Here is a 111914-nt window from a genome sequence, read left to right on the forward strand (position 1 = left end):
GCCGCTGGACGCCGCCCAGGTCCTGCTGGAGAAGGCCAAGGACGTGGGTGTGCCCTTCCGCTTCGAAGGCGTGGAATTCGGGGTTGAATCGCGGACAGTGGCAGTGGGCGGCCAAATGGTCACCGTCCAGGGTATCGCGGGCCGCTACCCGGACCTGCTGGTGCCGCTGCACGGCGCCCACCAGGCCCAGAACGCCGCCGTGGCAGTCGCTGCCCTTGAAGCCTTCTTCGGCGGCGAAAAGGAACTCGACTTCGAGGTCCTGCAGGAAGGCTTCGCCAACGTGTCATCCCCGGGCCGGCTGGAGGTGGTGCGGACCGCGCCCACCATCATTGTGGATGCCGCCCACAATCCCGACGGCATCAAGGCCTCTGCCGCCGCCCTCCAGGAGGCCTTCACCTTCACCAGGCTGGTCCCGGTGGTGGGCGTGCTGCAGGAAAAAGACGCCGAGGAAATCCTCCGCCAGCTCAAGGAATCCCTGGGAGAAGTGGCAGAAGAGTTCTGCTTCACGCAGTCGAACTCCCCGCGCGCGGTCCCGGCGGCCGAACTCGCCGAACTGGCCGTCGACCTGGGTTTCGGCGAGGACAACGTGCACATCGCCGAAAAGCTCGACGACGCCCTGGAATGGGCGGTGGAACGGGCAGAAGCCAACGACGACCTCTCCGGCGGCGTGCTGGTCACCGGCTCCATCACCCTGGTGGCGGAAGCGCGGATCCTGCTCGGAAAGACGGAGGCGTAGGCAATGGCCAGGCTGACCAAGGCCCAGCGCGAATGGCGCCCGGGCATGCCAAAGAAACGCCGCTCCACCAAGGTCTTGTTCGCTTCCACGGTGCTCCTCCTGGAAGCCTTCGTCATGTTCTTCGCCACCTTGGTGGTTTTCGGACTGCGCCGCGGTGAGTTCCCGCCGTCGCTCATCCTGGGGGTTGGCATTGCGCTGAGTGCGGTGATGGTGGTGGCATGCGCCTTCCTCACCAAACCCTGGGGCATGGGGCTGGGCTGGATCCTGCAGCTCGTCCTGATCCTGACCGGCATCTTCGAACCCGCCATGTTCCTGGTGGGCGCCCTCTTCGCCGCCGCCTGGTGGTACGGGATCCGCACCGGAATCCGGCTGGACTTGGAAGCCGGGGAACGCGCGCGCGAGCAGGCCGAGTGGGAGGCAACGCATCCAGACCAGGCCGCCGGGCCGGGCGAACAGCCACAATCCCCGTAAGGCGAAGTCCCCGTAGACTTGTCCCGAAACCCAACCCAACGCATTGGAGCAGTTGTGACCACTGAGCGCACCCTCGTCCTGATCAAGCCCGACGGCGTCGCCCGTAACCTTACCGGCGCCATTCTGGCCCGCATCGAAGCCAAGGGGTACACCCTGGCCGAGCTGAAAAAGGTTGACGCCTCCCGCGAACTGCTGGAGCAGCACTACGAGGAGCACGTGGGCAAGCCCTTCTACGAGCCGCTGGTGGAGTTCATGCTGAGCGGTCCTGTCGTCGCGGCCATTTTCGAAGGCCACCGCGTCATTGAGGGGTTCCGGTCACTGGCCGGCACTACCGACCCCACCACCGCCGCCCCCGGCACCATCCGCGGCGACTTCGGCCGGGACTGGGGCCAGAAGGTGCAGCAGAACCTGGTCCACGGCTCCGACTCGAGCAATTCCGCTGAGCGCGAGATCAAGATCTGGTTCCAGGAGTCCTGAGCGGAGTCCTGTTGAGGTGACAGATAAGGCCGATGTTCTTCGTGAACATCGGCCTTATCTGTCACCTCGCAGGTTTCGAACTGCGGTCTAGAACCCTGACGTTCCCGCGAACACCTGGATGAACGCGAAGAAGATGGTGGCGATGACCGCGACGTACAGCAGCGCGGTGATGATCCAGCCGGAGTCGGCCAGGACGCGGGCGGCCCTGGCGGGAACCCGGATGACGCCGGCCGTGATGTTGCGGATGGTCACCCAGACGAAGAGCGGAATCATGGCTGCCCAAACGATCATGCAGAACGGGCACAGGATGCGGATGTCGTAGAGTGCCTGGGACCAGAGCCACACGACGAACACGAAGCCAAGCGTGACACCCGTTTGCAGGCCAACCCAGAACCAGCGGGCAAAGGTTGCACCTGACAGCAGCGCCATGCCCACGGTGATGATCACGGCGAAGGCAACGATGCCGATGAACATGTTGGGGAACCCGAACAGCGAACTCTGCCAGGTCTTCATCACGTCGCCGCAGGAGATCCACGGGTTCACGTCGCACACTGTGGTGTGGTTGGGATCCTGGAGTACGGCCAGTTTTTCCAGGACCAGGGTTCCGGAGGCGAGCCAGCCGATGGCGCCGGTAATGACGAGGAGCCAGCCGAAGGGCCGGTTCCGCGTCATCGCCGGGACAGATCCTGCCGCGTCGGCTGCAGGATCGCGGTCCTGGTTCAGGCTCCGTTCCGGGGCCGAAGTGCCGCTGGGTGGGGAAATGCTGGGCATGGGCTAGGCGTCCTTTTCATCGGGTGCTCCTTGCCTGATTGTAACGCCGGCGGCTGGGAAGACCTTCCAGGCAGGGGAACAGGTGCAGCCGCCTCCGCCGCTAGATAGCCCGTGTATGAGAGAATGAACGTGGCTGGAACCCGAACCACACTTCGGACTCCGGTCCGGTGGCTTGTTCGCAAGACCGCCAATGATGAGCAGGGCAGGCATCGGCTTCACCGACGCAGCCTCCCGCACTCCATTGGGCGGCACCTGGTTGTGGCACTTCGAACAACGGGTTTCAGAACATCCCGCCGGCCTCCACGGGCTGCCGCACCCCACTGCCGGTGCGAACCTGGAGGTATCCACTTGACTTCTGTCAAGGCCTGCGGGTTTTGACAATATGTGCCCCAATGGGTGCCGGATGTGGCGGTACGTCAGGGGCAGGAGTGTTGCCACATATGGATAATGAACAAGTTTCAGCCGTTAACGATGAAGCAGCTGCCGCCGAGGCTGCTACCGCGCCGAAGAAGGCCACGAGGACCCGGCGAAAGCCTGCAGGGAAGGCCGACGACGGCCTGACCGCCACAGCAGAAATTGGCACCGGAGCGGACACCCCGGAAGAAAACCTGCCGGCAGGGGAGGGGCCCGCCGACCAGGCCACGGCCGAGAACGCCGAGGCCGCCGCTGCAGAAACGAAAGCCCCTGCACGGCGCACCCGCGCCCGGAAGAAGGCAGAGACCGCCGAGCCGCTGCCCGCCTTTGCGGACGAGTCAGCAGCCGCTGGCGCGGACGTTGCAGCGGAGACAGCGGTCGCAGTTGATGCAGGTGCACCGAACAGCGCCGAGGGTGCGGACCCCGCAGTGGAGCCGGAGCCGGAAACGAAGCCTGTCCGCCGCCGTCGCGTTGCCACCCGGAAGGCCTCAGCCCCGGTTGCCGCTCCCGAGGCCGCAGCGCCGGCCGCAGAGCCGCTGCCGTTGGAACAGCCGGCCCCGGCCGCAGCCGGAGAAGTGGCCGAAACGCCGGCTGCCGGGGAAGAGGCAGCACCGGAAGCACAGGCAACAGGCGAAGCACCTGCACCGTCCGCGGATCAGACGGCCGCGGAGGTATCCGGAACGGTAAACCCAGGGCCCGGGGCAGCAGCAGAAGTTTCGGAGAGCGCCGGCGCGGCGACTGGAGCCGGGCAGGAGCCGTCGGCCCCTGCCACAGCAGCACCTGAAGCGCCCTCCGCTCCCGCCAGCCCCTTCGCATCACTGTTCATGGAGCCCGGTTCGCCCACATCCGTGCTGTTCCAGGCCCCGGACCTCAGCACGGTCGTGCGGCCCGCGCCGGCTGCCGCGGAAGAAGCTGACGAAGACGATACGGAAGATGATTCCGAGGACGCCGGCAGCCGCCGGAGGCGCCGGGGCCGCGGCCGCCGGAGCCGCAGCCGGCTGGGCGAGCGGGACGCTGAGGCCGATGCGGAAAGCAGTGACGCCGCCGATGCCGACGTTACCGAGGAGACTGACGGGGAATCCCTCGGCCAGGCGGACGACGTCGTGACCTCCCGCCGTCGCCGTCGCCGCCGCCGTGGCGACCAGGACCTCGAACTGACGGGCGGGGCTGAGGATGATCCGCCCAACACGGTGACGCGTGTTCGCGCACCGCGCGCAGTCAGTGAGGCGCCTTCCAGCAATCGCGTCACCAGCGTTAAGGGTTCCACCCGCCTGGAGGCAAAGAAGCAGCGCCGCCGCGAATCACGCGACACCGGCCGCCGCCGCACCGTTATCACCGAGGCGGAGTTCCTGGCCCGCAGGGAGTCCGTGGACCGGCAGATGATTGTCCGCCAGCGCGACGACAGAATTCAGATCGCCGTCCTCGAGGATGGCGTCCTGGCCGAGCACTTTGTCTCCAAGACGCAGCAGGACTCGCTGATCGGCAACGTCTACCTGGGCAAGGTGCAGAACGTCCTGCCGTCCATGGAAGCCGCCTTCGTGGACATTGGGCGCGGCCGCAACGCCGTCCTGTACGCCGGCGAAGTCAACTGGGAGGCCGTCAACCTCGAGGGCAAGCAGCGCAGGATCGAAAACGCGCTCAAGTCCGGGGACACCGTCCTGGTCCAGGTCACCAAAGACCCCGTGGGACACAAGGGCGCGCGCCTCACCAGCCAGATTTCGCTGCCCGGCCGCTACCTCGTCTACGTGCCCGGCGGTTCCATGACCGGCATCTCCCGCAAGCTGCCCGACGTCGAACGCAACCGCCTCAAGCGGATCCTCAAGGACCGCCTCCCGGAGCAGGCAGGCGTGATTGTGCGCACCGCCGCCGAAGGCGCATCCGAGGAAGAGTTGACCCACGATATCAACCGGCTGCGCGCGCAGTGGGAGGGCATCGAAAGCCAGTCCAAGTCCACCAAGGTCCTTGCCCCTGAACTGCTCTACGGCGAACCGGACCTCACCATCAAGGTGGTCCGCGACGTTTTCAACGAGGACTTCTCCAAGCTGATCGTTTCCGGCGAGGAAGCCTGGGACACCATCGAGGCCTATGTCACCTACGTGGCCCCGGACCTGGTGGGCCGGCTTGAGAAGTGGACCAAGGACCAGGACATCTTCGCAGCGTGGCGGATCGACGAGCAGATCCACAAGGCCCTGGAGCGGAAGGTCTTCCTCCCCTCCGGCGGCTCATTGGTGATCGACCGCACCGAAGCCATGACCGTGGTGGACGTCAACACGGGCAAGTTCACCGGCAGCGGCGGCAACCTCGAAGAGACGGTAACCAAGAACAACCTTGAGGCCGCCGAGGAAGTGGTGCGGCAGCTTCGCCTGCGCGACATCGGCGGCATCATCGTCATCGACTTCATCGACATGGTCCTCGAATCCAACCGCGACCTGGTGCTGCGCCGCCTGGTGGAATGCCTGGGCCGGGACCGTACCAAGCACCAGGTTGCCGAGGTCACGTCCCTTGGCCTGGTCCAGATGACCCGCAAGCGCATGGGTACCGGGCTCCTGGAAGTGTTCGGTGAGCAGTGTGAAGCCTGCGCCGGCCGCGGGGTGGTGACCCATGACGATCCCGTGGAACACCGCCGTGCCAACATTGTTGCAGCCGAGCACCACGTGCAGCGTTCGGACAGCAGGCCGGAGGTACGCGCCGAAGGTCACCGGAATGAGGGCCAGCGGACGGACAGCAGCCAGCCGGGCAGCCGTCCGGACCGGAAACGGCGCCGCGGCCGCGGCGGCCAGCAGCCCGATGTTGCCCCTGCCCCCGCAGTCCACGTGCACACGGTCCACCCGGACCCGGCAGACGCCGAGCGGCATGCGAAAGCAGAAGCCACCAGGCTGGCCCTTGCCAACATCGCTGCGGCTGCACATGCTGCCCATCTTCATGACGACGAGGTGGCCGCGGCCCGCCAGGCGGCGCCTGCCCAGCCGGCGGCGCCCGCCGAGTTGGCAGCACAGGCGCCTGAGAAGCACGACGGCGAAGCCCCCCGGCCTGCCGCGGTCCTGACCTTCGGCGGGGAGAAAGTGGTCCTGCCGTTTGTGGAACATGCCGAGGAGCAACAGCCGAAACCGGCCCTGACGCTCGACCGGCTCGCCGAAGCCTTCGCCCACCTGGGCGAGCCCCCTGCCGCCGAAGAGAAGGCCGAGCAGACCGCGGAACGGGAACCGGAGCAGGTCCGGGCCACCCCGGCGCAGCAGGACCAGCCGCAGCAGCGGACGGTTCCTGCCGCCGCGGAAAAAGACTATTCCGACCACACCCTGGAGCAGTCCCGCCCGCGCCGGGCACGCCGCAACCGCAGTGCCAGCCGTGCGCAAGGGGCAGCCAACGAGACGTCGGTGGAGCAGCACGAGAATGTTCCGGCAGCGGCAACCGGACATTCCCATTCAGCCAAGGCACCGGAGCCTGACCAGGCGCCCGCCGCCAAGGCAAGCAGCAGCAAGCCCGCCGAGGCGCCCATCATCCTGGGTGTCGGGGTTCCCGCCTCGGAGCTGTAAAGCCACAAATATCCGGAATGCCCGGCCCGCCACGAACAGTGGACGGCCGGGCATTTGGGTTTAAGGGAGCAGGCCAGGGGTGCGGTAGCAATCCGTCACCTTCGCCGTGACCCGGCAAAAAAGCTAGGCTGGGAAACGACACGGGGTGCCGCGCGCAGGGCCGGCTGAGATCCAGACCCGTTGAACCTGTCCGGTTAGCACCGGCGAAGGGATGTCTCTTGTCTTCGACTCTTGAAATGCCCACTGCCACGAATCAGGCAATTGCCACCGTCCAGGGCAAACCTGCACCGGCTCCTTCACCCCGGGATGCCCAGGGCCGGGATGTGCCCCGGGTCCTCTCCATTGCCGGCTCCGATCCTTCCGGCGGTGCCGGCGTGCAGGCAGACCTCAAAAGCATCGCGGCCCACGGCGGCTACGGCATGGCTGCCATCACCGCCCTCACCGCGCAGAACACCTGCGGCGTGCGGGCCGTCCACGTTCCGCCCGCCGCCTTCCTCACCCAGCAGCTTGAGGCCATTAGCGAGGACATCAGCATCGACGCCGTGAAAATCGGGATGCTGGGCGGCACCGAGGTGATCGAAGCTGTCCGGGCATGGCTCGACGAGGTGCGTCCCGGCGTCGTGGTCCTGGACCCCGTCATGGTGGCCACCAGCGGTGACCGGCTCCTCCAGGAGTCTGCGGAGGAGGCACTTCGCGGGCTGCTTCCCCTGGCCCACCTCATCACCCCCAACCTTGCTGAACTTGCCATGCTGGCTGGCGGGAAGATGCAGGAGAGCTGGGAAGGCGCACTGGAACAGGGCCGGCAGCTCGCCGCTGCCACTGGAACCACCGTCCTGGTCAAGGGCGGCCACTTGGCGGGGGAGGAGTGCCCCGATGCGCTGGTGAACACCTCCGGCCTGCTTGGCCAGGAAGTCGTGGTGGTCCCCGGCAAGCGGGTGGCCACGCGGAACAGCCATGGCACGGGCTGTTCCCTTTCCTCGGCCATGGCAACGGTCCAGGCGCGGGTGGGGGACTGGGAGGCAACCCTTCGGGAGGTCAAGCCCTGGCTTGCAGGCGCCCTGGACGCCTCCGGGCGGCTGGACGTGGGACAGGGCAGCGGGCCCGTCCACCACTTCCACCACCTGCACACGGATGCTGGGGAGGGCAGCTTCGCGGCACAGCTGTGGACTGAAGCGGAAAGGGAACTCGCAGCGATTTACGGCCTGGCCTTCATCAAGGACCTGGCCTCGGGCATCCTGCCCGAACGCCAGTTTGCCTACTACCTGGCCCAGGACGCCATCTATCTCAACGGCTATTCCCGCGTCCTGGCGCGGGCAAGCGCGCTCGCCCCGACGGAGGCGGAGCAGCTGTTCTGGGCGCGTTCCGCGCAGCAATGCTTGGAAGTCGAGTCCGAACTCCACCGCACCTGGCTGAGCACCCGCCCTGCCCCGACGGAACTGGGGCCCGTCACCAAGTCCTACGTCGACCATCTGGTGGCGGCTTCGGCGTCGGGCAGCTACGCAGTGCTGGCCGCGGCAGTCCTGCCCTGCTTCTGGCTATATGCCGAAGCGGGCACCACCCTGCATGCGCAGTTCCTCGCAGCCGGCGAGCCGGCGAGCCACCCCTACGCTGACTGGCTGCGCACCTATGCCGATGAAGGTTTCGCCGAGGCAACCCGGACGGCGATTGCCATCGTGGACAGGGCCGGGCGCGCAGCATCGGATGACGAGAGGGCCGCCATGACCACGGCGTTCAGGCAGTCCTGCCGCCTGGAAACGGAATTTTTCGACGCGCCGCGCCTTCATTCCTGACGCCTGGACCAGTGCGCTGCCGGTAATATGGTGGGGCACGCTCCGGGGATGGAAAAGTCCTGTGGTTCCTATCACAGACCACCCGCCGGAACCAGCCTCATTTGCGGCCGAAGACAAAACTAGCGTATTCTAGATCTTCGGTGCTTACGCCAACACTTGGGTTATGACCCCACGGCGTTGAGGCACAGCGAGAGCCCAGCCAATTATTGAGCAGGGTTCCGCACGCAAATTTGTAATAAACGTCGAGAGAAGTGAGTTCCCAAGTGGTGTACGCGATTGTCCGCGCAGGCGGCCGCCAAGAGAAGGTTTCTGTTGGAGACTTCGTTACCCTGAACCGCGTCGCCGGTGGAGCTGGCAGCACCATTCAGCTGCCCGCACTGCTCCTGGTGGATGGTGACAAAGTCACCTCCGCCGCTGCTGACCTGGCCAAGGTGACCGTTACGGCTGAAATCCTCCAGGACCTCCGCGGTCCTAAGATTGTCATCCAGAAGTTCAAGAACAAGACCGGTTACAAGAAGCGCCAGGGTCACCGCCAGGAACTGACCAAGGTCAAGATCACCGGCATTCAGTAACTACCGGTTACTGTTCAGGTTTTTCAGCAAATTCCCCAGAATTTAGAGGCAGGCATTTCAGATGGCACATAAAAAGGGCGCGAGCTCCACTCGCAACGGCCGTGACTCCAACGCTCAGTACCTCGGCGTCAAGCGCTTCGGCGGCCAGGTAGTTTCCGCCGGCGAGATCATCGTCCGCCAGCGCGGCACCCACTTCCACCCAGGTGCCGGCGTTGGCCGTGGCGGAGATGACACCCTGTTCGCACTGACCCCGGGAGCCGTTGAATTCGGCACCCGCCGCGGTCGTCGCGTCGTCAACATCGTTGCTGCTGCGGCTGCAGAGTAACAACCAGTTCTGAAGCGGTGGAGCGGACCTGATGGTCCGCTCCACTGTTCTTTAACCGCACTACAATCGATGTGGCGTCCCTGCACGCCGCGAATAACAGCACTGAGGAGATCCACGTGGCCAGCTTTGTAGACCGGGTAGTACTGCACGTATCCGGCGGTACCGGCGGCCACGGGTGCGTCTCGGTCCACCGGGAAAAGTTCAAGCCGCTGGGCGGTCCCGACGGCGGCAACGGCGGCAATGGCGGCGATGTCATCCTCCGCGTTGATCACCAGACCACCACCCTGCTTGACTACCACCACGCACCGCACCGGCACGCAACGAACGGCGGCCCCGGCATGGGTGACTGGCGCGGCGGCAAGAACGGCGAGACCCTGGTCCTGCCCGTCCCCGACGGTACCGTAGTCAAGTCCAAGGACGGCACGGTCCTGGCCGACCTCGTAGGCGAAGGCGCCGAATACGTTGCCGCCGCCGGCGGCATCGGCGGCCTGGGCAACGCCGCCCTCTCCTCGCAGAAGCGCCGCGCTCCGGGTTTCGCGCTGCTGGGCATCGAAGGTGAATCCAGGGATATCGTCCTGGAACTGAAGTCCATTGCCGATATCGCACTGGTGGGCTTCCCGTCCGCAGGCAAGTCAAGCCTCATTGCCGCCATGTCCGCCGCGCGGCCCAAAATTGCCGACTACCCGTTCACCACGCTGGTCCCCAACCTTGGCGTGGTCCAGGCCGGAGACATCCGGTTCACCATTGCCGATGTGCCCGGCCTCATTGAGGGCGCCAGCGAGGGCAAGGGCCTGGGGCACCACTTCCTGCGGCACGTGGAGCGGTGCGCCGCGCTGGTCCACGTCCTTGACTGCGGAACGCTTGAATCGGACCGTGACCCCCTCTCGGACCTCGCCGTCATCGAGGCCGAGTTGGAGAAGTACGCCGTGGACATGAGCTACGCCGGCCAGGACGGTGAAGTGGTTCCGCTGAACCACCGCCCCCGCCTGGTGGCGCTGAACAAGGTGGACCTGCCCGATGGCAGGGACATGGCCGATTTTGTCCGGCCGGAGCTGGAGTCCCGTGGCTACCGCGTGTTCGAGGTCTCGGCCACCAGCCATGAAGGCCTCCGCCAGCTGGGCTTTGCCATGGCAGAGATCGTCAAGGACGCCCGCGACGCCGTGGCCGCCGCTCCGCCCAAGGTGCAGCCCGCCGTGCTGCGGCCCCGTGCTGTCAACGAGACCGGGTTCAAGATCCGTCGCGAGGAGAAGAGCCTCGAGCCGCTCTTCCGCGTCCTTGGGGAAAAGCCCGAGCGCTGGGTCAAGCAGACAGACTTCACCAACGAGGAAGCCATCGGCTACCTGGCTGACCGCCTGGCCAAGCTGGGGGTTGAAACCGAACTGTTCAAGATGGGAGCCAAGCCCGGCGATACCGTCGTGATCGGCGAAGACGACGGCGTGGTCTTCGACTGGGAGCCCACCATGATGGCCGGTGCCGAACTCCTGGCTTCGCCGCGCGGCACCGACGTCCGCTTCGCCGACATCGGTGACCGGCCGACCCGGAGCCAAAAGCGCGAGGAACAGCAGGAGCGCCGCGATGCCAAGGCTGCCGCCCGTGCCGAGCTCGAGGCTGAGCGGAAAGCCGGCATTTGGACTGAGTCCGTCAGCGGCCGGCGTGCCGCCCAGCCCCTGAAAGAAAGCGGACTGGACGCCGACGATGACTTCTAGGACTCCAGCCGCGGCACCGCTTGCCCGGGGCGTGGACAGGAGCGTCCTTACAGGCGCGCGCCGGATCGTGGTGAAGGTTGGCTCGTCGTCGCTGACCAGCATCAAGGGCGGCATCTCGGAAGAATCGCTGACTGCCCTTGCGGACGCCCTGGCTGCCAAGCGTAACACCGGGACGGAAATCATCCTGGTTTCGTCCGGCGCCATTGCCGCCGGCCTGGCCCCGCTTGGCCTGGCGAAGCGCCCCCGGGACCTTGCCACCCAGCAGGCTGCAGCGAGTGTGGGCCAGGGCCTGCTGATGGCCCGGTACACCCAGGCTTTCGGCGCGCACGGCGTCACCGTGAGCCAGGTGTTACTGACGGCGGAAGACCTGATGCGGCGAAGCCAGCACACTAACGCCTTCCGCGCCCTGGACCGGCTGCTGAACCTCGGCGTGGTCCCTGTGGTCAACGAGAACGACACCGTGGCCACCCACGAGATCCGCTTCGGCGACAACGACCGGCTGGCCGCACTGGTGGCCCACCTGGTCCGCGCCGACGCGCTCGTGCTGCTTTCCGACGTCGACTCCCTTTACGACGGCCCGCCGGCCCAGGGCGCGCAGCGGATACCGCTGGTTGAGGGTCCGCAGGATCTTGAGGGCGTTTCCATCGGAAAAACCGGCAAGGCCGGCGTCGGCACCGGCGGCATGGTCACGAAGGTGGAGGCAGCCACCATGGCAGCCGGCAGCGGCATCCATGCCCTGGTCACCTCCACGCCCAACGCCGCTGCGGCGCTTAACGGGGAGGACGTGGGCACGTGGTTCACCGTCAACGGCGCCCGCAAGCCAGTACGGCTGCTGTGGCTGGCACACGTTGCCTCCGTCCAGGGGCGCCTGGTCCTCGACGACGGTGCCGTCCGGGCTGTGCGGCACCACCGCACTTCACTGCTCCCTGCCGGCATATCGGCCGTTGCCGGCGAGTTTGAAGCGGGCGACGCCGTCGAAATTGCCAGTGCGGACGGTACGGTGGTGGCGCGCGGCCTGGTGAATTACTCGTCCCAGGAACTGCCGCGGATGCTGGGCAGGTCCACCCGCGAGCTTGGCGAGGAACTCGGCACCGGCTATGACCGCGAAGTTGTTCATGTTGACGACCTGGTGCTGGTCTGAGTCCCGCCCTCGCCTAAACTTGAACCATGACTGAGGCCCTGATTCACACAACTGCTGAAAATTCCGGAGACACTGCTGCCGCGCCCGGGGCACAGAAGCCAGCCCCCGCAGCAGTGCCGGGATCAGCAGCCGGCGCCCTGTCCGATGCTGGAATCCAGGACGCGGTCCATGCAATTGCCGACCGTTCCCGGCAGGCAGCGCGGCGTATGGCCATGGCCAACAGGGCCTGGAAGGACCGGGCGCTGCGTGCCGTCGGTGCTGCCCTGCAGGAGAGCACCCAGGCCATCCTGGCTGCCAACGCCAAGGACGTCGCTGCGGGTAAGGCGAACGGTACGTCTGCAGCCTTGCTGGACCGGCTCACGCTGACCGAAGCCCGGATTGACGGGCTGGTGGCGGCCCTGGAAAACCTGGCCAACCTGCCCGACCCCGTCGGCAACGTGGTCCGAGGGCAGACCCTGCCCAACGGCCTGCGCCTCCGGCAGGTCAACGTGCCCATGGGCGTGGTGGCCGCCATCTACGAAGCGCGCCCCAACGTCACCGTGGACATCGCCGGCCTGGCCCTCAAAAGCGGCAACGCTGTGATCCTGCGCGGCGGCAGCGCTGCCGAGGCCACCAATGGTGTATTGGTCAGGGTGCTGCGCGAAGCCCTGGAGTCGGTGGGCCTGCCGGCCGACGCCGTACAGACGGTGGACCAGTACGGCCGCGCCGGCGCCAACGCGCTCATGCGCGCCCGTGGCCGCGTGGACGTGCTCATTCCCCGCGGCGGCCGTGACCTCATCCAGGCCGTGGTCAATAACTCCGCCGTCCCCGTCATCGAAACCGGCGAGGGGAACGTTCATATCTTCATTGACGAGTCCGCAAGCGAGGACATGGCCGTGGAGATCCTCCTCAACGCCAAGACGCAGCGACCAAGTGTCTGCAACACGGTGGAGACGCTCCTGGTCCACTCGGGATCCACGGCGCTCCCTGCCGTGGCAACTGCCCTTGCGAAGGCCGGTGTCAGGCTGCACGTGGACGAACGCATCCGGGTGGCGCTGCCCGCCTCCATCGAGTCCTCGCCTGCCACGGAGCAGGACTGGGGAACCGAGTACATGGACCTCGACCTCGCGGTGGCCATGGTGGACAGCCTGGACGAGGCCGTCAAGCACATCCGCACCTGGACCACAGGCCACACGGAGGCGATCCTCACCAACAATCTCTCGAACGCCGAGCGGTTTATCGCCGAAGTCGATTCCGCAGCTGTCATCGTCAACGCTTCCACACGGTTCACCGACGGCGGGGAGCTTGGCCTGGGCGCCGAAGTAGGTATTTCCACCCAGAAACTTCACGCGCGCGGGCCCATGGGGCTCACCGAACTCACCACCACCAAGTGGATCGTGCAGGGCGAGGGCCAGGTCCGCGGGTAGCGACGCGGTACCATAGACCAGATGCCATAAGCAGCGGGAACTTCCGCTGCCACAATCCTTTCAAACCCTAGGGGAGAACATGCTGTTCCAGCAGATCGCCATGACCGTCGCCGAAGGCGAAGAACACGAACTCGCACCGCTGTGGGCTGAGCCGTGGGTCTTCGGCGTTGTCATTTTCGCCATCCTGCTGGTACTGATGTTCATCACCTTGTCCTACTCCAACCTGGGCAACCGGCACGCGGCAACCGAGGAACACGCAGACCCGCACCGCCAGCACCCGAACAAGCACGATCACGGGCAGGGCCACTAACATTACCCGCGTTCTGCACCGTAACGGTGCCAAAGGTAGGCTGCGGCTTGGCGTGATGGGTGGGACCTTCGATCCCATCCATCACGGCCACCTTGTCGCGGCCAGTGAGGTGGCTGCCGAGTTTGAGCTGGATGAAGTCGTTTTCGTTCCTACTGGGCAGCCGTGGCAGAAGTCACACAAAAAGGTCAGCGAAGCCGAACACCGGTACCTCATGACGGTCATTGCTACGGCCTCCAACCCGCGCTTTACTGTGAGCCGGGTGGACGTTGATCGTCCGGGGCCCACCTACACCATCGACACCCTCCGGGATCTTCGCTCCCAGCGCCCGGACGCGGACCTGTTCTTCATCACCGGTGCGGACGCGCTGGCGCAGATCCTGTCATGGAAGGACATCGACGAATTGTGGTCGCTGGCCCATTTTGTCGGGGTCACCCGGCCCGGCCACGAGCTGGACGGGATGGGGCGTGACGACGTCAGCCTCCTGGAAGTGCCGGCCATGGCCATCTCCTCCAGCGACTGCCGCGCCCGCGTGGCAGCAAATGATCCTGTTTGGTACCTCGTGCCGGACGGCGTGGTCCAGTACATCGCCAAGTACGGCCTTTATACCGAGGCGCCGGCAGCCGGGAATGAAGTACCTTCCGAAGCACGTGAACCAGCCAGTACTGAATGAGTTCTCAATGAGTCAGGAACAGCCCCCCATCCGCAGCCGCCGGGAACTACGGAAGGCCAGGGACGCCCAGCAGGCCACAATGCCCACCGGCGCGGAACAAGTATCCCCTGCCGCAAAGCCGACGGCCACCAGGACTTCCGTCGCAACCACGCCTGCCACAACGCCGCCTGCCACAACGCCGCCTGCCGCAACGCCGCCGGGACCAACGCCGCCTGCCGCAACGCCGCCGGGGCCCCGGGCAGCGGGCGCCGCGGCCGGGCAGGCCGCTGCCCAGCGGTCCTCCCAAATCCGGGCACGCGACCGGGCAGCCCTCCGCACTATCAAGGAGCTGGAGGAAAAGGAGGGCCAGCTTGCTGCCGGAGGGCCGCCTACCCGCCGCCAGCTCCGCCTGCAGCAGCTCAAGGAACAGGCGCTGACTGCCGCCAACCCGATTGTCCCCCCTGCTTCCGGTGCTTCGGATCCCCCGCCGGCTTCAGCTCCCACCGCCCCTGCGGCCTCTGTCGCTCCGGCGGAAGCGGGGAACCGCAAGCCCCGGTCCGGAGGGAAAAAGGGCGACGGCGCGGGGGAGCCCGGGTCCCAGGGCGGCAAGGCTCCCTCCCAGCCTGGAGCGGGTTCCGCGGCGCCCGAGGGCATGACGGTGGAGCAGGCCTTGGCGGCGCGGGCTCTGATCGCGGAGCAGGCCAAGAACCAGCTTGCCAAGATGGAGCACATCGCTTCCCTGGACCCGGAAGCTGTTGACCCGGAGATCCTGGCCGAGCAGATCGCACTGGCCGAACGTGCCGCCGTCATGAACCGGCGTGCCATGGCCAAGCAGAAACTGGCAGAGCAGGCGGGGGCTCCGCTGCCTGCCAAGGATCCTGCCCCGGCCCCTGCGGGTAAGCAGGACCAGCACGGTAAGAAGGACCAGGGCGCCGGTCAGCGGCCGGGTCCCTCCACGGCCAACAACCTGGCCATGGTCACCCCGCTGGAGTTCGTGCAGGTTCCAGGCATTGACCGGCCTGTCATGAAACGTCCTGCCACCTCGCACGTTCCGGTGACTACCCGTCCCGGAACCAAGGTGACGCCGTCCCGCACCAAAAAGCCGCGGCCTGCAGCGCCCCAGCGCCCAGCTCCCACTGATGGCGGGTCGGGCCGTTCCAACGTCATTGCCAGAGCTGAAGCTGCTGCCCGCGCTGCTGCCCGCCCGCAGACAGTGCGGACGGAAGAAAGCCTCGGGGAGGACCTTTTCGAGGAGCTGCCGCGGGTTCCCGCCAGCTCCGCCCATGGGCTGGAACCCCTGGACGCGGCCACTGCAGGACTGGCGCGGGCCAAGCGTAACAGGGTGCTGCAGCTCTGCATCCTGGCCTTCGGAGTCGTGGCCTTGGTTTCGGGGGTCCTCCTGATCATCAGCGGCATGTCCAGCTGACTGCTGCGGCCGGCCATACATTTTGCACCCAACAAGGAGTCACGTGACTGCATCGGAATCATCCCTCGCCATAGCCCGCACCGCCGCCAAGGCAGCTGCGGACAAAATTGCCCAGGACATTGTTGCCCTGGACGTCAGCGAGCGGCTCGCCCTGGCTGACGTCTTCCTGATCGCATCGGCCCCCAGCGAACGCCAGGTGAACGCCATCGTTGACGGGATCGAGGAGGAACTGCTGAAGCAGGACCTGCGGCCCGTCCGCCGGGAAGGCCGTTCCGGCGGCCGCTGGGTACTGCTCGACTACTCGGACATTGTCATCCACGTCCAGCACGAGGAGGACCGTGTGTTCTACGCACTGGAACGCCTGTGGAAGGACTGCCCGGTAGTGGACCTGCAGCTCGGAGACGACGCTTCGGCCAAGGCCGCTGCTGCCTCCGAGAACGAGTAGATCCGCGTCGCCACGGGGAATATGCCGGATTTGGAATTTTCGGAATTGCTGTTCTAAGATGTTTGAGTTGCTTCGGGGAAGCCCGAAAAAAGTTCTTCAAGAGCAGCAATAATCCGGGGCTGTGGCGCAGCTGGTAGCGCACCTGCATGGCATGCAGGGGGTCAGGGGTTCGAGTCCCCTCAGCTCCACCGGGAAGTCCGCCGGAATCCACGATTCCGGCGGACTTTTTTGTTGTGCGGGTATGTGCAGCGGGCGCGACAGGAGGAGTCGGGTTCCGGGAGGACGGGCCGCTGATGCGACAGGGCTGGAGCGCCGATTGGCGCCGCGGGCGAAAGTGCATTAGGCTGGTCAGGTTGCTCCGGGGAGTCAGTCCGGAAGCGGCAAGGTACGGGGCTGTGGCGCAGCTGGTAGCGCACCTGCATGGCATGCAGGGGGTCAGGGGTTCGAGTCCCCTCAGCTCCACCGGAAAATGCTTTGCAAAGAGTACTAAAGGGACGGTCCCCAAAGGACCGTCCCTTTAGTCTTAACTCCGGGCGCCCGTCACAGCCAGGCAGTCCGGCGCAGCGGCGGCTGTTCGCCTCCGGGCCGTTGGACCAGGACCTGGTTGACGCCGGTGAGACCGTGTTCAAAGCCCAGGGCGCTGGAGGCCATGTACAGCCGCCATACCCTTGCCCGCCCCTGGCTGGTCAGCTGGGCGGCCTGGTCCCAGTTGTCCTCCAGCCTGCTGACCCAGGCACGCAGGGTCAGCGCGTAGTGTTGCCGCAGCGCCTCCACGTCAAGGATTTCAAACCCGGCAGCTTCCAGGGCCGACACGGTCTCGCCGAGACTGATCATCTCCCCGTCCGGAAAGACATAGCGGGGAATGAAGGAATCCGGATCAGGCCTGGTGGGGCCGGCATTCCAGGAGACCGCGTGGTTCAGCAGCCGTCCGCCCGGCTTTAGCAGGCTGAACAGTGCGCTGGCGTACCCGGGGGTTTGCTCCCGCCCCACGTGCTCTGACATGCCGATGGAGCTGATGGCATCGAAGGGCCCGTCGAGGACGTCCCGGTAATCCTGCACGCGGATATCCACCCGTTCTGTCAGCCCTGCATTTGCCGCCCGCTTTCGGGCCAGGATCGCCTGCTCCGTGGAAAGTGTCACTCCCACGACGGTTGCACCGTACTTCCCGGCCGCGTGCAGGGCGAAACTGCCCCAGCCGCAGCCTACGTCCAGGACCCGCATCCCCGGCCGAAGGCCCAGCTTGCGGCACACGAGGTCGAGCTTTGCCTCCTGGGCAGCGTCCAGGCCAGCGGCGAGGGGGCGGCTGCCGTCGGTGCGTTCACTGCCGTAGCCGGCTTCCGGCCATACCGCGCAGGAGTAGACCATCGATGGCCCCAGCACCAGGGCGTAGAAGTCATTGCCCACATCGTAATGATGGGAGATGGCCGCCGCGTCACGGCGGCGCGAGTGCAGCCGTCCCTTGCGGACGACCCTGGCCTCCTCCGGCGGAGGTGCGGGATTGGGGCCAAGGGCTCCCAGCCGGACGGCGGTGCGCAGCAGTGTCCAGATTTCGGCGGCCGTCAACGGTCGGAAGGGGCCCGGCTCGGCGAACTTGCCGGCGGAGCTCAAGGCACTGAACGCAGCGAAGATGTTCCCCGGAGAGTCGATGTCCCCGGCGACGTAGGCCCGGCTCAAGCCCAGTTGGCCCGGAGACCACAGGATCCGGCGCAGCGCGCGCCGGGACCGGAACTCCAGGACGGGAGCCCCCTCCGGCCCTGCCTCCGAACCATCCCACGCCCGCAGGCGCAGTGGTATCTCCGGGGTGTCCAGGACAACGGCCAACGCCTTGGCCAACCGCGCTGCGTTCCCTGTGCCTGTACCTGTGCTCTTGCCTCTGCCTATGGCCTTGCCTGCCGTCATGATGCTCCTCCCGTCGCCATGGGCCAAGACTAAGGCCGGAACCCCCGGCACGACTATCATGGTGGAGTGAATCCTGCCCGAACCGACGTCGTGGTCATCGGCGCCGGTCAGGCCGGGCTTTCCGCTGCCTACCACCTCCAGCGCCGGGGCCTGGACTACGTGGTGCTCGACGCCGAGGACGGTCCCGGAGGTGCGTGGCGCCACCGCTGGAAGAGCCTGCGCATGGAGACAGTCAATGGCATCAGCGACCTGCCGGGCATCGCCAAGCCTGCAGTGGATCCCCGGGAGCCCAGCTCGGAATTCCTGACCCGGTATTTTGGCGGCTATGAAGAGGAACTGGGCCTGGCCGTCCAGCGCCCGGTAAAGGTGACGTCCGTCAGCCGCGAGGACGGGGACCCTGGCGGCAGGCTGCTGGTCAGTACGTCGCGCGGGGATTGGACAGCCCGGGCTGTCATCAACGCCACTGGAACGTGGACCCGCCCCTTCTGGCCAATCTATCCCGGCCAGTCAACGTTCCGCGGGCGGCAGCTGCATGTGGCGGACTACGTTTCGGCAGATGAGTTCACAGGCCGGCACGTGATAGTGGTGGGCGGCGGCATCTCCGCCGTAGGCCTCCTCGATGAGATCTCGCGCGTCACGACCATAAGCTGGTTCACCCGCCGGGAACCGGTGTGGCGTGAGGAGGAGTTCGACGCGAAGGCAGGACACGACGCCGTGGCCCTGGTGGAGGAACGGGTCCGCCGGGGACTGCCGCCGCAGAGCGTGGTTTCGGTGACCGGGCTGATCTGGACGCCGACGCTCAGGTCCGCCGCTGCCAGGGGTGTACTCGACCGCAAGCCGATGTTCACGTCCATAGAGCCCCATGGCGTCCGGCTGGCCGATGGCGGCTTCCTGCCGGCGGATGTCATCCTCTGGGCCACCGGATTCCGCCCGGAGCTCGAACACCTCGCACCTTTGCACCTGCGGGGACCTGGTGGCGGCATAGTCATGGACGGAACACAGGTGGCCCAGGAACCTCGCGTCCATCTCGTGGGGTACGGCCCGTCGTCGTCCACCATCGGCGCCAACCGGGCAGGACGCGCGGCGGTGTCTGCCATCCTGAAACTGCCAGGGATCAGTGCGGCAGCGGTACCGGCAACCTGGGGCTGAGCAACGACCGGCGCGACAGCCGCGGGATGCGGCAGCGGCACAATCACAAGCAGAAAAGAAAGCGGCAGGAACAGTTGGCATCAGACACTCTTGAGCACGTCTTCGGCGCCCTCAGGCGGCGGCCCGACGTCGAGGCCCCCAACCTGCAGGCATGGGACGCTACGGACCGCCTCCTGCTGGAAACAGCTGCGCGACTCGTGGGCAGCGGGAGCACAGTGGCCGTCGTCGGGGACCGCTACGGCGCCCTGACCCTCGGCACCCTTTTCACGCTCAACCCCGGCGCGGTGCGTGTGCACCAGGACCTCATAACCGGTGAACGCGCGCTCCGGCTCAACGCGGCCGCGCTGCGGCAGCCCGGCGTCATGCCTGGCACCACAGCAGGCACGGCGGGCAGCGGGACGGGTGCGGAACCGGGCTTCACGCAGCTGCCGTTCGGGCCGGAGCTCCTGGCCGGCGCGCAGACGGTGCTCTTGCAGCTGCCCAAGACCCTGGCGGAACTGGACGAGATCGCCGCCGCGGTGGCCAGGCACGCGGCACCTGACGTAAAACTCCTGGCCGGGGGCCGGGTAAAGCATATGTCCCTTGGCATGAACGCCGTCCTGGGGCGGCACTTCAACTCCGTCCAGCCGCAGCTCGCCAGGCAGAAATCCCGCGTGATCCTGGCCAGCGAAGCGCAGGGGGACAGCAGTCCGGAACAGTACCCGGTGATGGAGTACGTTGCTGAGCTGGACCTGAACGTGGCCGCGCACGGAGCCGTCTTTGCAGGAACCAGGCTGGACATCGGCACCCGGTTCCTGCTGACGTTCCTTCCGGAGATGAAGGAAGCCCGGCACGCCGTGGACCTAGGCTGCGGCACCGGGATCCTCGCCGCCATGTATGCACGCCGGCACCCCGCCTCGGCGGTGACCGCCACCGACCAGTCGGCAGCGGCAGTGGCCTCGGCGCAGGCGACGGCACGTGCCAACGGACTGGAGGAACAGATCGGGGTTCTCCAGGACGACGCCCTGGGTACCATGGCGGACGGCAGCGTGGACCTGGTCCTGCTCAACCCGCCATTCCACGTGGGAGCCGGCGTGCACGCGGGGGCAGGCCTGAAAATGATCGAAGCGGCAGGCCGGGTGCTGGCGCCGCAGGGCGAGCTGTGGACGGTATTCAACAGGCACCTGCCCTACATGCCGGCGCTGGAACGGCACGTGGGACCCACCTCTGTGAAGGGACGGAACCCCAAGTTCACGGTGACCCTTAGCACCCGCCTCAGCCCCGGGTGAATCGGCGTAAGACCGCTGTGGGCAGGCTCCTGCCCCTGCTGCATGGAGCGGAAGGAGTGGCGCCAGTCCTGCGCCGCGCCGTCTTTCCGGCGTATGGGTATGGGCCCCCGCGTAACGTACGATTCAAGCATCACCATAAGTAGCTGGGGGACGACGTTTAGGGGACGCTGTGACTGAGATCCGCCAATCCTCACCGAGGCGCGGAACCAACCTGCCCCGGATGGGCGACTTCAACCTCACGGTGATCCTGGACGCCATCCGCAGGTCCTCCGGGGGATTAAGCCGGGTGGAACTCGCCCAGATCGTGGGCCTGTCGCCGCAGACGATCTCCAACATCTCCCGCCGCCTCCTGGACCAGAACCTCATTGTGGAAGCCGGCAAGGAAGGCAGCGGCCCCGGTAAACCCCGCACCATCCTGCGGCTCAATCCCGGCGGCGTCTTCGCCCTCGGCGTCCACCTCGACCCCGCCGTCACCACCTTTGTAGTCCTTGACCTGGTGGGGGCAGTGGTACGGCACTCCCGGATCAAGACCCCCGGCGGCAATGACCCCTCGGCCGTCATCGCCACCATTGCCGACGAAATTGCCCAGCTCGTGGCGGACTCGGGCGTGGACCACACCAGGATTTCGGGCCTGGGCCTCGCCGCGCCCGGCCCCATCGACCTGGACAACGGCACTGTGGTGGACCCGCCGCTGCTTCCTGGCTGGGACCGGGTGGAACTGCGCACCGCCCTTTCCGAGGCCACCGGATATTCGGTGCTGATGGACAAGGACGTCACCAGTGCAGCCGTTGCCGAGACATGGGCAGGTGGTGCCAGCGGCTCCGGCAGTTTCATCTTCATGTACATGGGCACCGGCATCGGCTGCGGGATAGTGCTCAATGACGAGGTGGTCCGGGGCACCTCCGGGAACGCCGGCGAGATCGGTCACATTGTGGTGGACCCGGACGGGCCCCCATGCGACTGCGGCCTCCGCGGCTGCGTGAAAGCCACCTGCATCCCGCAGGTGCTGGTGGCGCAGGCGAAAGCTGCAGGCATCCTGGACGGCTCGCGTGGGGGCAACAGCGGCGCCGAAATACAGCAGAGTTTTTCGCGGCTGTGTGACCTCGCGGACGAGGGAAACGAGCAGGCGCTCGCCATCATCGACAAATCGGCGGTGCTCGTGGCGCGGGCAGCGTCCGTGGTGACCAACACTTTGGACGTGGAGCGGGTGGTGTTCGGCGGGCCGTTCTGGAGCCGCCTTGCCGGGCGCTACCTGGAGAAAATCCCGGCGCTGCTGGATGCCCACAGCGACACCCGCCTCATCCATCCCATCGACGTGGTGGGCACGGGGGTGGGGGATGACGTTGGCGCCATCGGGGCTGCCTCCCTGGTGCTGGAGCACACGCTGGCCCCACGCGCCCAGCGGCTGCTTTTGGAGAGCTGACCTGCTGATATGGTGTTTCCGGCTTGCCTGCCGCAGGCCGTCCATCTAGGCTTTGCGTATTGCCGCGGCTGGGGACCCGCTGACATAGGGGCGCCGCAGCCATTGACCGAATGGAGCACCATGCGCTGCAGGGCCCTGAAGACCATGTCCCTGATAGCTGCGGCAGCGGTTGTCCTGACGGCGTGCAGCCCGGGCGACCCCGGGGACGCTGCAAAAACCCTGAAAGTGGCCTACCAGAAGACGGACTCCTTCACTGCCGTGGACACCATGCTCCAGGCGGCCAAGCAGGAATTCGAGGCGGCAAACCAGGGCGTCAGCGTAGAGCTGCAGCCCATCCAGGCCAACGATGATGACTACGGCACCAAACTGGCCCTCGCCCTGCGCTCACCATCCACGGCGCCCGACGTTTTTTATGAGGACACCTTCAAGGTCCGCTCGGACGTGGACGCCGGTTACCTCCTGAAGCTGGACAGCCACCTTGAGGGCTGGGAGGACTGGGACAAATTCGACGACGGCGCCAAGGCGGCAGGGCGGGCGGACGACGGCGGCACCTACGCAGTGCCGCTGGGTACCGATACCCGGGCCATCTGGTACAACAAGAAAGTCTTCACGAACGCCGGGATCAGCGTCCCTTGGGAGCCGCGGAGCTGGCAGGACATCCTGGACACGGCGCGGAAAATCAAGGCCAATGACCCCGGGGTTGTGCCGTTCAACATGTATGCCGGCAAGGGCACCGGCGAGGGCACCGTCATGCAGGGCTTCTATGAGCTCTTGTATGGAACCGGCTCCGAGCTATACGACGAAGAGGCCGGGAAATGGGTGGTGGGCTCCGCCGGCTTCACCGACTCGCTGGCTTTCCTGAAGACACTCTATGACGAGCAGCTGGCGGTTTCTCCGGCTGAAGCCCTGGACGCCAACATTTGGAAAAAAGTGTTTGGCGAGTGGTTCCCGAATGCCAAACTCGGAGCCACTGTGGAAGGTTCCTACGCGCCGTCGTTCTGGCAGGAAGGCGGGAGCTACGAATGGCCGGGCTACGAACAGGACATGGGCGTCGCCCCTTTCCCCACGCGTGACGGCCAGGATCCGGGGGCGGTGAGCATGTCTGGCGGCTGGACGCTGGCTGTCGGGGCGGGCACGAAGGACCCGGACCTCGCGTTCAACTTCCTGACCACTGCATTGAACGAGAAGAATTCCCTGGCTTTCACCGTTGAGAGCTCACAGATCGCGGTCCGGCAGGACGTCGCGGCTGATCCCGGCTATCTGGATGGCAATCCCTTCGTCAAGGAAGTTTCAGAGCTCGTATCGGTAACGCGCTACCGTCCTGCAACGTCCGACTATCCCCGGATTTCTGCTGCCGTCCAGGAAGCCACCGAGGCTGTCATCACTGGCAGCCGGTCACCGGAAGAGGCAGCGGCGGATTATGATGTCGCGGTCACGGAGATCGTCGGCAGCGACAAGACCGTCCGGAAGTAACCCATGCCTGTTCCCGCAGCGGCACGGCAACTGATTCGGTACCTGCCGGTCCTTCCCGCTGTCCTGCTCCTGCTCGTCTTCCTGGCCGGTCCGGTGTTCTGGGCCTTCAACGCCTCCTTCACCAATGCCGGCCTTACCGGCCGCAGCGCGCGCGACCCTTCGTGGGTAGGACTGGACAACTACCAGCGGCTGCTGGCCGATCCGGTGTTCCCGCTTTCCCTCCTGCTCACCGTAGTGTTTGTGGCAGGCTCTGCCGTGGTGGGCCAGAACCTGCTGGGGCTGGTCCTTGCCCTGCTGATGCGCCGGGCACGGCCGGTGGTGTCCTCCGTCGTTGGAACAACTGTGGTGGCTGCCTGGGTACTTCCGGAGATCGTTGCTGCCTTTGCCGCCTATGCCTATTTCAGCCGCGACGGCACCCTGAACCAGTTGCTGGGCGTCCTGGGACTCGGCGGGCAGGACTGGCTGTACGCCTTTCCCATGGTGGCCATCATGCTTGCCAACGTGTGGAGGGGGACCGCGTTTTCCATGCTCGTGTACCGGGCGGCACTGCACGATGTCCCGGCCGAGGTAACGGAAGCGGCCCAGATGGACGGGGCACACGGCTGGCAGCGGCTTGCCTTCATTACCCTGCCCATGATCCGGGGGAGCATCACCACCAACCTGATGCTGGTTACGCTGCAGACCCTTGCCGTGTTTACCCTCGTGTGGGTCATGACCGCCGGCGGACCCGCCAACGCCAGCACCACGCTGCCGGTACTCGCCTACCTTGAGGCGTTCAAGTTCGGGGACATCGGCTATGGGACGGCTGTGGCGTCGGTGCTCATCCTTATCGGCGCCGCCTTCGGACTGGTGTACGTCCGGCTGCTGAAGGATGCCAGGCCGTGACCGCCCCTGCGAGGACAGCCCGTCCGCTCCCTGCCGGCACGGCTGCAACAGCCCGGCCCGGCAGGAGGAGCACGCCGGCCGACGCGGTGCTGCTGCTGATCGGCGTCTCCTTCCTGATGCCCCTGCTGTGGCTCATCCTGGCTTCGCTGGACACAAGGGCAGGACATGAGCTCAAGTTCCCTGCCGCGCCCAGCCTGGGCAACTTCGCCGCCATCGCATCTCCGGAACTGCTGCTCCGGCCGCTGTGGAACAGTGCGGTGCTCTCCTTGGGAACGGCTGCGGTGACCCTGGTGGCGGCAGTCCTTGCCGCCTATCCGCTGTCCCGGTACAGCTCCCGGTTCAACCGGCCGTTCATGTACACCATCCTCTTCGGCACCTGCCTGCCCATTACCGCCATCATGGTTCCGGTGTACGGGCTCTTCGTCCAGTTCGAGCTCCTTGATTCGATGCCGGCCACCATCCTGTTCATGGCTACCACCGCCCTGCCCATGGCCATCTGGATGATACGGAACTTCATGGACGGCGTGCCGGTGTCGCTGGAAGAGGCGGCATGGGTGGACGGCGCGTCCAGGATGACGGCACTGCGCACCATTGTCCTGCCGCTGATGAAGCAGGGCCTGGGGGTTGTGTTCATCTTTGTGTTCATCCAGGCCTGGGGGAATTTCTTTGTCCCCTTCGTGCTGCTCCTGTCCGAGGCACGGCAGCCGGCAGCGGTGTCCATCTTCAGTTTCTTTGGACAGCATGGGGCAGTGGCGTACGGCCAGCTGGCCGCGTTCTCGATGGTGTATTCGCTGCCTGTGCTTGCCCTCTACGTCATCGTGGCCAGGGGTGGCGGCAGTTCCTTTGCCCTGTCCGGAGCGGTGCGCGGCTAGTCGATGTCCTCAACCACCACGCCGAAGGGGATGCTGTCGTCCAGGTGGGCCTGGTGGCCGGTGGAGCCGGGGTTGTACACAACCCGGACTCCGTGGAGCTTGTCCGCGGCCGACTGCTGCAGGACAGGCTTCACGGTGCTGATGAACATCTCGCTTTTGCCGGCGAGAAACTCCTTGTAACTGGCTGGAAGCTCGCTCATGGCAAAAGGATAGACCTCGCGCCCCTTCATGGGGAGGGGTGCCTATTGACTGGGGCAGGACACGGGGGGCTGATCGTAAAGGCAGCTCGGGCGAAGAATATTCTGCGCCACTCCAAGACAGCGCGTAAGACTGCGTCTTAATTCGGGGACTGACTTGAATGCTGCCACCGGCGCTCCTAGAGTCATATACAAGTTACCGCGGTAACGTGTCAGCGATCCTCCGGTCTGGAGGGTGTGGGTGCCCCCATGTGGGCCTGACATTTGCTCACGGAGAACTTCGTTCCAGGCGTAACAGTCGCGGCTGCGTCCTGTGGAGTTTCCCTGTGTGTTCCCCAAACTCAAATTCATTGCCGGCAGCCCTCGCCTTCGACGGCCAGCCCACAATGGCCCAAAGCCAAGGACGCAAATGTCACCACCAAGCCTTATTGACACCCATCCCAACCTTTCCGACACCGCTCCCGTCGCGCTCTCCTACGAGCTGTTCCCGCCGCGCTCGCCGGCGGCGGCAGAAACCCTTTGGACCACCATCAGGGAACTGGAAACCACCGAGCCCGACTACGTCTCCGTCACGTACGGTGCCAGCGGCTCAAACCGGGACACCGCCGTCGAACTCATCAACCGGCTGCTGCTCGAAACCACCCTTCGGCCCCTGGCCCACCTGACCTGCGTGGGCAACACGCCGCAGGAACTGGCAGGAATCATCGGCGAACTGCTGGACACGGGCGTGCGTGGCATCCTGGCGCTGCGCGGCGACCTTCCCAAGGACGGCGGTGAACCTGTCCCTGGGGCACTGCGCTACGCCCAGGACCTGATTGAACTCGTCCGCCGGGTAGAGCAGCGCCGCTCGGCCCTGCTGTGTGCCGGAAAGATCGCTGTGGGTGTGGCAGCCTATCCCACCCGGCATCCCGAGTCGCCCAGCGAGGCGCACGACGTCGAGGTGCTGCTGGCCAAGCAGCGTTCCGGCGCCGATTTCGCCATCACCCAGGTGTTCTTCCGCGCAGAACAGTATGCGGACCTGCTGACCCGGGCACGCCGGGCCGGCGTCACCATTCCGATTATTCCCGGTGTCATGCCGCTCACCAGCCTCCGCCGCCTGAAGCGGCTGGGCGAACTCGCAGGTGTGGAACCGGCTCCGGAACTGATGGAACGGCTCGGGGCCGCGGACAGCGATCTGGACCGGCTCCACATCGGCGTCAACGCCACGGTGGACCTGGCCAACGCAGCCCTTGAAGCGGGGGCGCCGGGCATCCACCTCTATACCTTCAATGAACACCAAAGCGCCCTCGAGGTGCTGGACAAGCTGGCGCTCCCTCGGCGCATCCATGCCAGCAGCGGCCGTAATATCGCGGCCCGCCAGCTTGCCGGCTGAGCATCGCCTCAGTCCAACCTTCACAAGACCATATATCCAAGCTCCAACCTTCCGGGAGACCTCCATGCCTGAATTGACCGCGCCCAAAAACACGTCCTTCCCCTCCGCATCCCTGCTGGGCTATCCCCGCATCGGCCGCCGCCGCGAACTCAAGAAGGCCGTTGAAGCCTACTGGGCCGGCAAGATTGACGCCGCTGCCCTGGACACCGCCGCCAAGGACATCCAGCTGAACATCGCCAGGCGTCTGCAGGAACTCGGGCTGACCGAAGCCGCCGCCATTCCCGGCACGTTCTCCTACTACGACCAGGTCCTGGACACCACGGCCTTCCTCGGCGCGGTCCCGGCCCGCTTCGGTGAGCTCCTGGATGCTAAGGGACAGCTGGACATCGATGGCTACTTCACCCTTGCCCGCGGCAACAAGGAACAACAGCCGCTCGAAATGACCAAGTGGTTCGACACCAATTACCACTACCTGGTGCCGGAAATCGGTCCGAAGACCGGGTTTACGCTCGCCTCCACCACAAAGGTGGACGAGTTTGCCTTCGCCCTCGCCAACGGCATCGAGACCCGCCCGTACATTGTTGGCCCGGTCACCTACCTGCTGCTCTCCAAGTCCTCCGACGACGCCCCGGCCGGCTTCACGCCCCTGTCCCGCCTCGAAGACATCCTGCCTGTCTATGTCGAGCTGCTCGGTGAGCTTGCAGCAGCCGGCGCGAGCTGGGTCCAGCTTGACGAGCCTGCCCTCGTGGTGGACCAGGAAACCCCGGCCGCCGAGGTCGAGGCAGCCGTGACGCGTGCCTACGAAGTCCTCACCGGCGCAGCCAACCGCCCCCAGATCCTCGTCTCCACCCCCTACGGGTCCCTCGACAACCAGCTCGGCACCCTCGCCGCCACCAACATCGATGCCCTGCACATCGACGTCTTCAAGGGCGCCGTTCCTTCCGCCGCCGCACTTGCCGGCTTGGGCAACAAGACCCTGGTGGCCGGCGTCGTGGACGGCCACAACATCTGGCGCAACGATCTGGCCGCGTCCGCCGCAAAGCTGGACGCGTTGAAGGAGGCCGCCGGTAAGGTCACCGTTTCCACCTCAACCTCAACCCAGCACGTGCCGCACGATGTTGCCGAGGAAACCCAGCTCTCCGAGCAGCTCCGCAGCTGGCTCGCGTTCTCCGACCAGAAGGCCGTTGAGGTCAAGACCCTGGCTTCTTACCTGGCCGATCCCGCTTCCGCCAAGGGGGCCATCGACGAGGCAACCGCAGTCATCGCCTCCCGTGCCGGCGCCGAAGGTGTGCGCCGCGCTGGGGTAAGGGCCCGCACCGAAGCGTTGACCGCGGCGGACTTCAGCCGCTCCGAGTACTCTGTTCGCGAAGCAGCCCAGGAAGCGGCGCTGCACCTGCCGCCGCTGCCCACCACCACCATCGGTTCGTTCCCGCAGACCTCCGAAATCCGCTCCGCCCGGGCCCGCAACATTAAGGGCGAGCTGAGCGATGAGCAGTACCGGCAGCTGATGAAGGACGAGATCAAGCGCGTCGTGGACCTGCAGGAAGAGCTCGGCTATGACGTCCTGGTGCACGGCGAGCCCGAGCGCAACGACATGGTGCAGTACTTCGCCGAGAACCTCGAAGGCTTCGACGTGACCGTCCACGGCTGGGTCCAGTCCTACGGTTCGCGCTGCACCCGCCCGTCCATTTTGTGGGGCGACGTCACCCGCAGCGCTCCGATCACCGTCGAGTGGGCCAAGTACGCGCAGTCACTCACCAGCAAGCCTATGAAGGGCATGCTCACCGGCCCGGTCACCATCCTGGCCTGGTCCTTCGTCCGCGATGACCAGCCCCTCGCCGAGACCGCCAACCAGGTTGGCCTCGCCCTGCGCGACGAAATCGCCGACCTGGAGGCAGCCGGCATCAAGGTCATCCAGGTGGACGAGCCCGCACTGCGCGAACTCCTCCCGCTGCGCAAGGCCGACCACGAGGACTACCTGAAGTGGTCGGTGGACTCCTTCCGCCTGGCCACCGCCGGCGCTGCGGACGCCACGCAAATCCATACCCACCTCTGCTACTCCGAGTTCGGCGTGATCATCGATGCGATTGACGGACTGGACGCGGATGTCACCTCCATTGAGGCCGCCCGCTCCCGCATGGAGGTGGTCCACGATCTGGAGTCGCACGGCTTCGGCCGCGGCGTTGGCCCGGGCGTCTACGACATCCACTCGCCGCGCGTCCCCGGCGAGCAGGAAGTTACCGAACTCCTGAGCACCGCCGTCAAGCACGTCCCGTCCCGCCAGCTCTGGGTGAACCCGGACTGCGGTCTGAAGACCCGCGGCTACGCAGAGACCGAAGAATCCCTGCGGAACCTGGTCAAGGCAACCCAGACGGTCCGCGCCGGCCTGCTTCAGGCGGCCGAATAACCACTCCATAAGAAAGACTCAAGGTCCGGTGCGCTCAGCGCACCGGACCTTGGGAAGCCGGGCTAACGGCCGGCTGGTAACCTCAGGTGGCCGGCCGGCGTCGTACGTTAAGCAGTCAGTTCAGGACTCCCAGAGGATCTCGTCGTCCACGACGCCATCTTCGTCGGCGGAGGCCACCAGGACTTCGTCCGTGAAGTGTTCGCCCAGAGTGAAATCAAGGACGAAGTAGCGCTCAGGCTGCCCGGGGAAGATGCCCACGTGGCCCAGCTTCAGTGCCTTCATGAAGACCTCGTTGTTGAGCTGGCGGCGGTCGGTCACGCCAAAGACTTTTTGCAGGTGCTCGTCCTTGAGGACGCTGCAATGGAAGTGCAGGTACTCCTGGGGGCTGGTGCCTTCCTGCTCCAGCTCCGCCGCAATCATCTCCCGGACCTCGTCCACGAGCTCCGGCAGGAACCGCAAGCGGTATTCCACCTTGCGCAGCGCGGCTTCGTCGAAGTGGTCGTGCGCGGTGATGTTCAGGTCGAGTTCCAGCGGGTGGCCGCGCAGCTCATGTTTGGCGGCGATGGAGTGTTCCCTGCCGTGGTTGAGCTCGATTTCTCCAAAGTGCCGGCTCGCTACCTTGTTCATAGTTTCAACATAGACCCCAACAGCGGTGCATTCCAGCGTTCGGTCCTAATTCACGGCTGTACGCATTCCGGCCAGTGTTTCGGCCAGGAGGTCAACGAACAGCTGGACCCGGGCGGTTTTCCTGTCATTGATAAGGAGCGCAAAAACGTTCCGGGCCAGGCGGATCTCGGGAACGTCCAGCACCACCACGCCCGCCGGCTTGTGCCGTAGCGCCAGTTCCGGGACCAGGGCAGCTCCGAGCCCGGCTGCCGACATTTCCAGGCTGGCATGGAAGTCATCGCTGTGGGCCACCACGCGCGGGTGCAGGTTGCAGCCGGCGAAGAGCCGCTCGATGACCATGGCGTCACTGGTGCCGGGATGGTGCATGATCCAGGGCATCTCGGAGAGGTGGTCTGCGGCAACGTTGGCGTCGGAGCGGAAGCCCCAGCCGGCGGGCAGCACCACGCGGAAGTCGTCGTCGCCGATCCACTGGCGGTTGATGGTGTTCGGCCACGCGAAACCGGTTTGTCCTACCTGGAACACGACGGCGAGGTCCAGGTCTCCGCCGGTGCGCAGCCCCTGGATGGTTTGTCCCGGTTCGGCCACGGACACTTTGAGGTCGATGCCCAGGTTCTTCCATGCCGGGTTCTTCAGGATGCGCGGCAGGACATAGGTTGCCAGGCTGGGAAAAATCCCCAGCCGCAGTTCCTGGCTGGACGAGTCCTGCGTCCTGGAGGCTGCTGCCATCAGGGCTTCGATGTCCGTGAGCACTTTGGCGGCGTGCCGGGTCATGACGACGGCGGCTTCCGTGGGAACCACTGCGCGTGCAGAGCGGTGAAACAGGACGACGCCCGTGTCGCGTTCCAGCGCGGACATCTGCTGGGAGACGGCCGACGCCGTGTAGCCCAGTGTCGCTGCTGCGGCCGCGAACGAGCCCAGGCGGGTGACCTCCAGGAGGGTCTTCAGGTGTACCGGGTTTACCACCAGCCCACAGTACTCCGCCGGGCGCGGACGATAGAACTGCTCCCCGGCCGCTTCCTCCTGCTGCAGCGCCTGCCCGGCTGGAAGGAGGAATAACGACGGCGGGGCGCGGCGCCGTCGTGCGCTTGGTCACTGGGAGGAGTTCCGAAGGTCCCTCCGGAACCCCTCGGTGGTGCCTGGAACCGCCCGCCGCGGGGCCGCGACACGCCGTCTTTCCGGCGACACGCTGGGCGTTAAATGTGGCTAAGTACTCCACAGGATGTGGATTCCGTCTGCAAAATCGGCGGGATTCCGGACATTTTGAGGGTGCCTGCCTGTGGATTAAAGGTGCATTAAATGACATACTTGTAATACATCATCTTGGGGTTCCAAAGTGGCGTCTGCACTAGATGTAGTATCTAGATACAGCTTGGGCGGGAACACCGGACCAGCAAGTTTTCCAGAAAAGGGGACAGGAACCATGACCGTAACGGTTTACACGAAGCCTGCTTGTGTTCAGTGCAACGCCACCTACCGGGCGCTCGACAAGAAGGGCATCACCTACCAGAGCGTTGACATCTCCCAGGACGCCGAGGCCCTCGAGCGGCTGAAGGCACTGGGCTACATGCAGGCTCCCGTTGTGGTCACCGACCAGGACCACTGGTCAGGCTTCCGCCCGGACAAGATCGAGGAACTGGCGCTCTCCGCCGTTTCCTCCGTGGCTTAGGGATTATTCCTTCCCCTGCCAACCATCAACCAGCTGAGGTGACTCCCACGGCAGCATCAGCAGTCCAGGATTCCCGCGCGGCTCAGCGCGTGGTGATTCCTGAGCAGGCGGCAGCGGTGTCCACCACCAGTCAGCTCATCTATTTCTCCTCGGCATCCAAGAACACCAGCCGCTTCGTGACGAAGCTAGGCCGTGACGCTGCAAGGATCCCGCTCTACGCAAAGGATGCACCCCTCCTCGCCACCCGGCCGTTCGTGCTGGTGGTACCCACCTACGGCGGCACCGGGGGAGAGGGGTCCGTCCCCAAGCAGGTCATCCGGTTCCTGAACAACCCGCAGAACAGGCAGCTGCTCCGCGGGGTCATCGGTGCCGGCAACACAAACTTCGGGGACAACTACTGCCTGGCAGCGGACATCGTTGCCGCCAAATGCCAGGTGCCCCACCTTTATAGATTCGAACTTATGGGAACGCCGGAAGACGTCACCCGGGTCAACCAAGGATTGGACACGTTTTGGACACGACTGTCGCAGACACAGAAGTAACCAGGGCCAAGAAGCCCGAGATGCCCGCCGCCTACAAGGGGCTTGGCTACCACGAGCTGAACGCCATGCTGAACCTGTACGGTCCCAATGGCGAGATCCAGTTCGAGGCGGACCGCGAGGCCGCGCACCAGTACTTCCTGCAGCACGTGAACAACAACACCGTGTTCTTCCATGACCTGGAAGAGAAGCTGGAATACCTGGTCAAGAACGACTACTACGAGCGCGAAACGCTGGACCAGTACACGATGAACTTCATCCGTGAGCTGTTCAACCGTGCCTACAAAAAGAAGTTCCGCTTCGAGACCTTCCTGGGCGCGTTCAAGTTCTACACCTCCTACACGCTGAAGACGTTCGACGGCAAGCGCTTCCTGGAGCGCTACGAGGACCGCGTGTGCATGGTTGCCCTGCACCTGGCGCGCGGCAACGAGCAGCTGGCCACCCAGATGGTGGACGAAATCATCGAGGGCCGCTTCCAGCCTGCAACCCCCACGTTCCTGAACGCCGGCAAGAAGCAGCGCGGCGAGCTCGTCTCCTGCTTCCTGCTCCGCATCGAAGACAACATGGAATCGATCGGCCGCTCCATCAACTCCGCCCTGCAGCTGTCCAAGCGCGGCGGCGGCGTGGCGTTCGCGCTCACCAACATCCGCGAAGTGGGCGCCCCCATCAAGCAGATCGAGAACCAGTCTTCCGGCGTCATCCCCGTGATGAAGCTCCTCGAAGACAGCTTCTCCTACGCCAACCAGCTCGGTGCCCGCCAGGGTGCCGGTGCCGTGTACCTGCACGCACACCACCCGGACATCTACCGCTTCCTGGACACCAAGCGCGAGAACGCGGACGAAAAGATCCGCATCAAGACCCTCTCGCTGGGCGTCGTCATCCCGGACATCACGTTCGAGCTGGCCAAGAAGGACGAGGACATGTACCTGTTCTCCCCGTACGACGTCGAACGCGTCTACGGCATGCCGTTCTCCGACGTCTCGGTCACCGAGAAGTACTACGAGATGGTGGACGATTCCCGGATCAAGAAGACCAAGATCAAGGCCCGCGAGTTCTTCCAGACCCTCGCCGAGATCCAGTTCGAGTCCGGTTACCCGTACATCATGTTCGAGGACACCGTGAACCGGGCCAACCCGATTGACGGCAAGATCATCATGTCCAACCTCTGCTCGGAGATCCTCCAGGTTTCCCAGCCCACCACGTACAACGATGATTTGTCCTACGCGGACACCGGCAAGGACATCTCCTGCAACCTGGGCTCGCTGAACATCGCCAAGACCATGGACTCGCCGGACTTCGGCCTGACCATTGAGACGGCCATCCGCTCACTCTCGGCCGTCTCGGACATGTCCAACATCACCTCGGTGCCGTCCATCGCCAAGGGCAACGACCAGAGCCACGCCATCGGACTGGGCCAGATGAACCTGCACGGCTACCTTGCCCGTGAGCGGGTGCACTACGGTTCCGAAGAGGGCCTGGACTTCACCAACATTTACTTCTATACGGTGGTGTACCACGCCGTCCGGGCCTCCAACCTGCTGGCCATCGAGACCGGGCGGACCTTCGGCGGTTTCGAGAAGTCCAAGTACGCCTCGGGGGAGTACTTCGACAAGTACACGGAGCAGGAGTGGGTGCCGCGGACCGAGAAGGTCCGGGAACTGTTCAAGAACGTGCACATCCCCACGCAGGCTGACTGGCTGGCGCTGAAGGCGTCCGTCATGGAGCACGGCATCTACAACCAGAACCTGCAGGCTGTGCCGCCCACCGGCTCGATCTCCTACATCAACAACTCCACCTCCTCGATCCACCCGGTGGCGTCCAAGATCGAGATCCGCAAGGAAGGCAAGATCGGCCGCGTCTACTACCCGGCGCCGTACCTGACCAACGACAACCTGGAGTACTACCAGGATGCGTACGAGATCGGCTACGAGAAGGTCATCGACACCTACGCCGCTGCCACCCAGCACGTGGACCAGGGCCTGTCCCTGACGCTCTTCTTCAAGGACACCGCCACCACGCGTGACATCAACAAAGCCCAGATCTACGCCTGGAAGAAGGGCATCAAGACCATCTACTACATCCGTCTCCGCCAGCTTGCGCTGGAAGGGACTGAGGTTGAGGGCTGCGTCTCCTGCATGCTGTAGTCCCCGTGGTCGAGCCTGCCGAGACCATGCCTTGACGTACGACGGCGGGTGCCCGCCCGCCGTCGTACGCTTTAACTTAGAGAAACCCACCCAACGTTTAGGGGATGACATGACCGAGAAGGTCAAGCTGCTGAGCCACGTCGAAGCCATCAACTGGAACCGCATCCAGGACGACAAAGACGTGGAGGTCTGGAACCGGCTCGTCAACAACTTCTGGCTGCCGGAGAAGGTGCCGCTGTCCAACGACGTCCAGTCATGGAACACGCTGACGCCGGCAGAACAGCAGCTCACCATGCGCGTGTTCACCGGACTGACCCTGCTGGACACCATCCAGGGCACCGTCGGTGCAGTCTCCCTGATTCCGGACGCGCTCACGCCGCACGAGGAAGCCGTTTACACGAACATTGCGTTCATGGAGTCGGTGCACGCCAAGAGCTACTCCTCGATCTTTTCCACGCTGGCCTCCACGAAGGAGATCGACGAGGCATTCCGCTGGTCCACGGAGAACTCCAACCTTCAGAAGAAGGCCCAGATCGTCATGGACTACTACCAGGGCGACGATCCCCTGAAGCGGAAGGTTGCCTCCACGCTGCTGGAGAGCTTCCTGTTCTACTCGGGCTTCTACCTGCCCATGTACTGGTCCTCGCGCGCCAAGCTTACGAACACGGCCGACCTGATCCGCCTGATCATCCGCGATGAGGCCGTGCACGGCTACTACATCGGCTACAAGTTCCAGCGCGGCCTGGAGACCCTGTCCGAGGAGCGCCGCCAGGAGATCAAGGACTACACGTTCGAACTGCTGTTCGAGCTGTACGAGAACGAGGTCCAGTACACGCACGATCTCTACGACGGCGTGGGCCTGGCCGAGGACGTCAAAAAGTTCCTGCACTACAACGCCAACAAGGCCCTCATGAACCTGGGCTACGAGGCGATGTTCCCGTCTTCCGTCACCGACGTGAACCCGGCAATCCTCTCGGCGCTGTCACCGAACGCCGACGAGAACCACGACTTCTTTAGCGGGTCCGGTTCGTCGTACGTGATCGGCAAGGCTGTCAATACCGAAGACGAGGACTGGGACTTCTAGTCCGACCCTACGTATTGTTCTTCACTTGAAACTACCCCGCGGGCGATAGCATGCGGGGTAGTTCCGTACCGCCCGGCAATTGCCTCGGCCAATGCGGCGGCCGGGCCTTCCCTCTACCCCGGTGGCTGTTCCCCTGCCGGTGCACCAGAGCCTCAAGTGCGTACCTCCGGGGGCGTCCGCGTGCCCGGCAACAACGTGTGTAAGGTGCGTCTCTCCTTTGACGGCTACGCGGGGGAGACCTGGCTAACCAGCCCCAGAGTGTTCCCCTCGCTGTCCCGGATGAACGCCATCCACTCCTCCGTGCCGGCGGGTCCCAGCAGGTCATCTTTGTGGCCGAAGATCAGGTGCGGTTCGGCAACTATCTCAACTCCCCGGCCTCTAAGTTGCTCCACAGTGCGATTTACATCGGGAACGCCGAGGTAGAGAAGTGACTTTGGCGCGCCCCGCTCCAGCAGCAGCCGCACGCCGTCGAGATCGAAGAACAGCAGCCCGGGCGGGTCAAACACGGCGAGGGGTTTTGCCGAGAGCAGCCTGCTGTAGAACTCCGCTGCCCGCTGGAGATCGCTGGCGTGCTGGGCCACCTGAATCAAGCGCATGACCCCGCCTTTCCGGGTATGGTCGAGGCGTCCATCCTGCTCGGGAAGCATACGTACGGGCGAGCGTTCCTGACTCCTTTTCCCGCTTGGGGGCGGATGGGCATTGGGCTGCCAGCGGCCGAAGATCCTGTCAGGCCATCCAGCGCCACCAGCGCGGCCGCTCCGGTTCCGGCGTCGGTTCCGGCTCCGGCTCCTCGCCCAAGGCCCGCGCGGCCTCAACGATGTCGTCCGCGGTGAGCGTCATGACAGCTTCACGATCGAGCTCGTCAAGGCTTTGTTCCTCGTCGCGCGACAGCCGCAGCGCCTGGCGGTTCAGCGCCTGCTCAAACAGCGTGCGGGCGAACCGTGCGTTGCCCGAGTCCTCGCCCGCGTGGAGCCCGGTGAAGATACGGCGCAGCATCTGGTCCGCGCCCGGCTCCAGCGTGTACTCGTGCTGGGCCAGCATTTGGTGGAAGATGGTCTGGAGTGCGTCGACCGAGTAGTCGGGAAAAGTGATCTCGCGAGCGAACCGGGAGCGAAGTCCGGGGTTCGAGAGCAGGAAGGACTCCATCAGCCGCGGGTACCCGGCCACGATCACGACCAGGCGGTGGCGGTGGTCCTCCATCCGCTTGAGCAGGACCTCGATCGCCTCGGGGCCGAAGTCCGTCCGGCCGTCCTCCGGGGCCAGCGCGTAGGCCTCGTCGATGAAGAGGACGCCGTCCAGCGCACGCCGGATTACCCGGTCCGTCTTGATGGCGGTCGTGCCGACGTACTGCCCCACCAAGCCCGAACGGTCAACCTCGACCAGGTGGCCTTTCTGCAGCAGGCCGACCGCGCGGTACATCTCGGCCAGGAGCCGCGCCACGGTGGTCTTGCCCGTGCCCGGGTTTCCGAGGAACACCAGGTGCTGTGATGTGGCCACCTCCGGCAGGCCGTGCGTCTTACGGCGGGCCTGGACCTGGAGCAGTGCGACGAGGGCCCGCACCTGTTCCTTCACGGTCTCCAGCCCGACCAGCGCGTCGAGCTCTGCCTGCACCTCGGACAGCGGCCGGGCCGGCCCGGGCCTTGCACCGATAAGATCGCCGACCAGGTCGTCGACGCGCTCCGAACCGGGCAGCTTGAGCTGATCGGCCAGGTGACCGATGGTTTCGCGCAATTCGTCGAGCGGATGGCGGCTGGGAGCCATACCTCCACTGTAGTACTGGAATTCCCACACGGCTGGGTTCAGCAGTATCAACTCTTTTTGGCCGTGGCATTCACGAGGTACAGGCAGGCTCTGTTGGATAAAACGGCACTGGCTGTGGTTGCCGTGCTGGTTACGCTGAGGCTGTGGAACGTGTGCTGCTGGATCAGGTTATCCAGACCGATTACGGGCAATTGGATCTTTCGTGGGTTGAGGACGGCTTCTTTGACGGCGACTTTGACCGTTCATACCAAGGGCAGGTCAACTGCTTGGCGGGCGCCGCCCATCCGAATGCGGTGCACGTCAACCTTGCCCGACGGCTCCTACCGGCTGCGTGTCAGTGCCAGGGGCCGGGACGAAGGGCACATCGGGGAGTTCGCGGAGGGCACGGTCGATGAGTACCTCCTTCAACTCTGGCCCGCCGCCTGGCAGCCCGATAACATACTCCGGACCGGAAGCGAGAACGCGAGGTACTGGCATCAAGAAGTTGGCAACCGCCGATAAGACAGCATGATTTCGGATCGCAATCTGGGTAACTTGTTGGTACTCGTGGTTGAGCAGTCAGCCGGCACGGCACTCGACGAGGGTCACCGACAATGACATCCGCTGCCTGAAGGGTGTAGCAGCAGGTGAGGGCGGCCCGGCAGAGCGGGCCACCGCCGTAGGCCGGTTTCACGAATGGGGGACCGGCCCACGGTCGAGCTCGCAAGACGTGCCGATCCCCGTCCGCCACGCTTTCCTGGGCACAGACGACCCGAAAGGCTTCTTACCCCTTTCCCGGGCAGGCGCAAGCTGGCCTAAGCCATAACCGATTGCCTCCTCTGCTTTGCACGGGCATTTTGGGGATCACTCCGCCGCAAGTCGCGCACTCAGACCTCAGGAGGAGTGCATACGTGCCCGTCGGCGTCCACGGGGTAACCGCAGAGCGGGCATACGGGACGTCCCGCGCCCACCACCTCACGCGTACGCTTGGTGAACGCACGGGCGGTGCCCACCGGCATCCGTACCAGCAGCATTTCAGGTGCTTCGATGCCGTCCTGGTCAAGAGCTTCGTTGTTGTTACCAGCACCGACATCGGCGATTGGGTAAGCCTCTATGACCACCTGCGCCGTCGTTGGGTCCCAACCTAAGCTCATGGCACCGGTTCGAAACTGCTCCTGAACGGCCTCGAGCTGATCGTTGTCGACCAATTCAATGGGAGTACTGGTGGGAACGCTGAAGGGGTTGCCCTCGAGGGCGACGAGCTGGTCCAGAATGTCGTCGATCTTCTCGGCGAGCAAAGCCGACTGTTGCTTCTCCAGTGCGACACTCACGATTTGGGTGCCTGCGCGTACCTGCAGGTAGAACGTCCGCGCCCCCGGAACTCCGATGGTGCCGATGACGACCCGATCCGGCCAGGAAAACTCATGAACACGTGTAGGCATGCCAGTATCTTAGGCGACCTGGGGTCACTGCTCTGCCGGAGAGGCACCGTAACTTCCGACCGTCGCCAGAGTGGATGCCGTTCAGTCTTTACGCCCCGAACCCCGTGATCTTGTTTAGGGGCGGGGTGCAGTCACCAGAACTTCTCGATAGCGCGCTGGGAGACGCACGATCTTGAATTCGGAAAGGTCAAGAAGGCGCCGGGCTCCAGTCAGTGTGTCAAGGATCCAGAAGACCCCGTCCTCACGAACTGTGCCCGTTACGGGGCCTCGGTGGACCAAGGTGTCCTTGTAGAAGGCCTCGATAGCGTCTCCTGGGAAGAGTTTGTCGCAGGATCCGGTGACAACGTCGTCTTTGCTGATCATGATCTGTCCTTTCGACTTTCGAAGGCTCCCCCGCTCCTATCCTTCCGGCGCAAGGTTGCCTGCAGGTGTCATCCGGATGATCTTTGCCTGACGTCTTTTTAGCATGGCCTTCAGCCTCACATCACCCGTGGCGTCGCCGGCAGCTTCCATGCCTTTACCGCGGCCTTCTTAGCCACGTTGTCAATCAATTCCGAGTCCAGTGCAATCGGCAGGCGCAGAACCCCAGTGCCGATCCTGCATGCTGGCGAAGATAGCCGCGCGGACCGGCAGGAAGGCGGCGACGCAGGTGCGCCTGGCCCAGCCCGGTGAATTCAGTAAAAAGACATAAGCTCTACGAGCTCTCCGACGCGGTCCTCCGGGTAGTTCCTGGCAATGTCTGCCTGGGTAAGGATGCCGACCAGATCATGGCCGTCGATAACGGGCAACCGGCGCACCTGGTGCTCTTCCATTGTCCTGATCGCTTCCTCAATGGAGTCGTCGGCACCAATGGTCACCGGCTTGCCCTGGCCAAAATCTCCCGCCTTTGCCGTGCGCGGGTCCCCTCCCTCGGCGAAGCACTTAATGACAATGTCGCGGTCCGTGATCATGCCTTTGAGCCTGTTGTCCTCGCCGCAGATTGGCAGCGCGCCGACGTTGAGGTCTTTCATCTTCCGGGCCGCCGCCTCCAGCGTTTCGTTCTCACCGATGCATTCAACGCTGCCGGTCATGATTTCACGAGCTGTGGGCATGGTGCTCTCCTTCGGTTCGTTGTTCCGGTATCCAAGTCGCGCCAGCCACGCAACAGTCTCGGTGGGGCACCTAGCACGTCAAGGTCACAAATTAAAGGTAAGTATGCTGAGCGTTAGTGTCCAGACCGAATAAAGGACCTGACAGCGCATAGCTGGCCGGTAAGTCCTGTGTGAATCAGCTGGTGTTTGCTACGGGGGCCTTGTTCACCCTTCAGCCCAGTACTGCTGCACCCCGGCTGCAGCCTCCCGAAGTTGCCTGCCGCCCAGCATTATAGAAGTCTCCTCCAACCCCAAGTCGAGCCACTGGGCAACCAGGCGAAGCTCGCCGGCAGGGGGGAGCGGCCAGAGCCAGAGCAGGCCTGAGCCGGAAAATTCGTCACCACCGCCGCTTCCCCCGCCGTTGTTGAGAACGAGCGTCGGTGGTTCGGGTTGCTGGCCGCCACTTTCCATCAAGCCGTGCGGCCCCATAATGCCGGTGCTGGCTTTTAACCCATCGGGGAACTGCACGCCGAACATAAGTCCTGTCTGCCGATCCTTGCTGCGACGGATGCCCATGCCTGGCTGAAAGAACAGATGCTGCAGGTCAGCCCAGTCCTCGTCACTCTGGTCCCTGCGGCGAAAGAGCCAGGACAGGTTAAAGGAGCAGCCGGTGGAGTGCACAACAGCGCTCTTGACCGCCACAACCATGGTGGGGCTTCGGTGCAGGAACTTACCGAGATGGACTACAACAGGCAGCTCATAGGCCGGCGCAGCCGTCCACGGCGGCGGAACGTATCTCGTTGTCCTTGGCGGCGCCGGCATCGGAGGCGCTGGGAAGTCTTGAAAGAAGGTCATGCTGGTCCTTTGTTCGGTGCCTGCGACCGACCAGCGGAGCAGCGGCACCGCCGCCGCGGATCCCCCAATCCGTCTAGTTGCGCTAGTTTAGCCCTCCTCTTCCCCCGCTTTACAGCAATAGGGTGTAACTGCAGGGCCAGGTCCGTACAGATCCCTATGCAGATGCCGAGGCTAGTGGCTACCGGCCTGGTGGAGTTGCCGCGCGGCAGCTCCGGCAAGAATGGGCGAAGGTTTGAAGCCTTTGAACGTCAGGTACAGCCCCAGGGACAGCTCCCAGAGGAAGATGGGCAGGGTCGCAACCGCGGACAGGACGGAAACCTTGGCTGTTGATGCCGAACATGGTGGTGATGGCCGACACGAGCAGCAGCGGGGCTCCGATCAGTCCCAGGATGGGGATAACGCGCGGTACGAGCCGGGACCGGAATAGAAGGTAGCCGAGCAGCAGCGCGTTGAAAGCCGGAATGGTCCCGAGTCCCAGGAGGAACGTCCAGTCGCGAACTGCGACAAGTGCCTGGCCGGCGCTGACCAGTGTCCCGGGCTCCGCATTGGCAGCTCCGCTCTGCCTCAGGGTTACCACGGCCAACAGGCTGACAACGCCGATCGCGATGACTGCGGCCTCGAGAGTGCGTGCCGTTACAAAGCCGAGCGCCAGGCTATCGTTCTGCCGCCTGACCACTGGGAACAGGGCCACCGCAGTGCCCACGCAGGCAAAGGCGTTGATCAGGTCAAGCAGGCAGCCCCAGACGACACCAGTGTCATCGCCAGGACTGATGATGTAGCTCGCATCGCTCAAGACAGGCCCCAGAAGGAAGACCGCAGGAATGTAACTGGCGGAAATAACGAGGTAGAACACTCCCGCGATGAGCGCGGTCTTCCTGACTGAATCCAAGGCCTTTCTTTCCCGTGTTTGCGGATGGTTCGTGCACTTGGCCACAGCCTAGTCGTCGGCAGGTCAATGCGCCGATGGCCTGATCAGCGATGCCTGGGGTTAATACCGGAACGCAGGTGCGCTCCCTGATCCAGGGACAGAAATGAATGCCGTGGCCAAACGCCAGATGCCGGTTCTGAACACGGTCGACATCGAATTCGGCAGGCCGCTGGAACTGCCCCTCGTCGCGGTTGGCGGAGCCGATCCAATCCACGACCGGTGCGCCGGCGGGAATCACTTGGTTTCCCAAGGTGGTCTCCGTGGCCGTCGACCGGTACATGGACTGGACCGGCGATCAAAAGCGCAGCACTTCCTCGATGGTTTGGGGAAGCAGGGCTGGTTCCCTCAGCAGGCGGTCCATGATGCCCGGGTACTCAGCAAGGCACAGAACAGTATTGCCGATCAGTTTGCTGGTGGTCTCATTGCCTGCGACGAGCAGCAAGGCGCAAAAGCCCAGCAGTTCGGGCACCGTCAGTTTTTGCCGTCAATTTCCGCTGACAGCAGGGTGCTGAGCAGGTCCCGGCCTGGCTGGCTCCTGCGTTCATCGATCAGGGCCAGAAAGTAATCCGTCATCTCCATGTTCGTGGCGTGGTGATCTTGATTGGCCGAGACGGACCGCGTTTGGCTGACAATCACGTCGGACCAGTGTTTGAAGCGCTCGCGGGCCTGCGTAGGGATACCCATGAGTTGGAGATCACTATGACCGGCAATGGGTACGCCACTTCCTCAATCAGGTCTGCGCTGCCGCGGGTCGCAATCCCATCCAGAAGCTCGTCGGTGATCCCGGCGATGCGGGGAGCCAACGCGTCCACGGCTTTGGGTGCGAACGCTTGGGTGACCAGGGAACGCAGTTGCCGGTGCCTCGGGGGATCGGTGGCAATCAGGCTCGAGGCGAACAGTTGATGGACTGACTGAAGTCCATGGCTGGCCTCTCTGCTCGCCGGGTTAGCACCGCGGATTGCGGTTACCTGTGTATCCGCTCCTGCCAGTCTGCGGGTACCTTGTCTGCGGGTGCAGGTGCCGGCTGCTCCACTGGTCGCGATTGGGGATCCGGAAGCCGCGGGCCGCGAAAGAACTTTTTCGTGGTGTGCTCGTAGAACCAGTCCTCCCCGGGCTCAAAGGACCTCATGACGGGGTGACCCTCGGTGCGGGCATGGGCACTGGCGTGCTGCGAGGGTGATGAATCGCAGCACCCGATGTGGCCGCATTGGGCACAGCGGCGAAGATGCAGCCACCATCCTGGACCGTCACCGCTGAGGCACTCCAGGCACCCTGTGCCACTGGGTGCCGCAACGAGGCTGATTCCCAGAACAGCGCGATCCTCCATGCGGTCCTCCATATCCATGGCTCCGGTTCTGCTGAGTTATCCCGCTTGCCCGCCGTCGGGAGCTATTTTGGCAGAATTTCCGGGCACTTGGAATGACAGGCCGGATGCAGGGAGCACCCCTTGTCCCCAATGTTTCGGCGCGAGTATCGTGAGGGCCACCGAACCATTGACCCGGAAAGACGGCGGCCATGGATGTCTCGGTTCCGATTATGCTGATTGTCACCACAGACACGGCATCTCGGCGGATTCTTGAAGATGAGTTACGCCGACGCTACGGCGCCGACTACGAGGTGGTGGCCTGCGCCGACCACGCCCACGGGCGGGCGGTGCTTGAGGGGCTCCGGCGCTGGAAACGCCAGGTCGCCCTCATACTCGGGTGCTACAGTCCGGGTGACCACGGTGGACTCGATTTCCTGCGGCGCGCCTATGGCTTTCATCCTGCCGCCAAGCGTGGTGTTGTGGTGATCTGGGGCGACTTCGCCAGCGCCCCCGCTGTCTTCCACGCTATCGCCCTTGGCCACGCCGAATTGCTGATCATACGTCCCGAACGGTCGCGCGACGAAGAATTTCATGGGGCGATTACCGACGCCCTCGATGACTGGCACCTGGCCCAGGGGGTCGCGTTCGAGGCGGTCCGGCTGATCGGGGAGGTGACCGACGAAAGGACTCACACGCTGCGAGACTCCTTGAGCCGAAACCACATCCCTTCCGTCTTCCACCCTGTGGGATCCGAGACCGCGCAACGGACGCTTGAGAGCCTGGGCCTGCGCAACCCTGCACTGCCGGTCATGGTGCTGCAGTACGCCGCTCCACCCATTGTCCTCGAGAACCCCAGTGACCTGGAGATCGCCCAGGCCATGGGGGTGACGCGACCGCCACCGGGGGACAAGATCTTCGACGTGGTGGTCGTAGGTGCCGGTCCCTCAGGACTTGCGACCGCGGTTTATGCCTCCTCCGAGGGCCTCTCCACCATGGTGGTGGAGGGAGAGGCTGTGGGAGGCCAGGCCGGCACCAGCTCGTTGATCCGGAACTATCCTGGCTTCTCCCGCGGTGTGAGCGGCGCCCACCTGGCCTACCGCTCATTCCACCAGGCCTGGACTTTGGGCACGGACTTCCTCTTCCTGCGGAAGGTAGAGGGGCTCGGCGAGGATGGAGGGCTGTACAGAGTTTCGATTTCCGACGGCACCCTCGTACGGTGCCGCACAGTCGTGGTGGCTACCGGCGTGGACTACCGCCGCCTCGGCATACCTGAGCTGGAAAACCTGCTCGGCAGGGGCGTCTTCTACGGGGCCACAGTGTCCGAGGCTCCGTCGATGGCAGGAAAGCATGTCTGTGTGGTTGGTGGCGGCAACTCGGCCGGACAGGCGGTTCTGCATCTTGCGAGGTACGCGGCGAAGGTAACGCTGCTGGTGCGCGGACCCAGTCTGTCGGTCAGTATGTCGGACTACCTCATCTCTCAACTTGTGGCTACCCGGAACGTTGCTATCCGCTACAGCACCATAATTGTGGGTGGCCGCGATCGGGATGGATTCCTTGCCGCCGTCAAAGTCGCCGCAACCGGAGCCGGCGCAGGCCCGAGTGAGGAGATCGAGGCGGGCGGCTTGTTCGTGCTGATCGGTTCGGTGCCGCGGACAACCTGGCTGCCCGACACTGTGGAGCGTGACCCAGCCGGTTTTCTGCGCACGGGCGCCAGCCGGAACGTCAGGGACGACGGGTCCGGAAGGCCGGACAGGGCGCCGCTGGCGCTGGAAACCAGCATGCCCGGCATTTTCGCGATCGGCGACGTGCGGGCCGGTTCGATAAAACGAGTGGCTACCGCCGTGGGGGACGGCGCCACCGTGGTTTCCATGCTTCACACCTACCTGGCGGAGAACCCCTTGCCTGCCTCGGACCCTGCCCCTGGTGAGGCAACCGCACCTGAGGAGCTGCCCGGTGATGTCCGCTTCAGCTAATGCCACACCCTTGATTGCACCGATGCGGCGGCTGCTCTACGTCGCCGCGTTCCTCGTGTTTCTTGCCGGGCTCGTGCTGTTCGTGTTTCCGCTCCGAACTGCGGAATGGTTCGCCTGGACAGTCAATCCGCCAATGACGGCGGTGTTCCTCGGGGCGGCATACTGGGCGAGTGCGGGCCTGGAGGTGACGGGGGCCCGCTCAGCGGATTGGGATTCAGCGAGGCTGGCCGTCTGGCCCGTGTTCGCCTTCACGACGTTGACCCTCGGAGTCACCCTGCTACATCTCGATCGCTTCCACCTGTCGCCGGACAATGCCCTGCTTGCGCAAGCGGCTGCGTGGGCATGGCTGGCGATTTATGCCATCGTTCCCGTGGCAATGCTCGTCATCAGTCGGATGCAGATCCGGTCCCGGCGCCCTGATCCAGAGTCCAGAACTGAGGGACGGCCAGTGTTGCCCCCTGCGCTTCGGCTGCTGCTTGTGGGAATCGCAGCGGTACTGCTGCTGTATGGCGTGGCGCTCCTGGCAGTACCCGTTCCTGCCGCCACATGGTGGCCATGGCCACTCTCCGAACTCACAGCAAGGGCTGTCGGAGCATGGCTGGTGGGTCTTGGGTGGGCGGCAGCGCAGGGCCAGTTGAGTGACGACCTCCGCCTGGTCCGCCCCGTGGCCCTCACCTCAGTTGCCTTCGTCATCCTGCAGGCGCTTGCCTTGCTGCGGCATGGCGACGCCTTGGCTTGGCCAAGCGCGCCGGCGATCGCGTTCGTAACCGTACTAGTTGCCATTGGAGTGGCTGGCGGATGGGCGCTCGCACTGTCCCGCCGCCACTAGCCGGGCCGGAAAACTCACCCGATCTTCCGCCTGGGCTGGATCCTCCGAATGGTCATCCGCGAACCCTGCGGGGCCGCAGTCGGCGTGAACGCCTTGGGGTCTGTACCATCCGCTGCCGGGTGCGGCGCCATGGCATATGCGGACGGCTGCTGCCAGGTTCGGCGGCAGGGGGAGCGGAAGCCACCAGAGAGGAGCCGTTCCGGCGGCGGCGCAGCCGCAGGATGACGAATACCGTCAAGCCGATCCAGACGAAAGCAGCGCCCAAGATCAGGATTACCAAAGGAATCGCATCCATGGCTCAGTGTAAGCGCGGAAAAGACACTGCGCGTGGCTCTACAGCAAGGGTTACTAACCCGTTATTACAGGAATTCTGACACTGTCGTTACCCTTCCATGATTTTCCAGCCGCTCATGCGCTCCGGCCGCCCGACGCCTTCGGCGCCCTCAACCATGACGGTGGAACTGAGTCTGGGATCTGCCGGGGACTCATCGAAGCTGCTGCCAGTGCTCAGGGCTTGAGATTCAAATGGTTCCGGTCACACGGACACCGCCAACGGCCCCCGTCCAGGGAGTATCGCCCGGAGTGGGCAGCACCAAATGCGCGAAAACGTACCCCTGCTGAAGCGCAATGACCTGGGAAGTGGCGCCGGCGCAATCCAGTGCGAGTTCCACCGGCTGAAAGGTGGCACCGGGGAACTCCTGCCCGATATAGATTCTTGCACCGGAGGCACCAACACAGGCAGCGGTGACGGTGTACTGCCCGGCCGCGGGCACCTCCTCGAATTTGCCAAAGCCCCGCAGCGGGCCATCGAGTGGTCCCACATCGTAAAGGAGGACTGGACCCGGCGACGTCCGGAGGAGCCGCTCGAGCACAGCGTAGTTCTCAGACTCCTTCTTCAGGACCTGCAAATCGTTGTAGGGGTGGACGGATGCTGTTGCGGGCGCGGGGACAGCGGTTGGGGTGCGCTCAGGCTCAGGGTAGTCATAGGAGCAACCCGTCATTCCGCCAACAGGGATCAGGCACAGGGCAAGCGCCAGTAGGGGCGGCCTGTCCTTGATTTTCACCCTTCCATAGTGGGCACACGTGCTGCTCAAAACAACAGCCTTCGCAGCCGGCAAGCTTCCTCAGCCTTGCGGAGTAGCTTCTCCTCGTTTCGCTAGGGCTGCCACCCCAGCCAGGCGACAGCTTCCTGCACCACGGGGCCCGGCACGGTGTGGGGCCCGGCAAACTCGCGGTAAGTGACGTCGTAGCCATCCCGTACAAGGGATGGCACCAGCCGCCGGCTGGTGCGGTCAATAGGCAGGACGCTGTCACTGTCCCCGTGTGAAACGAAAACTCTCGGCTTGCCTGCCTTGGGTGCCAGCGGAACAAAGCCGGGGGAAAACGCAACGACGTCGGAAAACAGGTTTCCGTTTGCCAGGCCCAACCCCAACGCATATGAAGCCCCGTCCGAGAAGCCGCCGATGGCTACGCGGTTCAGGTCCACGGAGACCAGCTGGAAGATCCGCTCCAGCGCTCGGTTAATAACATCCACGTCAGGGCCGAAGGCGCCACGGACGCCGTCCCAGGTGGAGCCCCGTGATGAGGGTGCCGCCATGATGATCCTGTGGGCGTCGGCGAATGCGGAAAGTAAAGCCAATCCTCCTGCTGCCTCTCCTCCGGCACCGTGCAGCAAAAGAATCAGCGGGGCGGGCACGCCCACTTCCAGCCCCGTCGGCACGTAAAGCAGTGTGTCCCTCGCGGATTCAAGACCCAGTCCATGCTGCCCGGGAATGGGCAAGGAGACGGGCGCGCCTTCCGGCCTGGCACTCAGAGCAGCAGGATTCCGCTGTGCTTCCCGATGCTCCATATCTACCTCCGAACAGGTGGAGAGGGCAGCAGCCGCGGCGAGGGCTCCTGCGCAAACCATCAAACATCGTCGTGCTATCACAGGCGTCGGCTTCCGCGCAGGCGGGCAAGCAAGCGCGAGCTCACCCAGGCAAGGGAGTCAGCAGGACCAGCCATGTCCCAGTATCCCCCGGGCATGATGCCTGCCGCGAGAGTAAAAATACCGCGACGTGCGGGAAGATCGCTCCATGACTGACGTTCACCGAAGCGGGCAGCTTGTATGCCGCGACGACGACCTTGCCGCCGTCGTCGAGCATCTTGCCCACCACGTGGCGCTTACCCGTGCCGAAGCCGGCTGTATCTCATTCTCCGTTACCCGCACCGGCGACCCACTGCCCTGAGCGCAGGGCTTAGAAACTGGTCACCAGTTCGCCGAGCACCCCTTCCAGCCTGGTGGGATCGGTGGCGTCGTAGTAGTGGGCCCCGCTGGCCCTGGCTATTTCCTTCAGCGTTGGGACGTCGGCGTCCGGTCCGTAAGCAAGCGTAAACACGAGCACCGGCGTCGAGTGGTTCTGGTGGCTCAACTGTTCGGAGAGCCCGCCCAGGTCGCCCGGGTGGGTGGTGTCGTTCTTGCCGTCGCTCAAAAGCACGATGCTGTTGATGAAGGTGTCCTTGTAGTCCTTGGCCTGATCGCCGGCGAAGCGGCCCACCGCTTCGAAAAGGGGGGTAGCGTCCACTGCCTTGAGGTCATTGAGCTTGGCGATGAGGTCCTCTTTGTTGGTGCTCAACGGGGCAACCGGGCTTACGATGCCCGGCGTCAAGGGACCGTCGCCAACTTGGGAGAAGGCGGCGAGCCCGATCTCGTCCTCACCCACAAAATGGTCCAGCGCTTTGAGCACGGCATCCTTGGCCCGCTGCAGCTTGGTCAGTCCGGGTTCCTGCACCATTGACTCCGAGACGTCCAGCAGGAACAGTGCCCTGGCCCGCTTCCGGACCTCGGGGAAGCTGTCCTGGATGGCAGTAAGAGTTTCTGCCTTGGGCAGCGGGAGCGGCTGGAGCGTTTCAGCGTAGCGTCCGGTTCCCGCCACAGCGGGGTCCAGGTCACCCTGGATGGTGCGGTACCCGGACGCCTTGACCACCTGTTGGCCCTGTTCCGTCACTGCGAACGTGAGGAAATCCTCCGCCGCCAGACGCTGCTGGTTTCCCACCCATTCGCCGTCAAGGATTACCGCCGGGTTGTCCGCCACATGCACGCCGTCAGTGGGATAGATCGGGCGGAGGGGCTCCTTCGGCGCGGGGCCCGACTGCTTCGTCAGCCCGTCCTCGCTGACCACTCCCCGGTTGTAGTCCCAGACAGATTTTTCATCCACGATCACGGCGGAGAGAAATTCTGCGACGTTCCCGGCGTCGTCAGCCTCCCTGGTGTGCCACAGGAAATGCTCGGGGGTGGCCATGTAGTGGCTGGTGCCCAACTCCACACCGCGCACTTTCTCCACCAGGGACGGTGCGTCCACGTCCATGCCATCCACACCGCCCACGCTGCCGCCGGCGGCACCGTAGGAAGCAGCAAGGGCCATCAGACCCGACGTGGAGACGAGCGGACTGGCCTTGCCGAACTTGAACTTCCCCCAGTCACCATGGCCGAGGCGCTCCCAGACATTCTGGTCTTCTGCCATCCGGAAGACCTCTGACCACGACGGCGGTTTGCTGTCCCAGCCGAGGGCACCAGTCATCGTCTCCGGCATGGCAACAACGACGGCGCTCCGGGCGACGCTGGTTCCCTCCCCGGAGACAGGGCTTCCGACGGCGGATCCCCCTGCGATTCTTAGCCACGCGGAGGAGTCCGGCAGCCAGATGGAAGGCCTCTCGGTTGCAGGGACGCCGGGAAACTGCGCGCCAACCTTTCCGGCAGCGGTCCCCGATTTTTCCTGGGTCACTGCCGCGGTTACACACTTGCCGTCCACGCTGCGGGGCTTCGCGGTGTACTCCGCTGCCAAGGCCCGGACCATGTCTGCGTTCTCGAGCGAAGTAAGGATGTTCAGGGATATACAGGGAGCGCTGCCGGCAGCAGCGGCAGGACTGTCCTGCGCCAGGGGTTCGCCCGTTGAAGGTGGGCTGCCGGTCCCATCCTCCCCGGAACCGGCTGGAAAGATGAGCCCCCGCAGCAAAAAGGCGCCGCCCACCACGAGAAGTGCCACGGTGGCCGCCGCAGCGATCCAGACCCAGCGTGGATAAATGGGGTCAGTTGCTGCGCGTCGGCGGCCCATGCTCGTTTCCTTTGACAGCCGCCCGGTTCCCCGTATGAACGGTGTCAGCTCAATTCGGGCGGGACCGGACACCGGTATGGGGAGCCGACGACGGCTGGGGGAGGCGTTCGCGGTCTCAGACGAAAGCCCTCGTCGCCGGCTCCGCTCACCACGCTATAGCCATTGCCTGCATGGCACCCGAGTAATGGGTACCTAATTGGGAACTTGGCACTACGCACCTTCGCTGCCCCATCGCTGCTGGATCTTACGGGCGCACAGCGGGTAATCCGGCAGGTTCAGAATGAACCCGGCCCGGTGGACATCCTCGTGAACTCAATCCAGGGGGATGGACACCAGCTGGGGAGCATGGTCCCCAGCTGGGTGCCGGTCATCGGCAGGATAGCCGACGACGTCGAGCGCCACGAGGTGTCCGCCCTCGCCCTCGGTGAAGAGCGCCAGGGCCGTGCTCGCCTCTGCGGGGAACACGAGGTCCGTGATGGCGGCGAGCCCGCCCTGGGCGAAGACCTCGACGGAGCAGCGGTCGAGGTAGATCCGCATTCGCAGGCGTCCATCCGTCAACGGCACTGCCACAGTTTCAACGGAGGGGAAAGTTTTGCTGAAACCCACGTGGCCCGATCCCCGACGGTCCAGCCGCAGGAATCCCTCTGGAACGTTGTAGCTGACGAGCGTGCACTCGCCTTCCCCTGCCCGAAGCACCAGCCCAACGCTTTTTGCCGCACCAGGTTCAAATTCAACATCGATGCGTGCAACGGCTGCCGCCGCCGGAAGTTCCACAATGCCCGATGCCAATGGCTGCCGCCGGAGGCTGAAAATAGGCGAGCCAGCCGGCAAAAAGGGGTCGATGGCCTGCTGCCGAAGCGCCACGTTGCCGTCCATCCTGGTCAGCGAGACCTCCACTCCCCGGTCGGCGTCTCGCGGGCGTCACTATATGCAAAACGTTTTGCAAAGGTCAAGGGCAGTCCTGATCAATCCGTTCTTCAGGTGTTTGATTCCCGGCGTGAGTAGGAGGACCCCGATGGCGTCCGTTCAAGCAGTCCGAAATCCACCAGGTAGCGGCGGAGCAGTACCACATCGTCCGTATAGCTGATGAGCCGTTCGTTGACCTGCCTTTCTGTCAGGCGTTCGCCCGGCTCCATAGCTTCCTTGGCGATCCAGGAAAGGAGCTCCCGGCGTTCGCTTTTGTTGGCCGGGTACCTTTCGATCCGGCCCAGCCGCATGAAGCGGTCAACGCCAGTTTGTGCCTGCCGTGGTTGCTGGGAGAGCAGATCGCGAAAAACCGATGCCGAGGCCTGCATGCCACCTGAGGCAGTCCGTTCAACCAGCCCGGCATCAAGGAGGGCAGTAAGGGCCCGCTGCCACCGCCGGTCATTCAGGTCAGGATGGGCAGGGGAGTCTGTGGTGCCCAGGACGATCTGTGCGTAAGCCTGCCGGGCGTCATCGTTGGCCAGTGCTGCCATGACGCGCCGCCAATGGGGTCCGCTTTGCCCGCTCCTTCCAGCCACGGTTTGCTCCTCAGTCCGCTTCTGCCTTCCGGCTCCGTCCCTGTGCTTGAGAATCCTAGTCTTGATCCGGCGTGACGGAATCCTTACTGCGGAAAAACTGGGGTCTGGATCAGGACGGCTACCCGGTTTACATTGGTTCTTGGCTTATGCAACGGGCCCACTCATCACTGATACAGGAGGGGACCATGAGCCCCAACCCGAAACAACCCATGACCGATGACAGCATCCAGGTCCGCCAGGTCAATCATTACCAGTTCAGCTGGGTGGCCGGAGAAGCCGGACAGCCTGGCACCTGGACTCTCCAGCTGGTCCTTGACCAAGGGGCGTGGGAAGAAGTTCTCACGCTGGACGCCGAGGATGCCGAGGTTCTCCAGAACCTCCTGAAACGTTCGGCAACCGTCTACTATGATGTGCGGCGGCGGACCCTGATGTTCGGGACAACTCCAGCAGGGCAGTAATCAGCTGGCCAGGGTTCCTGTCATGGCCCTTCCAGGATGCGCCGTGCGTTTTCCTGTGCCTCCAAGGCTTGCTCGGAAACCACCTCGCCCCGCAGGTGGCCTGCGGCGGAGATAGCGGTCCGGAGCTCGGGGACGCTGCGCGGAGCAGTGACGCCCAGGTGCACCATGGCATGGCAGTTGGGGCAGAGCGGAACCAGGTCCGTAACCGGGTCCAGCTCGTAGCCGCTGCCCAGCAGGGACGCCGGTACCGTGTGGTGGACCTGTATGAATCCTTCGCCGATTTCGCCGTAGGCAGCCTCAAAGGAAAAGCCGCAGGCCGCGCATGCCGTGCCGTGGAATGCCACACAGACCCGGCGCGCGTCAGGGTCCCGCTCGTACCTGTTCACCTCTATGCTGCTGACCGCGTCCGGTGGATGGGTTCCGGGAACGAGCTCGGCGGGATCGATGGCAGGAGGGCCCTGCTCCCGCCACAGCCGGCGAAGCGCCTGCTCCGCTGACGGCGGGACGGGCAGGAGGGAGACGTGCAGTGCCCTGTCCCAAGGGATGCCGGGCACTGCTGCAAATAAGGCGTCTGAAGGAATCTGCTCGCCAAACGGCAACAACGCGTCAAAGACGATGCCGGTGTACAGCCCGGAAGCCTCATCACCGTGGAGCTGTTCCGCCGCAAGCGGCTCAGAGACCATCACGCCGTGACCGAGCAGTCCGCTGGCTGCGCCGCCGCTGCCCTGGAAGAGCAGCCAGGCTTCCGTGCCCGGCGGAACGCTGGTCCCGCCTTCGCTTACTTCCCAACGGTCAAGGAACCGGCCAGCCGCCAGGACCTGTTCGAGTACGGCGCGGTAGTTCCAGCGGTTCCACTGCCCGGCATTCCATCCCAGAATCACTGCAGCCACTGCTTACCTCCTGCGCGTTCCGGGACAGGCGCAGGACAGTCAGTTGCGCACATGTGGCTTTGAGGCGGGCGTGCGGTGCGGCACGCAACCTAGATGGGTTCCTTGGCCAGTGCCTTGGTCTTGGCCGGCGTCTCGCGGCCGAGCCGCTCGTCAAGCGTCACGCGAAGCCTGGCGGCCGCCACCTGGACACGGTGCTCGGCAGGGGTAACCTTCTTTTTGGCCGGCTTTGCGGCGGTGGTCCGCGGAGTATGGACAAACCTGTGCTCAGGCGACGTTGCGCTCATGGTCCAACCTCCCTGGTCTTGTCTGCATCCGTTGTTCCATTCTCGCCTATGTTGCCATCCGCGTCCAAGAACGGAACTTCGTGCTCGGCGTCCACGTCCCGTCCGGCGTCGTCCCCGTTCTCGTCACCGGCCACGCTCTTCCATGCGATGTCGAACAACTCAAGCTCCTCATCGCGCGCAAGCTCGCTGCGGGCCAGCACCTCCAACGTGGCAAGTCCCAAGGCCTTCGTTCCTTCATCCGCGTCCAGCGCCCGGTCCAGCGCCCACTGCGTGCGTCGCCACCATTCGGCCCGGCTGTCCGCTTCGGTCTTCTGCCTCAGGGCCTGGGCGTCCGCTTCCCGCTTCTGGTCGAGCGCCGTCTTGTCCGCCGACGTACGCTGCTTGAGCGTACGCCAGTTGATGTAGAAAGCCAGCAGGGCAGCGATCAATACCGCCAAGGGGCCAAGCCCTGCAAGGATCACCCACCAGTCCGCAGGCCCCGAATGGACGACGACGTCAAGCATGCTGGGGGAGGGGGCAGGGGCGGTCACCCGACCAGCATAGGTCCAGGGATGGCTGCCGGCAGGCCTGACACCCCGCTCGCCGGGCCTCTACCGGCTGGTCACGATCTTCTCCGCCGGCAGTTTCTTCTCCGTCGCCGGTGAGAGGTGCTGCCATACAGGATTGATCCGTGTAGCGCCGGCCAGTCAGGCGGAAGTCAGTGCCCTGCTACAGCCTGGTATCGTCAAACTGCTCCTCGGAATCCAGGCTGCTGTTGCCGTGGCGGGAAATGAGGACCGGGCCGCGCGCGTGGTGGAGGACCGCGTGCGCCGTCGAACCGATTGTCTCCCTGAAGAACCCATGGCCCTTGCTTCCCACCACCAGCATCCGTGCCTCCACCGAGGCCTTAAGGATGGCATGGGGGACTGAGGTGTCGGTAAGGACCCTGGCGTCCACAGGAATGCCCGGCGCGAGGGAACGGGCGCGGCGAACTGCGGCGCTGATGACTTCTTCGGCCGCGAACCGGGCGGCTACTGATTCCTGCTGATCGGGCTGACGGTAGCCGGGCGGTGTGTGGCGGATATGGATCACCCTGAGGTTGGCCTGCAAGGTTGCTGCCATTGCACAGGCATCGTCGAGCGCGTTACGGGAACCGGAGACATCGACGGCGACGACGACAGGCCCGCCGGGGTGGACATCGGACCTGATGACCGCAACGGGACAGTCCGCTGTTGCTGCCAGCTCCAGGCTGACCGACCCCACGAGCAGCCCCAGGAACCCGCCCAAGCCGCGGCTTCCGACCACCAGCATCTCCTCGCCGGAAGAAATTCGGGCAAGGTGCGGGGCCGGCAGCCCATGCAGGAGTGTCCCTTCAACGTCCACCTCCGGTGCGCACGTCCTCGCGCAGTTGACGCCCTCTTCGAGGATTGCCTCGGCCGAGCGCTCCAGTCCGCTGTCAGCAACACCCGGAACCGGCCCCAGCTTCCTGGTCAGCAGCGGCCAAATGGAAACGTGCACCACGTGGAGCCGCAGACTCCGGAGCCGCGCTTGTTGTGCCGCCCAGCGGATGGCGGCTGCGGCCTCTTCGGAACCGTCATAACCGGCCACGATCGATCGTGGTCCATGCATAGGTTTCAGCACTCCTTGGGGAGACTTTTGGCCTGTGGGTGCTTTTTCCTGCGCTCCATCCTGATTGGTGCTCTGCTTGCATCACTGCTGATACAAGCAGAGCACTACAAGCCCATGGGAAGCAATAACTGCGCACAACGGCAGGACCGAGACCACCTCAACGAGGAAATCCTGCGGTTCGCCCGGACGGGCAAAAACCAGGACGCGGCAAAGGACCTACTGCGGGACGCACAAACAGCTGCCTTGGGGGCAGCCGCCTGGTGCACGGTCCGGACTGTGGGGGACCGGTAAAGCCCTAGGCGGCACCCCGGGCGCCTGTTGCGCGGGAAAGGAACGGCCTGACCTGGGAACCCCGCCACGGCGCCCTTGCCAGGACCAGGTTTGGAGCAGGAGCGGCGTCGCGGATCAAACCGGTGCCGGCACATTCGCGGACATCCTTGATGGCAGCAGCAGCGTGGTGCTTGTCCGGGTACTGTCCGGACACCGCCAGGACGCTTCCGTCCGGCGCCATCAGCCTGAACCTGATCCGCGAATCCTCGTCGACAAACAGTTCGAACGTTCCCGCCATAAGTCCTGCTCTCCCTTGAGTTCCTTGGCTCCACCCTTTTGGGGAGCACCTGGGGCACCGCCATCCGGTGCAGCAGCCCGGACGCAGTACCCAGCCGTCATGCATCCGCAAGCCTCAATCAACTTTTCCAGAGCACGTGGGTCCTTATTAGGGGCCAAAGTCCCGTCCTCGCCATCCCGTCGGTGCAGCCGGTGTGGGCCCGGGGCCCTTGGGCTCCATCCGGGAACGATGCCCTTGCCTAGCCTCTGGGCAGGAGGGTCAAGCATGGATAAGACAGCAGGGCCGGCAGCAAGTAACGGCCGACGGCGGCGCGGGACGATGTAACAGGTGCTGGCACTTGTGCTGGTCGCCCTGGGACGCGGCATGGCTGCTTCTTCCGTGGTGGGGCCGCTGGGATTCGGACTGATGCGGTACCCCACGTCCGAAACAACGGTCAACCCGTAACGTTCCGGGGCCATCCCGCGGGACCCTTCCTGGGCAGCGGCATCGGTGTTTATCCCATCTACACTGCCCGGGAAGAAGATCCAGACGGCGGCCGGGCAGACCGCCGTCGTCGTGGAGGCCCAAGCGCCACTGGTCAGCCCCTGGTGATTGGAATCTTCGACGAAGCCTCGACCTGCCCCTGGTCCGGCAGGGGAGCCCGGACTTCCAGGACACCGTCCTTGTACGACGCCGTGACGTCGCCCTGCTGGACGCCGCTGGGCAGCGGAAGCCGGCGCATAAAGGAACCGTAGCGGAATTCGGACCTGTAGCTGTCCTTGTCCTTTTGTTCCTTCTTTTCCTGCCGCTCACCCTTAATGGTTAGGACACCGTCGGCAACGGTCACATCAACATCCTTGTCAGGGTCGATCCCGGGCAGCTCCGCCCGTACCACCAGCGTGTTGCCGTCCACCATTTCCTCCACCCGGATGGCGGAAGGCCCTGTTTCCCCCTCAAACAGTCTTTCGATCAGGTCCATGGGGGAGCGGCGGGTGTCAAACCATTTCATCAGGTCAGTCATTCTTACCTCCTGCTCATACTGATCCGGGCCGCGTGTTACCCGGCGCTTCCACGTTGCGCTTCACGGATGGAAGGTTCCAGAGTCCAAGGTCCCAGCCTGGTTTCGGATTCCCTACTCACGGACCCGCAGGACTGCGGAACCGGTGATCCGGTTCGCAGCAAGGTCAGCCAAGGCTGTGTCCGCCGCGTCGAAGGGGTATGGGATGGTGGCGGGGGACAGCGGAATCTCTGCCGCCAGGGCAAACAATTCCTGCCCGTCAGCCCGGGTATTGGCTGTGACGCTGCATACCTGGCGCTCGAAGAACAGATGCGCCTGATAGTTCAGTGAAGGGATGTCGGTGAGGTGGATGCCGGCGATCGCGAGTGTCCCGCCGCGGTTCAATGCGCGGAGTGCCACCGGCACCAGGTCACCCACGGGCGCAAAGAGAATGGCCGAATCGAGCGGCACCGGCGGGTGCTTGTACGCGTCTCCCACGTATTCCGCCCCCAGATCCTGGGCGAGCTCCCGGCCTGCCGCGGAACGGGTCATGACGAAGACGGACGCGCCCTGGTGCATGGCCAACTGGGCTGTTAAGTGGGCTGAACTCCCAAAGCCGTAGATGCCCAGCCGCCCTCCCGCCGGGACGCCGGCCCGTTTCAGGGCGCGGTATCCGATAAGGCCCGAACACAGCAGCGGAGCCGCCTGTTCGTCGCTGAAAATGTCCGGAATTGGGTAGGCAAAATCTTCCGGTACTGTGAGCTGCTGGGCGTAGCCGCCGTCCTTGTCCCATCCCGTGAAGACAGGTGAGGAGCACAGGTTCTCGTCTCCCCGGCGGCAGTAGGCGCACGTGCCGCAGACGCCGCCCAGCCAGGCGACGCCGACCCTGTCGCCCAGGGTGAAGCGGGAGCTGCCCGGTCCGCTGCCAACTACAACCCCCACCGCCTCATGTCCGGGGATGACTGCACGGTGATGCGGCTGGAGGTCCCCCTCGGCAAGATGAAGGTCCGTCCGGCAAATGCCGCAGACGCTCACGTCCACCAGGACTTCCTTGGCCAGAGGCTTTGGGCTGTCACGAAAGCCTTTGACCAGCGGACGGGTAGACACGGGTCCGGGTTGGCCCACCCACCATGCGAGCAATGCTTCCTCCGATTCCCAGCGTCCGACATCGTGTCGCTACCGGCCCTGTCCGTCACTTTTCATGCCGTAATTTCTTCAGCCGGGTGATTACTGTGGGGCACGGCGGCTGGGTCAGCACGCCGTGCGCTGTGGACCCCAAGAGCAGCCTGCTGAAGCGGCCCCTGCCCCGGCTGCCCACCACAAGCATCCTGGCCCCGGCAGCTGCCCGGACCAGGGCATCGGCCGGTTCCATGACAGTTTCCAAAACCGCGTGGACCACCAGCCCGGGGTAATCCTGGCGGAGTCCCGCAACAGTTTCCGACAGGACGACCTGCTCCTCTTCCACCACGTGTTCCGCGAAGCGGCTGGACGGAAGCCCCGCCCTGATCCACCTGTTGGGGCTGGTGAAGGCGTAGAGGACCGTCAGTTCCTCACTTAATGCATCAGCCTCGGAAGCAGCGAAGGCAACGGCCTGCGTCGATTCCTCCGACCCGTCCACGCCAACAACGATGCCGTGCCCGTCCACCTGCGCCGGTCCAACCACTGCCACCGGCGATTCGGCGGTAGCAGCGGCCTGGAGGGCCCGGTCGGTCAGGGCGCCGCGGTTATGCCCGCTGCTGCCCAGCACCAGCATGGAAGCGTTCCTGGAATACTCGCCGAGGGACGCCCCGACGCTGCCTTCCAGCAGTTGGACTGAGATCTGTAGATCCGGTTCAGCGCCGCGGACGCGTTCCGCCGCTTCTTCCAGCATGTCCTGCCCGGATTTCCGCAGGACGTCGATATAGGGAAGTGCCTCCAACGCTTCGCCTGCCATCCAGCGGTCATCGAGGACATGCAGGATAACCAGCGGCAGCTTGAGCCGCCGGGCACGGGCGGTTGCCCACTGCAGGGCGGCCTGGGAAGGGGAGGAATCGGTGATGGCGACGGCGATGGGCTTGCTTGCGTCCATTGGAGCCTTCTTTTGGTTTCTCGGTTTCAGGTCCAGCTGGCAGGCTGCATGAAGGCCAGCCGGCCGAGGGACGTTGACCGCAGGTACCTCCAGCAGTCATGTACGCCCAGGCGTTCCGCTTCCGGTCCGGTTGCAGCTGTTTTCCATGGCCGTAGCTTAGGCCGGGAGATTCCGGCCGGGTAGGGAAGAAGGTCCCGGGGCACCGCTGCCCTGGGACCGCGGGCCCGCACCCGCGATGGGGGACCTGCACCATCGACAGTGCGGCGGGAAAGGGCGCCCGGATCAATTGGTCCGCCTTCCACCAGTAACCGTGGCTCCAGTCAGGGAGTGTCCTGGTTCCGGGTGACGTATACGGCCGCCTGCGTCCGCCGCTCAAATCCCAGTTTGGCCAGGATCGAGGACACGTAGTTCTTGACGGTTTTCTCAGCCAGGAAAAGCTCCTCGCCTATGTGGCGGTTTGTCAGTCCCTGCCCTATGAGGGCCAGGACTTTTTTCTCCTGGGCGCTGAGCCCTTCCAGCCTGGGGTCAACGGGCGTCTTCGAAAGGCCCTCAACGGTCCGTTCTTTCACCCCTGGCTCAAACAGCGATTCACCCGCTGCCGCCTTGCGGATTCGCGCCAGGAGGTCGTCGCTCCTGATTTGCTTCAGGATGTAGCCGGACGCCCCCGCCAGGACTGCCCCGCGGATGGCCTGTTCGTCGTCGTAACTGGTCAGGATCAGGCACTTCAGGCGCGGATCGAACGAGCGCACATCTCGGCAGACCTCGATTCCGGTCCCGTCCGGAAGCCGTCCATCCAGGATGGCGATATCCGGCTTGAGGGCCGGAATCCGCCGCGTGGCCTCCGCCGCCGACCCGCTTTCGCCGACCACCACGAATCCCTCACCTTCCAGGAGGTCCTTCAGTCCCTGCCGGACAAGTTCGTGGTCGTCCAAAATGAACACGCGGAGGGGTCCCTGCGAATCTGCGGCTCCTACCGGGCCTGACTCATGTCTCTGCACCCTACGCTCCCAACGCTCTTCCGACATGTGTGCCAAACGGTATGGTGAACTGCCCGTACCGGAGGCGTCCCTTCATTGTTGCCTGAGCCAGGGCCGGCTGGAAGGGACCTAAGTCGGATTTCCTGGTCCTGCAATGCCTGCCGTGCCAGCCCCGGCCCAGCCTGTGACCTTCGGCCCTATCCCCGGGAGGGAACGTTCTCCAGTCTTGGAGCAGTCCGCCCCCCAAGAATCGGAGCCCTCACCATGGATGCCAGCCAAGGGCGCCCGAGGATCATCGTTGGCGTGGACGGCTCTGATGCTTCCATTGCTGCACTCCGTATAGCTGCTTCCCTGGCGGGGCCGCTGGACGCATCCGTGGAGGCGTGGACCTGCTGGGATGTTCCCCCCGGATTCGGGCTTTACCTGGTAGTTGGGGTTGAGGGTTTTGAGTACGCCGCCAAGCAGTCGCTGGAGCAGGCTCTCGCAGCCGCGTTTGGGGAGGAGCGGCCAATTCAGGTGCGCGGCAGGCCCGTGCGCGGCAAAGCCGCGGATGTGTTGATCGAAGGGAGCCGGTCTGCCTCGCTCCTCATCGTAGGCAGGCGGGGCCGTGGCATCCTGGTCCTGGGGTCCGTGAGCTCCGCCTGCGTCAGCCACGCCCACTGTCCCGTCCTGGTGGTCCATGCTTCGTAGAAAGCCCCGACAGGAATAGCCGGACTGTAGAGGACCGCGCAGGAGAAGAACCCGGCGGCAGCCTTCCATGAGGGCGTGGCGGTCAATCGGTGCCAGCATGGTGGCTCTCTTCCCAACTATCGAGCAGCCACACCTCTCCCAGTCCTTCTTCAGGAGGCCTCGTTCGATGTATGGACCACCAGTACCGGGCAATGGGCATGGGCCACCAGCGCTGAGCTGACCGAGCCCAGCAGCAGCCCGCCAAAGCCGCCGTGTCCGCGCCTTCCCACTACCACCATGTCTGCCTCGCGGCTGGCTTCGATCAGCGCTTCGCGCGGATGCCCGCGTACCAGGCTGGAGATGACGTTCGACGGCGTGTCACCGTCGAACGCGGTTCTGACCGCCTCGTCGAGAATCTCAGCGGCACGTTCCTCGAAGCCCTCGATACCCATCATTACGTAGCCCGCGTAGACCTGCGGGTAATCCCAATAGGCGTTGGCAAGAACCTTTGCCCCTAAGGGGGCTGCAAGGCGTTGAGCCTGCCGCAATGCCGCAATGGAGGCCTCCGACCCATCGACTCCCACGACTATGCGGGTGAATGGTGTTCCAGCAGTACTCATGTCAGCTCCTTCCGGTGGAATCCGGCATGGGCAGGGCCGAAAGTTGCGCCGGGGCTTCACCCGGTCCCTGGTCGAGCCGGAAGGGAGGATACTCATCCCGCATCAGGGCCGTGTAGGCCATCACGCGGTAGATCCAGCGGTTGATGCCCAGTATCAGGTCGAACAGTGGGCGCAGGTATCGGCCGGTGAAGAGCAGGGCCACCACCGCGATCAGGACCAGCAGCCCCAGCAAAGACAGGCCTGTTCCCTGTTCGTACGTGGTGGTTCCCAAATCGTCGGTTTCTGCCTCCCAGGCCCAGGTGGTGCCGGCGAGGGCGGCAACGATGAGCAGGTGCGGGATGGCCAGAAGCCACCACTTGACGAGCACCAGCCCGCGGGAGAGCCGCTCCGGGTAGTCCACCTCGAAGTCAGCGGGATAGTTGGTGCGGCGCAGGGTAAAGGGCGGGTAGAGGTCGGTCCCTGCCGCCGCATATGCGTAGAACGCCACCCTCCAGTTCCAGCGCATGACCCCGACATTGAAATCGAACAGGGCCCGCGGGTACCGGCCGGTGAACAGGATGGCGAACCCTGCAACGATCGTGGTTACCAGGAACGCAAACCACAGGAAGACCAGCAGGATGAAATGCGGAATGGCCAGGAACCACTTCACCAGCCACATCGCCCGTGAAAGGGCCGGGTCCAGCTCGCCGAGGAGGCGGGCCGGGTAGGGCGACCGGTCTGCCGGTTCACCAGTGCTGGGCTGGGCCTGTGGCGGCATTCCTGGTGCTCCCGGTATTCCAGGGGCGTCTGCCCCGGGTGTTCCCGGAACTGCCGTCCCCGGGACTCCTGTTCCCGCCGTTCCTGTTCCCGTCTGGTAACCCTGGTAAGGGGAGTACACCGGGTAGCCGGGCGCAGGGCGGCCCGGGCCGGCCGGCCCAACAGGTCCGCCCGAGGACGGGCCCGCATGCCGTCCGAGTCCCACTGCCCCCAGGATCAGCAGGGGGAGCCCGATGGCGAGCGCTATGGCTCCGCCCACCAGCAGGCCGGTGGCGGCCGGCCTGATCAAGTCGGAGCGGAACCCTGCCTGCACCCTGGTATCAACTCCGGCACTGGCGTCGGCGTTCATGATGACAATCGCCCAGGTGCCGGCGGCGAAGTCCCAGGTGAGCTCCTGCTCACCCGGTCCGAAGGCGGATGCGGTCCAGAATGTCTGCCGTGCGGGAGGGGCGGGAGTGTTGGTGCCGGGAATGTCGCGGTATTCCGCACGGAAGGGGCGGCTCTCCACTTCGAGCAGTTCCGAGTGGTGCGCGCCTGAGAGGTACTGTTCGACGTCGGCCTGCGGGGCGATCCCGATGAAGATTTCCTTGCCGGGATCAACGGAAGAGGCGCGCAGGCGGAGCGTGCCGACGTCGAAAGGCAGGCGGGGTGGAATGCCTTCACCCACGGATTCCAGCCGGGGGGAGGTGAGGGCGTGGGATCCGACCGAGAAGCGGCCGGTACCCGACGTGAGGTATCCGTCCCCCTGGGCAGAACCTGCTGCTGACGCCACGGCGCCGCCCGCCAGGATCCCGGCTCCAACGATCGTGATCAGGATCCCAAGGATGAGCATTACCACTGAGGCTGTCTTTTTCATGAGGCCCAACCCGGGACGTAGGAACAGGGACAGTTGTGCAGCGAGGCAGGAGCGAGGCCTGGTGAACGGACCTGCAGCTTGATGTATAAGAATGGCGGCCAGCCCCGGGCAGTCGTAGGGCCTAAAGTCACGTCGCGCGGGCGGGTGCTCGAATTTCTGCTCTGTGCCGCGTAGCTGCAGGGAAGTTAGCGCCGCGACCAGTTCGTCAGTATGCTTACTATTGTTTGCTCCAGCTGTTCGAGAGAAAGGCATCACCATGACGGAACAGAACCTTCCCGATGACGACCTTGAAGTTGTCCAGGATGACGACGTGCTCCTGGACGAGACTCCCGGTGCGGCTTCCTCTCTTGAGCTTGACCCTGTCAAGGGCGAACCGGACAGCTACCCGGGCGCTGCGGAGAACAACCCGGACCGCTGGCAGGAGGATCCGCTGCTGCAGGACGAGGCAGTATCCGGAGAAGAGGAGGACTTTCTCAGTGATCAGGCCTTCCGGGACGCGACGCCGCAGGCGCGGCAGGAAGCCGGCGGCCCGCAGGACGCGCCCCTTACCCCTACTCTCGGTGAAGCTGTTGCCGATGTGGACTTCGGTGAGAACCCCACAGGTTCCGAGGCTGAGGGAAGTGACGACACGGAAAACTTTGGTGGCTCCCCATTGAGCGAGTTCGACCCCGACGACCTGGAGCGATGAGGGGCCCGCCGGGAGGATATGGATGCTTCGTTCCGGCCTCCCGGCGCGGATCGGCGGCTACATCGCAGCCGCAGTCGGAGTGTTCCTCTGTATTCACCGGTCCTGGTCCTTGTGGTCGCCCTGCTGATTGCTGCAGGCCTGCTGCAGCTGGCGGCCTGGCCTCTCCTCCTCTTCATCCGCAGGCTGCGGCGGAAACCCGAACCGCCTCAGGACGGGTCCTGGCTCCTGCACTGATTCGGACGTTACCCTCGACGTTCCAGCAAACTAGGCTAAAATAATAAGCAGGCTGATGAATATCGGTTGGCAGGATCACTACTTAAGGAGTTTCGCATGAACTTGGGAAGCATGATCAGGAATGCCGCTGGACGATTTTCCGGCAGGACCGGGACCGGCGGAACTGTCCGCAGGCCAGGAATGAACGCCACCGGCCGCACGCCCGGCACCACCGGTGCGGCGGGAGCCAGGTCCGGCGGGGTAGCCAACAGAATCATGGGAATGCTCCGGCGGCGCTGAGCCGCCACAGCATCCACGAAAGCAGGTCCCGGATTCGTCCGGAACCTGCTTTTTGGTGGAACTATGCGGGAACTGGTCATCCTGGGCACTGCCTCCCAAGTGCCCACACGCACCCGGAACCATAACGGCTACCTGCTGCGCTGGGACGGTGAGGGCATCCTCTTTGATCCGGGCGAGGGGACACAGCGGCAGATGATCCACGCGGGGGTGTCGGCCTCCCAGATCACCCGCATCTGCCTCACCCATGTGCACGGCGACCACTGCTTCGGATTGCCCGGCGTGTTATCGCGCATGGCCCTCGACGGAGTGGCCCACCCGGTTCACCTTCACTATCCGGCATCGGGGGAGGAGGTGGTGCGTGCCCTCGTATCCGTCAGCTCGCCCGGCACAGACCTCAGGCTCCACCCGCACGGCGGCAGCGGCAGCGTGGCCGACGGGCTTCAGGTCCGCCCGCTGAAACACCGGATAGAGACATACGGTTATCGCCTGGAGGAACCGGACGGCCGTACCTTGCTGCCGGAACGCCTCGCGGAGACTGGGATAGCCGGTCCGGACATTGGCCGGCTGCAGCGCGACGGCGCCTTTGCAGGCGTCCGCCTTGATGATGTCAGTATCCCGCGCCCCGGCCAGCGCTTTGCCTTCGTGATGGACACGGCACCCTGTCCAGGTGCCGATGAACTCGCTGACGGCGTCGACCTCCTCGTTGCGGAGTCCACCTTCAGCAACGACGACGGCGGGCTGGCGGGTCAGTACCGCCACCTCACCGCCGGCCAGGCAGGGCAACTGGCGGCGGGCGCGGACGCCCGCACCCTGGTGCTGACACACTTCTCGTCACGCTACGGCGAGGACCCCGCACCACTCTTCCTGCAGGCGAGCGAAAAGGCGCCCGGCACTACGGTCCTGGCCGCCCGTGACCTGCAGCGGATCGACTTTCCCCAGCGGCGGCGCTGGCCCCAGGAACGTGCCGCCGCAGCAGACCCGGTTGACACCTTGACGCCACAAAACTCTTCAAGCCGCGGAGGTTCCAGATGAGCACCACGTCCGAAGAAGTCTCCGACGTCAGCCCCCACGGCACGGAGCCCACCCTGAAGCGGGTGCTCGGGCCCAAGCTCCTGCTGCTCTTCATTGTGGGGGACATCCTGGGCGCCGGAGTGTACGCCGTAACCGGAACCATGGCCGGCACTGTGGGCGGCCTGGTCTGGCTGCCGTTCCTGCTGGCGTTCGTGGTGGCCACGCTGACGGCCTTCTCCTACCTGGAACTGGTAACGCAATATCCCCAGGCTGCAGGTGCGGCTCTTTATACCCACAAGGCGTTCGGCATCCACTTCGTCACCTTCCTGGTCGCCTTCGCCGTCGTCTGCTCCGGCATCACCAGCGCCTCGACGTCCGCCAACGTGCTGGCCCAAAACCTCTTTGGGGGCCTGGAAGTCAACGGCTGGATGGGGATGCCGGGGCAGGGGGTCATTACCGCCGTCGCCCTTGCTTTCATGCTCCTCCTGGCCGTCATCAACCTGCGGGGCGTGGGAGAAAGTGTCAAGTTCAATGTCGTACTGACGGTGGTTGAGATGGCCGCGCTCTGCATCGTCATCGGCGTCGGGTTCTTCGTCATGGCCCAGGGAACCGGCAACCCCGGTGAGATCTTCGTGTTCAATGACTACCAGGACAAGGGACTGTTCCTGGCCGTCACGGCCGCCACCTCCATCGCCTTTTTCGCCATGGTGGGCTTCGAGGATTCGGTGAACATGGTGGAAGAGACCCGAAATCCGGAAAAAATCTTTCCCCGCACCATGCTGACCGGCCTGGGCATCGCGGTGCTGCTGTACATGCTCGTGGCGGTTTCAGTGGTAAGCGTCCTGTCGCCCACCGAACTCGAGGGCATCAGGGAAGCCGAAGGTGCTGCGCTGCTCGAAGTCGTCCATAAGGGATCACCTGACTTCCCCATTGACAGAGTCTTTCCGTTCCTGGCGGTGTTCGCGGTTGCCAATACGGCACTCATTAACATGCTGATGGCAAGCAGGCTGATTTACGGAATGGCCCGCCAGCACGTCCTGCCCCGCCCGCTGGGGAAGGTTTTGCGGGTGCGCCGCACCCCATGGGCCGGAATCGCCTTCTCCACTCTCCTGGCACTCGGCCTCATCCTGTATGTCACCAGCGATCCCGAGAGCAACATCGTTGCAAACCTTTCCGGCACCACGGCCTTCCTGCTGCTGTGTGTCTTCACAGTGGTCAATGTGGCCTGCGTGGTCCTGCGCCGCAAGCGGGACCCGCACCGGAAGGTTTTCTTCACCTCCCCGGGACCCCTTCCGCTTGTGGCGGCGCTGCTCTGCGCGTTCCTGGCGGGGCCGTGGGTGGGCCGAAACGTTATCCAGTATCAAATCGCCGGCGGACTAATGGCAATCGGTGTGATCCTGTGGCTCATCACCTGGCTGGTCAACCGGCGGACAAACAACCACGGCGATAGGGTTAATCCATGACTGCTGCAGCAGAATCAACTGTTACTTTCGAAGGCCGTTTTGCCCGTGAGTTGGGCGAACTGGCCGTTCCCTGGCAGGCGGAGGAAGCCCCGGAGCCCCAACTGCTGGTTCTCAACGACGCACTGGCGGACGAGTTGGGACTGGCGCCGGACTACCTCCGAACCCCGGAAGGGGTTCGGCTCCTCCTGGGCAACCACGTGCCGGCCGGGGCCACGCCTGTGGCCCAGGCTTACGCCGGCCACCAGTTTGGCGGCTACTCGCCCCTGCTGGGCGACGGGCGCGCGCTCCTCCTCGGTGAGATCGTCGACGCCGGAGGGCGCCTGCGGGACGTTCACCTCAAGGGTTCCGGACGGACGCCTTTCGCCCGCGCAGGCGACGGCCGCGCCGTCGTAGGGCCAATGCTGCGGGAGTACCTCATCAGCGAGGCGATGCACGCGCTGAACATTCCCACTACGCGTGCCCTCGCCGTCGTTGCCACGGGCCGTCCCGTGCGACGCGACACTATGCTGCCGGGCGCAGTTTTGGCGCGCGTGGCAAGCAGCCACCTCCGGGTGGGCAGCTTCCAGTACGCCCGTGCCACCGAGAACATGGAACTCCTGCGCCGGCTGGCGGACCACGCCATCAGCAGGCATTACCCGGCCAGCGCGAAGGCCGAGCACCCCTACCTCGCACTTTTCGAGGCAGTGGTGGCTGCACAGGCAAAGCTCGTGGCCCAGTGGATGCTGGTGGGTTTTGTGCACGGGGTCATGAATACGGACAATATGACCATCTCCGGGGAAACCATCGACTACGGCCCGTGCGCCTTCATGGACGCCTTCAACCCTGCCGCGGTGTACAGCTCCATCGACGTCGGAGGACGTTACGCCTACGCCAACCAGCCGGTGCTCGCGGAGTGGAACCTTGCCCGGCTTGCCGAGGCCATGCTGCCGCTCTTCAACGAGGACCAGGAACAGGCAGTTGCCCCGGCTGTGGAGGCCCTGGGTAAATTCCGCGGCCAGTACAGCGATGCGTGGTTCGGCGGCATGAAGGCGAAGCTCGGCCTGGCCGCAGGCCCGGCAGAAGGCGCCGAAGCGGACGAGGCCTCCGATCTGGTGGACGGCGTCATCGCACTCCTGAAGGACGGCCCTGTTGATTACACACAGTTCTTCCGGAACCTGGCGCACACCGCACGCGGAAATTCACGTCCTGCCCGTGGAATGGTACTGGACCTTGCAGCCTTCGATGCCTGGGCCGGACGCTGGGCAGCCCTGAAGCCCGATCCGGTGCTGATGGACAGGGTGAACCCCGTGTACATCCCCCGCAACCACCTGGTGGAGGAAGCGCTGGCAGCGGCCACTGAGGGTGACCTGGACCCGTTCAACCGGTTCCTGGATGTTGTGCGGTCCCCGTACGAGGAGCGCGAAGGGCTGGAGCGCTATACCGAGGCGCCGCCGGAGGACTTTGGTAACTACCGGACTTTCTGCGGCACCTGAACGAAGGTGGCGGGACACGGAAAGGGGCGGCAGGCGGGAGAACTCCCGCCTGCCGCCCCTTTCCGTGAAGCGGCTGGCCCTCAACGGGCCGGCTACACCTAATCCGGGGTGACTACGCTACCCGGACGAAGGAGGCCCCGCCGAGCCAGCTGATGGAGTGGACCTCGGTCTTGTAGCCGTCCACGCCGCCGCTGACAACCTGGCCGTCGCCGGCGTACACGCCGACGTGGCCGGCGGTGATGACGAGGTCACCCGGGGCAGGGGTGCCGACAGTCGAGCCGTACTGGTAGAACTGGCCGGGGGCCAGGTCGCCAACGGACTTGCCGACGCTGCGCAGTGCCTGCTCCACCATGGCGGTGCAGTCCTGGGTAGCGCCGAGCTGGCCGTAGGCGGAAGCCAGGATGGCTGCGCCGGTGCCCGTGCCGGTTGCGGCAGGAGCCGGAGCAGGGGCAGGAGCCGGCGCCGCCGTGGTGGAGGCGTAGGAAAGGCCCATGCCGGTGTTTGCCGGTGCGGTGGCGGCAGCAGTCTGGACGGGAGCCGGAGCGGCAGCCGGGGCCTCAGCAACGTAGCCGGCGCCCGGAATGCTGATCTGATCGCCCGGGTAGATGACCGTGGAGATCGAGAGGCCGTTGGCGGACAGGACATCGTTCAGGCTGACGCCGTAGGAGGCCGAGATGGCTCCGAGGGTGTCACCGGAGACCACGGTGTGAACGTTTGCAGCAGGTGCAGCGGGGGCAGCAACGGCGGCAGCGGGAGCCGCAGTGGCCTGGACGTTAGTGGTTTCGGTGGTGTCCGGGCCGGTTACGCCTGCGTGCGCCGGAGCTCCGACGCCAAACGCAATGCCGGATGCAGCTGCAACGGCGAGGGCCGGGCGGCTCAGCGTCCGGGCCTGCGACTTGGCCGAGACAGCCAAGCCCTGGAGCACGATTGAGCGGGCCGGAGTCGCGCGGTGACGGGCGGTGGTGAAATTTTTTGACACAGTTGATCGCCTCTCCCATGCCTGCGGGGTGAGCTGTCGGGTTCGGGTTGGAGATACCCGGCCGGCAGCGGCTCTGTGCGGGACAGAGGCGCTATCGACTTAACCCCAAGGCCTGTTACGGCCGTGGAAACTTGGTTCCCCCGTCCCTGCCAGCTGGAAAGCGATTGGTTCCCGGTTCAGTGGCAGGGCTCGGCATACTGACGGGAATGTCCCGTCTGAGAGGGACACCAGAAGACCATAACCTGCTTCGCACCCAAAAGTCACATTTGGATAACATGCGAGGTGCTTCTCTCGGTTTTAGCAAACGATTGGATTCACGGGCACCCCGCGTGCTGACCTTGCGTGATAAGGATTTACTGTTCCGCGCTGCAGGCTTTCGTAACAAAGTCATAAAGTTGCCCACGCAACACGTCTCCGGCGGCAATCTTCAGCTGGCCTTCCCGCCCGTTCACAATGACCTGAAGGGGCAGGAGGGTACCGACCTTGTCCTCGGCAACAGCGTGTGGATCGCACCGTGCAGGCCTTATGTGCAGCCGCCACTCTGATGGCGGGTCTCCCTGGGAAACGGTGATGTTGCGGGTCCAGGGGTGCTCCGGCGGCTCGGCCAGCAGGGTGGTTCCGTTGACGTGGCCAATGGTCAAGGACTGCGCCGGGCCGGCCGGGCTCTTCGGAGACACAGTCAGGCGGACGACGGCGGTACGGCCTTCGCTGCCGCTCTCAAGAGCGGTGCCGAGTGCGAGGTCGGCCACGGCGGCCACCGCCGCGGCAAAACATAGTTCGGTGTTGTTCCTCACAAGGACTCTGAACGGGTCGGCTGCGACGACCGCTATTTCCTGTCGTGTGGGCTGCCCGGGGCGGGTCACCAGAGCCGAAGCGGTGGCCTGCCGGCCAGGGGGATCCGGTGGAACTGCATCCCCGGTACATTCAGCGGCCGGAAGCTGGACGGGAACGCTCTTGGGCTGGCCGGGAGGCAGCACCAGTGCCGTGCCGGCCGGGTCCCAGCGAATTTCATCGGCGAACATCGGTGACAACAGCTGTGCTGCCTCCACCGTGAGGTCGCTGCCGGACACGTTCGTGAACTGCAGCTGGATGGCCTGCTTGCCGTACTGGTCGCGGGACTGGTTGACTTCCACCGTCACCGGCGGCTGTTCCGTTGCGCGCGGCGGCTCCGGGATGGAACAGGAGCCCAGGCCGGCTGCTCCTGCGAGTGCCAGTAGGGCGGCGCGCTGCCGCCGGCCCCTGGACCGCGGGGGCCCCAGGCAGCTTCCTGGTGCTCCTTGAAGGCGCATAAAAACAGTCTAGGCGCTGCCCTAGTAGGCTTTTACCATGCCTGATTTCGAGAGGTTCCGGATACTCCTTGAGGAGGAACGGGAGCGGAAGGTGGCACTGCTCCCGGCACTGCGCGCTGACATCGCTTCGGCCAATTTTGCACGCCAGGACTCGAATGTGGACGACGAGCACGATCCCGAGGGCTCCACCATCGCGTTTGAGCTTTCCCAGGCGTCGGCCCTGCTCAAGCAAAGCACTGCCGGCCTGGACCACGTGGAGGCAGCCCTGGCGCGGATCGCGGACGGTACGTACGGCACCTGCGCCGTCTGCGGGGAAGACATCGCGGAAGGCAGGCTTGAGGCCAGGCCCTGGACGGCGTTCTGCATCCTGCATGCGGCCTTGGGCCGGGGCTGATGAGCAGCTCCCCGGAATTCATTGCCGGCGCCGCCGGGTTTGTTGACCGCACGCTGCAGAATGAGGGGGCCTGGTACCGCGCGGAGGACGTCGAGTCCCGCCTGGGCGGTAGCCTCGCCTCCTATGGTTCCTCAGTGGGCGCCGTCCGCGGCACGGTCCGGGATGCACTTCGGAAGTTCAAGGAGTTGGACCGTGACGGCGTCGTCCTGCTCGCATCAGCATTGTGGGGCCGGCCGAAACCGGGCGCCAAGCCGGTCTTTGAGCGGCGGCTCGCCGCCGTCGTGCTGCTGCAATCAAGGGTGAAACTCCTGGGCCACTCCGACCTGACGCGGCTTGAGGGGTTCTTGCGCTCGGCCGGAAGCATTGAACTGGCAACACCCCTGCTGGGTGATGTTGTGGCGCCCCTTGTCTCGGGGCTGACGGGCCGCGACCGCCTTAAGGCAGACGTGGTTCTTGCCAGGTGGAGCCAGGATCCGGACGGGCAGCTGCGCGCGGCAGCAGCCTTCCTTGAGCAGCATTCGCGCACTGAAGTCCCGTACAAAAGCGTTGAAGCCCCGCACGAAGGAGAAAAACATGAACGATCCCTATGACCTGGAACGCTTCGTGATCGCCCAAGACAGCGGCGGCACCGGGAAGGGCGGCACCTACGCGCAGGCGCTGGCCGAGCTGCAGCTCGGTAACAAGACAGGGCACTGGATGTGGTTCATCTTTCCGCAGCTGGCCGGCCTCGGCCAAAGCCCTACCTCCCGGAAATACGCCATCACTTCACTTGATGAAGCGCGGGCGTACCTGGACCATGAGGTCCTGGGCCCGCGGCTGCTTGAATGCTGCCAGGCGCTGACCAACCACGCCGGCCGTGCCGCCCAGGAAATCCTGGGCGGCGTCGACGCCCGCAAACTGCATTCGTCCATGACGCTGTTTCTTCGCGCGGCGCCGGGCGAAACCGTGTTCAAGGCCGTCCTGGCCCAGTTCTTTGACGGCCAGCCCGACGAGGCCACGGACGCCCTGCTCGCGCAGCAGGATGGGGACTGACTTTTACGGCGTGGGGCTGCCGCCGTTGACGTTCAGCGTCTCGCCCACCACATAGCTGGATTCCGGCGAAGCGAGGAAGACGTACGCGGGAGCAAGCTCCGCAGGCTGGCCCGCCCGGCCCAGGGGAGTGGACTGCCCGAACTCCGGTAGTTCCTCCTTGGGCTGGCCGCTGCTGACCTGGAGCGGAGTCCAGATGGGTCCCGGGGCCACCGCGTTGACGCGGATGCCCTTGGGTGCCAGCTGCTGGGCCAGGCCCTTGGTGAAGTTGTTGATGCTGGCTTTGGTGGTGGCATAGTCCAGCAGAGTGGGGGACGGGTTGTAGGCCTGGATGGACGTGGTGTTGATGATGGTGGAGCCGGCAGGCATGTGGGGCAGTGCCGCCTTGGTGAGCCAAAACATCGCATACACATTAGTCTTCAGCGTGTGGTCGAACTGCTCGTCCGTGATGTTGGTGAGGTCTTCCTGTGCCACCTGTTTTCCGGCGTTGTTGACCAGGATGTCGATCCCGCCCAGCACGGCAACGGCGGTGTCCACCACGTCCCGGCACACTGAGGCGTCCTTAAGGTCGCCCGGGACCTTCACGGCTTTGCGGCCGGCGGCCTCGATAATGCCCGCGATGCGGGCCGCATCCTCCTCCTCTTCCGGCAGGTAGGACAGCACGACGTCGGCGCCTTCCCGGGCGAACGCGATGGCCGTTGCTGCGCCGATCCCGGAGTCCGCGCCCGTCACAATCGCCTTCCGCCCGTCCAGCCGGCCCGTACCGCGGTAGGTCTCCTCGCCCAGGTCTGCCTTGGGGGTTAGTTCGGCGTCCAGGCCGGGCTCGGGCTGGTGCTGCTCCGGCGGCGAAATCTGCTCATAGGCGGTGACTGGATTTCGGAAGGTGTACTGGTCTGTCATGGCTGTCCTCCTGGTGTTCGGTTGGAACAGGTCGCTTATGGGGTAAACACGAAAAGCTAAGCATGCTTACCGTTCCCAGCCTAGGCAATCAGAAGGCCGCTGCCAACCCTGGTTCAGTCCCGGCTGACCTCCACCAGCCGAACCTCTGCCAACCTGCCCGCATCCACCACCGCCGTCATGTAGGTACAGGCCGGCTGGCGGCGGCGGTCAGTGGGGGATCCCGGGTTCAGCAGCCGCAGGCCCCGCGGCGATTCCGTGTCCCACGGAATATGGCTGTGGCCAAACACCAGGACGTCCGCCTCCGGGTACAGCGCCTCACACCGCGCCTCGCGCCCCTTGGCCTGGCCCGTTTCATGCACAATCGCAAAACGGACGCCTTCCAGCGTGACAGTGGCCGTTTCCGGAAGCCGCCTGCGAAGCTCAGGCCCGTCATTGTTGCCGTAGACGCCCACCAGCGAGCGGCTCCGCTGCTCGAACTCATTCAGGACAGACTCCGCCACCCAGTCACCGGCGTGAAAGACCACGTCGGCACTCTCGACGGCGGCCCACACCTGGGAGGGCAGGCTGCGGGCGCGCTTGGGGACATGTGTATCGGCGACCAGTACGAGGTTCAGCGGCATGCAGGAAATCCTGCCATGTCCGGCCTGCTCCGAGGCCATTTCAGTGGCCGTTTCCCCTGGCCCCGGCGCTGCCCCCTATTCCCTTCCCCCTTTTTTCGTTGCCCCTTTTTCAGTGCAGGCGGCCAGTCGTAATCTGGGCTAGGAGGTGATTGCCATGGAGGCAGCGCAGGGCGACCGCATCATCGTGCATGGCAGGACTGTGGGGGCCACGGACAGGCATGGAGTGATCCTCGAGGTGCGGGGCCAGGGCGGCACGCCGCCATACCTGGTCCGCTTCGACGACGGCCACGAGACCATTATGTATCCCGGCGGTGATTTCGCCGTCGAGCGCGGGCAGCAGAACCGGGCCTGAAAACCGGGGCGGGCAGCGGGTGCGCCGTACCCGCTGCACCTGTCAGACTGGAGCGATGGATTACAACCCGTCGTTCACGGCGTCTTCCGCTCCACCTGTCCGCACCGGTCCCCGCGATCCCGGGGACGCCTGGGTTGAGGGGAACCGGGGCCGCTTCTGGGGGCGCTTCGGCGCGGCCGGGGTGCTGGCCTACGATCCCGGTAAGGGCGTCTTGCTGCAGCACCGTGCCGTCTGGAGCCACAACGGGGGAACCTGGGGCCTGCCCGGCGGCGCTTTGCATGAGGGCGAGGAGCCGGTCACAGGCGCGCTCCGGGAAGCCCATGAGGAAGCCGCCGTCCCTGCGGACAATGTCGATGTCCTCTTCACGGCGCTGCTGGACGTGGGTTACTGGTCCTACACCACGGTGGTGGTCCTCGTGCGGGAGCCGTTCGACCCCGTGATCAGCGATCCGGAAAGCCTGGAGCTGCGGTGGGTGCCGATGCCCGAAGTGGCCGGCCTTGAACTGCACCCCGGCTTTGCCGCCTCCTGGCCGGAGCTCCGAGGCCGGCTGGAGCTGGAATCCTAGTAGTCGGGGCCGTATTCGGCGGTCACCAGGATGGGCAGGTGATCTGAGTTTCCGCGCGGCAGGGTTTCCACGCTTTCGATGTCCAGGCCCAGTGAGGTTGCAAAGTCGAAGTGGCCCTTGAACACCTTGTACCGCGTGTAGGTGCGGCGGTTGCTGAGGGACAGCGCATAGCCGGAGTTCTTCATGTGCATATGCAGGTTCTTCGTGAAGAACGGGTAGTTGAAGTCGCCGACCATCAAAGTCATCAGCCCCCTGCCCATGCTCAGTAGCTCGGCGTGGGCAGCATGGATCTGCTTGCGCCGCAGTGAATTGGAGGCCGTGAGCGGGGCCGCGTGGAACGAGCCGATCACCAGCTCATGCTGCGTCTCGTTGTCCATGACCCGGGTCCCGATCAGCCGCTCATGGGCGGGGGCAAGGACCCGGTCATGCATCGACTTCTTCAGCGCGAAGGACTGGGTATCCAGTGCCGTGAAACGGCTGGTGCGGTAATAGATGGCCAACCCCAGCCGGTTGCCCTTCGTTACATCTGCCAGATGCAGCGGGCCCAGGCTTTCGGGGAGGTCGGCGGCATCCACCTCCTGCAGGCAGAGCGCATCAATGTCATGATTCTTCGCCAGGGCGAGGAGTTCACCGCTCGCTGCGTGTTTGCGGAGGTTGTAGCTGATGACGCGCATGGAACACCTCTTCCGAGGGTTGCTGACAGGACCAGTTCCTGAGTCTAGTCGGATGAATCCCCGCAGGCTCCAACATTTCGCCGCGTCCCTTGAGTCCCCGTGTTGCCCTCCGCAGGCCGGGACGGGCGAGGGGCGCCGGGGGGATACAGTTAAGGCCGATTCACTGGAACTCCGGAAGGACCGCCCGTTGACCGCAGACCTGCCTGAACTGGCGGAAGGAAGCTTCTACTACCTGGACCTCAGCGGGGGACGCTTCCGGTCCACGATCCACGCGCAGGGTGCCTGGAATGCCCACGAGCAGCACATGGCACCGGCCTCCGGCCTGATGGCTGACAGCCTGGAACGGCACCAGCCCCGTTCCGATATGCGCATGGCGCGGATCAGTTACGAGATCCTGGGCCTCATTCCGGGCGGGGAGTTCCGGATTGAAGCCACCATCCTCAGGCCCGGCAAGACCATCGAACTACTCCAGGCGGAACTGGTTGCCGGCGGCCGGACCGCTATCCGGGCCACCGCCTGGCGGATGGTTACCAGCGACACGGCTCCGGTGGCTGCCATTGAAGACAGCCCCATCCCGGGGCCGGAGGACTGCAAGCCATATGATGGTGCCGCCGTTTGGCCAGGCGGTTTTATCCGCTCACTGGAAATGCGGGTGGCCGAAGGGCACCGGCCGGGAGCCGGAAAAGTCTGGCTTCGGACCGGGCACCCCCTGACGGACAAGGCCGACAGCGGCGACCTTGCCCGGCTGACGGGACTGGTGGATACCGCCAACGGCATCGCTGCCAGGGTGCCTCCCGGCAGGGACAGCTACGCCTTTCCCAACCTTGACCTGCAGATCCACATGTACCGCCGCCCGGAGGGGGAGTGGTTGGGCCTGGACAACGCCGTCACCTTCGGGCGGGACGGGATCGGCCTGACGTCCACCGTCCTGCACGATCTCCAGGGGCCGTTCGGCCGTGCCGAGCAGATCCTGACGCTGCGCAGGACCTGATGGTCCGGCAGTCGTTCTGCCGGGGGTACCCTAGGCTTGGTCTGTCCGCGGCCGCTCACGCAGGCCGCCGAAAGGGTGGGCCGCTGTGCCGGGAGCTGCTGCGACAGCGATGCGGCGACAACGAGGATCTGCACGATGACCATAGGGAGCTTGGCAACATGAACGACGGCGGTCCCGGAGTCCGCACGCTGACAGTCGTGCGGCAGGACAGGTCGCTGGGGGCCGGGCGCGACCTCGAATTCGGCCTGGAGCTGCTGTCCAGGGCCAGGAACGGGGAGACTGGTCCCCTGCTGCGGCTTTACAGGCCCGCACCCACTGTCGCCTTCGGCCAGCGGGACACCCGGCTGCCGGGATTCGAGGCCGCGGCGCAGGCCTGCCGCGCCAACGGCTTCGAACCCCTGGTGCGCAGGGCCGGCGGGCGTGCCGCCGCCTACCATCAGGGAACCCTGGTGGTGGACCACATTGAGCCGGACGCGGATGCCATCGCCGGTTCCAAAACACGGTTCGGCTACTTCGCGGACTTGTTCGCGCAGGCGCTGCGCCGCGTCCGGATACAGGCGGCAGTGGGCGAGATCCCCGGTGAATACTGCCCTGGCGAGTTCAGCGTGCACGGCACGGACCCGGTCGACAGTAAGCGCCGGATCAAGCTGGTGGGCACCGCCCAGCGGGTGGTGGCAGGCGGCTGGCTCTTCAGCTCTGTCATCGTGGTGGAAAACTCCGCGCCCATCCGCAAAGTATTGACGGACAGCTATGCTGCCCTGGGACTGGACTGGGACCCTGCCACCGCAGGGGCCGTGGACGATCTTGTGCCCGGGGTGGACGTTGCTGCGGTGGAGGAAGCACTCCTGGCCACCTATGCCGGCCACGCCATCCTCCAGGCCGCCCCCTTCAGCAGCCTGGCGGCCTGACCCAGCCTCGAGGGCCCCCGCGCATGGAGCAAACAGAACGGGACCAGCATCAATCGATGCTGGTCCCGTTCCAAGTGTTCAAGCCGCTGACGCCGGGCCCCACGGAAGGGGCCCGGTTAGTCAGGGGCAGGAGCCCTGCGGCGAGGACTACGCTGCGAGCCTGGTCTTGACCTCGGCAGCGGAAGGGTTGGTGGCAGCGGTCCCGTCCGGGAAGAGGACGGTGGGAACGGTACGGTTGCCGCCGTTCAGCTGCTCCACGAGTTCGGCGGTGCCTTCCACTTCCTCGATGTTGATCTCGGTGTAGCCAATGCCCTGGGCATCAAGCTGCTTCTTCAGGCGGTTGCAGTAGCCGCACCAGGTGGTCGAAAACATGGTGATGCTGCCGGATTCGGGAGTGAAATCCACGAAAGCTCTCCTCTGTGTCGATAACGGTTTTCGTTCCCGTCAACGGTAACGCGGGTCCGCCTATTCCCGGGCACCGCCGGCAGCAGGCGCTTCACATGACATCACTCCCGGCCGATGGCATGCTGGAGCCATGTGTGGACGCTATGTGATGGCACGTGCCGTTGGGGACCTCCTGGCCGAGTTCGACGCCGAGCTTGAGGAGGAGGTGCGCATTCCGCCATCGTGGAATGTAGCGCCAACGGATGATGTCCCGATCGTCCTGGAGCGCCTGGTGGAGGACGGCCAGGCGCCCAAGCAGGTCCGCCAGCTCCACGTGGCCCGGTGGGGCCTGGTCCCGTCATGGGCCAAGGACCCGGGGATCGGCTCCCGGATGATCAACGCCCGCAGTGAATCGGTGCTTGAAAAGCCGGCCTTCCGAAAAGCCATCCAGTCACGCCGCTGCGCCGTACCAGCCGACGGCTACTACGAATGGAAGCAGGGCCCGGGAAAGTCGAAGCAGCCATACTACGTGCATCCGGGTGAGGGCAAGGGCCTGGTTTTCGCCGGACTCTACGAGTGGTGGAAAGACCCGTCGTGGCCCGCCGGGGAGCCCGGCGGCTGGGTGCTCTCCACGTCCATCCTCACCACGGACACCCCGCCTCCCGGCAGCGAATCAACAGTCTTTGGAAAACTGACTGCCCTCCATGACCGGGTACCGCTGCCCATGGACAAGGCAACGATGCAGGCGTGGCTCGACCCCCAGGCCGACGACGCAGCCAGCCTGGTGGACCTTGTGCGGGCCGGGGTCAAAGACGTTGCGGCCGACTGGCACGTGGACTCGGTGGGCAAGGAAGTGGGAAACGTGCGGAACAATGGACCGCAGCTGATCCAGCCTGTGGAAGCGCTCTTCTAGCAACCCGGGCTCCAGCAGCCCGGCGAAAGGGGTGGCGAGCGCGCTAAACGGTGACTGCGCCGTCGTCGTCCACTGCCCAGGTGGGGTTGTAGGCCACTTCCCAGCGGAAGCCGTCCGGGTCCGCGAAGTAGCCGCTGTAACCACCCCAGGGCTGGGTGATGGGTTCGGAGACGATCCCTGCCCCCGCGGCGGCAGCTTCTTCCATGACACGGTCCACGTCCTCCCTGCTGGGAAGGTTGTGGCTGAGCGTAATGCAGGGAACGGCTCCCGGAGGGCTGACCCCGGCGTCTGCCTGCATCTGGCGCACGTCCCACAGGGAGAGCACCAGTCCGTGGTTTACCTGGATGAACACCACGTCGCCGGGAAGCTCGCGGTGGACAGGCCAGCCAAGGCCTTCAACATAGAACGCGCGGGATGCGGCAACGCTGCGGACACCTAACGAGATGAAGTCGACTCTGGGCTGCATGGTTCGATACTGTCAGACGATGGCGACAATTCAAGGGAACGACCGGGATGCTTTGGCCGACAAAGAACAGCTCGCTGCCGTCCGGATTGCTGTGGATGAGGTGGATGACCAGATTGTCACCCTCATTGCCCGCCGCGAGCGGCTGATAAGGATAGCCGGAACCCTGAAGGGCGACGACGCGGAGGTCCGGGCTCCGGGCCGCGTGGAGCGGATCATCGAACACGTCCGCTCAGCCGCCGAAAAGAAGGACATCGATCCGGACATCGTGGAGTCCACGTACCGGGCAATGATCTCCGGCTTTATCGAACTCGAACTGCGGGTCCACAAAGAGACCAAATGACCCGCCGTCCAGGGGGCCCTACAGGGCTTCCTCTACCGGGACCCCCGACTGGTATTCCCGCCCGTCTGCCTCGCTGAAGGCAGACATGACATGGACTTGGCCAAGGCCCTCAATGGCCGTAAGCGGAAAGTGGCCGGTGATCCTGTTCTCCGAGTGGGATACTCCGGAAAGATCATAGTTCTCTTCCGTGCCCTGTTCACGGTTGAACGAGTAGAAGGCGATAGCCTCCCCGTTCATAAACTCAATGCACAGGCGCCGCTGCGTTGAATAGTCAGGCGTGGCGCCGACCAGGCCCACCACATAGGCGCCCGATCCCGGAATGGTGCCGTCAATATCGAACGTTGCCACCAGGGTAGAGTCCTGGGCCTTGATTTGTGCCTGCCTAAGGAGTGCGTCTTGGGTATCCATGGCACAATCCTGCTCCCTGCCTCACTGTCCGTCCACCCCTTTGATCCTTGTCTGGGCTTTACCCGTACAGGCGCGCTAGACTGGAAGCATTCGAACAAGTATTCGAATACTTTGAGGACCAAATCAGGGAGGCGCCATGGGGATGTTCACTGAATCCGTGGATGTCGTCTGCAATCCTGAGGGGCAGCCCCAAAGCCTGGTGTGGGCAGGAATGTCCTATTCAGTCTGCGCTGAACCTGTTAGATGGTATGAACGCCGGCAATGGTGGGCGGAAGAAAGCCGGGCGCCGCTGGGCAGCGGTCCCGGACTTGTTGACCACGAAATCTGGCGCGTCCAGGTTGTCCTGTCCCAGGCCGGGCTGGATGGTGGCGCGGCTGATGAACCCTTGACCCTTGACCTCACCCGGCAAATCCGCAGCGGCCGCTGGCGGCTCCTTCGGATCCATGACGCGCTACGGCCAAAAACAGCATGAGCTTCACCCATCTTCACGTTTCCACTGCCTTCAGCGCCCACTATGGAGTCTCCTGGCCAGAAGAACTGGCCAGGGCAGCAGCCGCCCACGGTTCAACTGCGCTCGCCTGCACTGACAGGGACGGCCTGTATGGAACCATCAAGCACCTGAAGGCCTGCAGGGAGGCGGGTATCGACCCCATTGTGGGGGTTGACCTTGCAGTGTTTGACGACGACGGCGACCACCGCACCCAGTTGGCGGGCAGGGTGGTGGTGCTGGCCCGGGGCAACAACAACGGGGCAGGATACCGTGCCCTCTGCCGCCTGGTCTCCGATGCCCATGCGCGCACCACAGGCAAGTCCGGGGGAGCGGTTCCGGTGGCCGTCACCCGGGCCGAACTTGCGTCACGAACCCTTGACCCGCAAACCCTCAAGCCCGTTTTGACTGTCCTGATCGGGCCGGATTCCGACGTCGGCAGGGCCATGGGAGGTCGCCGCTACCTTCGTCCCCGGACCCTTTTCAAGCGATGGCTGGACTCCATGCCGGCAGGAACGCTGGTAGCCGAGACAGTCTCCCAGCTCAGCGCACCAGGGAAGCCATTAAGCACAGCCCACGCTGTCCGCATGCTGAAGCTGGCCGAAGAGCACCATATTCCGGCCATCCTGACCAACGCCGTCAGGTATTGCGCTGCAGACGGGGCACCCACCGCCGATGTGCTCGATTCAGCCCGCACCCTGAAATCCCTTCCTGAACTTGCCGGTGAACCCCTGCTCCAGCCCACCGGCCAGGGTTGGCTTAAATCCCCCGATGAGATGCTCCGGCTTGGAAAGGAAATCATTGCTGCGGCAGGTTATGGCGCGGCTGACCTCAAACAGCTGATGGCACAGACCGAGGCGCTCGCGGACCTTTGCCGAATCGATCCGGTCTCCGATATGGGGTGGAGGCAGCCGGTGGTGCCTGAAGCTTCCGTCATCGGGATCAGCCAGGATCCGCACCTGGAACTGGTCCAGCGCTGCCAGGCAGGAGTTATTAGGAGGTTCCCGGGGATCAGGGGGGCTGAGGCCACGGCCATGCTTGCCCGGCTGGACCACGAACTCGGCATCATCAGGAAGCTGGGCTTTTCCTCCTACTTCCTGACAGTCGCAGAAGTATCACGCATGATCCAGGACATGGGAGTGCGTGCAGCCGCCCGGGGTTCCGGTGCCTCAAGCCTGGTCAACTATTTGATGGATGTCAGCCATGTGAACCCGCTGCAGCATGACCTGATCTTCGAACGCTTCCTTTCCCAGGACCGTGCAACCCTTCCGGACATCGACATTGACGTCGAAAGCGCTGAGCGGCACAACGTCTACCACCGCATTTTTGAACGTTTCGGTGCCGAACGGGTCACGTTGATGAGCATGCAGAACGGCTACCGTGCCAGGGGAGCCGTCAGGGATGCCGGAATGGCGCTGGGCATGGACGACGGCGAGGTGGGGGAGATTGCCAAGCAGTTGTGGCGGTTTTCGGCGCGGAAATTCCGCGAGGCGCTCCAGGAGAAACCCGAGCTCCGGGAATTTGCCGGCCGGGTGGAACAGCGGGACGTGCACGGGAACCAGCAGCTCGACCTGCTGGTTGACCTGACGGAACGCCTGGACAGGCTGCCCCGCCACATTTCGATGCATCCCTGCGGTGTGATCCTGGGCGATGCAACCCTCCTGGACCGTACACCTGTGCAGCCGAGCGGACTGGGCCTTCCCATGAGCCAGTTCGACAAGCACGATATGGACCCCATGGGCATGCTTAAGCTCGACGTCCTGGGTGTCAGGATGCAAAGCGCCATGGCCTTTGCCGTCCGGGAAATCATCCGCATCCATCCCTCAAAGAAGGAAGTGGTGGCTGCCGGCAGGCATTCGCCCGGCCCTGACAGTGCCGGGCCGGACTACATTGCTGACAACGGACACATCGATCTCAATGCCGTCCCACTGGATGACGAAGCCACCTTCGAACTCATCAGGAGCACCCATACGCTGGGATGCTTCCAGATCGAATCCCCTGGCCAGCGTGAACTGATCGGCAAGATGGCCCCCAGGGAGTTCAACGACCTCATCATCGATATTTCGCTGTTCCGGCCAGGGCCCATGAAGTCGGACATGGTCCGGCCCTTTCTGGAACACCGGCACGGTTTTTCCCCCGAGGTGTACCCGCATCCCCTGCTGAAGCCGGTGCTGAAGGAAACCCACGGGGTGACTGTTTTCCATGAACAGATCCTGAGGACCCTCGACGTCATGACCGGGTGTGGGCTGGCAAAGGCTGATGAGTTCCGCAGGGCTTTGAGCAATGAGGTGGGGGAGTCCCAGGTTGAGGAGTTTTTCAGGCGGGAGGCTAAAGCGAAGGGTTTCCCGCCTGACGTTGTTGACAAGGTCTGGGACACTTTGAAGTCCTTTGCCAGCTTCGGATTCTGCAAAGCGCATGGTGCCGCCTTTGCCGTCCCCACCTACCAGTCCGCCTGGCTGAAGGCGCACCACCCTGAGGCTTTCCTTGCCGGGCTGTGGGAGCACGATCCGGGCATGTACCCCAAACGGCTGCTGGTCGCGGAAGCCCGGCGCCTTGGCATTCCGATCCTGCCGTTGGACATCAACCGCAGCAAGGCGGAATACCGGGTGGAGCGGATCGAGGAAGGCCAGGACACAGGAAAGCTGGGTATAAGGCTGAGTCTGAGCGGCATATACGGATTGTCGGCAACCGAGCTGAAGCGGATTGTTGCGGGCCAGCCCTACGACTCTCTGGCGGACCTCCGGGCACGATCAAGAATCAGCAAGCCCAGTATCAGGCGGCTTGCCCAGCTGGGGGCTTTTGACTCCCTGCACCGGGAAACAGGAGGAACTGCCAACCGGGCCGACCTCGTCCATCACCTGCAGAAGCTCCAGGTTTCCGGCAGTGGGCGGAAGGGAGTGGAGGTCCTTGAGGGTCAGCTGTCCCTGCCGCTGGGTGATGTTGAGCTGCGCAACGTCAAACCCGGGTTGCCGGCGCCTTCGTTGGTGGACAATGTCCGTGCCGAGCTTGACCTGATGGCAGTTGACGTCAGCAGCCACCTGATGGATAGCCACCGGCCCATGCTCAACAGGCTGGGAGTTACCACCGCGGACAAACTCCTGGGCCTGCGCAACGGGACCGAAGTTTTGGTGGCCGGGGTGCGCGTGGCAACCCAAACGCCACCCATGCGCGGCGGCAAAAGGGTGGTTTTCATCAGCATCGACGACGGCACCGGCTGCATCGATTCGGTTTTCTTCCACGAGGCGCAGGAAAAGGCCGGGATGCTCCTGTTTGGCACCCGGCTGCTGCTGATTAGAGGCACTACCCGGCGGACAGGCCCGCGGGGAATCAGCCTGAGCGCGAGCATGGCCTGGGACCTGAGCCAAACAGATACCCTGCCTCTCCAGGATTCCCGGCAGCAGGAACCCACGGGCAGCCATCCACTTGACGGAATCATTAGGAGCCTTGCCATTACCGGGTTCAGCGGCTGATCCCCCCGTGCGCGCGTTGGTCGGGCCTGAACGGAACCGATAGCATTGACGATGGCTGGCTGTGGTCCCCGTACGCCACAAGCTATGAAGCCTAAACTTTGAATAGGAGACACCCGTGTCAGATGCCCAGCAGATCACCCTTCTCGTCGATGGCGAAGAAACCAAGGTGACTACCGGGACAACCGGTGCGGAACTCTTCTTTGAGCGCCGTGAAGTTGTTGTGGCCCGTGTCAACGGCGAGCTGAAGGACCTGGACCAGGAGCTGCCGGAAGGCGCAGAGGTTGAGGGCGTGACCATCGATTCCGCTGACGGACTGAACGTGCTCCGGCACTCAACCGCCCACGTCATGGCCCAGGCTGTGCAGCAGCTGCGCCCGGACGCCAAGCTGGGCATTGGCCCGTACATCACAGACGGTTTCTACTTCGATTTCGACGTTGCCGAGCCCTTCACCCCGGAGGACCTCAAAACCCTCGAAAAGATGATGCAGAAGATCATCAACCAGAACCAGAGGTTCGTCCGCCGCGTGGTGAATGAGGATGAAGCCCGCGAAGCCATGAAGAACGAGCCCTACAAGCTCGAACTCCTGGCCAAGAAGAATGACGCCGCCGAAGCCGGTGAAGGCGTCAATGTCGAGGTCGGTGCCGGCGACATCACCATCTACGACAACGTGGAGCGCAAGGACGGAACCACAGTTTGGTGCGACCTCTGCCGCGGGCCGCACCTGCCCAATACCAAGCTCATCTCCAACGCCTTCGCACTGACCCGCTCATCCTCCGCCTACTGGCTGGGCAACCAGAAAAACCAGCAGCTGCAGCGGATCTACGGTACAGCCTGGCCCACCAAGGAGGCCCTCAAGGCCTACCAGGAGCGAATCGCCGAGGCAGAACGGCGTGACCACCGCAAGCTTGGCTCCGAGCTGGACCTGTTCTCCTTCCCGGACGAGCTCGGCTCAGGCCTGCCCGTGTTCCACCCCAAGGGCGGGATCATCCGCAAGGCGATGGAGGACTACTCCCGCCAGCGCCACGTCCAAGCAGGCTACGAGTTCGTTTACACCCCCCACATCACCAAGGGCCACCTCTACGAGGTTTCAGGCCACCTTGACTGGTACCGGGACGGCATGTTCCCGGCGATGCACGTTGACGCCGAACTCAACGACGACGGCACCGTGCGCAAGCCCGGCCAGGACTACTACCTGAAGCCGATGAACTGCCCGATGCACAACCTGATCTTCCGCTCCCGCGGACGCTCCTACCGCGAACTGCCCCTGCGCCTCTTCGAGTTCGGTTCTGTTTACCGGTATGAGAAGTCGGGCGTGGTGCATGGCCTCACCCGCGTTCGCGGCATGACACAGGACGACGCCCACATCTACTGCACCCGCGAGCAGATGAAGGACGAGCTGACCAAGACGCTGACCTTCGTCCTGGACCTGCTCAAGGACTACGGGCTCAACGACTTCTACCTGGAACTGTCCACCAAGGACCCGGAGAAGTACGTGGGCGACGACGCCACCTGGGAGGAAGCCACCAGGACCCTCGCCGAGGTGGCGCAGGAGTCAGGACTGGAGCTCGTGCCGGATCCGGGCGGAGCAGCCTTCTACGGCCCCAAAATCTCGGTGCAGGCCAAGGACGCGCTGGGGCGCACATGGCAGATGTCCACCATCCAGCTGGACTTCAACCTGCCTGAACGCTTCGAACTGGAGTTCCAGGCCGCCGACGGGAGCCGCCAGCGTCCCGTGATGATCCACCGGGCGCTTTTCGGGTCCGTGGAGCGGTTCATGGGCGTTCTTACAGAGCACTACGCCGGCGCCTTCCCTGCCTGGCTCGCTCCCGTCCAGGTGGTGGGCATCCCGGTGGCGGAAACCTTCAACGAGTACATGTTCGACGTCGTGGACCAGCTGAAGGCAGCCGGTATCCGTGCCGAGGTGGACATCTCCTCAGACAGGTTCCCGAAGAAGATCCGCACCGCCAGCAAGGACAAGATCCCGTTCGTGTTGATCGCCGGAGGTGACGACGCCGAGGCAGGCGCTGTCTCCTTCCGCTTCCGGGATGGAAGCCAGGACAACGGGGTGCCGGTGGCAGAGGCAGTCAAGCGGATAACGGAAGCCGTCCGTAACCGGACCAGCTAGCGGAAACGGAACAGCACCGTGCAGGAGAACACAGGCGCAGGTTATCCAGGGGATGCCGGCGTTACCGACGACTTTGACCTCGCCGGTGTCCCGGACGCCTTCCAGCGCCTGTGGACTCCGCACCGCCTGGCGTACATCAAGGGCGGGCAGCACCAGTTCAAAAATGAAAACGACTGCCCCTTCTGCGTCGGCCCGGCAAGGACGGACGAGGAAGCCCTCATCGTCCACCGCGGAAAGACCTGCTACGTGGTGCTGAACCTGTTTCCCTATAATCCCGGCCACCTCCTGGTGTGCCCGTACCGGCACATTCCCGACTACACCGACCTGACGGCCGATGAAACCCTTGAGTTCGCTGACCTCACGCAGACGGCGATGCGGGTCCTGCGGAAAGTGGCCAACCCGGGCGGCTTCAACCTGGGTATGAACCAGGGCGTGGTGGGTGGGGCAGGCATCGCCGCCCACCTGCACCAGCACATCGTTCCGCGCTGGGGCGGCGACGGGAACTTCTTCCCCATCATCGCCCAAACCAAGGCCATCACGCAGACCCTCGACGAGGTCCGCCAACAGGTGGCCGACGCCTGGCCTGGGGAGACGGATGCTCAATAGGCACGCCCGCGGTTTCTTCACCGCTCTGTTCACCCCGCTGGCCCGCTGGCTCCTCAGGATCGGCGTTTCCCCTGACGCTGTGACGATCATCGGCACCGCCGGAGTCGTGGTGGGTGCCCTGGTTTTCTATCCCGTGGGGCAGTTGCTCTGGGGAACGCTGTTCATCACTGCGTTCATCTTTTCCGACGTGCTCGACGGCATCATGGCCAGGATGCAGGACGTGAAAAGCCGTTGGGGAAACTTCCTCGACTCAACCCTCGACCGGATCGCCGACGGCGCCCTCTTCTCCGGGCTCGCCGTCTGGTTCTTCACCGGCGGTGCCAACGTTCCCATCGCAGTCGCAGCCATGGTCTGCCTGGTGCTGGGCATGCTGGTTTCCTATGCCAGGGCCAAAGCCGAATCCCTGGGCTTCACCGCCAACATCGGCATCGCCGAACGGGCGGAGCGGCTTGTTTCAGTCCTGGTAGTCACAGGACTGACCGGCATGGGGCTTCCGCCGGTGGTGCTCCTGGTGACCCTCGTCCTGCTCGCCCTGGCCAGCCTGGTCACGGTCATGCAGCGCGTCGTGTCCGTGCGGCGGCAGGCCCTGGCGGAGCCGTCGCCGGCCGATTAAGCATGATTAAGCCGGCTGGGCGCGGGGGGACTAGTATTAGGACTGCCCGGTCAATGGATCCGGCAATCCGTGTGTGCACAGTCCGGCATCTGCATGCCGCCTGCACACCCGGCGAAGGTCATCTATCTACCCATAGGGGTTTTTGTGTCTACACCTGATGTAAGCAGCGAGGCCGGTTCGTCCGCGAACAGCGTCACGGGCAGCAGCCGCGTGAAGCGGGGCATGGCTGAGATGCTCAAGGGCGGCGTCATCATGGACGTCGTCAATGTCGAACAGGCCCGCATCGCCGAGGATGCCGGTGCCGTTGCTGTGATGGCGCTGGAACGTGTTCCGGCCGATATCCGCGCGCAGGGCGGCGTGTCCCGGATGTCCGATCCGGACATGATCGACCAGATCATCGATGCCGTGTCCATTCCGGTCATGGCCAAGGCCCGGATTGGCCACTTCGTGGAAGCCCAGGTCCTGCAGTCCCTGGGCGTTGACTACATCGACGAGTCCGAGGTCCTGACCCCGGCCGACTACGTCAACCACATCGACAAGTGGAACTTCACCGTTCCCTTCGTCTGCGGTGCCACCAACCTCGGTGAGGCGTTGCGCCGCATTAACGAAGGCGCTGCGATGATCCGCTCCAAGGGCGAGGCCGGCACCGGCGACGTCTCCAACGCCACCGGGCACATGCGCCAGATCCGCTCGGAGATCGCCAAGCTCTCCGCCCTCCCGGAGGACGAGCTGTACGTTGCGGCCAAGGAACTGCAGGCCCCGTACGAACTGGTGAAGGAAGTCGCCGCTGCCGGCAAGCTTCCGGTGGTGCTGTTCACCGCCGGCGGTATCGCCACCCCCGCTGACGCTGCCATGATGATGCAGCTCGGCGCCGACGGCGTGTTCGTCGGCTCGGGCATCTTCAAGTCCGGCAACCCCGCCCAGCGCGCCGCCGCCGTCGTGAAGGCCACTACCTTCTTCGACGACCCCGACGTCATCGCCAAGGCCTCCCGCGGCCTGGGCGAAGCCATGGTGGGCATCAACGTCGACGAGATCCCCCAGCCGCACCGCCTCGCCGAGCGCGGCTGGTAGTCCTTAGCCTTACGGCAGGTCCTGATCCTCTGCTTGCTATTCCCCACGTCCCGCTAAGGCCGCTTCGCGGCGAGCGGGGACGCAGGGCCCCTTTTACGCAAGCTGCCGGACCAGTACCTGCCTCTAAGTAAGAAACCGCGACGGCGGCGGGTCACGTTTGTGGGGACCTGCCGCCGTCGCTCTTTTAACCCAAGTAGGTAGTGGTAAGTGTCGTTTTGGAGTTCCAAAGCGACACTTACTGCTACCCAGTTGGGGGGGTAAGGAAGCCCTACTCGAGGCCGCGGCGCTTTAGGAGTGGCTCTAGTTGTGCTTCCCGGCCGCGGAGCTTGCGGAAGGACTCCAAGGGATCACGGCTGTTGCCGCGGCTGAGGAGCTCCTGCCGGAACCGTTTTCCATTGCTGCGGGTGAGACCGCCGTTTTCGGTGAACCAGTCGACGGTCTCGGCGTCCAGGACCTCGCTCCAGATATAGGAATAGTAGCCGGCGGCGTACCCCGCGCCGGCGAAGACGTGCTGGAAGTAGCCGGTCCTGTACCGGGGCGGGATCAGGGGATGGGCGATTCCTGCCGCGGCCAAGGCCTTTGCCTCGAACTCATGGGCGTCCTCTGGAACTTGGCTGGGCTCAAGTACGTGCCAGGCAAGATCCAGCAGGGCCGCGCCAAGGTATTCGGTGGTGGCGAAACCCTCGCCCCACAGCCGCGACGCATTCAGTTTCGCGACAACCTCCTGCGGCAGCGGCTCACCGGTGGCATGGTGGCGTGCATAGTTGGCCAGCACTTCTGGCCACATGATCCACATTTCGTTGACCTGGGACGGGTACTCCACGAAATCCCTGGGAACCGACGTACCGGAAAACCGCGGGTAGGTAACGTGGGAGAACAGGCCGTGGAGGGCGTGGCCGAACTCATGGAAGGTTGTGCGCAGCTCGTCCAGTGTCAGGAGGGTGGGTTCGCCTGCAGGCGGCTTGGAGATGTTCAGGTTATTGATGACCACCGGCTTGGTGCCCAGCAGCGCCGACTGCTCCACCAGGGAGTTCATCCAGGCGCCGCCCCGCTTGGACTCCCGGGTGTAATAGTCGCCCAGGAACAGGCCCAGTCCCATGCCGTTCTCGTCCCGGACCTCCCAGACGCGCACGTCGGGATGGTACCCGGCCAGGTCCTGCCGCTCGTGGAACGTAATGCCATAGAGGGAGGTGGCGGCAAAGAAAACCCCGTCCTCCAATACCCGGTCCAGCTCGAAGTAGGGGCGCAGGGCCTGCTCGTCCACGTCGTACTTCTCGCGCCGGACCTTCACAGAGTAGAAAGCCCAGTCCCAGGCCTCCAACGGATGCCCCGCGGCTTCCGCCAAGGCTGCGGCCTCGGCATCTGCGTTGCGGACCGCTGCCGGTGCCATCCGGTTGAGCATTGATTGCACGGACTCGAAGTCAGGAGCAGTCTGCCGGTCCACCACCAGCTCCGCGTAGTTGGCGAAGCCGAGCAGTACTGCCTTTTCCGCGCGGAGCCGGGCCATCGACGTGGCCAGGTCCAGCACATCAAGGCTTCCGCCGCCGCTGCCCCTGGCCACCGACGCTTCGAACAGCCGACGGCGGACTCCCCGGTTTTCCAGGACAGACAGGGCGGGCTGGTTGCTGGGCTGGATGAGCGTCAGCAGGAACTTCCCGTCATGCCCGGCAGCGCGGGCAGCCTCGGCAGCACCGGCAATGTCATCCGGCGTCAGCCCCGCCAGTTCCGCAGCCTCATCCAGCAGCAACGCCGCCGATTTCATCCCTTCCTTGACGCGCTGGCCGAATTCAGTGCCCAGCCGGGCCAGCTCGGCGTTGATCGCCCTGAGCCTTTCCTGGCCCGCTGCGTCGAGCTGGATACCGGACTGCCGGAACTCCTTGAGGTATTCCTGCACCAGGCGCACGGACTCGGCGTCGCACCCTGCAGTATTAATTGAGGAGAAGCGCTCGAAAAGCGCCCGGTTGAGGAACACCTCGTCCTGGTGGGCTGAGAACAGCGGGGAAAGTTTGGTTTCAAGGTCCCTGATGGGGTCGGAAGCATCAGCCGAGACAAGCGTGAAGAACGTGGCCGCTGCCCTGTCCAGCAGCCGGCCGGACCGCTCCATCGCCAGCGCGGTGTTTTCAAAGGTGGCAGGGGCCGGATCATCCACGATGGCCTGGATCTCTCCGAGGTGCGCGGCCAGACCCGCCTCGATGGCTTCTTCGAAGTGTGGGGTCTCAATCTCAGCGAAGGGCGGCAGTCCGTAGGGCAAGGGACTGGGCACCAAAAGAGGGTTGGTCATGACTTACAACCTTCCACAGCGAGCCACGCTTCTCAATGTGCGCCACGCCACGCCGCCCTCTCTAGAATTGCCCCTATGGGGAACAGAACCGGTTCGGGTCGGGCGCATCGCCGCGCCACCATCTCCGCGTTGCTGCTGGCAGCCGCGCTGGCCGGCTGTGGCCTGGCCGCTGAGCAGGATGATGCAGCGCGGCCTCCGACGGCGTCAGTCTCCGCCAGTGCCGCACCCGCCGGCAGCGCGGCTCAGCCTGCCCCTTCCACCCCGGCTCCCGCTCCCACCCCAGGGAAGGGCGCCGCCTGCCCTGTGCTTCGCTGTACCTCGGTGCTGGTTACGGGGGACATGCTCATTCATGCCCAGCTGTGGCAGCAGGCGGAGCAGGACGCGGCAGCCGCGGGCAGGCCGGGGCTGGACTTCGTACCGCTCCTGGAAGGCCAGCGGAGGTACATCGACAAGAGCGACCTGGCCATCTGCCACCAGGAGACTCCGGTGGCGGGACCGGAGGGACCATTCTCGGCCTACCCGTCCTTCAACGTTCCACCTCAGATCATCACCGCATCAAAGGAGGTCGGGTACCAGGCCTGTACAACGGCCAGCAACCACACCATCGACCGCGGGACCGACGGGCTGCTGCGCACCCTCGACCAGTTGGACGCCGCCGGCCTTGAGCACACCGGTTCCTACCGCACTGAAATCGAATCCCAAGGGGTGCTGATCCTGCAGACGCCGGCGGCAAAGGTCGCCCTCATCCAAGCGACCTACGGACTCAACGGTCTGGTGCCGGACCACCCCTGGCAGGTAGACATGCTGGACGCCCCGGCAATGATTGCCAAGGCGCAGAAGGCCCGGTCGCTGGGGGCAGACATCGTGCTGGCTGCCATGCATGCGGGGGACGAATATGCCAGTGCGCCCAACGCCCAGCAGCAGGAGGTGGCGCACGCCCTGGTGGACAGTGGACAGTTCAACCTGGTACATGGCCACCACACCCATTCCGTGCTGCCCATCGAACACTACAAAGGCACCTGGATCGTTTACGGGCTGGGTAACGGTGTCACGGAGCTCTCGCCCTGGCACGTCGTCAACAATGAAGGCCTGCTGGTCCGGGTGCAGTTCGGCCAGGACTCCGCGGGCAGATGGTCCGCCACGGACCTTGCCTGGGCCCCGTCAGTAATGGTCCGGGATCCCTACCGCTGGTGTTCGGTCGCCTCCGACCTGCCGCAGGGAAGCTGCGCCGGCCCGGAAGCCGACGCCGCCACCAGGCAGCGGACCATCGGCGTGCTGGAATCAATGGGTGCAGCTGCCGCGGGCGCCCGTGAACTTTTGGTGACGCGCGAACCCTGACGCGCAGTCCAACTCCGGACTTTCAGCGGGGGCGCCGTGCGGCGTGTTCCCGGGCCAGTTCTGCATAGCGGTCGTCCGGGTTGCCTGGCACGAAGGTGCCGTACTTGCGCTCAGCTGCGGTCCGGATCAGGAAATCCGCGATGGCAGGGTTCTTTGGAAGCAACGATCCGTGCAGGTAGCTCGCCACGATGTTCCGGTACCGCGCTCCTTCGTGGCCGTCACTGCTGTTGTTGCCGGTGCCCTTCGGTACGGTGCCCAGGGGCCGGACCCCACTGCCTAACGTGGTCTGTCCGCTGTGGTTTTCGTAACCCAGGACTTCGCCGAACTCAGGTGTGGAGACTTTGACGTTCCCGATCAGGCGCTCATCCGTGCCGTGCGTCTCCACGTCCAGGACGCCGATGCCCGGGATGATGGCTCCAGTCCGGGTTTTGAAGAAACGTCCGAAAAGCTGGTAAAGGCCGCAGATCAGCAGCATCGGGGCGCCGTCCTCGGCCAGGTCCTTAAGTACCCCTGCCCGCGACTGGAGGTCGTCCTGGATGACGAGCTGGCCGCTGTCCTGGCCGCCGCCGCCCACGATGATGTCCACGTCCTGCGGGAAATCATCGCCCACGTTGTACTCAACCAGCTCAGGGGTATACCCATGCCAGCCGATCCGGCGCTGGAGTACCAGGGCGTTTCCCCAGTCGCCGTAAATGTTCATGTCGCGCGGATACAGCTGGGCCACCTTAATGGTGCCCTTGCTCTCATCCGGGTACCCCGGACCTGCCTGGCTCAAGAGACAACCTCCACCGTGGTGATTTTGGACAGCTCGCGGCGGATGGCCAGCATGGCTGTGTAGGTGCAGAAGATGCGTTTCGGCTTTCCCTGCGCTTCCCTGATGAAGGCGGCCAGTGCCGGGGCGATCTCCGTTTCCACCGCACCGATCCGGACGTCGTCGTACTGCAGGCGCAGTGCCATGTCGTAAGCGCGGGAGCCGGTGAGCTGGTCCACCCCACCCTCGCGCAGGGAGTCGAACTCCACGTCCCAGAGCCAGGACATGTCGCGGCCGTCCGCGTAGTTGTCGTTGATGGCGATCATCGTGGCGTAGCCGCCTGCCGGAAACGACTTCAGTCCCAGCCGGAAGCCGCTGGGGTTCTTGACCAGCACCAGGTCCAGCGGCTGGCCGTCGACGGTGAGGCTTTCGCCGCGGCCGAAGGCGGGCGCCACCTGGGAGAGGGCCTGCAGCAGCGTGGCATGGTCCGCGTCGACGGCACCTCCGCCGCAGATGCTCCGCGCCAGGGTCAGTGCCGCGGCTGCGTTGAAGATGTTGTACACGCCCCGCAGCTTCATCCCGGTGGTGACCCTGCCGCCGTCGTACTCAAACTCGGCGCTGTCAGCGCCCACTTTGCGAAGCACGACGTCGGCTGCGGGCTTTTCCGGAAGGTCCGCCGGGGCGGGGCTGCCGGGAGCGGCGCGCATGTCGTCGTCGTTCGGAAAGGTAGCCAGCAGGGAATCGTCCAGGCCGAAGTACCTGACTTCCTGCCCCGTGAGCGTTTCGGCGATCCGGGCCACCCGCGGGTCTTCGCGGTTCAGGACCACCGTGCCGGTGGTTTTGGCGGCGATGTGCTGGAGCAGCTGGGCCGTCTTGTCGATTTCACCGAACCGGTCAAGCTGGTCCCGCAGGACATTGAGAAGCAGGCAGTAGCGGGGCGGGACACTGTTGACGAAGTGCACGGCATGGGCTTCGTCCAGCTCCAGGACAGCGACATCCGCCTCGAGCCGGCCGCGCCAGTCCACCTCACCGAGCAGGGCAGCTGCAACGCCGCGGGTGAAATTGCTGCCCGTGCGGTTGGTGAAGACCTTGAGCCCCTGGCTTTCCAGCAGTTCAACCACCATTTTGGTGGTGGTGGTCTTCCCGTTGGTGCCGCTGACCACCGCCACCCCGTGGGGGAGGGTGGTGAGCGTCCGCCGCATGAAGCCGGGGTCAATTTTTTCGACCACCAGGCCCGGCAGGGCCGAACCGCCGCCCCGGAGCCGGGACGCCCGGCGGACCAGCTTGCCGAGCGGAACACTGAAGGAAAACATGTTTCGAATATATCCCAGCACGGGCATGGAACCGCCGCCCGGGACGTCACGGCAGGAACGCCGCGGCCTCTCCGGCCCGTATGCTGGATGGATGGCACAATCCCTTTCAGCTGATCCAGCGCGCCCTGGCGCTGGCCTTCGGATCGGCGTCCTGGCGTTTCAGGGCGACTTCCGTGAACACCTCCGCACCATCGAAGCGACCGGCGCCGAGGCAGTGGGCATCCGCCGGCCAAAGGAGCTGGACGGGCTGGACGGGCTTGTCATTCCCGGCGGCGAGTCCACGGCCATCGACAAGCTGGCACGGGCCTTCGAACTGGCGGAGCCGCTGCGTGAACGGATCCGCGAAGGGCTGCCTGTTTACGGCTCCTGCGCCGGCATGATCCTTATGGCCGAGGACATCGCGGATCCCGCCACCGACCTCTCCGGTGCCCCCCAGCAGACGTTCGGCGGGCTGGACATCAGCGTCCGGCGCAACGCCTTCGGCCGCCAGCGCGAGTCCTTCGAGACGGACCTGGAGTTCAAGGGCCTCGAGTTCAGCGCCACCGAAGACGGCGTCCCGCCCGTCCATGCAGTGTTCATCCGCGGCCCGTGGGTGGAACGCGTAGGGTCCGGCGTCGAAGTCCTGGCCCAGGTGGAACCGGCGGACCCGGAGCATGCGTCCCACGCGGCCGAGCTGCCCGGGACGGCTAGAATTGTTGCAGTGCGTTCCGGCCACCTGCTGGCCACCTCCTTCCATCCGGAAGTGACCGGGGAAAAACGCGTACATGAACTTTTTATCCGCATGATCAGAGGAGAAGCGTAAAGCATGTCAGGCCACTCCAAATGGGCGACGACCAAGCACAAGAAGGCGATCATCGACAGCCGCCGCGCCAAGTCGTTCGCCAAACTGATCAAGAACATCGAAGTCGCAGCCCGCATGGGTGGACCGGACCTGGCCGGCAACCCGGGCCTGGAACTGGCAGTCACCAAGGCGAAGAAGACCTCGGTCCCCAACGACAACATCGACCGCGCCATCAAGCGCGGCGCCGGCCTCACCGGTGAAGTGGTCGACTACACCGAAATCATGTACGAAGCCCGCGGCCCCCAGGGTTCCGCACTGCTGATCGAATGCCTCACCGACAACAAGAACCGCGCCGCCTCCGAGGTCCGCCTGGCCATCTCCCGCAACGGCGGCACCATCGCCGATCCCGGCTCCGTCAGCTACCTCTTCACCCGCAAGGGCGTTGTCAACCTGCCCAAGAACGGCCTCAGCGAGGACGACGTCCTGATGGCCGTGCTGGAGGCGGGAGCCGAGGAAGTAAAGGACAACGGCGACACGTTCGAAATCCACTCGGAGCCGGGCGATCTTCCCGCAATCCGGGAGGCGCTCAAGGAAGCCGGCATCGAATACGACACCGACGAGGTGGAGTTCGTTCCGTCCATGCAGGTGGAACTCGACGTCGACGGCGCACGCAAGTTCCTGAAGCTCGCTGACGCCCTCGAAGACCTCGACGACGTCCAGAACGTCTACAGCAACGCCGACCTCAGCGACGACGTCCAGGCTGCCCTGGAAGCTGAGTGACGCTCCGCCTGCCCGCCCAACGCGCACAGCCGTGACGCTGCGCGTCCTCGGGGTGGACCCGGGCCTGACCCGGTGCGGGATTGGCGTGGTGGATGTCGAACGGAACAGGCGGGCCACAATGGTGGCCGTGGGCGTGGTGGGAACGTCGCCCGATGAAACCCTGGACCAGCGGCTGCTGGTCATCGCGTCCTCGATCGATGAATGGCTGGACAGGTACGAACCGCAGGTCCTCGCCGTCGAGCGCGTCTTTTCCCAGCTGAACGTCAGCACCGTCATGGGTGTGGCCCAGGCCTCAGGCGTGGTGATCGCAGCGGCCGCCCGCCGGGGGATCCCGGTGGCTCTCCACACCCCGTCAGAGGTCAAGGCTGCCGTTACGGGCAGTGGATCCTCCAACAAGGATGCAGTAACCAAGCTCGTCACTAAGATCCTTCGCCTGGATGCGCCGCCGCGTCCTGCTGACGCCGCCGATGCCCTCGCCCTGGCCATCACCCACGCCTGGCGGGCCGGCAGCGGTGCCACCGTCGCGACCACCGGCCCCGGGAGTTCATCCCTGACACCTGCCCAGCGGGCATGGGCCGAGGCGGAAGCAAAAGCGCGCCGCGCACGCTGAACGTCCTGGCCCCTTGCTAGGGTGTTCGTAGATATGTTCGGATAGCCGGTCCTGCGCAGGGAGTCGGCAGTACACCAGGAGCCCGGCCTTGATCAGTTTCCTCCGCGGGACGGTAGCCCACGTGGGCCTTTCCACCGCCGTGATCGACCTCAACGGAGCGGGCATGAGCGTCAACGCCACCCCGCAGACTTTGAGCCGGCTGCGCATGGGGGAGGAAGGGCAGCTTTTCACGTCACTGATCGTCCGCGAGGATTCGCTTACGCTTTTTGGTTTCGCGTCCGACGACGAGCGCGAGGTTTTTGACGTTCTGCTCAGTGTCAGCGGGGTTGGCCCGAGGCTGGCGCTGGCGGTCCTCGCCGTCCACGACCCCGAAGCCATCCGGGTTGCAGCGCACACCGGCGACAGCAAAACGTTCACCAAGGTGCCCGGGATCGGCCCCAAAGTGGCAGGGCGGATTGTTCTTGAGCTGGCAGGCAAGCTGGTGCCGCAGGGCACGGCAGGGGCGGCAGGAGCGCCTACTGCGGCGGAGGCAGCCTGGAAACCGCAGGTTGTCGCGGCCATGACAAGCCTTGGCTGGTCCGAAAAGGACGCTTCCTCGAGCATCGACAAGGCGCTGGCCGAGGAACCCGAAGTCTCGTTCCGGGGCAACGTGCCCGAGATCCTGCGGACCACGCTCCGGTGGCTGGGGCAGGACGGTGCCCGGGCCGGCAACCGCGTAGGCAGCCGTGGCTGAACCGTCACTGGTGGCTGCGGGGGAGGAACCCGAAGAAAGGGCCATCGAGGCAGCGCTGCGGCCCAAGAACCTGGATGATTTCGTGGGTCAACACCGGGTGCGGAAACAGCTGTCACTGGTGCTGAAAGCCTCCCGGATGCGGGGGCGCAGTGCGGACCACGTGCTCTTCTCCGGTCCGCCGGGCCTGGGCAAAACCACCCTCGCCATGATCGTGGCCGCCGAGATGAACGCGCCGCTGCGGATCAGCAGCGGGCCGGCCATCCAGCACGCCGGTGACCTGGCCGCCATCCTGTCCTCCCTCTCCGAAGGCGAGGTCCTCTTCCTGGACGAAATCCACAGGATGTCGCGGCCGGCTGAAGAAATGCTCTACATGGCCATGGAGGACTTCCGGGTGGACATCGTGGTGGGCAAGGGAGCCGGTGCCACGGCAATTCCGCTGGAACTGCCGCCTTTCACCCTGGTTGGCGCCACTACCCGGGCCGGCCTGCTTCCCGGGCCCCTGCGCGACCGTTTCGGGTTCACTGGACATTTGGAGTTCTATTCCGTGCCGGAACTCGAACTTGTGCTGCGGCGCTCTGCCGGCCTGCTGGACCTCAAGGTCAACTCGGCCGGCTTCACCGAAATCGCCGGACGGTCCCGCGGTACGCCGCGCATCGCCAACAGGCTGCTGCGGCGGGTACGGGACTGGGCGCTGGTCCACGGGATCGACCAGATCGACGCCCGTGCGGCGTCAGCGGCCCTGGACATGTACGAGGTGGACAAGAAGGGCCTGGACAGGCTTGACCGCGCGGTTTTGGACGCGCTGATCACCAAGTTCGGCGGCGGTCCGGTTGGCCTTTCAACGCTGGCCATCGCGGTGGGGGAGGAAACCGAGACAGTGGAAACAGTGGCCGAGCCCTTCCTGGTCCGGGAGGGGCTGCTGGGACGCACGCCGCGTGGCAGGATAGCCATGGCGCCAGCATGGACCCACCTTGGCTATGCCATCCCTTCCGGTGTCTTTGCGCAGGAGCAGCTGGACCTGTTCGAACCGGCAGAGGGGGATGCCGGACCGGCAGGGGAATGGGCGCCGGAAGGCCGATAACAGCCTCCCTTCAGTTTTTCCCTTTAGACTGGTATGACGCTCGGCACGTTCGGGTCTTTGTTCCCGCAGGCGGCATCAACGGCAGCCCGTGGATGGATGGCAAGCTCCTTCGCCAGCCCACACGTTCAAAGCGGACGGCGCTGTCAATCGGCTTCACGCAAGTACAGAATGGAACTTCCCCGTGTTCGGACATATCACTGCCCAGACCACCACTACCCAGCCCGGCGGCGGCATCGACATCATGTCGATCCTGCTGTTCGCGATGCTCGGCATCTTCATCTTCATGATGTTCCGCCGCAACAAGAAGACCCAGCAGCAGCAGGCACAGCTGCAGTCGCAGTTTGCCCCCGGCGTTGAGGTCATGACGAGTTTCGGCCTGTTTGGCCGCATCGTTGCCATTGACGAGGAGGAGAACAAGGTCACCCTCGAACTTTCCCCGGGAAACCTTGCCACCATCCACCGCCAGGCCGTTACCAAGATCGTGGAACCTGCCGCCGGGCCGTCCTCCGCAGCCGCCGGGTCCGCCGTGCCCGATGATGCCTCTTCCCTCACGGCAACGGAAGGCGGCACCACCGCCACCGCACCCGAGACGACGGACGAGACCCTCAAGCGCCTCAACGATGAGGGCAAGAAGGACAGCTAGTCCCCGCTTTCCCTTTCCAACCTCTACCGCTGCGGACCACCGCCGGTGCAAGCATGGGCACGCACCGGCGGTTCCTCCGTGAATAAGAGAAAGATCGACAATGGCACGAACTGGCCCCAAAAAACCAGGCCTCAGGGTCCTGGTCTGGCTCGGCGTACTCCTCGCCGCGCTCACTGCGGTCCTGGCCGGCGGCACCCTTGCCGGGCAGGCCAGCTGGGCTCCGAAACTGGCCTTGGACCTCGAAGGCGGTACCCAGATGATCCTGGCGCCCAAAGTCGAGGGCGGTTCTGACATCAATGAGGAACAGCTCAACCAGGCCGTGGCGATCATCCGCCAGCGTGTGGACGGCTCCGGCGTCGCCGAAGCCGAAATCAGCACCCAGTCCGGGCGCAACGTGGTGGTCAGCCTTCCCGGCACGCCCTCCAGCCAGACGCGCGACCTGATCCAGGCATCCGCCGACATGAACTTCCGGCCAGTCCTGCTTTCCGCCGCCGGCGCACCGGTACCGGAAGACCAGCGGGCGCCCGAGGACCAGCTGCCCAAGCCGACGGCCGAACCCGCCAACAGCAGCGACACCAACTGGATCACCCCCGAGCTCTACCGCCAGTTTGAAGCACTTGACTGCGACAACCCTGCACAGGACGAGCAGGAACGCTCGGATCCCGCCAAGCCGCTGGTGACCTGCGAGCCTGCCTCGGACACGAACCCTGCCATCAAGTACATCCTTGGTCCCGTAGAGGTTAAGGGCGGCAACATTGTCACCTCCTCCTTCCAGCTCCAGCAGGGTGCACAGGGCGCCGTCACCAACGACTGGGCGGTGAACATCCAGTTCGACGACGAGGGCACGGCGAAGTTCAAAGAGGTCACCGAGCGCCTGAACCAGTTCTACGTGGCAGCCGGCGGTGACTCCGGCAACGACCCCAAGGCCCAGTTCGCGATTGTGCTCGATGACCAGGTCATTTCGGCGCCGCGGTCACTTGCAGTGATCACGGACGGCCGCCCCCAGATCACGGGCGGCTTTACCGAGCAGACCGCAAAAACCCTGTCTGACCAGCTCCGCTTCGGTGCCCTGCCCATCAGCTTCGAGATCCAGAGCGAGCAGCAGATCTCCGCCACCCTTGGCGGCGAGCAGCTGCGGATGGGCCTGCTCGCCGGCATCATCGGCCTCCTGCTGGTGGTGGTCTACTCCCTGTTCCAGTACCGGGCCCTGGGCTTCGTCACTATCGCATCGCTGGTGGTTGCCGGCGTCCTCACGTATCTCGCCATCGCCATTCTGGGCTGGACTGAGAACTACCGGCTGTCCCTGGCAGGTGTGGCCGGCATCATCGTGGCCATCGGCCAGACCGCGGACTCCTTCATCGTCTACTTTGAACGGATCCGTGACGAACTCCGCGAGGGCCGCGGCCTGGTCTCCGCCGTGGAGAACGGCTGGAAGCGGGCCAAGCGGACTGTCCTTGCCTCCAAGGCCGTCAACCTGCTGGCCGCACTGGTGCTGTATTTCGTGGCCGTGGGCAACGTCCGCGGATTCGCCTTCACCCTAGGTTTGACGGCCATCGCGGACCTCATCGTGGTGTTCATGTTCACCCACCCGACACTGCAGCTGCTGGCGCGCACGAGGTTCTTCGGGGAGGGCCACCCGCTGTCCGGCCTTGACCCCAAGCGTCTGGGCGCGGTGCCGCTCTACCGCGGCGCCGGGCGCATCCGTACCCCGGAAGCCAAGCCGGCCGTGGGCCGCGTCAAGAACGCCGGTGCCGCCGCCGAAGCGGAGCGCAGGATGACCATCGCCGAACGCCGCCTGGCGGAGAAGCAGGAGCAGCTCGCGGGCTCCTCGAAGTCCTCAGCGAAGGAGAACAAGTAATGTCAGGCTTCGCCAACTTCGGCAACGAGCTCTACACCGGAAAGCGGTCCTATAACTTCGTAGGCGCTAAGAAGCTCTGGTTCATCATCGCGGCGGTGGCGGTTGCCCTGTCGATCATCATCCCCTTGGCCAAGGGCGGCTTCAACCTTGGCATCGAGTTCCGTGGCGGATCCGAATTCACGGTCTCCAACGTCCAGACCACCGATGCCGCCCTGGGTGAGAAAGCCGTCACGGACGTCGTGCCCGGCAGTGTGCCCCGGGTGGCGAACGTGGCTGGAACCACCATGCGGATCCAGACGGACAAACTCACTGACGATGAGACGCTTCGCATCAAGGAAGGACTCACCAGTGCGTACGGCGTTACCGACAACGAGGTGACCTCAACCTTCGTGGGTCCGACGTGGGGCGCAGACGTCACCAAGCAGGCCCTGATCGGCCTGGTGATCTTCGTGCTCCTCGCAGCCGTGCTGATGGCGCTGTATTTCCGCACCTGGAAAATGTCCCTCTCGGCCATCGCCGGCATGGCGGTGACGATGTTCATCACTGCAGGCGTCTATGCCCTCAGCGACTTCGAGGTCACCCCCTCGGCCATCATCGGGTTCCTGACCGTCCTCAGCTACTCCCTGTATGACACGGTGGTGGTCTTCGACAAGATCCGCGAGAACACTGCGGACCTGGACACATCGACCCGCCGCACTTTCGCGGAGGAAGTAAACCTCGCCGTCAACCAGACCCTGGTCCGCTCGATCAACACCATGATGGTGGCCATCCTCCCCGTCGGTGCCATCCTCTTCATCGGCGCCGGGCTGCTCGGTGCCGGCACCCTGCGCGACCTGTCGCTGGCCCTGTTCGTCGGAATCCTCATCGGCACGGCGGCCACCATTTTCGTGGCAGCTCCGATGTATGCCTGGCTGCGCCAGAACGAGCCTGAGCTCGTGAAGCAGGCAAAGCGCGTCGAGCACAGGCGTGCCGCCGCCGGCCGGACCGCTCCCACGGAGCCTGTTCAGGCCTGAGCGCTGGTGCGGGCCGGGCAACGCCAAAACCTCGGCGTTGCCCGGCCTGTCCGCGGTTAAGGACCCGGTTATAAAAGTCACCGCCGCGGGGAATAGACTGAAGTAATTGAAACTGTGGTGAGGGGTACTTCATTGGAAGAACGTTCGGCGTCAGCGCCAACGGCACAGGGAGACAAGAGTCCTGCCCACGGTAGTCAAACCGGGGTGGCGGCTTCCGCGCGCCCTGGCCCGCTGGTCCCCGTCGACAACTCCGGATCGCGTCCCACGTTCCCCGGGCGCAGGGAGCGGACCCGGTCCCGGCTTGCCCGGCTGACGGGACGCAGCGCGGCCACGTACTCACCAATTCTTGAACCGCTGCTCAGGACCGTCCGGGCCAACAATCCCAAAGAGGACTTTGACCTTATCCAGCGGGCCTTCGACGTCGCTGAGCAGAGCCACCGCGGGCAGAAACGCAAGAGCGGTGATCCCTACATCACCCATCCCGTGGCAGTGGCAACCATCCTTGCTGAGCTGGGCCTTAGCGGCACCACCCTGGCGGCAGCACTCCTGCATGACACAGTGGAGGACACCCCCTACACGCTTGCCGACCTGAAACGGGACTTTGGCCCCGAAGTGGCCATGCTGGTTGACGGCGTGACCAAGCTGGACAAGGTCAGCTTCGGCGAGGCAGCGCAGTCCGAGACGGTCCGCAAGATGGTGGTCGCCATGGCCAAGGACATCCGGGTGCTGATGATCAAGCTGGCTGACCGGCTCCACAATGCCCGCACCTGGCGGTTCGTCTCGGCTGAATCCTCGGCCCGCAAGGCGCGGGAGACCCTGGAAATCTTCGCCCCGCTGGCGCACCGGCTGGGCATGAACACCATCAAATGGGAACTCGAGGATCTTTCCTTCGCGGCGCTCTACCCCAAGGTGTACGAGGAAATCGTGCGCATGGTGGGGGACAGGACGCCCGAGCGGGAAAAGAGCCTGAGCGTCATCCGCGACCAGATCACTGAAGACCTGCGCGCCGCCCGGATCAAGGCCACCATCACCGGACGCCCCAAGCACTACTACTCGATTTACCAGAAGATGATCGTCCGGGACAAGGACTTTGACGACATCAACGACCTGATGGGCGTGCGAGTCCTGGTGGACTCCGTCCGGGACTGTTATGCCGCCCTTGGCACCATGCATTCGCGCTGGAACCCGCTGCCCGGCAGGTTCAAGGACTACATCGCAATGCCGAAATTCAACATGTACCAGTCGCTGCACACCACTGTGATCGGTCCTGGCGGCAAGCCGGTGGAAATCCAGATCCGCACACACGAAATGCACCGCCGGGCCGAATACGGCGTGGCCGCGCACTGGAAGTACAAGGACCAGCCAAACCGCACCGCTGTCGGCCCGGGGAGCCCCCGCGACGGCGACATGGGCTGGCTGCGCTCCCTGGTGGACTGGCAGCAGGAAACTTCGGATCCCGGCGAGTTCCTGGACTCACTGCGCTTCGAGATCAATGCCCGTGAGGTATTCGTCTTCACGCCCAAGGGCGAAGTCATGGCGTTGCCCGCGGGTTCCACGCCGGTGGACTTTGCCTATGCAGTCCACACCGAAGTCGGACACCGGACCATCGGAGCCCGGGTCAACGGCAAGCTGGTGCCGCTCAACAGCGAACTGAACCACGGCGACTGGGTGGAGATCTTTACCTCCAAGGCAGAGGGCGCCGGGCCCAGCCAGGACTGGCAACACTTTGTCAAGAGTGCCAGGGCACGCAACAAGATCCGCCAGTGGTTCAGCAAGGAACGCCGCGAAGAAGCGATCGACCGCGGCAAGGAACTGCTGACCCGCGCCATGCGCAAGCAGAACCTTCCCCTGCAACGCCTGATGACTCACGAAGCCCTTGCAGCAGTTGCCGAGGAGTTCAAGTACGTCGACATCTCCGGACTCTACGCCGGCGTGGGCGACGGGCATACGTCCGCCCAGGCGGTCATGGAAAAGCTGGTTGAAAGCCTCGGCGGCAATGACAGCACCGAAGACGACATTGCCGAAGTCAGCATTCCCACCCAGGTCACCAAGGCCCGCTTCTCCGACTCCGGCGTGGTGGTCCGCGGCGTAGGCGACGTCTGGGTGAAGCTGGCCCGCTGCTGTACCCCGGTCCCGCCCGACCCCATCCTTGGTTTCGTGACGAGGGGTTCGGGAGTTTCGGTCCACCGGACGGACTGCACCAACATTTCGGACCTGAAGGACCAGCCGGACCGGATCGTCGACGTGGACTGGGCCCCCACACAATCGAGCGTGTTCCTGGTGGAAATCCAGGTGGAGGCGCTGGACCGCAAGTCCCTGCTCTCTGACGTTACGCGGGTGCTCTCAGACAACCACGTCAACATCCTGGCCGCCAGCGTCCACACCTCCACGGATCGGGTGGCGATCTCAAAGTTCGCTTTTGAGATGGGCGACCCCAAGTACCTCAGCCACGTCCTGAGTGCTGTCCGGAGGATCGACGGAGTGTTTGATGTCTACCGGACCACCGGCAACAAGCGCCGGAGCTAGCGCGGCGAGCTTCTCCAGCGCAGCCTTCTTGTGGGGCACGCGCGGCGTTGCCTCGACGGCAAGGACCAGCAGGCGCAGGCGTACGTCCTTCTCCGGCCGGGCCAACAGGTTCTCCAGGGCGGGAATGGCCCGCTCGGCGTCCACATGCAGGGCAATATCCAGGGCGGTCCGCAGCGGGCTGGAAACCATCATGCCCCCGATACTGACGACGTCGAACGGGCCAAGCCGCACTTCATGCAGGGTGCAGCCCCTGGTGTTCCGAAGGCTGGAGACCCTTCGTTTGGCATCCACCAGCAGAGCCAGCCTGTCCGGTTCGCCGGCGCAGCCGTAGATCCAGGCGGCCGTCAGGCGGCCGGCCACTACCCGTTGCCGGACTGCGGCTGGGACGGCTCCCGCTGCCGCCCGCGCACGCAGCTGCGGAGAGGCGGGGCTGCCGGGCAGTGTATAGCCGCGGTGGTGGAACCTGTGCAGCAGACCATCCGCGGCGAGGGACTGCAGCTCGGGCAATGCGAAGGGCATCCCCGGGGCGTAGAGCTCGGGAAAACGGGGTGACGCCTCCGCCGGAACTGGATGGTCGGACCCGGCAGGAACGGATGGAATCGCCATGCGTCCATCCTGCCCCCGAAGCCTTTAAGCGACACAGGCCCGGTTCCGGCTATGTGGATAACCGGAACCGGGCCTGCAGAAGGGCGAACCGCAACTATATCGGGCCGCCTGCGTCAGTCAGTGAAGCTCAGGCAAGCTCGCTTGCCGAACGCTGGATCTGGTCCAGCCATGCCTGGCGCGCTTCAAGGGCCTCCCGGGCAGCCTTGATCTTGCGCTGGTCGCCGGTCTTCTCAGCTGCGGCAAGATCTTCCTGCAGGCCGGCAATTGCCGACTCCAGCTGCGAGAGGGCGCTGTTGGTGCGGGCTTTACGCTCCGGGTTGGACCGCTGCCACTGCTCTTCCTCGGCCTGCCGGACGGCATCTTCAACCTTGCGCAGCCCAGCTTCGATGCGGCCCATGTCAGCGCGCGGCACTTTGCCTGCCTCTTCCCACCGGTCACGGACGGACTGCAGTGCCTTCTTCGCTGCTGCCAGGTCCCTGACGGGGAGGATGGTGTTGGCTTCTGCCAGGAGTGCTTCCTTGACCTTGAGGTTGGTGGCGTATTCCTGGTCGATTTCGTCGTTGGCTGCCTGCCGGTTGTTGAAGAAAACGTCCTGGGCCGCACGGAAGCGGGCCCAGAGGGCGTCGTCATCCTTGCGGCTGGCACGCGGTGATGCCTTCCACTGGTCCATCAGCCTGCGGTACTCACCTGCGGCATGGCCCCAGTCGGTGGACGTGGACAGCGCCTCCGCCTCTGCAATCAGTTTTTCCTTGGCCGACTTCGCAGCGGAGTTGCTGCTATCCAGCTGGGAGAAGTAGGCACGGCGGTGGCGGTCGAAGACAGTACGGGCAGCGCGGAACCTCTTCCAGAGTGCGTCTTCGTTGCTGCGCCCCAGGCGGACGCCGCTCTTCTGGGCCGCTTTCCAGTTCTCGAACAGCTCGTTCATCCTGGCGCTGGAGGTCTTCCACTGCGTCTGGGCGGGATCCTGGGCGGAAATCTGCTCTGCTTCGGCAACGATGGCCTCGCGGGCCGCAAGCTCAGAGGCACGAACGGCGTCGTGTTCGGCCTTCTCGGCTTTCTCGAGTTCGTCAATCTGCCCGGAGAGCTTATCCAGACGGGCCTCAGCCGATCGCAGGTCGCCCACCATGTTCCGCTCAGCCAGCTGTTCCCGAAGGTGGGTAACTGTCTTTTGCATGTCCGTGCTGGGGGCCTTGGAGCTGACCCGCTGCTCAAGCAGTACGATCTGCGCTACAACATCGTCATACTTCCGGGCAAAGTAGGCCAGCGCCTCGTCATCACTGACACCGGGATACTGTCCCACGGGGTGCTCAGCGCCGTCGATGGTGAGGAAGACGTGCCCGTCGCCTTCAACCCGGCCCCACTTTGCGGCCTCCGCGGGGGAAGTTGCGGGAGCAGCCGGAGCAGCAGCTGCTGCCGGGGCGGCGGCAGCCGGCTTAGGCCGGGAAGCGAAGGCGGCCGGTGACGGCGCGGCTGGCCGGGCTGAAGGTGCCGGTGCGGGGGCAGCAGCGGAAGCTTCTCCAGTGGAAGCGCCGCCCGCAGGGGATCCGCCTGCAGCTTCGTCCCGGGCAGCAGGAGCGGTTCCAGTCGCTTCTGCTGCGGAGGTGCCGGTTGCCTCAGTCCCTGCGCCGTCAGCCGCGGGGGCCGCCGCGTCGGCCAGGTCTGTTGCTGTTTCGTCGGATTTCTGACTGTCTGTCACCGCTAAAAGTCTTTCGCTTGGAGGGAAATACTCACGTACTGCACCACAGCGCGCCGGCCGGGTCTCCTACTTCAGAGAAAACGAGTCTATCGTGACTGGTTCCACAGGTGCGCCGTCTGTGTCGCTGCTGCCCGGTGTGATCCCGGCAGCAGCTATATTCGACACCACGTCCAGCCCCGATGTCACCCTTCCCACCACCGAATAACCGCCGGCGCTGTCGGCCGGAATGACGGTGTCTTTGTAGACGATGAAGAACTGGGTGCCGTTTCCGTAGGCGTTGTTGGCCGTGCGGGCAACGGCGATGGTACCGGCGGGGTAGGTGTTGTCAGCCGGAGTGTTTTCCAGTGGTCCCCAGGTGTAGTTCGGGTCTCCCTGGCCGTCACCCGTGGGGGAGCCGCACTGAAGGACTCCGAAGGACTCCGCGGTGGTCAGGCGGTGGCAGGTTTTTCCCTTGAAGTAGCCTTCGTCGCTGAGTGACTTGAAGACAGCGGCGGCCTGCGGGGCGCTTGTCCCGTTGAGTTCCAAGCCGAGGGCGCTGCCGTTGAGCACGAGCTGGCCGGTGAAGGTTTTCCCCGCGGCCGTGTCGGCTGCCGGGATGTTGGGACCGTTCGTGGGCTGCACGGAGGGGGTTGCCGAGGGACTGGCAGTCGCCGTCGGGCTGCTCAACCCCGCCTCTGCGGCGGCGAATTCTTCCTCCGTGGGGTTTCCGGAGAAGGCCGTGAGTTGAAGGACGACGGCGAGCACCACTGCCGCTGTTCCGGCACCGGCCGCTACCAGGTTGTCGCGCTTGCGCCGCGCCTCCTGGTCACGCCGCATGGCGCGCTTGGCTTCCATTTGCTGAATGCGCCGTCTGGTGTCCCGGGCATTGCGTGAATTGGCCGCCAAGGGCTCCTCCTTATAGTCGGGCTGCTGTACCCGGGCTTTCGGGCCGCGGAAACAGAAATTGACCGCCGAGCCTGCCGGTCCGCTGCATTAGAGAATGCCGGCGGAAGACGCATAAACTGACTGCCGCACATAGTTTATGCATGACCGGCTGGACTGCCGCCGTCGCAACCCCGTCTGGGGCCATAGCCACGCAGGTCCGGCAGCCTTCACCAAGAGGAGATACTCCACCATGGCACGCAACGCCTCCCTGTCCGGATTCCCCGAGTGGCTTCCCGAGGAACGGCTGGTGGAGCTCCATGTGCTGGATACGCTGCGCAGGGTCTTCGAACTGCATGGATTCTCCTCAATCGAAACGCGTGCCGTTGAAACGGTTGGCCAGCTGCTGCGCAAGGGTGAGATCGACAAGGAAGTGTACGGTCTCAGCCGGCTCCAGGAGGACGAGAGCGAAAAGCTCATCAGGGGCGGCAAAGCGGATCCACATGCGCTTGCCCTGCACTTTGACCTCACCGTCCCGTTCGCCCGTTATGTGGTGGAAAACGCAGGCTACCTGGCGTTCCCCTTCCGGCGGTACCAGATCCAGAAGGTGTGGCGCGGTGAGCGCCCGCAGGAGGGCCGGGCCCGTGAGTTCACCCAGGCGGACATCGACGTGGTGGGCGACGGCGAGTTGCCGTTCCGCTACGACGTTGAAATTGCCCTGGTCATCGCCGAGGCGCTCAGCGCGCTTCCCATTCCGGACTTCCGCCTGCGCATCAACAACAGGAAACTCGCCGAGGGCTTCTACCGCGGCATCGGCATGGACGATACCGCCGGTGTACTCAGGAGCATCGACAAACTCGAAAAGATTGGCCCCGCGAAGGTGGCCGAACTGTTGAAGTCGGAACTGGGCGCCACCGACGAGCAGGCACAAAAAGCTTTGCAGCTGGCGGAAATCCGCGCGGAGGACACATCCTTCGTGGCACAGGTCCGCGCCCTGGGCGTCAGCGACGGACTGCTGGACGAAGGCCTGGACGAGCTGGAGCAGGTTATCGAAGCCGCAGTCCAGCGCGCGCCGGGCAAGGTAATGGCTGACCTCAGCATCGCCCGCGGCCTGGACTATTACACGGGAACTGTCGTGGAGACCGTCCTGGTGGGCCACGAGCAGCTAGGCTCCATTTGCTCCGGCGGACGGTATGACGCGCTGGCGTCCAAGGGGAACCGCAAGTTCCCGGGCGTCGGCTTGTCCATCGGGATTACGCGCCTGGTGTCCCGTATCCTCAGCCAGGACCTTGCCAGGGCGTCCCGGTCCGTCCCCACCGCCGTGCTGGTCGCCCTCACGCACGATGAAAGCTGGGATGCGGCGCAGGATGTGGCCGCACAACTGCGCAGCCGCGGCATCCCCACCGAGGTCGCAGCCAAAGCCGAAAAGTTCGGCAAGCAGATCAAGTTCGCCGACCGGCGCGGTATCCCCTTCGTGTGGTTCACGGACGACGACGGCACGCACCAGGTCAAGGACATCCGTACCGGCGAACAGGTGGTGGCCGCTCCTGAAACCTGGACACCGCCCGCAGAAGACCTGTCAGTACAGGTGTCCACCGCGGAAGAACCCGCGGCCGCCGCCCTTTAGCCGCGGCCGGCCTGCCGGCCGCGGAAGCGCAGCGCAGCCCAGCGGCCTGCCGCACCGGCTCCTAGCACGGCCACCATGGTCAGTACGGAGACCGGCGGCAGGGTGAACGCGAGCAGCAGGCAGGCGAGGAAACCCACCGCGTTCAACCAGCGCGGTGCGTATCCGGGACGGCTGTCCAGGGCATACGCCGACGCGTTCGCTACGGCGTAGTAGATCAGTACGCCGAAGCTCGAGACTCCGACCACCGTCATGACGTCAGTGCTGACCAGAAGCAGAATGACGACGGCGGCCACGGCCAGTTCGGCGACAAAGGGCACCGTGTGCTTCCCGCCCACCTTCGCCAGCGGGCCCGGCAGGTCACGTTCCCTTGCCATCGCGAGGGTGGTGCGTCCCACCCCCGTAATCAGGGCAAGGAGTGCCCCCAGGCAGGCGGCTCCAGCGCCCACCTGGACAAGCGGCGCGCCTGCCTCCAGACGCGACTGCATTACCGCGTCGAGCAGCGGCGTCGTGGTGGCTGCCAGCTGCCCGCCCGGAAGGTGGTTCAGCAGGAGCAGGGCCAACGTGAGGTAGATGGCGAACGCGCCGGCCAGTGCTGCCAGGACGGCACGGGGAATGGCGCGGGCAGGATCCTTGACTTCCTCGCCGAGGGTGGCGATCCGGGCGTAGCCGGCGAAAGCGAAGAACATCAGCCCCGCCGCGGGGAGTACACCCGCCGCTCCGTCCAAGGACTCGGCTGGGCCTCCCGCGGGGTGCGGCCCCACGGCTGCAGCCAGGGCCACAAAGACCAGGGTGGCCAGGACAACGCACAGCAGGATCCGGGTGAGCAGTGCAGTGCGCGTGATGCCCAGCAGATTCACGCCGGTCAAGGCTATAACCGCCGCTACGGCAACCGGTACCGGGTAGTCCGGTGCAATATAGCTGCCGAAAGTGAGCGCCATGGCTGCGCACGACGCCGTCTTTCCGGTCACGAAGCCCCAGCCCGCAAGGAATCCCGGCCACTCGCCGAGCTGCTCCCGCCCGTAGACGTACGTCCCGCCGCTCGTCGGATACTTGGCGGCAAGGGCCGCCGAGGCCACCGCGTTGCAATACGCCACTGCCCCCGCAATCACCACCGACAGGGCCAGCAGTTGGCCCGCCAGCGCCGCCGCCGGCGCGAAGACCACGAACACCCCGGCACCCAGCATCGAACCGAGGCCGATGGCCGTGGCGTCAAGCGTCCCAAGCCGGCGTTGCAGTTGCTGGTGTGCGCTCATGCGGTAACAGTCCCTTTGCAGCGGGTAAACTCGAACGGAATCGTTCCGCAACGATCCTACGAAACTTCTCCATCGACTTCCCGCTGTTACCCCGCAGAAAGGCGTGCTGTGCTGCGCACACATGACCTCGGATCCCTTCGTTCCGAGCACATTGGACAAACCGTAACCCTGGCTGGCTGGGTTGGCCGCCGTCGTGATCACGGTGGCGTGGCCTTCGTTGACCTGCGTGATGCTTCCGGCGTGGCACAGGTTGTGGTCCGCGAGGAAGAAGTCTTCCACGGCCTGCGCAACGAGTACGTCCTGCAAATCATCGGCACCGTCTCGAAGCGGCCCGAGGGCAACGAGAACCCTGCTCTGGCCACCGGCGAGATCGAGGTGATGGCGGAGAAGGTCACAATCCTCAACACCTCGGATCCGCTCCCGTTCCAGATCGACGAGCACGTTGAAGTGGGCGAGGAAGCACGCCTGAAGCACCGCTACCTGGACCTGCGCCGGCCGGGCCCCGCCCGCAACCTCCGCCTGCGTTCGGAGGCCAACCGGGTAGCCCGCGAGCTGCTCCACCAGGACGGTTTCGTGGAGGTCGAGACCCCCACCCTCACCCGTTCAACGCCGGAAGGTGCCCGCGATTTCGTCGTGCCCGCACGCCTGGCGCCGGGCTCCTGGTACGCCCTCCCGCAGTCACCGCAGCTCTTCAAGCAGCTCCTGCAGGTGGGCGGGTTCGAAAAGTACTACCAGATCGCCCGCTGCTACCGTGACGAGGACTTCCGCGCCGACCGCCAGCCGGAGTTCACCCAGCTGGACATTGAGGCCAGCTTCGTGGAGCAGGACGACATCATTGCCCTCGGCGAGAGCATCGTCAAGGCATTGTGGAACCTCATTGACGTGGAGATTCCCACTCCGATCCAACGCATCACCTACAACGACGCCATGGCCCGCTTCGGCTCCGACAAGCCGGACCTGCGCTTCGGCGTGGAGCTCACCGAGCTCACGGAGTTCTTCAAGGACACCAACTTCGGTGTCTTCAAGGCACCCTATGTAGGTGCGGTTGTTATGCCGGGCGGTGCCTCGCAGCCGCGCCGGACGCTGGATGGCTGGCAGGAGTTTGCCAAGCAGCGCGGCCACAAGGGCCTCGCCTACGTCCTGTATAAGGAAGACGGCGAACTCGCCGGCCCCGTCGCGAAGAACCTGACGGAGACCGAACGCACGGGCCTGGCAGATGCCGCGGGCGCCAAGCCCGGCGACTGCATCTTTTTCGCTGCCGGCGAGAAGTCCGCCGCCCGCGCCTTGCTCGGTGCTGCGCGCGTTGAAATCGGTCACCGTACCGGTTTGATCAACCCCAGCGACTGGGCCTTCTGCTGGGTGGTGGACGCTCCTATGTTCGAGCCCGCGGCTACTGCTGTGGCTTCTGGGGACGTCGCCGTCGGCGGCGGAAAGTGGACTGCCGTGCACCACGCGTTCACCTCGCCCAAGCCCGAATTCATGGACAGCTTCGACACCGATCCGGAGTCGGCCCTGGCCTACGCCTACGACATCGTCTGCAACGGCAACGAAATCGGCGGCGGCTCCATCCGTATCCACCAGAGCGACATCCAGGAACGCGTGTTCGAGGTGATGGGCCTTTCGCACGAGGATGCCCAGGAGAAGTTCGGCTTCCTGCTCGAGGGCTTCAAGTACGGCGCACCCCCGCACGGCGGCATTGCCTTCGGCTGGGACCGCGTGGTTGCACTCCTGGCCGGCGTGGACTCGATCCGCGACGTTATCGCGTTCCCCAAGACCGGCAACGGCTACGACCCCCTGACTGCAGCACCGGCGCCCATCACACCCCAGCAGCGCAAGGAAGCCGGGGTGGACTTCAAGCCGGAGGCCAAACCGGCTGAAGCCAAATAGGTTCCCGCCTGAATCCCCGAAGGCCCTCCCGCACGGGAGGGCCTTCAGGTTTATCTGCAGAGGAGGACACGGTGGACAGTCTCCTGGCCCGGCAACCTGGCAGCTACGAGTCCCTGATGGACGTCGCGTGGCCGGCGCCGGAACGCAGTGAGGTGGGGGAGTGGGTCCTTCGCGCCGCGTCCGGTGTCACCCAGCGTGCCAACTCGGTGTGGCCCCGCGGCATCGCCCCCGAGCCCCTGGACGCGCTGCGCCAGTCGGCCCAGTGGTATCGGGACCGGCGCCTGCCGCTGATCTTCCAGGTGACGGACACCGCTGCCAATGCGGGGCTTAACGATGTCCTGGACGCCCAGGGCTTCCCCCGGCAGTCCGGGACCGTCATCATGGCCCGGCATGCAAGCGCCGGTCCTCCCGGTCCAGCAGCTGCCAAGGCGGAAATCCGGGACCAGCCGGATGAGGCATGGCTGGACCTGTGGTGGAGCGTCGACGGCCGGGGCGGCCAGGCGGAGCTGGCGATGGCACGCACTATCCTGACCGGCTGCCCTTCCCTGTATGCCCTGGTGAGGGACGACGACGGCGTCCCCGCCGGGGTCGGACGCCTCGCCTTGGCGGACGGAACCGGCGGAGTCTACTGCATGGCCTCCTCGAAGTCCCACCGCCGGCAGAGCTACGCCTCGGCGGTGCTGCAGGCTTTGCTGCACGCGGGGACAACCAGGAAGCTGGAGCATTTTTGGTTGCTGGTCACTGCAGACAACTACGCTGCCCGGGAGCTTTACCTGCAGGCCGGATTCGAGGAAGTATGCCGCTATTTCTACCGCCAGCAGCGGCCGCAGCGGGCACTGACAGGCTGTTAACCTGTTCCGGCCAGGGGCGGGCCGGGATGGATTAAGGGCGAGGATCCGTCACCTGGATTCGAACCGAACACGCGTCCGCTGCTGCCCTCTTCAGTACGGCGGCTTTGGGATCCGGAACGTCAAGGTACGCCAGGCGGGGAAGCCCGGCATGGCCCTTCAGGGCCGGGTGCTCGAGGACAAGTCCCGCCAACGCCCGGTCACCGCCAGGAACCATATACTCAAAGACCTCACCGCCAAATACCCGCTGCGCCTGCTCTGCGACAGCTTCCACCAGGGCGTCGGCCTGGTTTGACCGGCGGCGCGCAAACCGTTGCTGGGACTGGCCTCCAGCGGCAGTCCGCGACTGGACGTACGCGGAGCCGACCTTGGACCCCAGGACCAGCCCCTCGCTGACCACCGCGACGCCATAGCCACCGCGGCGTACCAGCAACAGGCCAAGCCTGCGCGGCTGCGACGCGAGGGAAGCCAACCTTTCGAGTGGATCCGCGCCGCGGCCGGGCCTGCCGTCAACCGGCCAGGGCGGCTGGAGCAGCGCCTCGGCGCCGTCGTCGGCAATCAGCCGCAGGCCGTCGTCGGTATCAGTCAGCTGATATGCGCCGTGTGCAGCGGCGAACCGCTCCGCCCAGCCGGCCACCCGCCCACCGGGGACGAAAGCGGTCCGGACGGAGGGGCCGTGCTGTCCTGCGGCAGTACGTGCGGACATGCGGCATCCTTCGAACGGCGGCGGATTCCGCGGGCGATATGCGGAGGTGAACTGGAAGTAGCCTATCTATGTGGATGATCTCTTCGGGCACAGGCCCGGCAATGATGACGACGACGGCGGCGGCAACGGTGCGCCGGCCGCCGGACAACCTGCCGGGGGAGGCGGCAACGCTTCCCCGCGCGGTCCGCTTGCCGTCCGAATGCGTCCGCGTACCCTTGATGAGGTGGTGGGCCAGCAGCACCTCCTCGGCCATGGGTCACCCTTGCGCCAGCTGGCGGCCGGGGCGGGAGCGGACACATCGGGCCCTGCGGGACCGACGTCACTCATCCTCTGGGGTCCGCCCGG

The 111914-nt window shown here is 64.8% G+C and carries 113 protein-coding genes, 2 tRNA genes, 1 pseudogene and 2 riboswitches (2 of these 118 cut by a window edge); of the genes and pseudogenes, 68 read left to right on the plus strand and 48 right to left on the minus strand.

What is annotated here, in order from left to right; translation table 11 throughout:
• The 3 genes in view from FDW84_RS03435 to ndk are tightly spaced (at most 54 nt apart) and all read left to right on the plus strand, a layout consistent with a single transcriptional unit that may run on beyond the window.
• Positions 1-736: the 3' portion of a bifunctional folylpolyglutamate synthase/dihydrofolate synthase gene (locus tag FDW84_RS03435; protein WP_138606624.1), read on the plus strand. 623 nt of this gene lie to the left of the window's left edge; only the last 736 of its 1359 coding nucleotides appear in the window; its start codon lies off the left edge, out of view; it ends in the stop codon at positions 734-736.
• 3 nt (positions 737-739) lie between these two features.
• Positions 740-1207: a DUF4233 domain-containing protein gene (locus FDW84_RS03440; protein ID WP_138606626.1), complete on the plus strand. Its 468-nt coding sequence runs from the start codon at positions 740-742 to the stop codon at positions 1205-1207.
• Positions 1208-1261: 54 nt separating this feature from the next.
• Positions 1262-1684, plus strand: a complete 423-nt coding sequence (gene ndk / locus FDW84_RS03445; RefSeq protein ID WP_138606628.1) for a nucleoside-diphosphate kinase — start codon at positions 1262-1264, stop codon at positions 1682-1684.
• 87 nt (positions 1685-1771) lie between these two features.
• Here the strand turns inward: ndk and FDW84_RS03450 are convergent, their stop codons facing one another.
• Positions 1772-2455 carry a vitamin K epoxide reductase family protein gene (locus tag FDW84_RS03450; RefSeq protein ID WP_138606630.1) on the minus strand — a complete coding sequence of 228 codons (684 nt, stop codon included), beginning with the start codon at positions 2453-2455 and terminating at the stop codon, positions 1772-1774.
• Between the two features lie 190 nt (positions 2456-2645).
• Here FDW84_RS03450 and FDW84_RS19195 point away from each other — a divergent pair, with 190 nt between their 5' ends.
• The 14 genes from FDW84_RS19195 to FDW84_RS03515 all read left to right on the plus strand — a co-directional run bounded on the left by FDW84_RS19195 (position 2646) and on the right by FDW84_RS03515 (position 16634).
• Positions 2646-2807: a hypothetical protein gene (locus FDW84_RS19195; protein ID WP_171027225.1), complete on the plus strand. Its 162-nt coding sequence runs from the start codon at positions 2646-2648 to the stop codon at positions 2805-2807.
• A gap of 88 nt (positions 2808-2895) precedes the next feature.
• Positions 2896-6402 carry an Rne/Rng family ribonuclease gene (locus FDW84_RS03455; RefSeq protein ID WP_138606632.1) on the plus strand — a complete coding sequence of 1169 codons (3507 nt, stop codon included), beginning with the start codon at positions 2896-2898 and terminating at the stop codon, positions 6400-6402.
• Positions 6403-6533: 131 nt separating this feature from the next.
• Positions 6534-6631: riboswitch (TPP riboswitch) on the plus strand.
• Positions 6632-6638: 7 nt separating this feature from the next.
• Entirely contained in the window at positions 6639-8192 is a 1554-nt protein-coding gene (locus FDW84_RS03460) for a bifunctional hydroxymethylpyrimidine kinase/phosphomethylpyrimidine kinase (protein WP_138607185.1), read from the plus strand.
• Between the two features lie 263 nt (positions 8193-8455).
• The gene (rplU, locus tag FDW84_RS03465; RefSeq protein WP_013601324.1) at positions 8456-8764 is read left to right on the plus strand and encodes a 50S ribosomal protein L21; all 309 of its coding nucleotides are present in this window, start codon (positions 8456-8458) and stop codon (positions 8762-8764) included.
• Positions 8765-8825: 61 nt separating this feature from the next.
• On the plus strand, positions 8826-9089 hold the full coding sequence (gene rpmA, locus FDW84_RS03470) for a 50S ribosomal protein L27 (protein ID WP_009372867.1): 264 nt from the start codon (positions 8826-8828) through the stop codon (positions 9087-9089).
• 116 nt (positions 9090-9205) lie between these two features.
• Positions 9206-10795, plus strand: a complete 1590-nt coding sequence (gene obgE / locus FDW84_RS03475) for a GTPase ObgE (RefSeq protein WP_138606634.1) — start codon at positions 9206-9208, stop codon at positions 10793-10795.
• Positions 10785-11936 (plus strand): glutamate 5-kinase, encoded by a 1152-nt coding sequence (proB, locus tag FDW84_RS03480; protein ID WP_138606636.1) that lies wholly within the window; start codon positions 10785-10787, stop codon positions 11934-11936. The genes obgE and proB overlap by 11 nt, the downstream gene beginning before the upstream one ends.
• 26 nt (positions 11937-11962) lie before the next feature.
• Positions 11963-13342 carry a glutamate-5-semialdehyde dehydrogenase gene (locus FDW84_RS03485; protein WP_138606638.1) on the plus strand — a complete coding sequence of 460 codons (1380 nt, stop codon included), beginning with the start codon at positions 11963-11965 and terminating at the stop codon, positions 13340-13342.
• 79 nt (positions 13343-13421) lie between these two features.
• Positions 13422-13652: a hypothetical protein gene (locus tag FDW84_RS03490; protein WP_138134944.1), complete on the plus strand. Its 231-nt coding sequence runs from the start codon at positions 13422-13424 to the stop codon at positions 13650-13652.
• 55 nt (positions 13653-13707) lie between these two features.
• Entirely contained in the window at positions 13708-14322 is a 615-nt protein-coding gene (nadD, locus tag FDW84_RS03495; protein ID WP_138607187.1) for a nicotinate-nucleotide adenylyltransferase, read from the plus strand.
• Positions 14323-14329: 7 nt separating this feature from the next.
• Positions 14330-15727, plus strand: coding sequence for a hypothetical protein (locus FDW84_RS03500; RefSeq protein ID WP_138606640.1), 1398 nt, complete (start codon positions 14330-14332; stop codon positions 15725-15727).
• A 43-nt stretch (positions 15728-15770) separates the two neighbouring features.
• Complete coding sequence (gene rsfS / locus FDW84_RS03505) at positions 15771-16172, plus strand: ribosome silencing factor (protein WP_138606642.1); 402 nt, start codon at positions 15771-15773, stop codon at positions 16170-16172.
• Between the two features lie 115 nt (positions 16173-16287).
• Positions 16288-16360, plus strand: a tRNA-Ala gene (locus FDW84_RS03510).
• Positions 16361-16561: 201 nt separating this feature from the next.
• A tRNA-Ala gene (locus tag FDW84_RS03515) sits at positions 16562-16634 on the plus strand.
• Between the two features lie 78 nt (positions 16635-16712).
• Here the strand turns inward: FDW84_RS03515 and FDW84_RS03520 are convergent.
• Positions 16713-18071 (minus strand): SAM-dependent methyltransferase, encoded by a 1359-nt coding sequence (locus FDW84_RS03520; protein ID WP_138606644.1) that lies wholly within the window; start codon positions 18069-18071, stop codon positions 16713-16715.
• A gap of 66 nt (positions 18072-18137) precedes the next feature.
• Between FDW84_RS03520 and FDW84_RS03525 the strand changes: the two genes are divergently transcribed.
• The 6 genes from FDW84_RS03525 (at position 18138) to FDW84_RS03550 (ending at position 25141) form a co-directional block, all read left to right on the plus strand.
• Positions 18138-19220, plus strand: a complete 1083-nt coding sequence (locus FDW84_RS03525) for an FAD-dependent oxidoreductase (protein ID WP_138606646.1) — start codon at positions 18138-18140, stop codon at positions 19218-19220.
• A gap of 74 nt (positions 19221-19294) precedes the next feature.
• Entirely contained in the window at positions 19295-20488 is a 1194-nt protein-coding gene (locus FDW84_RS03530; protein WP_240721359.1) for a class I SAM-dependent methyltransferase, read from the plus strand.
• Positions 20489-20708: 220 nt separating this feature from the next.
• A complete protein-coding gene (locus FDW84_RS03535; RefSeq protein ID WP_138607189.1) occupies positions 20709-21911 on the plus strand; it encodes an ROK family transcriptional regulator in 1203 nt (400 codons plus the stop codon).
• A 120-nt stretch (positions 21912-22031) separates the two neighbouring features.
• Positions 22032-23384 (plus strand): extracellular solute-binding protein, encoded by a 1353-nt coding sequence (locus tag FDW84_RS03540; RefSeq protein ID WP_138607191.1) that lies wholly within the window; start codon positions 22032-22034, stop codon positions 23382-23384.
• Between the two features lie 3 nt (positions 23385-23387).
• Positions 23388-24269: a carbohydrate ABC transporter permease gene (locus FDW84_RS03545; RefSeq protein ID WP_138606650.1), complete on the plus strand. Its 882-nt coding sequence runs from the start codon at positions 23388-23390 to the stop codon at positions 24267-24269.
• Positions 24266-25141, plus strand: coding sequence for a carbohydrate ABC transporter permease (locus FDW84_RS03550; protein WP_138606652.1), 876 nt, complete (start codon positions 24266-24268; stop codon positions 25139-25141). Before FDW84_RS03545 ends, FDW84_RS03550 begins: the two co-directional genes overlap by 4 nt.
• Here FDW84_RS03550 and FDW84_RS03555 read toward each other — a convergent pair.
• Positions 25138-25341 carry a hypothetical protein gene (locus FDW84_RS03555; RefSeq protein ID WP_240721360.1) on the minus strand — a complete coding sequence of 68 codons (204 nt, stop codon included), beginning with the start codon at positions 25339-25341 and terminating at the stop codon, positions 25138-25140. The genes FDW84_RS03550 and FDW84_RS03555 overlap by 4 nt on opposite strands.
• Before the next feature lie 406 nt (positions 25342-25747).
• Here FDW84_RS03555 and FDW84_RS03560 point away from each other — a divergent pair, with 406 nt between their 5' ends.
• Positions 25748-26710 carry a methylenetetrahydrofolate reductase gene (locus tag FDW84_RS03560; protein ID WP_138606656.1) on the plus strand — a complete coding sequence of 321 codons (963 nt, stop codon included), beginning with the start codon at positions 25748-25750 and terminating at the stop codon, positions 26708-26710.
• A 64-nt stretch (positions 26711-26774) separates the two neighbouring features.
• Positions 26775-29117, plus strand: a complete 2343-nt coding sequence (gene metE, locus FDW84_RS03565) for a 5-methyltetrahydropteroyltriglutamate--homocysteine S-methyltransferase (protein ID WP_138606658.1) — start codon at positions 26775-26777, stop codon at positions 29115-29117.
• A 120-nt stretch (positions 29118-29237) separates the two neighbouring features.
• On the opposite strand, the gene FDW84_RS03570 is transcribed toward metE, so the two are convergent.
• Together FDW84_RS03570 and FDW84_RS03575 are read right to left on the minus strand one after the other, a co-directional pair.
• Positions 29238-29744 (minus strand): DUF2004 domain-containing protein, encoded by a 507-nt coding sequence (locus FDW84_RS03570; RefSeq protein ID WP_138606660.1) that lies wholly within the window; start codon positions 29742-29744, stop codon positions 29238-29240.
• A gap of 45 nt (positions 29745-29789) precedes the next feature.
• Positions 29790-30707, minus strand: coding sequence for a LysR family transcriptional regulator (locus tag FDW84_RS03575; RefSeq protein ID WP_138606662.1), 918 nt, complete (start codon positions 30705-30707; stop codon positions 29790-29792).
• Positions 30708-31164: 457 nt separating this feature from the next.
• Between FDW84_RS03575 and nrdH the strand changes: the two genes are divergently transcribed.
• The 4 genes from nrdH to nrdF all read left to right on the plus strand — a co-directional run bounded on the left by nrdH (position 31165) and on the right by nrdF (position 35177).
• Complete coding sequence (nrdH, locus tag FDW84_RS03580) at positions 31165-31410, plus strand: glutaredoxin-like protein NrdH (RefSeq protein ID WP_013601222.1); 246 nt, start codon at positions 31165-31167, stop codon at positions 31408-31410.
• 89 nt (positions 31411-31499) lie between these two features.
• Positions 31500-31952, plus strand: coding sequence for a class Ib ribonucleoside-diphosphate reductase assembly flavoprotein NrdI (gene nrdI, locus FDW84_RS03585; RefSeq protein ID WP_138607195.1), 453 nt, complete (start codon positions 31500-31502; stop codon positions 31950-31952).
• 20 nt (positions 31953-31972) lie between these two features.
• Positions 31973-34093: a class 1b ribonucleoside-diphosphate reductase subunit alpha gene (gene nrdE, locus FDW84_RS03590; protein ID WP_138607193.1), complete on the plus strand. Its 2121-nt coding sequence runs from the start codon at positions 31973-31975 to the stop codon at positions 34091-34093.
• Between the two features lie 109 nt (positions 34094-34202).
• Positions 34203-35177 (plus strand): class 1b ribonucleoside-diphosphate reductase subunit beta, encoded by a 975-nt coding sequence (nrdF, locus tag FDW84_RS03595; RefSeq protein WP_138134964.1) that lies wholly within the window; start codon positions 34203-34205, stop codon positions 35175-35177.
• 224 nt (positions 35178-35401) lie between these two features.
• On the opposite strand, the gene FDW84_RS03600 is transcribed toward nrdF, so the two are convergent.
• The 11 genes and pseudogenes from FDW84_RS03600 to FDW84_RS03640 form a co-directional block, all read right to left on the minus strand.
• Positions 35402-35773, minus strand: a complete 372-nt coding sequence (locus FDW84_RS03600; protein WP_138606664.1) for a VOC family protein — start codon at positions 35771-35773, stop codon at positions 35402-35404.
• A 130-nt stretch (positions 35774-35903) separates the two neighbouring features.
• Positions 35904-36938: an AAA family ATPase gene (locus tag FDW84_RS03605; protein ID WP_138606666.1), complete on the minus strand. Its 1035-nt coding sequence runs from the start codon at positions 36936-36938 to the stop codon at positions 35904-35906.
• A gap of 866 nt (positions 36939-37804) precedes the next feature.
• Positions 37805-38359 carry a DUF3090 domain-containing protein gene (locus tag FDW84_RS03610; RefSeq protein WP_138606668.1) on the minus strand — a complete coding sequence of 185 codons (555 nt, stop codon included), beginning with the start codon at positions 38357-38359 and terminating at the stop codon, positions 37805-37807.
• Positions 38360-38473: 114 nt separating this feature from the next.
• A complete protein-coding gene (locus FDW84_RS03615; RefSeq protein WP_138606670.1) occupies positions 38474-38722 on the minus strand; it encodes a hypothetical protein in 249 nt (82 codons plus the stop codon).
• A 311-nt stretch (positions 38723-39033) separates the two neighbouring features.
• Positions 39034-39450, minus strand: coding sequence for a CBS domain-containing protein (locus FDW84_RS03620; protein WP_138606672.1), 417 nt, complete (start codon positions 39448-39450; stop codon positions 39034-39036).
• Positions 39451-39654: 204 nt separating this feature from the next.
• The gene (locus FDW84_RS03625; RefSeq protein ID WP_240721361.1) at positions 39655-40110 is read right to left on the minus strand and encodes a hypothetical protein; all 456 of its coding nucleotides are present in this window, start codon (positions 40108-40110) and stop codon (positions 39655-39657) included.
• Between the two features lie 352 nt (positions 40111-40462).
• Entirely contained in the window at positions 40463-41173 is a 711-nt protein-coding gene (locus FDW84_RS03630) for a DUF4386 domain-containing protein (protein WP_205754721.1), read from the minus strand.
• A 193-nt stretch (positions 41174-41366) separates the two neighbouring features.
• Positions 41367-41492, minus strand: a pseudogene (locus tag FDW84_RS19615) (cytochrome P450); the annotation flags it as partial.
• 15 nt (positions 41493-41507) lie between these two features.
• Positions 41508-41681: a hypothetical protein gene (locus tag FDW84_RS19620; protein ID WP_240721362.1), complete on the minus strand. Its 174-nt coding sequence runs from the start codon at positions 41679-41681 to the stop codon at positions 41508-41510.
• Between the two features lie 2 nt (positions 41682-41683).
• Entirely contained in the window at positions 41684-41896 is a 213-nt protein-coding gene (locus FDW84_RS19625) for a hypothetical protein (protein WP_240721363.1), read from the minus strand.
• Between the two features lie 280 nt (positions 41897-42176).
• Positions 42177-42539 (minus strand): UBP-type zinc finger domain-containing protein, encoded by a 363-nt coding sequence (locus FDW84_RS03640; protein ID WP_138606676.1) that lies wholly within the window; start codon positions 42537-42539, stop codon positions 42177-42179.
• 188 nt (positions 42540-42727) lie between these two features.
• Here FDW84_RS03640 and FDW84_RS03645 point away from each other — a divergent pair, with 188 nt between their 5' ends.
• Positions 42728-44491 (plus strand): NAD(P)/FAD-dependent oxidoreductase, encoded by a 1764-nt coding sequence (locus FDW84_RS03645; protein ID WP_138606678.1) that lies wholly within the window; start codon positions 42728-42730, stop codon positions 44489-44491.
• Positions 44475-45320: a hypothetical protein gene (locus FDW84_RS03650; RefSeq protein WP_240721364.1), complete on the plus strand. Its 846-nt coding sequence runs from the start codon at positions 44475-44477 to the stop codon at positions 45318-45320. Before FDW84_RS03645 ends, FDW84_RS03650 begins: the two co-directional genes overlap by 17 nt.
• 521 nt (positions 45321-45841) lie before the next feature.
• On the opposite strand, the gene FDW84_RS03655 is transcribed toward FDW84_RS03650, so the two are convergent.
• Together FDW84_RS03655 and FDW84_RS03660 are read right to left on the minus strand one after the other, a co-directional pair.
• Positions 45842-46384, minus strand: a complete 543-nt coding sequence (locus FDW84_RS03655; RefSeq protein WP_240721365.1) for a hypothetical protein — start codon at positions 46382-46384, stop codon at positions 45842-45844.
• A 92-nt stretch (positions 46385-46476) separates the two neighbouring features.
• Entirely contained in the window at positions 46477-47040 is a 564-nt protein-coding gene (locus tag FDW84_RS03660; protein WP_205754722.1) for an alpha/beta hydrolase, read from the minus strand.
• Positions 47041-47395: 355 nt separating this feature from the next.
• On the opposite strand from FDW84_RS03660, the gene FDW84_RS03665 reads away from it, so the two are divergent.
• Positions 47396-47548 (plus strand): putative quinol monooxygenase, encoded by a 153-nt coding sequence (locus FDW84_RS03665; RefSeq protein WP_205754723.1) that lies wholly within the window; start codon positions 47396-47398, stop codon positions 47546-47548.
• 9 nt (positions 47549-47557) lie between these two features.
• Here the strand turns inward: FDW84_RS03665 and FDW84_RS03670 are convergent, their stop codons facing one another.
• The 3 genes from FDW84_RS03670 to FDW84_RS03680 form a co-directional block, all read right to left on the minus strand.
• Positions 47558-49414: a vWA domain-containing protein gene (locus FDW84_RS03670; protein WP_138606682.1), complete on the minus strand. Its 1857-nt coding sequence runs from the start codon at positions 49412-49414 to the stop codon at positions 47558-47560.
• 312 nt (positions 49415-49726) lie between these two features.
• Positions 49727-50311 (minus strand): glycoside hydrolase family 32 C-terminal domain-containing protein, encoded by a 585-nt coding sequence (locus FDW84_RS03675; protein ID WP_240721366.1) that lies wholly within the window; start codon positions 50309-50311, stop codon positions 49727-49729.
• An 80-nt stretch (positions 50312-50391) separates the two neighbouring features.
• Complete coding sequence (locus FDW84_RS03680) at positions 50392-50916, minus strand: DUF2087 domain-containing protein (RefSeq protein WP_240721367.1); 525 nt, start codon at positions 50914-50916, stop codon at positions 50392-50394.
• 185 nt (positions 50917-51101) lie between these two features.
• Between FDW84_RS03680 and FDW84_RS03685 the strand changes: the two genes are divergently transcribed.
• On the plus strand, positions 51102-51374 hold the full coding sequence (locus FDW84_RS03685; protein ID WP_138606684.1) for a hypothetical protein: 273 nt from the start codon (positions 51102-51104) through the stop codon (positions 51372-51374).
• Between the two features lie 20 nt (positions 51375-51394).
• Here FDW84_RS03685 and FDW84_RS03690 read toward each other — a convergent pair whose 3' ends face one another.
• The 9 genes from FDW84_RS03690 to FDW84_RS03735 all read right to left on the minus strand — a co-directional run bounded on the left by FDW84_RS03690 (position 51395) and on the right by FDW84_RS03735 (position 58709).
• A complete protein-coding gene (locus FDW84_RS03690) occupies positions 51395-52264 on the minus strand; it encodes an HNH endonuclease (protein WP_138606686.1) in 870 nt (289 codons plus the stop codon).
• 89 nt (positions 52265-52353) lie between these two features.
• A complete protein-coding gene (locus FDW84_RS03695) occupies positions 52354-52548 on the minus strand; it encodes a hypothetical protein (protein ID WP_138606688.1) in 195 nt (64 codons plus the stop codon).
• Complete coding sequence (locus FDW84_RS03700; protein ID WP_240721368.1) at positions 52545-53078, minus strand: hypothetical protein; 534 nt, start codon at positions 53076-53078, stop codon at positions 52545-52547. Before FDW84_RS03700 ends, FDW84_RS03695 begins: the two co-directional genes overlap by 4 nt.
• Positions 53079-53256: 178 nt before the next feature.
• Entirely contained in the window at positions 53257-54156 is a 900-nt protein-coding gene (locus FDW84_RS03705; protein ID WP_138606690.1) for a universal stress protein, read from the minus strand.
• A 295-nt stretch (positions 54157-54451) separates the two neighbouring features.
• Positions 54452-54724, minus strand: a complete 273-nt coding sequence (locus FDW84_RS03710) for a YegP family protein (RefSeq protein ID WP_138606692.1) — start codon at positions 54722-54724, stop codon at positions 54452-54454.
• 577 nt (positions 54725-55301) lie between these two features.
• A complete protein-coding gene (locus FDW84_RS03715) occupies positions 55302-55724 on the minus strand; it encodes an Hsp20/alpha crystallin family protein (RefSeq protein WP_138606694.1) in 423 nt (140 codons plus the stop codon).
• 111 nt (positions 55725-55835) lie between these two features.
• Positions 55836-56825: a zinc-binding alcohol dehydrogenase family protein gene (locus FDW84_RS03720; RefSeq protein ID WP_371419126.1), complete on the minus strand. Its 990-nt coding sequence runs from the start codon at positions 56823-56825 to the stop codon at positions 55836-55838.
• 67 nt (positions 56826-56892) lie between these two features.
• Positions 56893-57768, minus strand: coding sequence for a universal stress protein (locus tag FDW84_RS03725; RefSeq protein ID WP_138606698.1), 876 nt, complete (start codon positions 57766-57768; stop codon positions 56893-56895).
• Positions 57769-58088: 320 nt separating this feature from the next.
• The gene (locus FDW84_RS03735; RefSeq protein WP_138606702.1) at positions 58089-58709 is read right to left on the minus strand and encodes a response regulator; all 621 of its coding nucleotides are present in this window, start codon (positions 58707-58709) and stop codon (positions 58089-58091) included.
• Between the two features lie 300 nt (positions 58710-59009).
• On the opposite strand from FDW84_RS03735, the gene FDW84_RS03740 reads away from it, so the two are divergent.
• The gene (locus FDW84_RS03740; RefSeq protein ID WP_138606704.1) at positions 59010-59435 is read left to right on the plus strand and encodes a universal stress protein; all 426 of its coding nucleotides are present in this window, start codon (positions 59010-59012) and stop codon (positions 59433-59435) included.
• A gap of 149 nt (positions 59436-59584) precedes the next feature.
• Here FDW84_RS03740 and FDW84_RS03745 read toward each other — a convergent pair whose 3' ends face one another.
• Complete coding sequence (locus tag FDW84_RS03745; protein ID WP_138606706.1) at positions 59585-60034, minus strand: universal stress protein; 450 nt, start codon at positions 60032-60034, stop codon at positions 59585-59587.
• A gap of 1 nt (position 60035) precedes the next feature.
• Complete coding sequence (locus FDW84_RS03750; protein ID WP_138606708.1) at positions 60036-61646, minus strand: DUF4389 domain-containing protein; 1611 nt, start codon at positions 61644-61646, stop codon at positions 60036-60038.
• Positions 61647-61902: 256 nt separating this feature from the next.
• Here FDW84_RS03750 and FDW84_RS03755 point away from each other — a divergent pair, with 256 nt between their 5' ends.
• The 5 genes from FDW84_RS03755 (at position 61903) to FDW84_RS03780 (ending at position 66793) form a co-directional block, all read left to right on the plus strand.
• Positions 61903-62334 carry a hypothetical protein gene (locus tag FDW84_RS03755; protein ID WP_138606710.1) on the plus strand — a complete coding sequence of 144 codons (432 nt, stop codon included), beginning with the start codon at positions 61903-61905 and terminating at the stop codon, positions 62332-62334.
• A gap of 330 nt (positions 62335-62664) precedes the next feature.
• On the plus strand, positions 62665-62847 hold the full coding sequence (locus FDW84_RS03765; RefSeq protein ID WP_138606712.1) for a hypothetical protein: 183 nt from the start codon (positions 62665-62667) through the stop codon (positions 62845-62847).
• A gap of 63 nt (positions 62848-62910) precedes the next feature.
• On the plus strand, positions 62911-63879 hold the full coding sequence (locus FDW84_RS03770; RefSeq protein ID WP_138606714.1) for a ribonuclease Z: 969 nt from the start codon (positions 62911-62913) through the stop codon (positions 63877-63879).
• Complete coding sequence (locus FDW84_RS03775) at positions 63876-65321, plus strand: APC family permease (RefSeq protein WP_138606716.1); 1446 nt, start codon at positions 63876-63878, stop codon at positions 65319-65321. Before FDW84_RS03770 ends, FDW84_RS03775 begins: the two co-directional genes overlap by 4 nt.
• The gene (locus FDW84_RS03780; protein WP_138606718.1) at positions 65318-66793 is read left to right on the plus strand and encodes a protein adenylyltransferase SelO; all 1476 of its coding nucleotides are present in this window, start codon (positions 65318-65320) and stop codon (positions 66791-66793) included. The genes FDW84_RS03775 and FDW84_RS03780 overlap by 4 nt, the downstream gene beginning before the upstream one ends.
• A gap of 112 nt (positions 66794-66905) precedes the next feature.
• Here the strand turns inward: FDW84_RS03780 and FDW84_RS03785 are convergent, their stop codons facing one another.
• Positions 66906-67772 (minus strand): LysM peptidoglycan-binding domain-containing protein, encoded by an 867-nt coding sequence (locus FDW84_RS03785; RefSeq protein WP_138606720.1) that lies wholly within the window; start codon positions 67770-67772, stop codon positions 66906-66908.
• Positions 67773-67775: 3 nt separating this feature from the next.
• Positions 67776-67977, minus strand: a riboswitch (cyclic di-AMP (ydaO/yuaA leader).
• A 148-nt stretch (positions 67978-68125) separates the two neighbouring features.
• Positions 68126-69061: a hypothetical protein gene (locus FDW84_RS03790; protein ID WP_240721369.1), complete on the minus strand. Its 936-nt coding sequence runs from the start codon at positions 69059-69061 to the stop codon at positions 68126-68128.
• Positions 69062-69098: 37 nt separating this feature from the next.
• Between FDW84_RS03790 and FDW84_RS03795 the strand changes: the two genes are divergently transcribed.
• From FDW84_RS03795 to FDW84_RS03805, 3 genes are read left to right on the plus strand one after another with little or no spacing between them, the layout of a single operon-like run.
• Positions 69099-69455 (plus strand): TraR/DksA family transcriptional regulator, encoded by a 357-nt coding sequence (locus FDW84_RS03795; protein ID WP_138606722.1) that lies wholly within the window; start codon positions 69099-69101, stop codon positions 69453-69455.
• The gene (locus FDW84_RS03800; protein ID WP_138606724.1) at positions 69455-70045 is read left to right on the plus strand and encodes a DNA alkylation repair protein; all 591 of its coding nucleotides are present in this window, start codon (positions 69455-69457) and stop codon (positions 70043-70045) included. The genes FDW84_RS03795 and FDW84_RS03800 overlap by 1 nt, the downstream gene beginning before the upstream one ends.
• Positions 70029-70487 carry a DUF1810 domain-containing protein gene (locus FDW84_RS03805; protein ID WP_138606726.1) on the plus strand — a complete coding sequence of 153 codons (459 nt, stop codon included), beginning with the start codon at positions 70029-70031 and terminating at the stop codon, positions 70485-70487. The genes FDW84_RS03800 and FDW84_RS03805 overlap by 17 nt, the downstream gene beginning before the upstream one ends.
• 3 nt (positions 70488-70490) lie before the next feature.
• Here FDW84_RS03805 and FDW84_RS03810 read toward each other — a convergent pair whose 3' ends face one another.
• Together FDW84_RS03810 and FDW84_RS03815 are read right to left on the minus strand one after the other, a co-directional pair.
• Positions 70491-71384, minus strand: a complete 894-nt coding sequence (locus FDW84_RS03810) for a glucose 1-dehydrogenase (protein WP_138606728.1) — start codon at positions 71382-71384, stop codon at positions 70491-70493.
• A gap of 113 nt (positions 71385-71497) precedes the next feature.
• On the minus strand, positions 71498-72004 hold the full coding sequence (locus tag FDW84_RS03815) for a metallophosphoesterase family protein (protein WP_138606730.1): 507 nt from the start codon (positions 72002-72004) through the stop codon (positions 71498-71500).
• Positions 72005-72158: 154 nt separating this feature from the next.
• On the opposite strand from FDW84_RS03815, the gene FDW84_RS03820 reads away from it, so the two are divergent.
• Both FDW84_RS03820 and FDW84_RS03825 read left to right on the plus strand, forming a co-directional pair.
• Complete coding sequence (locus FDW84_RS03820; RefSeq protein ID WP_138606732.1) at positions 72159-72356, plus strand: DUF1918 domain-containing protein; 198 nt, start codon at positions 72159-72161, stop codon at positions 72354-72356.
• Positions 72357-72411: 55 nt separating this feature from the next.
• Entirely contained in the window at positions 72412-72921 is a 510-nt protein-coding gene (locus FDW84_RS03825) for an NUDIX domain-containing protein (protein WP_138606734.1), read from the plus strand.
• Here FDW84_RS03825 and FDW84_RS03830 read toward each other — a convergent pair.
• Entirely contained in the window at positions 72918-73595 is a 678-nt protein-coding gene (locus FDW84_RS03830) for an endonuclease/exonuclease/phosphatase family protein (RefSeq protein ID WP_138606736.1), read from the minus strand. The genes FDW84_RS03825 and FDW84_RS03830 overlap by 4 nt on opposite strands.
• A 187-nt stretch (positions 73596-73782) precedes the next feature.
• Here FDW84_RS03830 and FDW84_RS03835 point away from each other — a divergent pair, with 187 nt between their 5' ends.
• Together FDW84_RS03835 and FDW84_RS03840 are read left to right on the plus strand one after the other, a co-directional pair.
• Complete coding sequence (locus FDW84_RS03835) at positions 73783-74586, plus strand: thioesterase family protein (protein WP_138606738.1); 804 nt, start codon at positions 73783-73785, stop codon at positions 74584-74586.
• 158 nt (positions 74587-74744) lie between these two features.
• Complete coding sequence (locus FDW84_RS03840; protein ID WP_138606740.1) at positions 74745-75494, plus strand: lipoate--protein ligase family protein; 750 nt, start codon at positions 74745-74747, stop codon at positions 75492-75494.
• A gap of 147 nt (positions 75495-75641) precedes the next feature.
• On the opposite strand, the gene FDW84_RS03845 is transcribed toward FDW84_RS03840, so the two are convergent.
• Positions 75642-75899: a mycoredoxin gene (locus tag FDW84_RS03845; protein ID WP_013601136.1), complete on the minus strand. Its 258-nt coding sequence runs from the start codon at positions 75897-75899 to the stop codon at positions 75642-75644.
• A gap of 148 nt (positions 75900-76047) precedes the next feature.
• On the opposite strand from FDW84_RS03845, the gene FDW84_RS03850 reads away from it, so the two are divergent.
• Positions 76048-76791, plus strand: coding sequence for an SOS response-associated peptidase (locus tag FDW84_RS03850; protein ID WP_240721370.1), 744 nt, complete (start codon positions 76048-76050; stop codon positions 76789-76791).
• Between the two features lie 43 nt (positions 76792-76834).
• Here the strand turns inward: FDW84_RS03850 and FDW84_RS03855 are convergent, their stop codons facing one another.
• Positions 76835-77257 (minus strand): VOC family protein, encoded by a 423-nt coding sequence (locus FDW84_RS03855; protein ID WP_138606745.1) that lies wholly within the window; start codon positions 77255-77257, stop codon positions 76835-76837.
• A gap of 19 nt (positions 77258-77276) precedes the next feature.
• On the opposite strand from FDW84_RS03855, the gene FDW84_RS03860 reads away from it, so the two are divergent.
• Positions 77277-77597, plus strand: a complete 321-nt coding sequence (locus FDW84_RS03860) for a chorismate mutase (RefSeq protein ID WP_138606747.1) — start codon at positions 77277-77279, stop codon at positions 77595-77597.
• A gap of 18 nt (positions 77598-77615) precedes the next feature.
• Here the strand turns inward: FDW84_RS03860 and FDW84_RS03865 are convergent, their stop codons facing one another.
• Entirely contained in the window at positions 77616-78005 is a 390-nt protein-coding gene (locus FDW84_RS03865; protein ID WP_138606749.1) for a hypothetical protein, read from the minus strand.
• A gap of 136 nt (positions 78006-78141) precedes the next feature.
• Between FDW84_RS03865 and FDW84_RS03870 the strand changes: the two genes are divergently transcribed.
• The 6 genes from FDW84_RS03870 (at position 78142) to pdxS (ending at position 86377) form a co-directional block, all read left to right on the plus strand.
• The gene (locus FDW84_RS03870) at positions 78142-78477 is read left to right on the plus strand and encodes a DUF6504 family protein (protein ID WP_138606751.1); all 336 of its coding nucleotides are present in this window, start codon (positions 78142-78144) and stop codon (positions 78475-78477) included.
• Complete coding sequence (locus tag FDW84_RS03875; protein WP_138606753.1) at positions 78474-81962, plus strand: DNA polymerase III subunit alpha; 3489 nt, start codon at positions 78474-78476, stop codon at positions 81960-81962. Before FDW84_RS03870 ends, FDW84_RS03875 begins: the two co-directional genes overlap by 4 nt.
• A gap of 115 nt (positions 81963-82077) precedes the next feature.
• Positions 82078-84087, plus strand: coding sequence for a threonine--tRNA ligase (gene thrS / locus FDW84_RS03880; RefSeq protein ID WP_138606755.1), 2010 nt, complete (start codon positions 82078-82080; stop codon positions 84085-84087).
• An 18-nt stretch (positions 84088-84105) separates the two neighbouring features.
• Positions 84106-84693 (plus strand): HIT family protein, encoded by a 588-nt coding sequence (locus FDW84_RS03885; RefSeq protein ID WP_138606757.1) that lies wholly within the window; start codon positions 84106-84108, stop codon positions 84691-84693.
• Positions 84683-85306, plus strand: coding sequence for a phosphatidylinositol phosphate synthase (gene pgsA, locus FDW84_RS03890; RefSeq protein WP_138606759.1), 624 nt, complete (start codon positions 84683-84685; stop codon positions 85304-85306). Before FDW84_RS03885 ends, pgsA begins: the two co-directional genes overlap by 11 nt.
• Before the next feature lie 144 nt (positions 85307-85450).
• Complete coding sequence (gene pdxS, locus FDW84_RS03895) at positions 85451-86377, plus strand: pyridoxal 5'-phosphate synthase lyase subunit PdxS (RefSeq protein ID WP_138606761.1); 927 nt, start codon at positions 85451-85453, stop codon at positions 86375-86377.
• A gap of 268 nt (positions 86378-86645) precedes the next feature.
• Here the strand turns inward: pdxS and FDW84_RS03900 are convergent, their stop codons facing one another.
• Complete coding sequence (locus FDW84_RS03900; RefSeq protein ID WP_138606763.1) at positions 86646-88658, minus strand: M3 family metallopeptidase; 2013 nt, start codon at positions 88656-88658, stop codon at positions 86646-86648.
• 75 nt (positions 88659-88733) lie between these two features.
• Here FDW84_RS03900 and FDW84_RS03905 point away from each other — a divergent pair, with 75 nt between their 5' ends.
• Entirely contained in the window at positions 88734-89996 is a 1263-nt protein-coding gene (locus FDW84_RS03905; protein WP_138606765.1) for a CapA family protein, read from the plus strand.
• A gap of 22 nt (positions 89997-90018) precedes the next feature.
• Here FDW84_RS03905 and FDW84_RS03910 read toward each other — a convergent pair whose 3' ends face one another.
• Positions 90019-90771 carry a type 1 glutamine amidotransferase gene (locus FDW84_RS03910; RefSeq protein ID WP_138606767.1) on the minus strand — a complete coding sequence of 251 codons (753 nt, stop codon included), beginning with the start codon at positions 90769-90771 and terminating at the stop codon, positions 90019-90021.
• A complete protein-coding gene (locus tag FDW84_RS03915; RefSeq protein ID WP_171046643.1) occupies positions 90768-92060 on the minus strand; it encodes a Mur ligase family protein in 1293 nt (430 codons plus the stop codon). Before FDW84_RS03915 ends, FDW84_RS03910 begins: the two co-directional genes overlap by 4 nt.
• 91 nt (positions 92061-92151) lie before the next feature.
• Here FDW84_RS03915 and pdxT point away from each other — a divergent pair, with 91 nt between their 5' ends.
• The 9 genes from pdxT to FDW84_RS03960 all read left to right on the plus strand — a co-directional run bounded on the left by pdxT (position 92152) and on the right by FDW84_RS03960 (position 102085).
• The gene (pdxT, locus tag FDW84_RS03920; protein WP_138606771.1) at positions 92152-92862 is read left to right on the plus strand and encodes a pyridoxal 5'-phosphate synthase glutaminase subunit PdxT; all 711 of its coding nucleotides are present in this window, start codon (positions 92152-92154) and stop codon (positions 92860-92862) included.
• Positions 92863-92865: 3 nt separating this feature from the next.
• Entirely contained in the window at positions 92866-93621 is a 756-nt protein-coding gene (locus tag FDW84_RS03925; protein WP_138133823.1) for a YebC/PmpR family DNA-binding transcriptional regulator, read from the plus strand.
• Positions 93622-93652: 31 nt separating this feature from the next.
• Positions 93653-94231 carry a crossover junction endodeoxyribonuclease RuvC gene (ruvC, locus tag FDW84_RS03930; protein ID WP_138606773.1) on the plus strand — a complete coding sequence of 193 codons (579 nt, stop codon included), beginning with the start codon at positions 93653-93655 and terminating at the stop codon, positions 94229-94231.
• 88 nt (positions 94232-94319) lie between these two features.
• Positions 94320-94964: a Holliday junction branch migration protein RuvA gene (ruvA, locus tag FDW84_RS03935; RefSeq protein ID WP_138606775.1), complete on the plus strand. Its 645-nt coding sequence runs from the start codon at positions 94320-94322 to the stop codon at positions 94962-94964.
• Positions 94957-96045 (plus strand): Holliday junction branch migration DNA helicase RuvB, encoded by a 1089-nt coding sequence (ruvB, locus tag FDW84_RS03940; protein WP_138606777.1) that lies wholly within the window; start codon positions 94957-94959, stop codon positions 96043-96045. The genes ruvA and ruvB overlap by 8 nt, the downstream gene beginning before the upstream one ends.
• A gap of 241 nt (positions 96046-96286) precedes the next feature.
• On the plus strand, positions 96287-96688 hold the full coding sequence (gene yajC, locus FDW84_RS03945; protein WP_138607209.1) for a preprotein translocase subunit YajC: 402 nt from the start codon (positions 96287-96289) through the stop codon (positions 96686-96688).
• Between the two features lie 100 nt (positions 96689-96788).
• Entirely contained in the window at positions 96789-98546 is a 1758-nt protein-coding gene (gene secD / locus FDW84_RS03950) for a protein translocase subunit SecD (RefSeq protein WP_138606779.1), read from the plus strand.
• Complete coding sequence (gene secF, locus FDW84_RS03955; protein WP_138606781.1) at positions 98546-99559, plus strand: protein translocase subunit SecF; 1014 nt, start codon at positions 98546-98548, stop codon at positions 99557-99559. Before secD ends, secF begins: the two co-directional genes overlap by 1 nt.
• A gap of 132 nt (positions 99560-99691) precedes the next feature.
• Positions 99692-102085 carry a RelA/SpoT family protein gene (locus FDW84_RS03960; protein WP_138606783.1) on the plus strand — a complete coding sequence of 798 codons (2394 nt, stop codon included), beginning with the start codon at positions 99692-99694 and terminating at the stop codon, positions 102083-102085.
• Here the strand turns inward: FDW84_RS03960 and FDW84_RS03965 are convergent.
• The 3 genes from FDW84_RS03965 to FDW84_RS03975 form a co-directional block, all read right to left on the minus strand.
• The gene (locus tag FDW84_RS03965) at positions 101966-102691 is read right to left on the minus strand and encodes a type IV toxin-antitoxin system AbiEi family antitoxin (protein ID WP_138606785.1); all 726 of its coding nucleotides are present in this window, start codon (positions 102689-102691) and stop codon (positions 101966-101968) included. The two genes, FDW84_RS03960 and FDW84_RS03965, sit on opposite strands and share 120 nt — an antisense overlap.
• 127 nt (positions 102692-102818) lie before the next feature.
• Entirely contained in the window at positions 102819-104387 is a 1569-nt protein-coding gene (locus FDW84_RS03970; protein ID WP_171046644.1) for a DUF349 domain-containing protein, read from the minus strand.
• Between the two features lie 66 nt (positions 104388-104453).
• The gene (locus tag FDW84_RS03975) at positions 104454-105272 is read right to left on the minus strand and encodes a peptidylprolyl isomerase (protein WP_138606787.1); all 819 of its coding nucleotides are present in this window, start codon (positions 105270-105272) and stop codon (positions 104454-104456) included.
• 229 nt (positions 105273-105501) lie between these two features.
• Here FDW84_RS03975 and hisS point away from each other — a divergent pair, with 229 nt between their 5' ends.
• The gene (gene hisS / locus FDW84_RS03980; protein WP_138606789.1) at positions 105502-106875 is read left to right on the plus strand and encodes a histidine--tRNA ligase; all 1374 of its coding nucleotides are present in this window, start codon (positions 105502-105504) and stop codon (positions 106873-106875) included.
• Here hisS and FDW84_RS03985 read toward each other — a convergent pair.
• Entirely contained in the window at positions 106872-108128 is a 1257-nt protein-coding gene (locus tag FDW84_RS03985; RefSeq protein ID WP_138606791.1) for an APC family permease, read from the minus strand. The two genes, hisS and FDW84_RS03985, sit on opposite strands and share 4 nt — an antisense overlap.
• 108 nt (positions 108129-108236) lie before the next feature.
• Here FDW84_RS03985 and aspS point away from each other — a divergent pair, with 108 nt between their 5' ends.
• Together aspS and FDW84_RS03995 are read left to right on the plus strand one after the other, a co-directional pair.
• Positions 108237-110015 carry an aspartate--tRNA ligase gene (gene aspS / locus FDW84_RS03990; RefSeq protein WP_171046645.1) on the plus strand — a complete coding sequence of 593 codons (1779 nt, stop codon included), beginning with the start codon at positions 108237-108239 and terminating at the stop codon, positions 110013-110015.
• A gap of 116 nt (positions 110016-110131) precedes the next feature.
• The gene (locus tag FDW84_RS03995; RefSeq protein ID WP_138607215.1) at positions 110132-110866 is read left to right on the plus strand and encodes a GNAT family N-acetyltransferase; all 735 of its coding nucleotides are present in this window, start codon (positions 110132-110134) and stop codon (positions 110864-110866) included.
• A 31-nt stretch (positions 110867-110897) separates the two neighbouring features.
• Here FDW84_RS03995 and FDW84_RS04000 read toward each other — a convergent pair whose 3' ends face one another.
• Positions 110898-111569: an acVLRF1 family peptidyl-tRNA hydrolase gene (locus FDW84_RS04000; protein WP_138606793.1), complete on the minus strand. Its 672-nt coding sequence runs from the start codon at positions 111567-111569 to the stop codon at positions 110898-110900.
• 70 nt (positions 111570-111639) lie between these two features.
• On the opposite strand from FDW84_RS04000, the gene FDW84_RS04005 reads away from it, so the two are divergent.
• Positions 111640-111914, plus strand: the 5' end (the start) of a protein-coding gene (locus FDW84_RS04005) for a replication-associated recombination protein A (RefSeq protein WP_138606795.1). 1153 nt of this gene lie beyond the right edge of the window; 275 of the gene's 1428 nt are visible here — the first part of the coding sequence; its start codon is at positions 111640-111642; its stop codon lies beyond the right edge, outside the window.

This window comes from Pseudarthrobacter sp. NamE5 (genome assembly GCF_005796225.1).
Classification (GTDB): domain Bacteria; phylum Actinomycetota; class Actinomycetes; order Actinomycetales; family Micrococcaceae; genus Arthrobacter.

Coding starts and splice junctions, on each gene's coding strand:
- metE (WP_138606658.1), top strand. CDS start 26,775: ATGCCTGAATTGACCGCGCCCAAAAACACGTCCTTCCCCTCCGCATCC.
- FDW84_RS03715 (WP_138606694.1), bottom strand. CDS start 55,724: ATGACTGACCTGATGAAATGGTTTGACACCCGCCGCTCCCCCATGGAC.
- FDW84_RS03830 (WP_138606736.1), bottom strand. CDS start 73,595: ATGCGCGTCATCAGCTACAACCTCCGCAAACACGCAGCGAGCGGTGAA.
- FDW84_RS03490 (WP_138134944.1), top strand. CDS start 13,422: ATGCTGTTCCAGCAGATCGCCATGACCGTCGCCGAAGGCGAAGAACAC.
- FDW84_RS03765 (WP_138606712.1), top strand. CDS start 62,665: ATGAACTTGGGAAGCATGATCAGGAATGCCGCTGGACGATTTTCCGGC.
- FDW84_RS03795 (WP_138606722.1), top strand. CDS start 69,099: ATGCCTGATTTCGAGAGGTTCCGGATACTCCTTGAGGAGGAACGGGAG.
- FDW84_RS03610 (WP_138606668.1), bottom strand. CDS start 38,359: ATGCCTACACGTGTTCATGAGTTTTCCTGGCCGGATCGGGTCGTCATC.
- FDW84_RS03685 (WP_138606684.1), top strand. CDS start 51,102: ATGAGCCCCAACCCGAAACAACCCATGACCGATGACAGCATCCAGGTC.
- yajC (WP_138607209.1), top strand. CDS start 96,287: ATGTCGATCCTGCTGTTCGCGATGCTCGGCATCTTCATCTTCATGATG.
- FDW84_RS03860 (WP_138606747.1), top strand. CDS start 77,277: ATGGCGACAATTCAAGGGAACGACCGGGATGCTTTGGCCGACAAAGAA.
- FDW84_RS03750 (WP_138606708.1), bottom strand. CDS start 61,646: ATGAAAAAGACAGCCTCAGTGGTAATGCTCATCCTTGGGATCCTGATC.
- FDW84_RS03485 (WP_138606638.1), top strand. CDS start 11,963: ATGACTGAGGCCCTGATTCACACAACTGCTGAAAATTCCGGAGACACT.
- FDW84_RS03450 (WP_138606630.1), bottom strand. CDS start 2,455: ATGCCCAGCATTTCCCCACCCAGCGGCACTTCGGCCCCGGAACGGAGC.
- pdxT (WP_138606771.1), top strand. CDS start 92,152: ATGGCACAATCCCTTTCAGCTGATCCAGCGCGCCCTGGCGCTGGCCTT.
- FDW84_RS03665 (WP_205754723.1), top strand. CDS start 47,396: ATGACTGACGTTCACCGAAGCGGGCAGCTTGTATGCCGCGACGACGAC.
- FDW84_RS03540 (WP_138607191.1), top strand. CDS start 22,032: ATGCGCTGCAGGGCCCTGAAGACCATGTCCCTGATAGCTGCGGCAGCG.
- FDW84_RS03460 (WP_138607185.1), top strand. CDS start 6,639: ATGCCCACTGCCACGAATCAGGCAATTGCCACCGTCCAGGGCAAACCT.
- FDW84_RS03965 (WP_138606785.1), bottom strand. CDS start 102,691: ATGGCGATTCCATCCGTTCCTGCCGGGTCCGACCATCCAGTTCCGGCG.
- FDW84_RS03790 (WP_240721369.1), bottom strand. CDS start 69,061: ATGCGCCTTCAAGGAGCACCAGGAAGCTGCCTGGGGCCCCCGCGGTCC.
- FDW84_RS03535 (WP_138607189.1), top strand. CDS start 20,709: ATGGGCGACTTCAACCTCACGGTGATCCTGGACGCCATCCGCAGGTCC.
- FDW84_RS03600 (WP_138606664.1), bottom strand. CDS start 35,773: ATGCGCTTGATTCAGGTGGCCCAGCACGCCAGCGATCTCCAGCGGGCA.
- FDW84_RS03555 (WP_240721360.1), bottom strand. CDS start 25,341: ATGAGCGAGCTTCCAGCCAGTTACAAGGAGTTTCTCGCCGGCAAAAGC.
- FDW84_RS03620 (WP_138606672.1), bottom strand. CDS start 39,450: ATGCCCACAGCTCGTGAAATCATGACCGGCAGCGTTGAATGCATCGGT.
- FDW84_RS03825 (WP_138606734.1), top strand. CDS start 72,412: ATGGATTACAACCCGTCGTTCACGGCGTCTTCCGCTCCACCTGTCCGC.
- FDW84_RS03770 (WP_138606714.1), top strand. CDS start 62,911: ATGCGGGAACTGGTCATCCTGGGCACTGCCTCCCAAGTGCCCACACGC.
- FDW84_RS03645 (WP_138606678.1), top strand. CDS start 42,728: ATGGATGTCTCGGTTCCGATTATGCTGATTGTCACCACAGACACGGCA.
- secD (WP_138606779.1), top strand. CDS start 96,789: ATGGCACGAACTGGCCCCAAAAAACCAGGCCTCAGGGTCCTGGTCTGG.
- FDW84_RS03740 (WP_138606704.1), top strand. CDS start 59,010: ATGGATGCCAGCCAAGGGCGCCCGAGGATCATCGTTGGCGTGGACGGC.
- rpmA (WP_009372867.1), top strand. CDS start 8,826: ATGGCACATAAAAAGGGCGCGAGCTCCACTCGCAACGGCCGTGACTCC.
- FDW84_RS03725 (WP_138606698.1), bottom strand. CDS start 57,768: ATGGACGCAAGCAAGCCCATCGCCGTCGCCATCACCGATTCCTCCCCT.
- FDW84_RS03875 (WP_138606753.1), top strand. CDS start 78,474: ATGAGCTTCACCCATCTTCACGTTTCCACTGCCTTCAGCGCCCACTAT.
- FDW84_RS19625 (WP_240721363.1), bottom strand. CDS start 41,896: ATGGGTATCCCTACGCAGGCCCGCGAGCGCTTCAAACACTGGTCCGAC.
- nrdE (WP_138607193.1), top strand. CDS start 31,973: ATGCCCGCCGCCTACAAGGGGCTTGGCTACCACGAGCTGAACGCCATG.
- FDW84_RS03900 (WP_138606763.1), bottom strand. CDS start 88,658: ATGACCAACCCTCTTTTGGTGCCCAGTCCCTTGCCCTACGGACTGCCG.
- FDW84_RS03650 (WP_240721364.1), top strand. CDS start 44,475: ATGTCCGCTTCAGCTAATGCCACACCCTTGATTGCACCGATGCGGCGG.
- FDW84_RS03695 (WP_138606688.1), bottom strand. CDS start 52,548: ATGAGCGCAACGTCGCCTGAGCACAGGTTTGTCCATACTCCGCGGACC.
- FDW84_RS03915 (WP_171046643.1), bottom strand. CDS start 92,060: ATGTTTTCCTTCAGTGTTCCGCTCGGCAAGCTGGTCCGCCGGGCGTCC.
- FDW84_RS03500 (WP_138606640.1), top strand. CDS start 14,330: ATGAGTCAGGAACAGCCCCCCATCCGCAGCCGCCGGGAACTACGGAAG.
- FDW84_RS03775 (WP_138606716.1), top strand. CDS start 63,876: ATGAGCACCACGTCCGAAGAAGTCTCCGACGTCAGCCCCCACGGCACG.
- nrdH (WP_013601222.1), top strand. CDS start 31,165: ATGACCGTAACGGTTTACACGAAGCCTGCTTGTGTTCAGTGCAACGCC.
- FDW84_RS03615 (WP_138606670.1), bottom strand. CDS start 38,722: ATGATCAGCAAAGACGACGTTGTCACCGGATCCTGCGACAAACTCTTC.
- FDW84_RS03705 (WP_138606690.1), bottom strand. CDS start 54,156: ATGCATGGACCACGATCGATCGTGGCCGGTTATGACGGTTCCGAAGAG.
- FDW84_RS03905 (WP_138606765.1), top strand. CDS start 88,734: ATGGGGAACAGAACCGGTTCGGGTCGGGCGCATCGCCGCGCCACCATC.
- FDW84_RS03455 (WP_138606632.1), top strand. CDS start 2,896: ATGGATAATGAACAAGTTTCAGCCGTTAACGATGAAGCAGCTGCCGCC.
- FDW84_RS03815 (WP_138606730.1), bottom strand. CDS start 72,004: ATGCCGCTGAACCTCGTACTGGTCGCCGATACACATGTCCCCAAGCGC.
- FDW84_RS03820 (WP_138606732.1), top strand. CDS start 72,159: ATGGAGGCAGCGCAGGGCGACCGCATCATCGTGCATGGCAGGACTGTG.
- proB (WP_138606636.1), top strand. CDS start 10,785: ATGACTTCTAGGACTCCAGCCGCGGCACCGCTTGCCCGGGGCGTGGAC.
- FDW84_RS03995 (WP_138607215.1), top strand. CDS start 110,132: ATGGACGTCGCGTGGCCGGCGCCGGAACGCAGTGAGGTGGGGGAGTGG.
- FDW84_RS03745 (WP_138606706.1), bottom strand. CDS start 60,034: ATGAGTACTGCTGGAACACCATTCACCCGCATAGTCGTGGGAGTCGAT.
- FDW84_RS19195 (WP_171027225.1), top strand. CDS start 2,646: ATGATGAGCAGGGCAGGCATCGGCTTCACCGACGCAGCCTCCCGCACT.
- FDW84_RS03925 (WP_138133823.1), top strand. CDS start 92,866: ATGTCAGGCCACTCCAAATGGGCGACGACCAAGCACAAGAAGGCGATC.
- secF (WP_138606781.1), top strand. CDS start 98,546: ATGTCAGGCTTCGCCAACTTCGGCAACGAGCTCTACACCGGAAAGCGG.
- FDW84_RS03520 (WP_138606644.1), bottom strand. CDS start 18,071: ATGACGGCAGGCAAGGCCATAGGCAGAGGCAAGAGCACAGGTACAGGC.
- FDW84_RS04000 (WP_138606793.1), bottom strand. CDS start 111,569: ATGTCCGCACGTACTGCCGCAGGACAGCACGGCCCCTCCGTCCGGACC.
- FDW84_RS03545 (WP_138606650.1), top strand. CDS start 23,388: ATGCCTGTTCCCGCAGCGGCACGGCAACTGATTCGGTACCTGCCGGTC.
- FDW84_RS03850 (WP_240721370.1), top strand. CDS start 76,048: ATGGCACGTGCCGTTGGGGACCTCCTGGCCGAGTTCGACGCCGAGCTT.
- FDW84_RS03640 (WP_138606676.1), bottom strand. CDS start 42,539: ATGGAGGATCGCGCTGTTCTGGGAATCAGCCTCGTTGCGGCACCCAGT.
- FDW84_RS03810 (WP_138606728.1), bottom strand. CDS start 71,384: ATGACAGACCAGTACACCTTCCGAAATCCAGTCACCGCCTATGAGCAG.
- FDW84_RS03855 (WP_138606745.1), bottom strand. CDS start 77,257: ATGCAGCCCAGAGTCGACTTCATCTCGTTAGGTGTCCGCAGCGTTGCC.
- FDW84_RS03755 (WP_138606710.1), top strand. CDS start 61,903: ATGACGGAACAGAACCTTCCCGATGACGACCTTGAAGTTGTCCAGGAT.
- FDW84_RS03865 (WP_138606749.1), bottom strand. CDS start 78,005: ATGGATACCCAAGACGCACTCCTTAGGCAGGCACAAATCAAGGCCCAG.
- FDW84_RS03440 (WP_138606626.1), top strand. CDS start 740: ATGGCCAGGCTGACCAAGGCCCAGCGCGAATGGCGCCCGGGCATGCCA.
- FDW84_RS03570 (WP_138606660.1), bottom strand. CDS start 29,744: ATGAACAAGGTAGCGAGCCGGCACTTTGGAGAAATCGAGCTCAACCAC.
- hisS (WP_138606789.1), top strand. CDS start 105,502: ATGGCACGCAACGCCTCCCTGTCCGGATTCCCCGAGTGGCTTCCCGAG.
- nrdF (WP_138134964.1), top strand. CDS start 34,203: ATGACCGAGAAGGTCAAGCTGCTGAGCCACGTCGAAGCCATCAACTGG.
- nadD (WP_138607187.1), top strand. CDS start 13,708: ATGGGTGGGACCTTCGATCCCATCCATCACGGCCACCTTGTCGCGGCC.
- FDW84_RS03670 (WP_138606682.1), bottom strand. CDS start 49,414: ATGGGCCGCCGACGCGCAGCAACTGACCCCATTTATCCACGCTGGGTC.
- FDW84_RS03710 (WP_138606692.1), bottom strand. CDS start 54,724: ATGGCGGGAACGTTCGAACTGTTTGTCGACGAGGATTCGCGGATCAGG.
- FDW84_RS03870 (WP_138606751.1), top strand. CDS start 78,142: ATGGGGATGTTCACTGAATCCGTGGATGTCGTCTGCAATCCTGAGGGG.
- FDW84_RS03605 (WP_138606666.1), bottom strand. CDS start 36,938: ATGGCTCCCAGCCGCCATCCGCTCGACGAATTGCGCGAAACCATCGGT.
- FDW84_RS03805 (WP_138606726.1), top strand. CDS start 70,029: ATGAACGATCCCTATGACCTGGAACGCTTCGTGATCGCCCAAGACAGC.
- FDW84_RS03780 (WP_138606718.1), top strand. CDS start 65,318: ATGACTGCTGCAGCAGAATCAACTGTTACTTTCGAAGGCCGTTTTGCC.
- FDW84_RS03840 (WP_138606740.1), top strand. CDS start 74,745: ATGAACGACGGCGGTCCCGGAGTCCGCACGCTGACAGTCGTGCGGCAG.
- FDW84_RS03800 (WP_138606724.1), top strand. CDS start 69,455: ATGAGCAGCTCCCCGGAATTCATTGCCGGCGCCGCCGGGTTTGTTGAC.
- pgsA (WP_138606759.1), top strand. CDS start 84,683: ATGCTCAATAGGCACGCCCGCGGTTTCTTCACCGCTCTGTTCACCCCG.
- FDW84_RS03985 (WP_138606791.1), bottom strand. CDS start 108,128: ATGAGCGCACACCAGCAACTGCAACGCCGGCTTGGGACGCTTGACGCC.
- FDW84_RS03560 (WP_138606656.1), top strand. CDS start 25,748: ATGTCACCACCAAGCCTTATTGACACCCATCCCAACCTTTCCGACACC.